The 96,650-nt window shown below is 43.8% G+C and carries 90 protein-coding genes, 4 tRNA genes and 4 pseudogenes (1 of these 98 cut by a window edge); 37 read left to right on the top strand and 61 right to left on the bottom strand.

The window, feature by feature from the left end; translation table 11 throughout:
- The 6 genes from RBH91_RS22080 to RBH91_RS22105 all read right to left on the bottom strand — a co-directional run.
- On the bottom strand, positions 1-143 hold the 5' portion of the coding sequence (locus RBH91_RS22080) for a FeoA family protein (RefSeq protein ID WP_076760009.1). 85 nt of this gene lie to the left of the window's left edge; the window shows 143 of its 228 coding nt (coding positions 1-143); the start codon lies at positions 141-143; the stop codon falls past the left edge of the window.
- Between the two features lie 168 nt (positions 144-311).
- On the bottom strand, positions 312-1,397 hold the full coding sequence (locus tag RBH91_RS22085) for an acyltransferase family protein (protein ID WP_307892974.1): 1,086 nt from the start codon (positions 1,395-1,397) through the stop codon (positions 312-314).
- Positions 1,398-1,557: 160 nt separating this feature from the next.
- Positions 1,558-3,441, bottom strand: coding sequence for an FtsX-like permease family protein (locus RBH91_RS22090; protein WP_307892975.1), 1,884 nt, complete (start codon positions 3,439-3,441; stop codon positions 1,558-1,560).
- The gene (locus tag RBH91_RS22095; protein WP_076760025.1) at positions 3,416-4,180 is read right to left on the bottom strand and encodes an ABC transporter ATP-binding protein; all 765 of its coding nucleotides are present in this window, start codon (positions 4,178-4,180) and stop codon (positions 3,416-3,418) included. Before RBH91_RS22095 ends, RBH91_RS22090 begins: the two co-directional genes overlap by 26 nt.
- Before the next feature lie 91 nt (positions 4,181-4,271).
- Positions 4,272-5,279 (bottom strand): sensor histidine kinase, encoded by a 1,008-nt coding sequence (locus tag RBH91_RS22100; protein WP_076760028.1) that lies wholly within the window; start codon positions 5,277-5,279, stop codon positions 4,272-4,274.
- Positions 5,276-5,983: a response regulator transcription factor gene (locus tag RBH91_RS22105; protein ID WP_307892976.1), complete on the bottom strand. Its 708-nt coding sequence runs from the start codon at positions 5,981-5,983 to the stop codon at positions 5,276-5,278. The genes RBH91_RS22100 and RBH91_RS22105 overlap by 4 nt, the downstream gene beginning before the upstream one ends.
- A 185-nt stretch (positions 5,984-6,168) precedes the next feature.
- Between RBH91_RS22105 and RBH91_RS22110 the strand changes: the two genes are divergently transcribed.
- Entirely contained in the window at positions 6,169-6,534 is a 366-nt protein-coding gene (locus tag RBH91_RS22110; RefSeq protein WP_307892977.1) for a YxeA family protein, read from the top strand.
- Positions 6,535-6,595: 61 nt separating this feature from the next.
- On the opposite strand, the gene RBH91_RS22115 is transcribed toward RBH91_RS22110, so the two are convergent.
- Both RBH91_RS22115 and RBH91_RS22120 read right to left on the bottom strand, forming a co-directional pair.
- Complete coding sequence (locus RBH91_RS22115; protein WP_307892978.1) at positions 6,596-8,281, bottom strand: methyl-accepting chemotaxis protein; 1,686 nt, start codon at positions 8,279-8,281, stop codon at positions 6,596-6,598.
- Between the two features lie 235 nt (positions 8,282-8,516).
- Entirely contained in the window at positions 8,517-9,944 is a 1,428-nt protein-coding gene (locus tag RBH91_RS22120; RefSeq protein ID WP_192855966.1) for an alanine/glycine:cation symporter family protein, read from the bottom strand.
- Between the two features lie 316 nt (positions 9,945-10,260).
- Between RBH91_RS22120 and ald the strand changes: the two genes are divergently transcribed.
- Positions 10,261-11,391, top strand: a complete 1,131-nt coding sequence (ald, locus tag RBH91_RS22125; protein ID WP_307892979.1) for an alanine dehydrogenase — start codon at positions 10,261-10,263, stop codon at positions 11,389-11,391.
- 154 nt (positions 11,392-11,545) lie between these two features.
- Positions 11,546-13,051, top strand: coding sequence for an alpha/beta hydrolase family protein (locus RBH91_RS22130; protein WP_307894829.1), 1,506 nt, complete (start codon positions 11,546-11,548; stop codon positions 13,049-13,051).
- Positions 13,052-13,097: 46 nt separating this feature from the next.
- Here RBH91_RS22130 and RBH91_RS22135 read toward each other — a convergent pair whose 3' ends face one another.
- From RBH91_RS22135 to RBH91_RS22145, 3 genes are read right to left on the bottom strand one after another with little or no spacing between them, the layout of a single operon-like run.
- Positions 13,098-15,152: a CocE/NonD family hydrolase gene (locus RBH91_RS22135; RefSeq protein WP_307892980.1), complete on the bottom strand. Its 2,055-nt coding sequence runs from the start codon at positions 15,150-15,152 to the stop codon at positions 13,098-13,100.
- Positions 15,153-15,167: 15 nt separating this feature from the next.
- Complete coding sequence (locus tag RBH91_RS22140; protein WP_307892981.1) at positions 15,168-15,860, bottom strand: TetR family transcriptional regulator; 693 nt, start codon at positions 15,858-15,860, stop codon at positions 15,168-15,170.
- Positions 15,861-15,865: 5 nt separating this feature from the next.
- The gene (locus RBH91_RS22145) at positions 15,866-17,407 is read right to left on the bottom strand and encodes a BCCT family transporter (protein WP_307892982.1); all 1,542 of its coding nucleotides are present in this window, start codon (positions 17,405-17,407) and stop codon (positions 15,866-15,868) included.
- Between the two features lie 330 nt (positions 17,408-17,737).
- On the opposite strand from RBH91_RS22145, the gene RBH91_RS22150 reads away from it, so the two are divergent.
- Genes RBH91_RS22150 through RBH91_RS22160 form a run of 3 tightly spaced genes read left to right on the top strand, consistent with a single transcriptional unit; the run spans position 17,738 to position 21,407 of the window.
- Positions 17,738-18,925, top strand: coding sequence for a galactokinase (locus RBH91_RS22150; RefSeq protein ID WP_307892983.1), 1,188 nt, complete (start codon positions 17,738-17,740; stop codon positions 18,923-18,925).
- Complete coding sequence (galE, locus tag RBH91_RS22155; protein WP_307892984.1) at positions 18,922-19,923, top strand: UDP-glucose 4-epimerase GalE; 1,002 nt, start codon at positions 18,922-18,924, stop codon at positions 19,921-19,923. Before RBH91_RS22150 ends, galE begins: the two co-directional genes overlap by 4 nt.
- Entirely contained in the window at positions 19,920-21,407 is a 1,488-nt protein-coding gene (locus tag RBH91_RS22160; protein WP_307892985.1) for a UDP-glucose--hexose-1-phosphate uridylyltransferase, read from the top strand. Before galE ends, RBH91_RS22160 begins: the two co-directional genes overlap by 4 nt.
- Positions 21,408-21,440: 33 nt before the next feature.
- On the opposite strand, the gene RBH91_RS22165 is transcribed toward RBH91_RS22160, so the two are convergent.
- On the bottom strand, positions 21,441-22,613 hold the full coding sequence (locus tag RBH91_RS22165) for an ROK family transcriptional regulator (RefSeq protein WP_307892986.1): 1,173 nt from the start codon (positions 22,611-22,613) through the stop codon (positions 21,441-21,443).
- A 145-nt stretch (positions 22,614-22,758) separates the two neighbouring features.
- Between RBH91_RS22165 and RBH91_RS22170 the strand changes: the two genes are divergently transcribed.
- The 12 genes from RBH91_RS22170 (at position 22,759) to ahpF (ending at position 36,807) form a co-directional block, all read left to right on the top strand.
- Positions 22,759-23,190 (top strand): MarR family winged helix-turn-helix transcriptional regulator, encoded by a 432-nt coding sequence (locus RBH91_RS22170; RefSeq protein ID WP_307892987.1) that lies wholly within the window; start codon positions 22,759-22,761, stop codon positions 23,188-23,190.
- A 12-nt stretch (positions 23,191-23,202) separates the two neighbouring features.
- The gene (locus tag RBH91_RS22175; RefSeq protein ID WP_307892988.1) at positions 23,203-23,595 is read left to right on the top strand and encodes a rhodanese-like domain-containing protein; all 393 of its coding nucleotides are present in this window, start codon (positions 23,203-23,205) and stop codon (positions 23,593-23,595) included.
- Between the two features lie 5 nt (positions 23,596-23,600).
- Positions 23,601-24,023, top strand: a complete 423-nt coding sequence (locus RBH91_RS22180; protein WP_307892989.1) for an EVE domain-containing protein — start codon at positions 23,601-23,603, stop codon at positions 24,021-24,023.
- 232 nt (positions 24,024-24,255) lie between these two features.
- Positions 24,256-24,987 carry a GntR family transcriptional regulator gene (locus RBH91_RS22185; protein ID WP_307892990.1) on the top strand — a complete coding sequence of 244 codons (732 nt, stop codon included), beginning with the start codon at positions 24,256-24,258 and terminating at the stop codon, positions 24,985-24,987.
- Positions 24,980-26,521, top strand: coding sequence for a gluconokinase (gene gntK, locus RBH91_RS22190; RefSeq protein WP_307892991.1), 1,542 nt, complete (start codon positions 24,980-24,982; stop codon positions 26,519-26,521). Before RBH91_RS22185 ends, gntK begins: the two co-directional genes overlap by 8 nt.
- A gap of 22 nt (positions 26,522-26,543) precedes the next feature.
- Complete coding sequence (locus tag RBH91_RS22195; RefSeq protein ID WP_307892992.1) at positions 26,544-27,890, top strand: GntP family permease; 1,347 nt, start codon at positions 26,544-26,546, stop codon at positions 27,888-27,890.
- Between the two features lie 61 nt (positions 27,891-27,951).
- Positions 27,952-29,358 (top strand): decarboxylating NADP(+)-dependent phosphogluconate dehydrogenase, encoded by a 1,407-nt coding sequence (gene gnd / locus RBH91_RS22200; RefSeq protein ID WP_307892993.1) that lies wholly within the window; start codon positions 27,952-27,954, stop codon positions 29,356-29,358.
- A gap of 417 nt (positions 29,359-29,775) precedes the next feature.
- A complete protein-coding gene (adhE, locus tag RBH91_RS22205; protein ID WP_307892994.1) occupies positions 29,776-32,379 on the top strand; it encodes a bifunctional acetaldehyde-CoA/alcohol dehydrogenase in 2,604 nt (867 codons plus the stop codon).
- Between the two features lie 152 nt (positions 32,380-32,531).
- On the top strand, positions 32,532-33,143 hold the full coding sequence (locus tag RBH91_RS22210) for a DUF421 domain-containing protein (protein WP_404802459.1): 612 nt from the start codon (positions 32,532-32,534) through the stop codon (positions 33,141-33,143).
- A gap of 13 nt (positions 33,144-33,156) precedes the next feature.
- Positions 33,157-34,452 carry a chloride channel protein gene (locus tag RBH91_RS22215; RefSeq protein WP_307892995.1) on the top strand — a complete coding sequence of 432 codons (1,296 nt, stop codon included), beginning with the start codon at positions 33,157-33,159 and terminating at the stop codon, positions 34,450-34,452.
- 248 nt (positions 34,453-34,700) lie between these two features.
- Positions 34,701-35,264: an alkyl hydroperoxide reductase subunit C gene (gene ahpC, locus RBH91_RS22220; protein ID WP_076760071.1), complete on the top strand. Its 564-nt coding sequence runs from the start codon at positions 34,701-34,703 to the stop codon at positions 35,262-35,264.
- A 13-nt stretch (positions 35,265-35,277) separates the two neighbouring features.
- Entirely contained in the window at positions 35,278-36,807 is a 1,530-nt protein-coding gene (gene ahpF, locus RBH91_RS22225) for an alkyl hydroperoxide reductase subunit F (RefSeq protein ID WP_307892996.1), read from the top strand.
- Positions 36,808-37,048: 241 nt separating this feature from the next.
- Here ahpF and RBH91_RS22230 read toward each other — a convergent pair.
- A pseudogene (locus RBH91_RS22230) lies at positions 37,049-37,368 on the bottom strand (thioredoxin reductase); the annotation flags it as partial.
- A gap of 273 nt (positions 37,369-37,641) precedes the next feature.
- On the opposite strand from RBH91_RS22230, the pseudogene RBH91_RS22235 reads away from it, so the two are divergent.
- From RBH91_RS22235 to RBH91_RS22250, 4 genes and pseudogenes are all read left to right on the top strand, one after another.
- A pseudogene (locus tag RBH91_RS22235) lies at positions 37,642-38,138 on the top strand (ATP-binding cassette domain-containing protein).
- Positions 38,089-39,009 carry an iron-hydroxamate ABC transporter substrate-binding protein gene (locus RBH91_RS22240; RefSeq protein WP_076760075.1) on the top strand — a complete coding sequence of 307 codons (921 nt, stop codon included), beginning with the start codon at positions 38,089-38,091 and terminating at the stop codon, positions 39,007-39,009. Before RBH91_RS22235 ends, RBH91_RS22240 begins: the two are co-directional and overlap by 50 nt.
- Positions 39,010-39,095: 86 nt before the next feature.
- Positions 39,096-40,106: a FecCD family ABC transporter permease gene (locus tag RBH91_RS22245; RefSeq protein ID WP_307892997.1), complete on the top strand. Its 1,011-nt coding sequence runs from the start codon at positions 39,096-39,098 to the stop codon at positions 40,104-40,106.
- A complete protein-coding gene (locus RBH91_RS22250; RefSeq protein WP_307892998.1) occupies positions 40,103-41,107 on the top strand; it encodes a FecCD family ABC transporter permease in 1,005 nt (334 codons plus the stop codon). The genes RBH91_RS22245 and RBH91_RS22250 overlap by 4 nt, the downstream gene beginning before the upstream one ends.
- Positions 41,108-41,306: 199 nt before the next feature.
- Here RBH91_RS22250 and RBH91_RS22255 read toward each other — a convergent pair.
- Positions 41,307-41,562 (bottom strand): annotated as a pseudogene (locus RBH91_RS22255) (23S rRNA (pseudouridine(1915)-N(3))-methyltransferase RlmH); the annotation flags it as partial.
- Positions 41,563-42,194: 632 nt separating this feature from the next.
- Between RBH91_RS22255 and RBH91_RS22260 the strand changes: the two are divergent.
- On the top strand, positions 42,195-44,039 hold the full coding sequence (locus RBH91_RS22260) for a rhamnogalacturonan lyase family protein (protein ID WP_307894832.1): 1,845 nt from the start codon (positions 42,195-42,197) through the stop codon (positions 44,037-44,039).
- A 458-nt stretch (positions 44,040-44,497) separates the two neighbouring features.
- Here the strand turns inward: RBH91_RS22260 and rlmH are convergent, their stop codons facing one another.
- The 18 genes from rlmH to purA all read right to left on the bottom strand — a co-directional run bounded on the left by rlmH (position 44,498) and on the right by purA (position 58,303).
- Positions 44,498-44,977, bottom strand: a complete 480-nt coding sequence (gene rlmH / locus RBH91_RS22265; RefSeq protein WP_307892999.1) for a 23S rRNA (pseudouridine(1915)-N(3))-methyltransferase RlmH — start codon at positions 44,975-44,977, stop codon at positions 44,498-44,500.
- An 80-nt stretch (positions 44,978-45,057) separates the two neighbouring features.
- Complete coding sequence (locus tag RBH91_RS22270) at positions 45,058-45,216, bottom strand: CxxH/CxxC protein (RefSeq protein ID WP_003177948.1); 159 nt, start codon at positions 45,214-45,216, stop codon at positions 45,058-45,060.
- Between the two features lie 196 nt (positions 45,217-45,412).
- Positions 45,413-45,892, bottom strand: a complete 480-nt coding sequence (locus RBH91_RS22275; RefSeq protein WP_307893000.1) for a hypothetical protein — start codon at positions 45,890-45,892, stop codon at positions 45,413-45,415.
- A gap of 420 nt (positions 45,893-46,312) precedes the next feature.
- On the bottom strand, positions 46,313-46,831 hold the full coding sequence (locus tag RBH91_RS22280) for a GNAT family N-acetyltransferase (protein WP_148959014.1): 519 nt from the start codon (positions 46,829-46,831) through the stop codon (positions 46,313-46,315).
- Between the two features lie 30 nt (positions 46,832-46,861).
- Positions 46,862-47,332 (bottom strand): hypothetical protein, encoded by a 471-nt coding sequence (locus RBH91_RS22285; protein WP_307893001.1) that lies wholly within the window; start codon positions 47,330-47,332, stop codon positions 46,862-46,864.
- A 258-nt stretch (positions 47,333-47,590) separates the two neighbouring features.
- Positions 47,591-48,445 (bottom strand): SAM hydrolase/SAM-dependent halogenase family protein, encoded by an 855-nt coding sequence (locus tag RBH91_RS22290; protein WP_307893002.1) that lies wholly within the window; start codon positions 48,443-48,445, stop codon positions 47,591-47,593.
- Positions 48,446-48,779: 334 nt separating this feature from the next.
- Complete coding sequence (locus tag RBH91_RS22295) at positions 48,780-49,994, bottom strand: S1C family serine protease (RefSeq protein WP_307893003.1); 1,215 nt, start codon at positions 49,992-49,994, stop codon at positions 48,780-48,782.
- 82 nt (positions 49,995-50,076) lie between these two features.
- Positions 50,077-50,871, bottom strand: a complete 795-nt coding sequence (locus RBH91_RS22300; protein ID WP_307893004.1) for an MBL fold metallo-hydrolase — start codon at positions 50,869-50,871, stop codon at positions 50,077-50,079.
- 14 nt (positions 50,872-50,885) lie between these two features.
- Positions 50,886-51,734 (bottom strand): two-component system regulatory protein YycI, encoded by an 849-nt coding sequence (locus RBH91_RS22305; RefSeq protein ID WP_307893005.1) that lies wholly within the window; start codon positions 51,732-51,734, stop codon positions 50,886-50,888.
- Positions 51,721-53,088: a YycH family regulatory protein gene (locus RBH91_RS22310; protein WP_307893006.1), complete on the bottom strand. Its 1,368-nt coding sequence runs from the start codon at positions 53,086-53,088 to the stop codon at positions 51,721-51,723. Before RBH91_RS22310 ends, RBH91_RS22305 begins: the two co-directional genes overlap by 14 nt.
- Complete coding sequence (gene walK / locus RBH91_RS22315; protein ID WP_307893007.1) at positions 53,078-54,922, bottom strand: cell wall metabolism sensor histidine kinase WalK; 1,845 nt, start codon at positions 54,920-54,922, stop codon at positions 53,078-53,080. Before walK ends, RBH91_RS22310 begins: the two co-directional genes overlap by 11 nt.
- A gap of 7 nt (positions 54,923-54,929) precedes the next feature.
- Entirely contained in the window at positions 54,930-55,637 is a 708-nt protein-coding gene (gene walR / locus RBH91_RS22320) for a cell wall metabolism DNA-binding response regulator WalR (protein WP_076760115.1), read from the bottom strand.
- A gap of 396 nt (positions 55,638-56,033) precedes the next feature.
- Positions 56,034-56,106 (bottom strand) — tRNA-Phe (locus RBH91_RS22325).
- A gap of 17 nt (positions 56,107-56,123) precedes the next feature.
- Positions 56,124-56,200: transfer RNA gene (locus RBH91_RS22330), tRNA-Asp, on the bottom strand.
- Between the two features lie 89 nt (positions 56,201-56,289).
- Positions 56,290-56,361, bottom strand: a tRNA-Glu gene (locus tag RBH91_RS22335).
- An 8-nt stretch (positions 56,362-56,369) separates the two neighbouring features.
- Positions 56,370-56,445: transfer RNA gene (locus RBH91_RS22340), tRNA-Lys, on the bottom strand.
- 92 nt (positions 56,446-56,537) lie between these two features.
- Positions 56,538-56,951: an NUDIX hydrolase gene (locus tag RBH91_RS22345; protein ID WP_307893008.1), complete on the bottom strand. Its 414-nt coding sequence runs from the start codon at positions 56,949-56,951 to the stop codon at positions 56,538-56,540.
- Positions 56,952-57,010: 59 nt separating this feature from the next.
- A complete protein-coding gene (purA, locus tag RBH91_RS22350) occupies positions 57,011-58,303 on the bottom strand; it encodes an adenylosuccinate synthase (RefSeq protein ID WP_076760123.1) in 1,293 nt (430 codons plus the stop codon).
- Positions 58,304-58,577: 274 nt separating this feature from the next.
- Between purA and RBH91_RS22355 the strand changes: the two genes are divergently transcribed.
- Entirely contained in the window at positions 58,578-58,844 is a 267-nt protein-coding gene (locus RBH91_RS22355) for a holin (RefSeq protein WP_076760125.1), read from the top strand.
- Positions 58,845-58,861: 17 nt separating this feature from the next.
- On the opposite strand, the gene dnaB is transcribed toward RBH91_RS22355, so the two are convergent.
- The gene (gene dnaB, locus RBH91_RS22360) at positions 58,862-60,226 is read right to left on the bottom strand and encodes a replicative DNA helicase (protein ID WP_076760127.1); all 1,365 of its coding nucleotides are present in this window, start codon (positions 60,224-60,226) and stop codon (positions 58,862-58,864) included.
- 221 nt (positions 60,227-60,447) lie between these two features.
- Between dnaB and RBH91_RS22365 the strand changes: the two genes are divergently transcribed.
- Positions 60,448-60,645: a DUF2188 domain-containing protein gene (locus RBH91_RS22365; protein WP_076760129.1), complete on the top strand. Its 198-nt coding sequence runs from the start codon at positions 60,448-60,450 to the stop codon at positions 60,643-60,645.
- Between the two features lie 32 nt (positions 60,646-60,677).
- Here the strand turns inward: RBH91_RS22365 and RBH91_RS22370 are convergent, their stop codons facing one another.
- Entirely contained in the window at positions 60,678-60,902 is a 225-nt protein-coding gene (locus RBH91_RS22370; protein ID WP_307893009.1) for a hypothetical protein, read from the bottom strand.
- A 137-nt stretch (positions 60,903-61,039) separates the two neighbouring features.
- On the opposite strand from RBH91_RS22370, the gene RBH91_RS22375 reads away from it, so the two are divergent.
- The 7 genes from RBH91_RS22375 to nagE all read left to right on the top strand — a co-directional run bounded on the left by RBH91_RS22375 (position 61,040) and on the right by nagE (position 67,609).
- Complete coding sequence (locus RBH91_RS22375; RefSeq protein ID WP_148959003.1) at positions 61,040-61,183, top strand: YycC family protein; 144 nt, start codon at positions 61,040-61,042, stop codon at positions 61,181-61,183.
- A gap of 66 nt (positions 61,184-61,249) precedes the next feature.
- Positions 61,250-62,455: a CynX/NimT family MFS transporter gene (locus tag RBH91_RS22380; protein ID WP_307893010.1), complete on the top strand. Its 1,206-nt coding sequence runs from the start codon at positions 61,250-61,252 to the stop codon at positions 62,453-62,455.
- A gap of 157 nt (positions 62,456-62,612) precedes the next feature.
- Positions 62,613-63,857, top strand: coding sequence for an N-acetylglucosamine-6-phosphate deacetylase (gene nagA / locus RBH91_RS22385; RefSeq protein ID WP_307893011.1), 1,245 nt, complete (start codon positions 62,613-62,615; stop codon positions 63,855-63,857).
- A 2-nt stretch (positions 63,858-63,859) separates the two neighbouring features.
- On the top strand, positions 63,860-64,606 hold the full coding sequence (gene nagB / locus RBH91_RS22390) for a glucosamine-6-phosphate deaminase (protein WP_307893012.1): 747 nt from the start codon (positions 63,860-63,862) through the stop codon (positions 64,604-64,606).
- A complete protein-coding gene (locus RBH91_RS22395) occupies positions 64,603-65,334 on the top strand; it encodes a GntR family transcriptional regulator (protein WP_307893013.1) in 732 nt (243 codons plus the stop codon). Before nagB ends, RBH91_RS22395 begins: the two co-directional genes overlap by 4 nt.
- The gene (murQ, locus tag RBH91_RS22400) at positions 65,331-66,227 is read left to right on the top strand and encodes an N-acetylmuramic acid 6-phosphate etherase (RefSeq protein ID WP_307893014.1); all 897 of its coding nucleotides are present in this window, start codon (positions 65,331-65,333) and stop codon (positions 66,225-66,227) included. Before RBH91_RS22395 ends, murQ begins: the two co-directional genes overlap by 4 nt.
- A gap of 2 nt (positions 66,228-66,229) precedes the next feature.
- Entirely contained in the window at positions 66,230-67,609 is a 1,380-nt protein-coding gene (gene nagE, locus RBH91_RS22405) for an N-acetylglucosamine-specific PTS transporter subunit IIBC (protein ID WP_307893015.1), read from the top strand.
- A 38-nt stretch (positions 67,610-67,647) separates the two neighbouring features.
- On the opposite strand, the gene rplI is transcribed toward nagE, so the two are convergent.
- The 4 genes from rplI to RBH91_RS22425 form a co-directional block, all read right to left on the bottom strand.
- Complete coding sequence (gene rplI / locus RBH91_RS22410) at positions 67,648-68,097, bottom strand: 50S ribosomal protein L9 (protein WP_076760154.1); 450 nt, start codon at positions 68,095-68,097, stop codon at positions 67,648-67,650.
- Positions 68,094-70,076, bottom strand: coding sequence for a DHH family phosphoesterase (locus RBH91_RS22415; protein WP_307893017.1), 1,983 nt, complete (start codon positions 70,074-70,076; stop codon positions 68,094-68,096). The genes rplI and RBH91_RS22415 overlap by 4 nt, the downstream gene beginning before the upstream one ends.
- A gap of 36 nt (positions 70,077-70,112) precedes the next feature.
- Positions 70,113-71,045 carry a YybS family protein gene (locus RBH91_RS22420; protein WP_307893018.1) on the bottom strand — a complete coding sequence of 311 codons (933 nt, stop codon included), beginning with the start codon at positions 71,043-71,045 and terminating at the stop codon, positions 70,113-70,115.
- Between the two features lie 232 nt (positions 71,046-71,277).
- Complete coding sequence (locus RBH91_RS22425) at positions 71,278-71,415, bottom strand: hypothetical protein (RefSeq protein ID WP_162274719.1); 138 nt, start codon at positions 71,413-71,415, stop codon at positions 71,278-71,280.
- Between the two features lie 166 nt (positions 71,416-71,581).
- Between RBH91_RS22425 and RBH91_RS22430 the strand changes: the two are divergent.
- Positions 71,582-72,055: pseudogene (locus RBH91_RS22430) on the top strand (spore coat protein).
- A 28-nt stretch (positions 72,056-72,083) separates the two neighbouring features.
- On the opposite strand, the gene RBH91_RS22435 reads toward RBH91_RS22430, so the two are convergent.
- Both RBH91_RS22435 and RBH91_RS22440 read right to left on the bottom strand, forming a co-directional pair.
- Positions 72,084-72,503, bottom strand: a complete 420-nt coding sequence (locus tag RBH91_RS22435) for a universal stress protein (RefSeq protein WP_076760158.1) — start codon at positions 72,501-72,503, stop codon at positions 72,084-72,086.
- Positions 72,504-72,520: 17 nt separating this feature from the next.
- A complete protein-coding gene (locus RBH91_RS22440; protein ID WP_307893019.1) occupies positions 72,521-73,987 on the bottom strand; it encodes a SulP family inorganic anion transporter in 1,467 nt (488 codons plus the stop codon).
- A 215-nt stretch (positions 73,988-74,202) separates the two neighbouring features.
- Here RBH91_RS22440 and RBH91_RS22445 point away from each other — a divergent pair, with 215 nt between their 5' ends.
- Complete coding sequence (locus RBH91_RS22445) at positions 74,203-75,501, top strand: MFS transporter (RefSeq protein WP_307893020.1); 1,299 nt, start codon at positions 74,203-74,205, stop codon at positions 75,499-75,501.
- Positions 75,502-75,736: 235 nt separating this feature from the next.
- Positions 75,737-75,871 carry a competence inhibitor ComI gene (comI, locus tag RBH91_RS22450; protein WP_307893021.1) on the top strand — a complete coding sequence of 45 codons (135 nt, stop codon included), beginning with the start codon at positions 75,737-75,739 and terminating at the stop codon, positions 75,869-75,871.
- 380 nt (positions 75,872-76,251) lie between these two features.
- Here the strand turns inward: comI and RBH91_RS22455 are convergent, their stop codons facing one another.
- From RBH91_RS22455 to RBH91_RS22465, 3 genes are all read right to left on the bottom strand, one after another.
- Positions 76,252-77,523, bottom strand: coding sequence for an MFS transporter (locus RBH91_RS22455; protein ID WP_307893022.1), 1,272 nt, complete (start codon positions 77,521-77,523; stop codon positions 76,252-76,254).
- Between the two features lie 79 nt (positions 77,524-77,602).
- Positions 77,603-78,022 carry a universal stress protein gene (locus tag RBH91_RS22460; RefSeq protein ID WP_307893023.1) on the bottom strand — a complete coding sequence of 140 codons (420 nt, stop codon included), beginning with the start codon at positions 78,020-78,022 and terminating at the stop codon, positions 77,603-77,605.
- A 14-nt stretch (positions 78,023-78,036) separates the two neighbouring features.
- A complete protein-coding gene (locus RBH91_RS22465) occupies positions 78,037-79,506 on the bottom strand; it encodes a SulP family inorganic anion transporter (RefSeq protein WP_307893024.1) in 1,470 nt (489 codons plus the stop codon).
- Between the two features lie 218 nt (positions 79,507-79,724).
- Between RBH91_RS22465 and RBH91_RS22470 the strand changes: the two genes are divergently transcribed.
- Positions 79,725-80,273 carry a recombinase family protein gene (locus tag RBH91_RS22470; RefSeq protein WP_307893025.1) on the top strand — a complete coding sequence of 183 codons (549 nt, stop codon included), beginning with the start codon at positions 79,725-79,727 and terminating at the stop codon, positions 80,271-80,273.
- Positions 80,274-80,346: 73 nt separating this feature from the next.
- Here the strand turns inward: RBH91_RS22470 and rpsR are convergent, their stop codons facing one another.
- The 6 genes from rpsR to RBH91_RS22500 form a co-directional block, all read right to left on the bottom strand.
- A complete protein-coding gene (gene rpsR / locus RBH91_RS22475) occupies positions 80,347-80,586 on the bottom strand; it encodes a 30S ribosomal protein S18 (protein WP_076760179.1) in 240 nt (79 codons plus the stop codon).
- A gap of 52 nt (positions 80,587-80,638) precedes the next feature.
- Positions 80,639-81,151: a single-stranded DNA-binding protein SsbA gene (gene ssbA, locus RBH91_RS22480; protein WP_076760182.1), complete on the bottom strand. Its 513-nt coding sequence runs from the start codon at positions 81,149-81,151 to the stop codon at positions 80,639-80,641.
- 46 nt (positions 81,152-81,197) lie between these two features.
- Positions 81,198-81,485: a 30S ribosomal protein S6 gene (rpsF, locus tag RBH91_RS22485; protein ID WP_076760184.1), complete on the bottom strand. Its 288-nt coding sequence runs from the start codon at positions 81,483-81,485 to the stop codon at positions 81,198-81,200.
- Between the two features lie 113 nt (positions 81,486-81,598).
- The gene (gene ychF / locus RBH91_RS22490) at positions 81,599-82,699 is read right to left on the bottom strand and encodes a redox-regulated ATPase YchF (RefSeq protein ID WP_076760187.1); all 1,101 of its coding nucleotides are present in this window, start codon (positions 82,697-82,699) and stop codon (positions 81,599-81,601) included.
- Between the two features lie 181 nt (positions 82,700-82,880).
- Positions 82,881-83,087 (bottom strand): DUF951 domain-containing protein, encoded by a 207-nt coding sequence (locus RBH91_RS22495; protein WP_076760272.1) that lies wholly within the window; start codon positions 83,085-83,087, stop codon positions 82,881-82,883.
- Positions 83,088-83,209: 122 nt separating this feature from the next.
- Positions 83,210-84,223, bottom strand: a complete 1,014-nt coding sequence (locus RBH91_RS22500; RefSeq protein WP_076760189.1) for a YkvI family membrane protein — start codon at positions 84,221-84,223, stop codon at positions 83,210-83,212.
- A gap of 350 nt (positions 84,224-84,573) precedes the next feature.
- Here RBH91_RS22500 and yyaC point away from each other — a divergent pair, with 350 nt between their 5' ends.
- The gene (gene yyaC, locus RBH91_RS22505) at positions 84,574-85,191 is read left to right on the top strand and encodes a spore protease YyaC (protein WP_307893026.1); all 618 of its coding nucleotides are present in this window, start codon (positions 84,574-84,576) and stop codon (positions 85,189-85,191) included.
- 36 nt (positions 85,192-85,227) lie between these two features.
- On the opposite strand, the gene RBH91_RS22510 is transcribed toward yyaC, so the two are convergent.
- The 12 genes from RBH91_RS22510 to rpmH all read right to left on the bottom strand — a co-directional run bounded on the left by RBH91_RS22510 (position 85,228) and on the right by rpmH (position 96,011).
- On the bottom strand, positions 85,228-86,076 hold the full coding sequence (locus RBH91_RS22510; protein WP_076760194.1) for a ParB/RepB/Spo0J family partition protein: 849 nt from the start codon (positions 86,074-86,076) through the stop codon (positions 85,228-85,230).
- Positions 86,069-86,830 carry a sporulation initiation inhibitor protein Soj gene (soj, locus tag RBH91_RS22515; protein WP_076760273.1) on the bottom strand — a complete coding sequence of 254 codons (762 nt, stop codon included), beginning with the start codon at positions 86,828-86,830 and terminating at the stop codon, positions 86,069-86,071. Before soj ends, RBH91_RS22510 begins: the two co-directional genes overlap by 8 nt.
- A 280-nt stretch (positions 86,831-87,110) precedes the next feature.
- Positions 87,111-87,551, bottom strand: a complete 441-nt coding sequence (locus RBH91_RS22520) for a carboxymuconolactone decarboxylase family protein (protein ID WP_307893028.1) — start codon at positions 87,549-87,551, stop codon at positions 87,111-87,113.
- Between the two features lie 66 nt (positions 87,552-87,617).
- Positions 87,618-88,475: an RNA polymerase sigma-70 factor gene (locus RBH91_RS22525; protein WP_307893029.1), complete on the bottom strand. Its 858-nt coding sequence runs from the start codon at positions 88,473-88,475 to the stop codon at positions 87,618-87,620.
- A 56-nt stretch (positions 88,476-88,531) separates the two neighbouring features.
- Positions 88,532-89,383: a nucleoid occlusion protein gene (gene noc / locus RBH91_RS22530; protein ID WP_076760200.1), complete on the bottom strand. Its 852-nt coding sequence runs from the start codon at positions 89,381-89,383 to the stop codon at positions 88,532-88,534.
- 97 nt (positions 89,384-89,480) lie between these two features.
- A complete protein-coding gene (gene rsmG / locus RBH91_RS22535; RefSeq protein WP_307893030.1) occupies positions 89,481-90,200 on the bottom strand; it encodes a 16S rRNA (guanine(527)-N(7))-methyltransferase RsmG in 720 nt (239 codons plus the stop codon).
- A gap of 13 nt (positions 90,201-90,213) precedes the next feature.
- A complete protein-coding gene (gene mnmG / locus RBH91_RS22540) occupies positions 90,214-92,100 on the bottom strand; it encodes a tRNA uridine-5-carboxymethylaminomethyl(34) synthesis enzyme MnmG (RefSeq protein ID WP_076760204.1) in 1,887 nt (628 codons plus the stop codon).
- 16 nt (positions 92,101-92,116) lie between these two features.
- A complete protein-coding gene (mnmE, locus tag RBH91_RS22545) occupies positions 92,117-93,496 on the bottom strand; it encodes a tRNA uridine-5-carboxymethylaminomethyl(34) synthesis GTPase MnmE (RefSeq protein ID WP_307893032.1) in 1,380 nt (459 codons plus the stop codon).
- 346 nt (positions 93,497-93,842) lie between these two features.
- Complete coding sequence (jag, locus tag RBH91_RS22550) at positions 93,843-94,466, bottom strand: RNA-binding cell elongation regulator Jag/EloR (protein WP_307893034.1); 624 nt, start codon at positions 94,464-94,466, stop codon at positions 93,843-93,845.
- Positions 94,463-95,263, bottom strand: a complete 801-nt coding sequence (gene spoIIIJ / locus RBH91_RS22555; protein WP_083696870.1) for a YidC family membrane integrase SpoIIIJ — start codon at positions 95,261-95,263, stop codon at positions 94,463-94,465. The genes jag and spoIIIJ overlap by 4 nt, the downstream gene beginning before the upstream one ends.
- A gap of 167 nt (positions 95,264-95,430) precedes the next feature.
- Entirely contained in the window at positions 95,431-95,790 is a 360-nt protein-coding gene (gene rnpA / locus RBH91_RS22560) for a ribonuclease P protein component (RefSeq protein ID WP_076760212.1), read from the bottom strand.
- A gap of 86 nt (positions 95,791-95,876) precedes the next feature.
- The gene (gene rpmH, locus RBH91_RS22565; RefSeq protein ID WP_003178075.1) at positions 95,877-96,011 is read right to left on the bottom strand and encodes a 50S ribosomal protein L34; all 135 of its coding nucleotides are present in this window, start codon (positions 96,009-96,011) and stop codon (positions 95,877-95,879) included.
- Between the last annotated feature and the right edge of the window lie 639 nt (positions 96,012-96,650).

The raw sequence follows: 96,650 nt of genomic DNA on the forward strand, positions 1-96,650 counted from the left end.
CCAAACGGCAGCTTTCGCTTCACACAAATTTCCGCGTCCTCTTTCATGCCGAGATGAATGAGCCTCCGCTGTACCAATTCATTCACTTCTGAAAAATCTATGATTTTTGCTTTCTCTTTTTGTCTTAAATCTGCTAAAACCATCGTCGATGCCTCCACATCTGAAAATGAGAATCGTTATCATACTATGATTATAGGTAACAAGTCACCTTTTAATAGAACTGACATGTGTCAAAATGAGAACAATTTAAACAAAAAAGCGAAACATCAGGCCGGGATTTCCGCCGAGCTGATGTTTCGCTTTCGTCTATTTTAGCCTGCATGGTGGTGGGCTTTTGGCTCTGGTCTCTTCTGCTTCGGCTGATAAATTTTCCCGACAAACATATAGCCGTATTTAAGCTTATTGGCGGCCCAAGAAACGACAATCGCACCGCCCGTACAAACGAAGAAAAGCAGCACAACGGCCGGCACTGTACTGATGCTGTCGATATCGCTTAATATGACCATTCCGATAATCAGAAAGAAAGCATGCAGCAAATAAATAGAGAAAGAATAGTTGCTGATAAACATGATCAGTTTTGGAACGGACTTCAGCTTGGAAAACAGATGGAAGCATAAGAAAATGATGCTTGTCGAGTAAAACAAGATATCCGGCCGTTTGGAAGAAATCGCTAGACTTTGGCTGAAGTAGGATATCGCAACAATAGAGACGGCCGACACGATAGCGGCTGCATAAACCTTATAGCGGTGCTTATCCAATAGCGCCAAAAAGCGCTTATAGTCTTTCCCGCAATAATATGCCAAACAAAAATAGAAAAGCCAGCCGGGAAACGGCACCCACGAAAATGGAAACGGCGCCTGCTCATGTACGACGGGCGGATTCACAAACGTAAAATAGCTTAAATAAGCGGCTGTGACCAGAAAAGATATGGAAAGCACCCATTTTGGCGATGCTTTTTGCAAAAAAGAATGGAAGCACATATGCAAGAGATAAAACTGAAAGATCACGAGGATAAAATAGCCGATGAAATTCCCCAAAAAAATGTTGGCCAACAGCTTGTTTAAAATAGCGGCTGCATGAAACTGCTGCATCATCAGGCCTGCCGTTAAAAAGGCATCCAGAACAGCAATAAATAGAAAAGGTATGAATATCGTTTTCAATCTCTTTTTCAAAAAGCCTTCCGGAACACCGCCGGAGTATGCGTGTGCCAGCAAAAATTCGGAAATAAAAATAAACGCCGGGGTGCTGAACATCAGGAGGGTCCGGAAAGACTCAATCACGCGAACCGCATCACCAAGCAATTCCCCCCGTATGACAAGGACCATGGATATCGCATGAAGTAAAACAACGCTCAAGCAGGAGATACAGCGAATCACGAAAATTTCTTTCACTTGCACAACTACCACTCCTCTTTCGAATTTGAAATAATTTCAAATTAACATAATCATCCAAATAGAGGAAGAGGCAAAGTACTTAGGTATGTTTATGCATTTTCCACTTGCGGCCTGTTTGAATCAACACTATAAAAAAAGATTAGACGGCTGTCTAATCTTTCGGCTAAATCGCCGCTTTAATCTGTTTTGTATAGTAGAAACGAACAATGAAAAAGTAGAACAACTGGATCGAAAAGAATATGCCGAGCACCATTGCAGATTCCTTAAAAAGGTCATACTGAAACGCATGTGACAATGCCGTCAGCGCCACCGCTCCATGAACGAGGGCGACAAGGATCGGTGCAAAGAAAAGAAGCCCGATTTGTCTGCTCAGTACTTTTTTCAGTTCACGGTCTGTCAAGCCCATCTTGGCAATTGATTGGAATTTCTGCTTATCATCTTCCAAATCAGCATATAGGCGAAAATACAGAAAGCTTCCTGCTGATACGAAAAAGACGACTCCGATAAATAATCCTATGAATAAAATGGGGCCGTATCCCCTATTGAGGTTATAAACTTCATAATCTACAGCAAAGAACTGAAAAGGCTCGAGTTTTTCTGTCAGCTTTTCTCCGGCTTCAATTACATGCTTATCATTTTTGTCTTGAGCCTGCCATGCATAGAACCATGTTTCGATTTTTGGTTTTTTCAGCTGTTCATAGTCGCTGTCTGTCACAACATAATAAAAGCCTGTTTCAGGCAATGCTTTTGATTGGATGACTTGATCAGCATGAATTTTCTTGCCTGATGCAAGGGTGATCGGCTGCTTGAGCAGCTCTTTTCCTTCGCGGTCCGTTCGTCCGTCAAAATCGACTGCTGCGGCTTTTCCTTCAGCAAGCTTGATTTTCTCCGCACCGATCAAAGCGGCGAACCGGTTATAATCCGATTGTTTGGCAATCAGCTCATTCTCGCCGTTGATGTCGAAATACTTGAGTACCGTTTCGGCTTTTTCAGTTTTAATGTTTTTTTCTTTCAATGTTTCATTAATGAAAGCTACATCTTTTTCGGTGTTTTTGTTATCTTCCCCAGAGCTATAAGTGAATGTATGGGGATTCATATTTTTTGTCCCGCCGGTCAAAAGCGTTTGAAAACCGTATAAAGTCCCGATCGCGCTGAACGCTACGGTAGATATGATCGCCACCATAAAAAACGTACGGGCATTGTCTTTCATTCGGTAAGAAAGGTCGGAAAATAATATCATATTCGTTTTTCGCCAAAACAGGTTTTTCCGTTTTTTGAGCCGGCGAATGACATAAACACTTAGTTGCGTAAACAGCAAATATGTTCCGAGAATGACGACAATTGTCACCGGCAGCATCGCTATAAAAACGCCGTTTCCCTTTGCAGACAATGCAGCATAATAGCCTGATGCAAGCAATACAGCCGCAAGCAGCGTCAGCAGGATGGACGCCTTCGGCTCTCCTTTTGATTTCTTATTCCCTTTTAACAAATTGATCAGCTTCTCACTGCGAAGCACAAACGAAACGAGGAAAGATATAAATAAGAACAGAGCAGTAAAAGAAACAAATGTCACGGCCATCGCCATCAGCGGAAAATAAAAATCGAGCTTATTTCCAATAATCAGGACATTTTCGGCGGCAAGCAAAATCAATTTCGCAAATACCAATCCAAGCACAATGCCTCCGATCGTCGCGAAAAACCCGATCACCATATTTTCAAGAAACACCATCATGCGGATTTGGCGCATGGACATTCCCTGGATCATTAATACGCCGAATTCTTTTTTTCTTGATTGAAGGAACGAACTCATCGAGTACAATACAAAGAAGAAAGAAAAGACAAAGATAATGCCCCCGGCCACATAAAGGCCCCCGTTGGCTTTCTGCCCATAACCGGAACTAAAGGAATCACCGCCCAAAGCCGGATGGAAAGCAAAAATCGCAAATGTAAAAAACACCATCACTGTAAACAAACTGCTGAGAAAATAAGCGGCATAAAGCCTTTTATTGCGAATGACGTTATTAAACGCGAACTGACGAAAGGTCATTTGCATTCCCTCCCAACAATGAAAGTGTGTCGAGAATCTTTTGGAAAAAGGCCTGGCGATTATCGCCGCGGTTTATTTCCGAATACAGCTTTCCATCTTTAATAAAGACGACCCGATTGCAGTAGCTTGCAGCCTGAGGATCGTGCGTGACAAGCATCATCGTCGTCTTCTCGCTCCGGTTGATCGATTCAAGCATTTCCATGACGTCTTTTGATGACTTTGAATCGAGGTTTCCCGTCGGTTCGTCGGCAAGCAAAAGCTTAGGCGCATGAATCATTGCTCTAGCCACAGCGGCTCGCTGTGCCTGCCCCCCTGATATCTCGAATGTGCGTTTTTTCATGATTTGCGTAATCCCGAGTTTCTCGGCTAAATCCTGCGCTCTCCGCTTCATTTCCCTGACCTTTTCTCCATCAAGCGTCAAAGGCAGAACGATGTTTTCTTCAACCGTTAATGTAGGCAAAAGATTAAAGTCCTGAAACACAAATCCCAATTCTCTTCTTCGAAACTTGGCCAATTTTTCTTTTTTAAGCAAATGCGGATTTTCTCCGTTGATCAGAATTTCCCCAGTAGTCGGTTCATCAATGGTTGCAATCATATTTAAAAGGGTCGTTTTTCCGCTTCCGGAAGGACCCATGATTCCGACAAATTCACCTTTATCAATTGTTAAGTTAATATCCGTTAATGCGCGGTATGCAATTTTACCTTCATAGATTTTACTTGCTTGTTTGACATGAAGCATCACAAGATCTCCTTTCATATTTCACTTTCGATCTGTGATCAGTTTACCTAAATATCCGGAATATTAACTATCGATTCTTCTTTCACTTTCATTACATCGATGTAAGGTTTTGCGTCGCTGTGAAAATCAATCTGACTGTCGTGCCCTTCCCTTCCTCCGAATCGAGTTCGATTCGATGGCCGAGATGATCAGCCGCCGCTTTTGTCAAATAAAGGCCCATACCCGTTGATTCTCTGAACCTGCGGCCGTTCTCTCCTGTAAAAAACGGATCGAAAATGCGCTTTTGGTCGATATCCGGGATGCCTGCACCGAAATCCTGCACTTCCAAAACTGCTTCACCCTCTTTTTCATAAAGGGAAATCATGATGGTATTGCTTTTTCCCGCTGAATATTTCACAGCATTGTTTATAAGCTGTGAAAGCATGAAAAACAGCCACTTTTCGTCTGTTTCCACGATAATGCCATTCTGTTGTTCCTCGAATTTAGGATATACCTGGCTGCGAATGTAAAAGCGCTTGTTCTCCTGATTGACCTCATGAACAATGTCCGCCAAAACGACCGGTTTGACGCGAAAATCCTGTTCGATCGTGCGGAGTCGAGCCATATAGAGAATGGTATTCAGCCCGGTTTTGATCCGCTCCGTCTCCTCACGGATGCTGGATGATTCCGGTTCATCCAAGTTTTGAGCTGTCAGCTCAATCACGGACAGCGGCGTTTTCATCTGGTGAACCCATTGATCCATAAAGGTCAGATGTTCTTTTTTTCCGCTCTCCAGCGCTTTTAGTTCATGCCGATAATGCCTGTACTGACTTTTCAGCAGCTGTTCAAGCGCTTCAGACAGAGGGGACTGGGGCTGATTCGTTTTTAGAAAGGTGTCATCCAGTGACACCAGCCGGCTGTTGATGCGCTGATAGAACTTGCGGCGTGTATAGTAATGGTAGAAAAGGTAGCATCCGAGAAGGAAAAAACCGAGAAAAACGGCATACAAAGCAGGCCTGATGTGCCTGTACCCATCAAGCCAGTAGATCAGCAGCATCGTGAAAAACTGCAGCGCCTGAACGGCTATCAACAGATAGTGCTCTCTAAAAAAAAGCTTCATTCCTCTCCCGCCTTCACCCAGGATACATTCAGGCGATAGCCGGCGCCTCTGACAGTTTCCACCGCATCTTCGATACCCAGCTCCTGAAATTTTTTTCTGACGCGGGTAATGTTGACATTCAGCGTATTTTCGTCAACATATGCCTGGTCATCCCACAGCTTTGCAAGCAAGTCTTCGCGGCCTGAAATCCGCGGATGGCGTTCCATTAAGCTTTCTATAATATCGGCTTCTTTTTTCGTTAAAGCCGCCACCTTGCCGCCGAAAGTCAATTCAAGCCTTTCCGGGTACAGCCGAAGTCCATTTTTTTCAAGCAGGCGCTCCTCGGCCTTTGCCGCATATTCTCCGTAAGCGCGGCGAAGCTGGCTGCGGATTTTCGCCATGACAATCTCAGAGTGAAACGGCTTCGTAATAAAGTCGTCCCCGCCGTTTTCCAATGCCATGACTTGATCCATTTCCCCCGTTCGCGCTGAAATAAACAGGACAGGGCAAATCGATTCCTGCCGTATTTGCCGGCACCAATAATAGCCGTCAAAGCTTGGCAGGTTGATATCAAGCAGCACAAGATCAGGCTGTTCGCTCCTGAATTCATCCATGACATGGTCAAAATCTTCGACCACGCTTACTTGATACCCGTATTTTACGATGTGGGATCTTAATAAATCCGCAATTTTCGGGTCGTCTTCTACTATCATGATTTTTTGCATTTTCCGTCTCTCCTTCGTTTGGATATATTATGACATGAAGCAAGCAGATACACAAAACCCCTTGGCCGGCCAACCTTACAATCATGTAAGTGTACTGTAATATGAATCAATATCTTCTTTCAGTCCTTTTTTATAAAATGATGCCAGATGACTGATGAACTAAACCGAAAGAGGAGAAAGATACAATGAGAAAGCCGAAAATGGGACTTATTGCGGCGGTTCTTATCGCTGTTGCCGCAGTATTTGCATTGCAAAAGCTGACAGGAGGGCTTGTACCGCTGGCCGATGAAGTGATCCAAAGCTTTCAACAGTCTGAAGCATACTACGTCAAAACCACAGACAATGCCGAAATGTTAGGCAATGGCAAATACAGTTATACACTCACCGGATATGATGCAAGCGGAAAGAAGCAGCAAATCAAAACAGAAATAGACAAAAAACTGCACCCCGGCGCTTTCATTAAGATTTATGCTGCCGGAGCCAAGGGAAAAGGCTGGGTTGAAGTAACAAAAGAAGAGGTTCCTGAAGGTGCTCTGGCGAAAATGGAATGATTTAGCTTGAAGTCAAATAAAACCCCATCGTCATGATGGGGCTTTAAACGCAGATGATCAATTAATATTTAAAGCGATTGATAATGGTTTGAAGTTCTTCTGCCAGCTGAGACAATGATTCTGCTGCATATGAGATTTCTTCCATTGAAGCCAGCTGCTCCTGTGTCGAGGAAGCGACCGCTTGTGTACTTGCTGATGTTTCCTTTGTTCCAACATCCAATGTATGAATGGCGTTTTGAACCATTTCTACACCTGATGTAAGCTGCTGAGTGGATGCTGCCACTTCTTGTATTTGAGTAGCAACCTGTTCCACCAGATTCAGAATCTCATTGAAATTCCCGGTTGTCTCTTGTGAAAGAGCGATCCCAGAGCTTACATTCTCTTGAACAACCTTTATGTTATTGACCGTTTCAACCGATTCATTTTGGATGGTCGATACCAATGATTGAATGTGATTGGCAGATTGATTCGTTTCATCCGCCAATTTCCGAACCTCTTCCGCTACTACTGCGAACCCTTTTCCTTGCTCCCCAGCTCTGGCCGCTTCAATCGCCGCATTCAGCGCCAACAAATTCGTCTGCTCTGAAATATCTGTGATAAGCGAAGAAATATCGCTGATCTCCGCAGTGCTGGACACCAATGCCTGCAGACCATTCCCGGCGGAATCGACAGATTTATCAATGAAATTCATTTGGTCCAGCATTTTATGAACGGACTTAGACCCTATTTCGGCTTTGTCTCTCATCGAAGAAGAAAGATCTGCTATGCTGCCTGTGTTTGAAGCAACAGATGATAAACGTTCCAATAACTCATTAATGGATTGTGAGCTTTGTTCTGTCATCGAGCTTTGCTCCGTATTGCTGTCGGCAATCGTCTGCATCTCGTTGGAAATATGTTCAGAAGTTGATTTCGATTCTTCCGCGCTTGCCGACAATTCTTCTGAAGATGCGGCGACTTGTTCAGACGAGCTGCTAATCTGCTTTACAATTTGCGACAATGAATGAACAAAAGCGTTGAAAGACTGCGCCAGCTGTCCAAACTCGTCTTTATTTTTGACGATGACTTTTTTGGTTAAATCGGCCTCTCCATGAGCAATTTCCTCAAGCTGCTTATTAAGGCTTCTGAGCGGCACCATAATGGACTTTAACAGCAATAGGCTTAACATAATCCCTAAAACGGCGGAAACGCCTGTGACGGTGATGATGAACCATTCACTCATCTTTCCGTTGTCGCGGATTTCCGCTTTTAGACCCTCCACCTCTTGGTCCAGGCTTTTGACCAGCTTATTGACAGACGGATCCAAGACGTCTTTTCTTAATGTTCTTTCATCTCCGAAGTGGATGGTTTCAGCTTTTTCCGGGCTTGTTGCATATGCCTGCAATACTTGTTGATTTAAATCCCAATACTTCGTGAAACTTTCTTTAATTTCTTTAACATTCGATTGATATTTCTCATCATGAATCAGGTCATTGACTCGGTCGAGGCTCTTCAGGACATCGTCAGCTTTCTCCTCCATCCCCTCGCCATAGTCTTTGTCGCCGGTAATAATAAAACCTCTTTCATCATTCGATAAACCCGCCAACCGATATTGAATGTGCTTAATCTCTTTTTGAAATTCCATTTTGTCTTTAAGCACTTCATTCTTTTTTACAGTAGAAGTAATCATAAAAACAGAGGAGCCTCCGATTCCAACGATTGAAACGACTAAAATTGAAATAATCCCTAGCAATTTCGTTTTCACTTTCATTATGGTTATCCTTTCTGATCTATGTCATCTATGAAACAAAGCATGTCCAAGCAAATGTCTGCGATGTGCAATTACAAAATGCTTACTGCCATTAATATCGACATATTTCGTCAATTTTTTTAGGTTGATTGGTTTGGAAATGATGGTATAAGCCAAGAAGTTTTATAGAGAAAAGTTTAGATGAAGACGAGATGAGGAACCAAAAAGGCCCTGCCTGCCAGCAGAGCCCTGTGATTTATTGGTCGGTTGGTTGATTTATTGAACCTGCCGCTTTGGAATTTTTATAGAAATGATGAAAATAATCGTTTGTCTCCGCTACGATGACTTTCCACAAAAGAAGAAGCGCAACTAAGTTGGGAATCATCATCAGCGCATTGGCCATATCGGCAAACGCCCATACGGTTACAAGATTGGCAACCGTTCCTATTCCGCAAGCCATAATATAGACGAGGCGATAGCCTGCAATTCCTTTAGATCCGGCCAGATACTCAAAACATTTTTCTCCGTATACATACCAGCCGACAATCGTAGAAAAGCCAAAGAAGATAACGGAAAGCGCCACGATATATTCACCGGCTGCACCAAGAACAGAGCCAAAAGCTGCACTTGTCAATGCCCCGCCCTCCAGAGCGGCGTCATGCGGCACACCTGAAATCAATCCGCCGGACGGGTCCCAGAATCCCGTAATGATAAGGGTTAAACCGGTCATCGTACAAACGACAATCGTTACAATAAATGTACCAGTCATCGCCACAAGGGCTTGTTTAACCGGATGATCAGCACGGGCATTGCCTGCGATTAATGCCGCTGTCCCAAGACCTGCTTCATTTGAAAAAATGCCGCGGGAAACCCCGTTGCGAATGGCCTCAGAGACGACAATTCCAAGAAAACCGCCGGCTGCCGCTACAGGGTGGAAAGCATAATTGAAAATCAGCTCAAAAGCGGGGATGATCATATCGTAATTTAAAATGAGGATCAAGACCGCCCCGCCCATGTACAAGAAAGCCATGATCGGCACAAAGAAACTGGCAACGGTGCTGATCCGCTGGATGCCGCCGAAAATAATCACACTGACAAGGATGACTAAAATCAAGCCTGTCACCCAATTGTCCATGCCAAAACTGTTCTTTGTCACATCGGCAATCGTATTGGACTGTACACTGTTGCCTATCCCTAACGCGGCAAAGGCGCCAAACAGGGCAAAGGCGATCGCAAGCCCTTTAAATCTGCGGCCGAGCCCGCGTTCGATATAATACATCGGCCCGCTTGAATATTCGCCCCTGTCATTTTTCACCCGGTACTTCACAGCAAGCAATGCTTCCCCATACTTCGTAGCCATCCCTAGTAAACCAACAATCCACATCCAAAAAATTGAACCTGGGCCGCCGAGCGTCAAGGCAGTTGCGACACCGGCGATGTTGCCGTTTCCAATGGTTGCAGCGAGCGCGGTCATAAGGGCTTTAAAGTGGCTCACATCCCCTTCAGCGGCTGCATCCTTGCTATCTTCTTTCCCAAACCCAATCTTAAACGCATAGATCAGGCGGCGAAATTGCAATCCTTTTAAAACAATCGTTAAAAATAAGCCTGTCCCAAATAATAAAATTAAACTGGGCGGCCCCCATAATACCTTATTAATCTTGCCTAGTATCTCTAAGATATCCACACGACTCACTCCTGACAAAGATAACGCTTTCATAGCTGCAAGAGATATTCTATCATAACGAAAAAAACTTATGTTTGTGAAACAACACAAAATGTAAGCGCTTTCCTTTGTTTTTTTAACAAACCTATTTTGGGAAGAAAAATTTTTTTAATATACAAATAAACCTTTCATACTTTCAATCTCCTTCAATGTTCACTAATTTGTTAAATTTCACAAAAAAGCGCTTACATTTTTAATTTTACACACGATGTCGTTCTTTGTTCGGAGATTTATACTAGCGATAGAATCACATTTACTTGTTTAGGGGGACGACAACATGATCATTGGTATTCCTAAGGAAATCAAAAATAACGAGAATCGCGTAGCCATTACTCCAGCGGGTGTAGTGGCGCTGACAAAGAGCGGCCATCAAATCTTAATTGAACAAGGCGCCGGAATCGGAAGCGGCTTTGAAGATGCCGACTACACGACAGCCGGAGCGACAATTATTCCTGACGCCAAAGATGTATGGGCAAAAGCGGAGATGGTCATGAAGGTTAAAGAACCGATCAGCTCTGAATACAGCTACTTCCGCAAAGGGTTAATCTTATTTACGTACCTGCACTTAGCTGCCGAGCCGAAGCTTGCCAAAGCGCTCTCCGACAGCGGTGTCACTGCAATTGCTTATGAAACGGTCGAAGTCAGCCGGACGCTGCCGCTGCTGACTCCGATGAGTGAAGTGGCAGGCCGCATGGCATCGCAGATCGGCGCACAGTTCCTTGAAAAATCAAAAGGCGGGAAAGGTATTCTTTTATCTGGCGTACCAGGTGTGAAACGCGGCAAAGTGACGATCATCGGCGGCGGTGTGGTCGGTACAAACGCAGCTAAAATCGCCGTCGGTCTTGGCGCTGACGTCACACTTATTGACCTGAGCGCAGAGCGTCTGCGCCAGCTTGATGACATGTTCGGCAAAGACATTCAAACGCTGATGTCCAATCCGCTCAACATTGCGGAATCTGTAAAAGAATCAGACCTTGTGATCGGCGCCGTCTTAATCCCCGGAGCAAAAGCGCCTAAGCTTGTAACAGAAGACATGATCAAGTCCATGTCGCCAGGCTCAGTCGTCGTTGACGTAGCGATTGACCAAGGCGGCATTATCGAAACAGTTGATCATATCACTACACATGATAACCCGACATATACGAAACACGGTGTTGTCCACTATGCCGTAGCCAATATGCCTGGCGCCGTTCCGCGGACATCAACGATCGGATTAACAAACGTCACCATTCCTTATGCCATGCAAATCGCAAACAAAGGCGTCGAAAAAGCGGTTGCCGATAATCAAGCCCTGGCTCGCGGAGTCAACGTTGCAAACGGCAGCATCACATATGAGGCAGTAGCCCGTGACCTCGGATATGAATACGAAACTGTAGAGAATGCACTTCGCAAAGTAACGGCTGTATAATCCCAGCCCTCTCTGTCTATTGACGGAGGGGGTTTTTTCTGTTTTAAGTGACAAAATTGTCACCGGGATGTAAGGAAAATCGATAGCTCAGAAGCGGCCGGACAAGTTAAGGTGACATTACAGAATGATCGACTTGAAAGAGGGGGAATTGATCCTGAGACTGTTTGAGCTGCTGCTGTTGATATCGAATATAGGATTGTTGGGATTAACCGTTTTGCTGAAAAAAGAACGACGCAGGGTTCCGATCTTCATTGCAAGCGGAATTACCCTGCTTGTGCTGGCCATTCATTGGAAAGTCGAGGGTTTAAGGGTGCAATTGCTTTTCCCTTACGTACTGACGATCTTGTTTCTGGCCGGATCAATTTATGGCTGTTTTAAAAAGACTGCTTTTCGACATATCCCCCGTTTCATATTGGGACTGGCTTATACCGTGAGCGCCGTCATGCTGACGCTGACGGCATGCCTCATGTATGCATTTCCTGTGTTTCAGCTGCCGGAACCGACGGGAGAACACAAAGTGGGAACACAGATTTTTCATTTCGTCGATACAGGCAGAGATGAGATTTTTGATGAGAAAAAAAAGGGAAAAAGAGAATTAATGGTTCAAATCTGGTATCCTGCAAAACATGCAAATGGACAGCCCGCCCCTTTTATAGAAGAGGGTCCTGTGCTGAAGGAAGAACCGCTCTCCAAAACCCTAGGCTTTCCGTCTATTGTCATGAACTACCTAAAATACATTCCGAGCCATTCCTATGGAGGAGCAGAGGTTTCCACTAAAAGCCGTTCTTATCCACTCATTATCTTAAACCACGGCTACAAGTCATCGCGGATCTATCATGCTTCACAAGCAGAAAACCTTGCTAGTCATGGCTATATCGTCGCCTCAATCGACCATACATACAGTGCATTTGCCACCGTATTTCCTGATGGGAGAACAGCTACGATGAAAACAGATGAGTATTTGATCGCTGAAAAAGACTACCGTAATATGGTAGGAAAAGTTTGGACAGACGATATCGCATTCGTTCTCGATCAGTTTGAGCTTATCAATTCCGGGCAAATTCGCACCCAGTTTAAAGGAAGACTCGATTTGGATCATATCGGTGTATTCGGCCATTCCTTCGGCGGGGCCGCCTCGTACGATGCTTCTTATGACGGCAGAATCACGGCGGGAATTGATCTTGACGGCGGTCTGTACCGCTACCATAATCGTCCTGGCACGACAAAGCCATTTATGTTTATTTTCTCTGAAAGCACATTTGACCGCTTCAATAAAGTCAGACAGCATCACGTCTATACTGATGAAGAATTAAAAACAATGGGAGCAACGAGAGAAGAAATCAAAAAGGAGACTAAAGACGCCGAAGCCGAGATCGCACATTTTAGATATGCAGCCAGCCGGGGCAGCCGCATTCTATATGTCAAAGACATGGAGCACTACAACTTTGCCGATGTACAGTTTCTCACTCCGATTCTCCGGCATATCGGGCTGACAGGTCAAATCGATCCATCAAGAGCCGCATCCATCATCAACGCCTATACTTTAAGCTTTTTTGACAAGCATTTAAAAAACAAAGGCGGACGGCTGCTTGAAGGGCCAGATGAAAAGTTCCCTGAAGTGAAGTTTGTGGATTATCTGTTTGACGAGAGAAAGAAATAAAAAAGATGCCCAGGCGTTGTCTGGGCATCAGAGGGTGGGGACCGAGCTATACATGATCTCTTTCAATACTTGTCTCCCAAGTTTTCGTAAAGACTTGTTCATCGCCTTCATAGGCAGTCAGCGTATTCAGCAGATAAAAATTCTTTTCATCACACCACATCTCACTGACCGTTTCCAGCTTTGTTTTCCAGATTTCTCCTCTGCCTACGGTCAGCTCCCACTCACAGCGGTTGCGGGCTGACAGCGGGTCGTTTTCTTTAATCGTCCACGTATTTTTGTTCCAGCTTCCATATTGAAGGCCGTTATCCGGCAGGCGGCGCTCTCCTTCATCTGAGAAATCGGCCAATATCCATACTCCGCTGATCGGATCATGAATCACTTCACGTGTGCGCTTCTCCTTGCGAATGACTTCGCGATCCATGACAGGCGCTGTTTCAGGCGCCTCGAACCGGCCGCAGTTTTCATCCTCCGGCTGCGGCTTTCTTACCGGCAGTTCAATTCGTGTTTTCTCTCCTGGAAAAAGTGTCAAACTGACCGGTTTGGGCGAAGGCCAGGCAGACGGCCAATAAGTCGGCGACACAGCCACTTCAAGCCGATGGCCTTTCGGTATTTGCTGGCCAAGTGAATCCAGCTGGACGTTTACAGCGTATTTTTTCCCAGGTACAAGCTTTTCAGGATGTTCGTGGGAATTTCGATGCGTCAAATTGAGCATTCCCCAGCTGATCAAAGTCGATTCTCCACTCGGCGCCTTGTCCATCAATCTGACCGCAATAAGAGCATCCTCTTGATCTGCAGAAAGTTCTGCGCGGAAAATCGGGTGCCCCAACAGCTCAAGCGATTCCTCCAATGGCTCTGATGTAAACACAACCGCTTTTCCATTTTCTAAGCGCTGATCGGCAGGCAAGTCGCCGGGCTGTCCGAACGGGCAGAACACGCCTGAATAAAATCCGTGCTCCTGTACACTTGGAACGAGGATGGACGGAGCGTCCGTCACTTGATCGGTTAATTTCGCACTTGAAAGCCAAAGCGGCTTGTGCTTGACATTCGGAGACGGCCACGCGGGATCTTCCACCCATTTTCCAGGGCGTTCATCATATGATACAGCGGGAAGCTCGCTGTTTTGAATCCATGAGATCAGCTTCGGCTCATCCATCATTCCGGTATCTTCACCTTTCAGCCATTGATCCCACCAGCGCAGACATTCCTGCAAAAAACCGATGGCAGGCTCAGGCGCCGCCACTTCGGGATACTCATGCGCCCATGGTCCAACCAAGCCTTTGCTTTCTTTAGGAAGATGCTCAAGCAGACGAAAAACTGAATCTGTATAGCCGTCCTGCCAGCCGCTGACAGCAAAGACGGGAATCTCAATGTCTGAGTAATCTTCACAGACTGAGCCATGCTTCCAATATTCATCACGGCGCTGATGGCGAAGCCATTCCTCAACAAATGGCGGCGTTCTTTCAAGACGCTCAAGCCAATTCTCCTTCCAGCTGACGCCCACGACATCAGGGTCCTGAGGCCGGGCATTGTATGCAAACATCGTCGATGCCCACCAAAGCATATCTGACGCCAAAACATTGCCGCCCCGATAATGAACATCGTCCGCATAGCGGTCATCCGTTGAGCAAAGGGTAATGATCGCTTTCAAGGCAGGATGCTTTCGGGCTGCTACTTGCAGACTGTTGAAGCCGCCCCATGATTTGCCGATCATCCCGACCGCTCCGGTTGACCACGGCTGTTTCTCAATCCAGCTCAATACATCAAGCGCATCGTCCTGCTCCTGCTTGGCATATTCATCTTTCAAATATCCGTCAGAGTCTCCGGAACCGCGGATGTCCACACGGATGCTTGCATAGCCGTGCCCCGCAAAATAGGGGTGGCGGATGGAATCCCGAATGGCTGTAAAATCATTTTTCCGGTATGGAATATACTCCAATACGACTGGCACCGGGTATTTGTCCGCATCCTCGGGAAGCCAGATCGTCGCCGACAGCTTCGCCCCGTCAGACATCGGAATCCACACGTTTTCTCTTTTCTCAATATCCCGCGGGTAATCGGTTTTCACCATACGTTTCGGAGAATCTTTGACGTTAAAAACCACTTCACTCATCCTTTCCTATATATCAAACTCGATTTCATTCCTCCGTTTTGCATCGACTGCATTCATTACGCATTCCTTTACGAATTGCACAGTCCGCTTGACGGCCTCATCTTTTGTATAAGCGCGCCTATGGTTCATGTACGTGTTCATCATGCCTTTCCAAATCATCAACGTCATGTCTGCGAGCATATCGACATCCTTTTCTTTGATGAACCCTTCTTCGACAGCCCCTTGAATGTACAAGGCGCTCCGCTTTGAAAAGTTGTGCTCCATGAGAATCGACTGAACTTGCTCAGGCAAATCTGTCAGCTCATCTTTGTAAATGGCATAATATTCGTTCATCAGCTCTTGAGGCTGCGTCCCCAAATTGTCCATGAAGATGACCGAATAAATGTCCGGCTGGGTGAAAGAGTGTTTACAAAAGCACTCCCATGAATAAAGCCACTTTTCCACAGTATTCCGCCCTAAAGCCATATACTCGGGCAGCTCACTCACATAATCAGATGTAAACCGCATAGCTGCAAAGAATTTCAAGTGAGAAAGATCTTTAAAATAGTTGTACGCTGTGGATGCGGTAAAACCGGCGCGGTCCGCAATTTTGCGAATCGTTATCTGATCGATCCCTTCCTCATTGATGAGCTCTGTCGCTGCATCGAGAAAATACCTCCACATCCGCGCACGCTGAATATCTTTTCTCCCTCTGTTCATTTAGATTAAGCACTCCTTTGTTCTCTGTCTGTCTCGTATATATGTTTTTGTTCATTATGCTTCAACCACTTTACCAAAGAAACAGCCATCAGAACATACATGAATAAAACAGGTACAGAGACGAGCACAGAAGTGGTCTGCACCACATTGAGACCGCCGGTCATCGTCAGGCTGATCGCAAGCGCCGACAGAACGATTCCCCACATTAACCGATGCCAGCGGGCCGGTTCGGTATTCGGACCAAGCTCTTTTGTCGCGACACTTGCAATCACATAGCTTGCAGAATCAAGCGAAGTTGCCAAAAAGATGAATCCCAAAATAATGAAAAAAGTTGAAACGACAACAGGCAAAGGCAGCGAATGTAATACAGCCACAATCACACTCGGGTCTCCAGATTGCGCCTGGATATCCGTTAGATTCAGCTTTCCTGTGAGCTGCAGGCTCATTCCATAGCCGCCGAACACCGCAAAATAGAGCCAGCTTCCGACAGTTCCCCATAACAGAACATGAAACACAAGCTCTCTGATCGTACGCCCTTTTGAAATCCGTGCGATAAAAATCCCGATAAACGGCGCAGTCGCCGCAAACCAAGCCCAATAAAACACCGTCCACGCCTGCGGAAACCCGCTTTTGCTAATCGGATCGGTATATAAACTCATTTTCATAAAGTCGTCCAGCATCACCCCTAAGCTGTTGGTGAAGTAGGACAAAATAAACAGCGTCGGCCCCGCAATGATAACAAACAGAGCCAGTCCGAGAGCCATATAGACGTTCCAGTCGCTGAGCCTGCGAATTCCTTTATACAGGCCGAAATACGCGCTGAAACTGAAAATAAACGTCCAAATGATAATAATGGCAATATTCAAGCCAAGCGACGGCTCCACGCCAAACAAACTGCCGATCACAGCTGAAATCATCGGTACGCCGAGACCGAGTGATGTCGCAAGTCCGCCGATCATACTCCAAATCACCAATACATCAATCGCTTTTCCTGCAAAGCCATCCGCGTGTTTTCCAAGCACACCTCGACAGGCAGAACTGATTTTCAACGACGGATTCTTCAGTACATAGAAGCTGTATGCCATTACAACCGCAGGCAAGGCATAAAGCGCCCAAGCAGAAATCCCCCAGTGAAACAATCCATAGCTGACTGCATATTCTGCAGCCCCATTCGACTCAGCTTTAAGTCCAAACGGCGGTGATGTGTAATAATACAACGGCTCTACAATCGACCAAAACATAATGCTGGTCCCCATACTCGCCGTAAACAGCATACCTCCCCAACTGAACTTGGAAAACTCCGGCCGATCATTTGCGCCGCCAAGCTTCACCCGGCCGTAGCGCCCGAGCATCAGCCACAGCAAAATCATAAACAGACCGATCGTCAAAAATTCAAATGCCCAATCCAGTCGATTTGTAATACCACTCAGCATCCCTTCCAAAACCGGACCCGCCGACTCCCGAAAAATGACCAGCAGCACCGTAACGGCCACCACCAAAATTAGCGATGGAAACAATATTGATTTTTCAACTTTTGAATGGTTCATGTGATTTGCATTCCTCCAGTATGATGTTTTCGCTCTCCTTCTCCTTTCACTAAAACATGAACACGATCATTATATGAACATGTTCATGATTTCAGTAAATTCATCGTAACATAAGGGGAGTGCCGGGTGTCAAATCGACGCAATCAAAATAGTAAAAGGGTATATTATACATTTTCATCAGCCGGCTGGGACGCTAAAGCCGGGTGCCGGCCTTGTTCGACAAGCTGAATTTGTTTATTGCGCAAAGAAAAAAGCCATAGTACACTTGGATTAACTTAATTAAATTAATTTATTAAGTTTAGCCAATGTCTCAAATGTATAGGAGGACTTATGAATTCTTTAGCCGCTTTATCAAATGAATTTCGTTCGATTTTCAATACGGCAAAGACACCAAGAATCTTTTTTGCTCCCGGAAGAATCAACTTGATTGGAGAACATACGGATTACAATGGAGGACATGTGTTCCCCGCCTCTATCTCATATGGTACATATGCGCTGGGCGTGAAGCGGGACGACCAAATCATTCGATTCTACTCAATGAATTTCCCCGAGATGGGGGTTATTGAATGCAGCTTATCCGATTTAGCTTTTGCCCAATCCCACAGCTGGGCCAATTATCCGAAGGGAATGTTTCATTTTATGAAAGAGGCGGGACATCAAATTGTACACGGCGTCGATATTTTGTTTTATGGAAATATTCCGCACGGAGCCGGCCTCTCTTCTTCTGCATCTATTGAGCTTGCAACAGGCGTTTTATTAAAAGGACTTTTTGATTTAGAAATGGAATCCATCCCTATGATAAAGCTTGGACAAAAAGTTGAAAACGAGTACATTGGCGTAAACAGCGGCATTATGGACCAATTTGCCATCGGCATGGGGAAGGAAGATCATGCCATCCTGTTACATTGCAAAACGTTAGAATACAAATATGCACCATTCGTTTTGAAGGATCACGTGATGATCATCATCAATACAAATAAACAGCGCACTTTAGCCGGGTCTAAGTACAATGAAAGACGCGCCCAATGCGAAGAAGCGCTGAGCGATTTACAAAGGGAAATATCGCTCAGATGCCTCGGCGATTTGACAATAGAGGCATTCGAAGCAAATAAACATCTCATACAGTATGAATTGAATCAAAAGCGCGCCAAGCACGTCGTCTACGAAAATGCCCGGACGCTAGAAGCACGGGAAAAACTTCAGCAAGGCGACCTCGCCGGCTTTGGCAAACTGATGAATGAATCCCATCTATCATTAAGAGATGATTATGAAGTCACAGGCCTTGAGCTTGATACGATCGTACAGACCGCATGGGAACAAGACGGCGTCTTGGGAGCCCGTATGACCGGGGCCGGATTCGGCGGCTGTGCGATTGCCATCGTTGAAAAGGAGAGTGCAGATGATGTTAAGAAAAACGTAAGTGCCGTCTACCGGAAAACAGTCGGTTATGAGGCAACGTTTTATACTGCAGCTATAGGCGACGGTGCAAAAGAAATTGAGAGAGGAGTGGTTTTATGAGTGTGTTGGTGTTGGGCGGTGCTGGCTATATTGGTTCACATGCCGTGTATCAATTAATCGACAAGGGAGAAACTGTCGTCATCGTTGACAATCTCGAAACCGGTCAAAGGCAGGCGATACATCCTGATGCAGCCTTTTATGAAGGGGATATCCGTGATATCGATTTTCTTCGCTCTGTTTTTGAAAAGGAACCGATTGAAGAAGTGATCCACTTCGCCGCCAATTCACTTGTCGGCGAGTCCATGAAAAATCCCCTCAAGTACTATAACAACAACGTGTACGGAACCCAGGTTTTACTTCAGACCATGATCGAACACGATGTGAAAAAAATCGTTTTCTCCTCGACCGCGGCCGTCTATGGAGAACCCGAATCCACACCGATTACAGAAGCGATGCCGACGCTTCCGACGAGCACTTACGGAGAAACGAAACGGATCATGGAAAAGTTAATGAAGCGGACTGATGAAGCCTATGGCGTCAATTATGTCTCCTTGCGTTATTTTAATGTAGCGGGGGCAAGAGAAACGGCAGAGATCGGGGAAGATCATTGTCCGGAAACACACCTTGTCCCCATTATATTGCAGACGGCTCTCGGACAAAGATCGCACATCACCATTTTTGGTGACGATTATAATACGCCTGACGGAACTTGCATCCGCGACTACGTCCATGTGGAGGATCTCATCGATGCCCACCTGGCGGCATTAGATTATCTAAGAGACGGCGGCCAAAGCGATGTCTTCAATCTTGGCAGCAGCCAGGGATTTTCGGTGAAAGAAATGATCGATGCGGCAAGATCCGTCACTGGCAAAGAAATTCCTGCTAAAATCGGCGCGCGGAGAGACGGCGACCCAAGCATTTTGATTGCCGGTTCCGACAAGGCAAAACAAGTCCTAGGCTGGAAACCGTTGCGCACTTCTGTGGTAAAGATTATTGAAGACGCTTGGAAATGGCATTCTTCACATCCAAACGGATATCGGAAGGAAGTGTCAACATGATTTACCAAGATATAGCGGGCCTCATTCAAAAAGCGCTGGAAGCGGATTTAATTGAATCGGCTGATGTGAATTACGCCCGCAACCAATTGATGCACCTGCTGGGGCTGGAGTCATTTCCTGAAGAGGGTGTTGGAACAACCGATGAATCCATCCCCGACCTGCTTGAAAAGCTGACCGGCTATGCTGCCAAACACGGCATCATAACAGACGCTTCAGATGACAAGGAGATTTTATCAGCCAATATCATGAATTGCTTTGTTGCAAGACCGTCTGTCATCAATGCGGTTTTCAACCAGAGATATCATGAATCTCCGAGTGCAGCTACCGAGTATTTTTATCGGCTCAGCCAAAACAGCCATTACATTCAGACAAAACAGATCGAGAAAAATATTTCGTATAAGGTGGATACTGCCTATGGCGAAATGGATATTACAATCAACTTATCAAAACCTGAAAAAGATCCCGAACAAATCAAGCGGGAACGCGAAGCGAAACAAACCCACAGCTATCCTAAATGCCTGTTGTGCAAGGAAAACGAAGGCTACACAGGGCGGATCGGATATCCGGCACGGGCTAATCACAGGATCATCCAAATACCGCTTCTTGATGAAAATTGGTATTTCCAATATTCACCCTATGTCTATTACCGTGAGCATAGCATTTTGTTTTCGGAAAAACACCGCCGCATGAAAATCGACAAACAGGCATTTCACAGGCTTCTCACTTTTACAGAGATGTTTCCGCATTATTTTATCGGATCAAATGCCGATTTGCCGATCGTCGGCGGATCTATTTTAAGCCATGACCATTATCAGGCCGGATGTTATGAGTTTGCCATGACGCGCGCGGAAGATGCTTTTTCATTTCAATTACATCGCCATCCGCAAATTGAAGCTTCCGTATTAAAATGGCCGATGTCCGTGATCCGCCTGAAAGGAACAACAATAAACAGCCTTGTTGAGGCGGCGGATGATATTTTTCAAACCTGGAAAAACTACTCGGATCAATTAGCAGATGTCATCGCTTTTACTGATGACACGCCACATAACACGATTACGCCGATTGGCAGAAATCGCAATGGAATCTTTGAAATTGACCTTGTGCTCAGAAACAACCGGACATCTGCTGAACATCCATTCGGCATTTTTCATCCGCATGAAGACGTGCATCATATTAAGAAAGAAAATATCGGATTAATTGAGGTAATGGGGCTGGCCATCCTGCCGCCTCGTTTAAAGGCTGAACTGGCGGCAATCAAAGAGTTTCTGCTTGGCCGTCCAAGCCGGATCGAAGCCCATCATAAAGAATGGGCAGAACACCTTAAATCCGAGTATCGAGAAATTTCCAGCCCGGAGCATGCTGAATTGGTTTTACAGAAGGAACTCGGAAATAAATTTGTCAAAGCCCTTGAAGATGCCGGAGTATTAAAAGAGCGGAAAGCTTTTATGCGTTTTATTGATGCGGTGATTCAACAGATAAACTAAGGATGAAAATAGGCTGTTCCAAAAGGGTTCAGCCTATTTCAGCACCGGATCAAATAATTCCGTCAGCAGTAACGAAACAGCGCCCAATAACGTGGCCTCTTCACCAAGCCGGGTAACAGCCACCTCTGTCTGTCTCGCTTCAGCTGTCAGAGCTTTTTTCTGTATCGTTTCCACAATAGCAGGCATCATGAATTTTTCGCCCTTCATGACCCCGCCTCCCAACACCATTTTACTTGGATTGACAAGATGAATGAAGTTGGTTAATCCGATTCCGATGATGCTGCCCGTTTCATGAAATAGATCGATGCAGGTTTGGTTTCCGCTTTGCGCCATCTCAAACATGTCTTGAGCCGTCAGTCCGCCCGCGCGCTCTTTGAGCTGTTTTCTCCCCCGTTCGGCAATAGCAGGTCCGCTCACTAATGTTTGCAGGCACCCTCGGTTTCCGCATTCACATATTTCACCGTTCATATCAATGATCATATGTCCCAATTCTCCGGCGATCCCTTGAGCCCCGTGATATAATTTCCCGCTGATCACAATACCGGCGCCCACGCCCCTGCCAATATTAACGGCAGCCATGCTGTCAACATCGCCATGGCCGCCGAACCATGATTCACCCAGCGCCATCGCGCGAGCGTCATTTTCAACTTTTACCGTTAAGTTGAATTCTTTTTCCAGCGCTTCTTTTATGGGGATATTGGTTAAGTTTAAAATGGGTGCGATCAGAGACGTTCCCGTTTCCGCATCGACCACCCCGTGCATCGCGATTCCGATGCCGATAATTTTTTCTTGGTCGACACTGGACTGGCTTAAAATTGTATCTATATTCTCCTTTAAAACAGCCATGAACATATCGTTCGTTAACGGTTTTTCCAGCAAACTGGATGTCCGCTGAAAAATGTCTCCAGCTAAATCGGTTAATATACATTCCACCGTCTCAGGCCCCGCATCAACGCCAATCACATAAAAAGCACCTGTGTTGATGTGCAGCATCGTCGGTTTTCTTCCCCCGCTGGAGTGGCCGAGCGTGCTTTCCTTTACCAGCCCTTGATCTATAAGCTCTTTGACAATGCTGCTGACCGTAGGCGGCGTAATCCTTGTTTCTTTGGCGATTTGCGCTCTGGAAATCGGCTCTGATGTTCTGATTTTATTGAGAATGATCGATTTGTTCACCGACTTCATTAATTGAAATGTTCCTCGCTGCATGGGGAATCCTCCATTTTAAACATATAGTAGGTTTTATTTTATCACGGTTAGTTAATTAAATTAACAAACGAAAATAAGAAAGGTTGCATTCGGTATAATAATCAGTTAAACTGATTATATTATTCATTGACTATCTCAGGAGGTGATGATTTTGGCACAATTAAACCAGTTTTATGGGTTTTTGTTAGGAAAGATTCTTCAGCAAATGGAGGATCAATTCGCTGAAGTTTTGGCTCCGTTTAACCTTAATGCCAGGCAATTCGGAGTGCTTATATTTATTAAAGAAAACCCCTACTCTTCGCAAAAGCTGATTTCCGAGAAATTGCAGATCGACCGTACCACAATGGTGAGCCATGTTGACCATTTAGAGGGATCAGGCTTTGTGGAACGGACCAAAAATGCAAGTGACCGCAGAGCATACAGCCTGCTCATTACTGAAAAAGGCAGTGATGTACTGTCATCATGCAAACAGGTTTTAGTACAAACAGAATATGAAGTTTTATCCCCCCTAAATGAAAATGAACAAAAATTATTGAAAGATTTGCTTTTGAAAGTATGGAGCAAATATAAAAACTAGGAGGAGTGCCGCATGAATTCACTCGATTTTTTCAATGCACGTTTAGAAGCCACTATTAGTCCGATGGATTTTGTCAAATCAGCAAAGCTCAACCCTGAGAAACATTTCTTAGTGGATGTAAGAAACGGACCAAGCGAATTCAAGAAAGTGACGATAAAAGATGCTCAAGTGATACCTGAACAGGATCTCCCTAATCGATTAAACGACATCCCAAAAGATAAAGAAATCATTGTGTACTGCTGGGATGTCTGGTGTAATACAGCAGCTAAAGCGGCTAAATTTTTATTAGAAAATGGTTATCAAGTGAAAGAGTTGACCGGAGGCATTGCGGCATGGAGAGAAATGAATTTTCCTGTGTCAGCATGTACTGAAGGGGCTACTGACAAGGATCATTGCGGGTGCTGAAGCAGATGAAAACAAAGTATTGGATTGGTGTGGCTTCCCGCGATCATGTCTTGAAGGGGGTATCCGGAGGCTTTGCCCAGCTTTGCCACGGAAAAGAGGCCCCTCTAAAAAGAATGAATCCTGGTGATTGGATCATTTATTACTCTCCAAAGCAGAATCTAAAAGATCATGCACCCTATCAAAAATTTACAGCTGTAGGAAAAGTGGCTGATGACAGGGTGTACAAATTTGACGCAGGAGAAGGATTCATGCCCTACAGAAGAAAAATCGACTTTTTGAAATGTCTGGAAATGTCCATCCACCCATTCATTTCTTCCCTCTCTTTCATCAAAAACAAAAAGCACTGGGGCTATTCCTTCCGATTTGGACATACAGAAATCAGCGAACAAGACTTCAAACTCATTTTTAAACAAATGATCAAAATATAAAGGGCGGTGACTCCCTTTATATTTTTTTGCCTTGGCAGGACCTTCGCCAATTATCCGGTTCCCCTTGTTCTACATTGCGTTCGGTTCTTTAAACAGCGCTTTAACATAGACAAAGTGTTTTTTAATGGAAAAATTTTCTGTAAAATTTGAAATGAAAGTGTTTGCATAATCAAAATAATCGCGTTATCATACTTGTATACAAGTATACTCGTATAACTAGGAAGGTGAGTGTATGAGCGAATCTAAAGGTCTTTTATACCCAGAAAAGTGGCTTTCAAGGGCTTCAACTGGTGTTCGCGTCGCATCCGAGCTCAGAATGCGCATTATTTCCGGCATGATTGAAAGCGGTACCATTTTGTCTGAAAATAAATTGGCTGCGGAATTTTCGGTGAGCCGGTCTCCCATCCGCGAGGCTTTAAAAATACTGGCATCGGAAAAAATCATCCGCCTGGAACGGATGGGCGCCGTTGTCATCGGGCTGACCGAAAAAGAAATTGAAGAAATTTATGATGTCCGTTTATTGATGGAAACATTCGTATTTGAACGGCTTGGGAAAGCAAATGTAGACGAACTGGCAACAGACCTAAGCAAAATATTGGAAATGATGAAAATCTCCATCAAATACAAAGATGCTGATGAATTCTCATTTCAAGATGTCTTATTTCATGAAACGATTGTACGCTCCATCAATCATTCCTACATTCTGATGATATGGAACAACCTTAAACCCGTTATGGAAAGCTTTATTCTTTTATCCATGCGGGCGCGCTTAAAAGAAAAATACGAAGACTTTGAAAGAATTCTCGATAACCATGAACTTTATATTCAAGCGATCAAAACGAAAGACAGGGCCCTGATGATCAAGTCCCTACATCAAAATTTCGATGACGTACAAGATAAAGTTGAAGATCTTTGGCTGTCACAACAAATGCTGACGAAAGGGGCCGAACAAGAAAATGACTAGTTATATGTTAGGCATAGATATCGGTACGACAAGTACGAAAGCCGTTTTATTCAGTGAAAAGGGGGACGTTATCCAAAAAGAAAGCATCGGTTATCCGCTTTACACACCGGACATCTCAACGGCTGAACAAAACCCGGATGAAATTTTTCAAGCCGTCATCCAAACAGCGGCAAAAATCATGCAGCAGCACCCTGAAAAAAAGCTGTCATTCATTTCATTCAGCAGCGCCATGCACAGCGTCATTGCCATGGATGAAAACGACGAGCCGCTGACACCGTGCATCACTTGGGCGGATAACCGAAGCGAAGGCTGGGCTCACAAGATCAAAGAAGAATTGAACGGGCACGACGTCTACAAGCGGACGGGAACTCCGATCCACCCGATGTCGCCGCTGAGCAAAATCGCCTGGATTGTCAACGAGCATCCTGAAACCGCTGCCAAAGCAAAAAAGTATATCGGGATCAAAGAATATATTTTTAAAAAGCTCTTTGATCAATATGTTGTCGATCATTCCTTAGCTTCAGCCATGGGCGTGATGAATCTGAAAACACTGGATTGGGATGATGAAGCTTTATCCATTGCCGGCATCACGCGGGATCATTTATCTAAGCTGGTTTCGACAACTGAGATCTTTCAAAACTGCAATCCGGAAATAGCGGCGATGATGGCGATCGATCCGAAAACGCCATTTGTCATCGGCGCAAGCGACGGCGTCTTGTCCAACCTCGGTGTCAACGCCATTAAAAAAGGGGAAATTGCCGTCACGATCGGGACAAGCGGCGCGATTCGGACGATTATCGACGAGCCTCAAATCGATGAAAAAGGACGAATCTTTTGCTATGCCTTAACGGAGAAGCATTGGGTCATCGGCGGACCCGTCAACAACGGCGGAATCGTTCTTCGCTGGATCAGAGATGAATTTGCCTCTTCAGAAATCGAAACGGCAAAGCGCCTTGGAATTGATCCGTACGATGTCTTAACAAAAATCGCCGAACGCGTAAGACCCGGCGCCGATGGATTGCTATTCCACCCATATCTCGCAGGTGAACGCGCTCCGTTATGGAATCCGGATGTGCGCGGCTCATTCTTCGGCCTCACCATGTCACATAAAAAAGAACACATGATTCGCGCGGCATTGGAAGGGGTTATTTACAACTTATACACCGTCTTTTTGGCTTTAACAGAATGCATGGACGGACCTGTCACCCGAATTCAAGCGACAGGGGGCTTTGCAAGATCGGATGTCTGGCGGCAAATGATGGCCGATATATTCGAATCTGAAGTCGTCGTGCCGGAAAGCTATGAAAGCTCATGTCTGGGCGCCTGTATTTTAGGTCTTTATGCGACAGGAAAAATCGAATCTTTCGATGTCGTCTCTGACATGATCGGCAGCACTCACCGACATGCGCCAAAAGAAGAATCGGCCAAAGAATACAGAAAGCTGATGCCGATCTTTATCAACTTATCGAGGGCATTGGAACATGAGTATACACAAATTGCAAATTATCAAAGAAGCATAACCAACAACAAATAGGGGAAGAATTGGAGGCGTTATCATGCCATTATTCATTGTAGCAATCGGGATTGTCGCATTATTGCTGTTAATTATGGGGTTAAAGCTGAACACGTTTGTTTCATTGATTATCGTCTCGTTCGGCGTTGCTTTAGCACTCGAAATGCCGTTGGATGACATTGTGAAAACGATTGAAGAAGGATTGGGCGGAACGCTTGGCCACATCGCATTAATTTTTGGACTCGGCGCCATGCTGGGCAGGCTGATCGCAGATTCGGGGGGAGCGCAGCGTATTGCGATGACCCTCGTCAACAAATTCGGCGAAAAAAACATTCAATGGGCGGTCGTCATTGCCTCGTTCATTATCGGTGTTGCTTTATTCTTTGAAGTCGGACTGGTCTTATTAATTCCAATTGTATTTGCTATTTCAAAAGAATTAAAGATTTCGATTCTTTTCCTCGGTATCCCGATGGTCGCAGCTTTATCCGTCACACACGGCTTCCTGCCTCCGCACCCGGGACCGACAGCGATCGCTGGGGAATACGGCGCCAACATTGGGGAAGTTTTGCTTTACGGTTTCATTGTTGCAATTCCAACAGTGCTTGTAGCCGGACCTTTATTTACGAAGCTTGCTAAAAAAATCGTACCGCAATCATTTACGAAAACCGGCAATATTGCATCTTTAGGGGAACAAAAAACATTCAAGCTTGAAGAGACGCCAGGCTTCGGCATCAGTGTATTTACGGCGATGCTTCCGGTTATCATCATGTCCATCTCTACGATTATTACGCTGCTTCAAGAAACGACCGGGCTGCAAGATAATGGCGTACTGGCAGCAATTCGTTTAATCGGTAATGCATCTACTTCAATGGTGATCTCCTTATTAGTCGCGATCTATACGATGGGAATCGCCAGAAAAATCCCAATCAAAACAGTGATGGACTCTTGCTCTTCAGCCATTACACAAATCGGGATGATGCTCTTAATCATCGGGGGCGGCGGCGCCTTCAAACAAGTATTAATCAATGGCGGAGTAGGCGACTATGTGGCCGAATTATTCAAAGGAACGTCAATGTCTCCTATCCTGCTTGCCTGGGTGATCGCAGCAATCCTGCGCATTTCCTTGGGGTCTGCCACAGTTGCTGCATTAAGCACGACCGGGCTCGTCATTCCAATGCTGGGACAAACGGATGCCAATCTCGCATTGGTGGTGCTGGCAACAGGGGCCGGAAGTGTAATTGCTTCCCATGTCAATGACGCCGGCTTCTGGATGTTCAAAGAGTACTTTGGTTTAAGTATGAAAGAAACATTTGCCACATGGACATTGCTGGAAACGTTCATCTCTGTAGCCGGACTTGGATTTATTCTATTGATGAGTTTAGTTGTATAACACACTACTCACTCTCGCAGTATAAAATGAACGATTAAATTGATGAAGGAGCAGGTACCAAATGTTGAATACAATCGGTGTCATAGGTTTAGGGGTAATGGGCAGCAATATCGCCCTAAACATGGCCAGCAAAGGGGAACAGGTCGCTGTCTATAACTACACAAGGGATTTAACCGACCAGCTCGTACAAAAGACTGAAGGACAGACTGTCAATCCGTACTATGAGCTTCAAGATTTTGTTCAGTCTTTAGAAACGCCGAGAAAAATCTTTCTGATGGTGACAGCAGGAAAACCGGTTGATTCAGTGATCGACTCCCTCCTCCCTTTGCTTGAAGAAGGGGATGTCATCATGGACGGCGGCAACTCCCATTACGAAGATACAGAACGAAGATATGCTAAGCTGAAAGCGAACGGAATCGGCTACTTGGGAATCGGCATTTCCGGCGGCGAAGTCGGTGCTTTAAAAGGCCCTTCCATCATGCCTGGCGGAGATCGGGATGTCTATGAAAAAGCCGCTTCAATCCTGACAAAAATCGCAGCGCAAGTCGGAGATGATCCATGCTGTGTGTATATCGGTCCAAAAGGGGCAGGGCATTTTGTCAAAATGGTGCACAACGGGATTGAATACGCTGATATGCAACTAATCGCAGAAGCCTATACATTTTTAAGAGAAAAATTGCTTTTGCCTATTCATGAAATCGCTGACATTTTTGAATCGTGGAATCAAGGCGAGCTGAAAAGCTATTTAATCGAAATCACCGCAGAAATCTTAAGGAAAAAGGATGAAAAAACGGGTGCGCCGCTGATCGATGTCATCCTTGACAAAACAGGTCAAAAAGGCACAGGCAAATGGACAAGCATGCAAGCCGTTGACAACGGCATCCCATCTTCGATTATCACGGAATCCTTGTTTGCCCGCTATATATCATCGTTAAAAGATGAGCGGATGGCTGCGGAAAAGGTGTTAGCCGGACCTGAAACAGAAGAGCGGCACTTGGATAAAAACTTGTGGATCGACTACGTCAGACAGGCGTTATACATGGGAAAAGTCTGCGCCTATGCACAAGGCTTCGCCCAATACAAAATGACGTCTGAGCTGTACGGATGGGACTTACCTTTAAAGGATATCGCCTTAATATTCCGCGGCGGCTGCATCATCCGCGCCGAATTCTTAAATCTCATCAGTAAAGCATTCCAAGAACAGCCGAACCTGTCGAACTTGCTGATCGCGCCTTTCTTTGCAGAAAAGCTCACAAAATATCAGACAGGCTTGCGAAAAGTAGTCTGTGAGGGCATCAGCTCCGGCATCTCATTCCCATGCTTGAGCACGTCCCTATCTTATTACGACAGCTACCGGACAGGCCGTTCAAACGCAAACCTGCTGCAGGCGCAGCGTGATTACTTTGGCGCCCATACGTATGAACGTACAGATATGGAAGGTGTTTTTCACACTGAATGGTATCACTAAAAGTTTAAACTGCATCCCAATAGGAGGTGCAGTTTTTCTCTTTTTAAAAAGTATTTTTGGGACTAATTGCCCGATCTACCTCCCCGCTCCCCCCTAGTCTTAGCATTCAGAGACTTGTCTGTCTAAGTATGAATAAGAAATATTTACTATTTTTATCATGATTCATACTTTGTTCAACATTTCACAAATTACTATTTTTAATTCCGTGATAAGATAAATTCATTCATAAAAACAAGGAGATGAGATCGGGATGAGAACATTTATTATCTCATCAAAAATAAAAATTCCCATATCAGCATAAAAATTTTTAGTCTCGTTTGTGAAATTATTCACAAACTTACCGGCGACATTTTTCTTTCGAGATAATCCCAAGAATCCTGTTTGTAGAATTCCTATCAATTCATTGGAGGGTTTACAATGGCAGTCGAAGAAAAGGAAATGAAACAGAAGCAAAATGTCTCAACAATGATTGATCGTTTAGTAGAAAAAAGTCTTACGGCATTGGAAGAATTCCGCAGCTTTGATCAGGAGCAAATTGATGAAATTGTCAAACAGATGGCGCTTGCCGGACTTGATCAGCATATGCCCCTTGCAAAGCTTGCGATCGAGGAAACAAAACGCGGCGTATACGAAGATAAAATCATCAAAAACATGTTTGCCACAGAGTATGTCTACCACAATATTAAATACAATAAAACAGTTGGAATCATCCATGAAAACGAACATGACGGGGTCATTGAAATTGCGGAGCCTGTCGGTGTCGTCGCCGGGGTAACACCAGTGACGAACCCGACGTCCACCACCATGTTCAAGTCCCTGATATCGATTAAAACAAGAAATCCAATCATTTTTGCATTCCATCCATCCGCACAAAAATGCAGCAGTGAGGCTGCAAAAATCCTTAAAGATGCGGCTGTCAGGGCAGGGGCGCCTGAACATTGCATTCAATGGATCGAAACACCATCACTTGAAGCAACCCAAGCCTTAATGACCCATCCAAAGGTTTCTCTGATTCTTGCCACTGGCGGCGCAGGCATGGTGAAATCCGCTTACAGCTCCGGCAAACCGGCCCTTGGCGTTGGACCGGGAAACGTGCCATGCTATATCGAGAAATCTGCAAACGTAAAACAAGCCGTAAATGATCTGATTTTATCCAAAACATTCGATAACGGGATGATTTGCGCTTCAGAACAGGCAGTCATCATCGATAAAGACATTTATTCAGACGTGAAAAGGGAAATGACCGTCAACAATTGCTACCTACTAAATGAGGCAGAAAGAACAAAGGTTGAACAATTGGTCATCAACGAAAATACCTGTGCGGTCAATGCTGATATTGTCGGCATGTCAGCCTGTAAAATTGCCGAAATGGCAGGCATAAAGGTTCCTGAAGACACAAAAATCCTTGTGGCAGAATTAAAAGGGGTCGGGCCGGAATACCCGCTTTCAAGGGAAAAATTAAGTCCCGTTCTAGCCTGTTATAAGGTGAACGGACTCCAAGAAGGATTAAAGCGGGCCGAAGAAATGCTTGAATTCGGCGGCATAGGCCACTCTGCGGTCATTCATACAACCGACCAGGAAGCCATTGAGCAGTTTGGATTAAGGATGAAAGCAGGGCGGATCATCGTCAATGCTCCCTCTTCCCAAGGAGCGATCGGCGATATTTATAATGCCTATATGCCTTCCTTAACACTTGGCTGTGGTACGTATGGAGGAAACGCTGTATCGACAAACGTGGGTGCGATTCACTTAATCAACACTAAAAAAGTGGCAAAAAGGAATGTCAATATGCAGTGGTTTAAAGTACCGCCAAAAATTTATTTTGAAAAACATTCAACACAATATTTAGCGAAGATGCCTGATATCTCAAAAGCGTTTATTGTGACTGACCCGGGAATGGTAAAACTGGGCTATGTGGACCGCGTCCTTCACTACTTAAGAAAACGCCCGGACTACGTTCATTGCGAAATCTTCTCTGATGTAGAACCTGACCCATCGATTGAAACGGTCATGAACGGCGTCGAGATGATGGCTAAATTCCAGCCCGACGTCATTATTGCACTCGGCGGGGGTTCTGCAATGGATGCCGCTAAAGGGATGTGGATGTTCTATGAGCACCCTGATGCTGAATTCTTCGGATTAAAGCAGAAATTTTTAGACATCCGCAAACGCATCGTCAAATTCCCGAAATTGGGAGAAAGAGCAAAATTCGTTGCGATTCCAACGACATCCGGAACCGGTTCTGAAGTCACCTCATTCTCTGTCATTACAGATAAAGAGGCAAATACGAAATATCCGCTCGCCGATTATGAATTAACGCCGGATGTGGCGATCATTGACCCGCAGTTTGTCATGACCGTACCGAAACATATTACAGCAGATACAGGAATGGACGTATTGACACATGCGATCGAATCCTATGTATCCTGCATGGCCAACGACTATACAGACGGCTTGGCGATGAAAGCCATCCAGCTTATCTTTGAATACCTGCCAAGAGCGTACAAAAACGGCAGCGATGAGCTGGCCCGAGAAAAAGTGCACAACGCATCAACGATTGCCGGTATGGCATTTTCCAACGCATTCCTTGGCATTAACCACAGTTTAGCCCATAAGCTGGGGGCGGAATTTCATATTGCCCACGGACGTGCAAACGCCATTCTTCTGCCGCACGTCATCCGCTATAATGCAGCAAAACCGAAGAAATTCGCGGCATTCCCGAAATACAGCCACTTCGTAGCCGATCAGCGCTACGCGGACATTGCCAAAATGCTGGGCTTGCCGGCAAAGACAACGGAGGAAGGCGTCGAAAGCCTGATTCAGACCATCATCTCGCTTGCCAGAGAGCTTAAAATTCCAATGAGCCTCAAACAAAACGACATTGATGCCGCTACATTCGAAAGCAAAGTAGATCTTATGGCAGACCGCGCCTTTGAAGACCAATGCACAACAGCAAATCCGAAGCTCCCATTGGTGTCTGAACTGGCTGAGATTTATCGTTCTGCGTTTAAAGGAGTTTAATCCTCGATTCAGTGAAAAGCCATCCTGCAAGGGATGGCTTTTTGCCGTTTTTAAAACACTTTAATTGCAGTCTAGGCGGTTCAGCCATGAATAATTTTATATTTCTTTTACAACATATAATTATTCGATGTGTTTTGGAAGGAGGAATGTTCTTGGACTTACATTTCATCTGGAAAGCTGTTGTCATTGTCATAGGAGGAGTCCTCATTTTGCGGTTAGCCGGCAGAAAATCCATTTCACAGCTTACTGTTGCACAGACTGTCATCATGATAGCTGTTGGTTCATTAATTATTCAACCAGTTAATGACAGAAATATTTGGATTACAATGAGCGTCACATTTTTAATGATTCTCACTCTTCTTTTGATTGAGTATATCGCTTTAAAATTTGATGCTTTAGAGAGCTTTATTTATGGAAAATCAGTTCTGGTAGTCGAAAATGGGCAAATGAATATAAGGAATTTAAAAAAACTGCGCTTAACTGTTGATATGCTTGAAGTCAGATTGAGACAACAAAATATTCAAACATTTAAGGATTTACAATGGGCGACAATCGAATCGAACGGTCAGTTAGGATATATGTTAAAACCGAATAAACAATATGCTACTAAAGAGGATATTCAACAGTTGAAATTGCTGATTGAAATGAATCTCAATCAACCTCCTATTGAACCCCCCGTACCACAAGCAAATGCCTCAGATAACATTTTTACGGAAATCAAAAACCCTATGCATGCCAAAAAGCATTCAAACGAATTGAAATGAGGTTACAGATCAAGTGATACAGGATACTAGTTTTTTAAAGATTCTTGGTAAATGGATATTATATGGAGGCATCATTGGCGGAATTGTGGGGTCAACGACAGCCTTCCTGCTAGAAGCGAACGACTATCTGGGTGAAGTAAGAGAACAAAACGGCTGGCTCATATACCTCCTGCCGCTTGGAGGAATTGTCATTGGCTACATATACATGAACTATGGAAAAGTAGTCTTACATAACACCTTAAATGACACCGCCCAATTAAATAATCTTGTGATTGACGCTGTGAATGGAGAAAAACAAGTTCCGCAGAGAATGGGACCTATTGTCTATCTCGGAACTTTTATAACGGTTTTTTTCGGCGGATCAACCGGGAGAGAAGGGGCTGCTGTCCAAATGGGAGGCAGTGCAGCTGCAATGGTAAACAAGTTGTTTAAGGTCGATTTTTTAGACACTAAAATTTTAATGATGAGCGGTATTAGTGCCGGGTTTGGTGCTGCATTTGGTACACCCGTAACCGGCGCTGTATTTGGAATGGAGATGACTGCTTTAGGAAAGTTGAAATTTGAAGCGCTTGTCCCTTGTTTTGTGGCCAGCTTCACCGGTCACTATATCACGACTGCCGCTTGGGGAGTTAAGCACGAAGAATTTCTCATCCATGCTCTACCAGAGTTATCTTTCATCACATTTGTAAAAATTCTTCTTGTTTCTGTTATGTTCAGCCTATTAAGCGTCGCATATTGCCAATTGAGACACGGAATAGAAACATTCACCGAGAGAATTTTTAATAAAAACCATATGAAAAGAGCCTTTGTTGGAGGAATCATTATTGTATGTTTATTTTTAATGGCTGGTTCACAAGATTACAATGGCCGTGGTTTGAACATGTTAGAGCAGGCTTTTAAAGAAGAGGTGCCTCCTTTTGCCTTCCTCGCCAAGCTCATTTTTACAGCCGTTACTTTGGGGACGGGCTTTGTCGGCGGTGAGGCTATACCATTATTTTTCATGGGTGCAACACTAGGTAATACCTTACACTCCATTGTCCATTTACCTCTCTCATTTTTAGCAGCATTGGGACTGATTGCTGCGTTTTGCGGCGGTGCTAATACCCCTATCACAGCGTTCTCGTTGGCACTGGAAATGTTTGATGGAAAAGGATTAGAGTACTTTTTTGTTGCTTGTCTCGTTAGCTATATATGTTCCGGCCATCATGGACTATGGCCGTCTCAAAAAATATATGAACCAAAGAGCCGATTATACAGTGTTATTAACGGAGAAACGATCAAAAATGTTGAAAAAAAGAAAAAGTCTTAGACCTGATGTCCATCCTTTTAGCGGATGGCTTTTCTATTTACCGTACATGCTTGATTTTCAATTAGAACTTTTCATTCTCATCTTTCTCACTAGTAAAATCAATTTTCAACTAGCTTACCTTATAAAAAACAAAGTCCTTGACAAAAAATATTTGTTATTTAATAATCTATATATAATTATAATAATTCTAGAAAAGTAAAGTTTATTATTTTATTTTTCTTAAACCACATTCAGGAGGAAGATGCATTATGTCTCTAATCGGAAAAGAAGTAAAACCATTCACAGCAAAAGCTTACAAAAACGGTGAATTTATCGATGTAACAAACGAAAGTCTGAAAGGTCAATGGAGCATTTTCTGCTTCTATCCGGCAGATTTCTCATTCGTTTGCCCGACTGAACTTGAAGATCTGCAAAACGAATATGCTGCCCTAAAAGAACTTGGTGTAGAAGTATACTCTGTTTCCACAGATACTCACTTCGTACATAAAGGCTGGCACGACAGCTCTGAAAAAATCGGCAAAATCACTTACGCGATGATCGGTGACCCATCTCAAACCATCTCCCGCAACTTTGAAGTGCTGAACGAAGAAGAAGGTCTTGCTGACCGCGGAACATTCATCATCGATCCGGACGGCGTCATCCAAGCGGTTGAAGTCAACGCTGGCGGTATCGGCCGTGATGCAAGCATTCTGATCAATAAAGTAAAAGCGGCTCAATACGTCCGCCAAAACCCAGGCGAAGTATGTCCGGCGAAATGGGAAGAAGGTTCTGAAACACTGACACCAAGCCTTGACCTAGTAGGCAAAATCTAAGGAGTGCATTCAATTGGTACTTGAAGCAAATATCAAAGCACAATTAAACCAATACATGCAGATGATTGAAAATGACATCGTCCTTAAAGTCAGTACAGGCGATGACAGTGTCTCCAAGGATATGCTGGCTCTTGTAGAAGAGCTGGCTTCCATGTCATCAAAAATCACTGTTGAAAAGGCGCAGCTCGACAGAACGCCAAGCTTCAGCGTCAATCGTGCCGGAGAAGAAACAGGCGTGACATTCGCCGGGGTTCCGCTCGGTCACGAATTCACATCTTTGGTGCTGGCACTCTTGCAAGTAAGCGGCAGACCGCCGAAAGTCGATCAAAAAATCATCGATCAAATCAAGAACATCAGCGGCGAATACCGCTTTGAATCTTATATCAGCCTGACATGCCACAACTGCCCTGACGTTGTGCAGGCATTAAACATGATGAGCGTGCTCAACCCGAATATCACACACACGATGATTGACGGTGCGGCATACAAATCAGAAGTTGAAAGCAAAAACGTCATGGCCGTGCCGACCGTATACTTGAACGGTGAACCGTTCGGCAGCGGCCGGATGACGCTCGAAGAGATTCTTGCGAAGATGGGCAGCGGCACGGATGCGTCTGAGCTTTCTGATAAAGATCCGTTCGACGTGCTTGTTGTCGGAGGCGGTCCGGCCGGTGCGAGCGCGGCGATCTATGCGGCGCGCAAAGGCATCCGCACAGGAATTGTTGCCGAACGCTTCGGCGGCCAGGTCCTTGACACGATGAGCATCGAGAACTTCATCAGCGTGAAGCGCACCGAAGGGCCTAAGCTTGCGGCAAGCCTTGAAGAACACGTGAAGGATTACGAGATCGACGTCATGAACCTGCAACGCGCAAAAGGTCTCGAGAAAAAAGATCTTTTCCATCTAGAACTCGAAAACGGCGCTGTCCTGAAAAGCAAAACCGTCATCCTTTCAACAGGCGCACGCTGGCGCAATGTCGGCGTACCCGGTGAACAAGAGTTCAAAAACAAAGGTGTCGCATATTGCCCTCACTGTGACGGACCATTGTTTGAAGGCAAAGACGTAGCCGTCATCGGCGGCGGCAACTCCGGTATCGAAGCAGCGATTGACCTTGCAGGTATCGTCAACCACGTTACTGTTCTTGAATTCGCACCGGAGCTGAAAGCTGACGAAGTTCTGCAAAAACGTCTCTACAGCCTCCCTAACGTGACTGTCGTGAAAAACGCCCAAACAAAAGAAATCACGGGCGATGAAAACGTAAACGGCATCACTTACGTAGACCGTGAAACAGGAGAAGAAAAACACGTCGAGCTCCAAGGCGTCTTCGTCCAAATCGGTCTTGTGCCGAACACGGAATGGCTGCCTGAAACCGTCGAACGCAACCGCATCGGCGAAATCGCAGTCGATAAACGCGGCGAAACAACCATCCCTGGCCTATTCGCTGCCGGCGATTGCACAGACAGCCCGTATAACCAAATTATTATTTCGATGGGATCTGGAGCGAACGCTGCTCTAGGCGCGTTTGATTACCTGATCCGCAACTAACTAGTATACAAAGCCGCTGTACTGCTTAAATGGCAGTGTGGCGGCTTTTTTCTTTCTATAAACCTTGTCCAGTTGTTCATTTTAAGTTGCCTCCCCCTCTAAAAAGTAATGATCATACACAATATACAGGACCTGATATGGTTCACCACTCTAAAGTGATTCAATAATTCACCTAAGGACTGCTGCCAAGTCATAGCATTTTCAATTAGGATCGTTCTCAGGCGAGACGAAATGTTTATAAAAGCGAAGTCATCGTATAATGAAAATTAGCGACTTTAAACCCGCTCTGCTGCTCCTTCAATTTCGAGCTTTTTAAAATGCAAAATTCCACTCCCAACAGCAATAATCACTGTCTTTGTATAATGATTTTGACCTGACGCCGTGCTTAGCAAAAATGGGTATCAATTCTATTTTTTCATTCAACACCGCTGTTGGATCAAAGATCAATCAACTAACATCCCAAATTATTTTCTCCGGGTAAACAAGGATTTCCCAGCCAAGTTTCGGCCAATATTCAATTAGCTTCATCTCTCTTAACCCGCTATAAAAGGTTGAAATCATCCTGTTGATTCATCACCGTTCACTCCCAAACATCATTCGTAATTGCTTATCAATGATAAGTTATTAAACCTATTTTCATAATAATTATTTTTATCTTTCTAAAAGTTTTCATTTTCATGAGGGTACTATGATAAGGACACATCGAATTTCTGTATTGACATATTGAAAAATGAAATATATATTTATTGTTGATATTGATAATCATTATCGATTATTTATTTGTTTTTCATTCTGCGGGCCATAAAGGTGATTTGGCTATTTACTGAAGAATTAATGTACTGGCTATGGGGAACGTTTAATTGTAAAAAATCTCAGTGTAACGATTCCAAATAAAAGGTGACAACCATCTCGGACCCAATGGTTGTGGAAAATCAACATCTACTGAAGCGTATTATTCCACATCAATCAGGCTCAGTCCTTTTAGATGGAAAAGACATTTCAAAAGAAGACACAAAAGCCTTGGCGAAAAATGCTATGGCTCTTGTACGGAAGACGGGCATTATTTTTCTTGATGATGGTACTTCATGATTTACATCGAGCTGCTCGTTTTTCAGATTATATCATTGCATTAAAAGACGGCAAAGTCGTGAAGGCCGGGCTTGTGAAGAGATGAGTACTGCGGGAAGTCTTTCAAATTGATGCCGTTATTGGCCGTGACCCGAGAACAAATAAACCGATGCGTGTTACTTACAATTTATTTATTAAGAGGTGAAAATGAGCATGAAGAAACTATTAATCCCGTTTTTGCTACTGCTGACTCTTATTATTAGTGCATGCGGCAATGAAGAGTCAACAACAAAGGATAGCGGCTCAACGAAAAAAGAATCTGAAACGATTACATACCAAGCGGAAACAGGGCCAATTGAAGTTCCAGCCGACCCACAAAGAGTTGTTATGCTTTCAGGCTACACTGGAAATGTGTTAGATTTAGGAGTCAACGTTGTCGGTGTAGACACTTGGTCTAAAAACAATCCAACCTTTAAAGAAAAGTTAAAAGATGTTCAAGAAGTTTCAGAAGATGACCTAGAAAAAATTATTGAATTAGAGCCAGATTTAATCATCGCGTTATCAACGGTAAAAAATTTAGACAAATTAAATGAAATCGCACCTACTGTTACTTATACATGGGGTAAAGTAGATTATTTAACTCAACACGTGGAAATTGGCAAGCTACTAAACAAAGAAAAAGAAGCCCAAGCATGGGTTAATGACTTTAAACATCGGGCAGAAGAAATTGGAGAAGATATTCGTACAAAAATTGGCGAGGATTCAACTGTATCTGTTATTGAAGCATATGGGAAAGACCTTTATGTTTACGGTAATAACTGGGCGCGCGGTACAGAAATCTTATATCAAACGATGAAACTAAATATGCCTGAAAAAGTAAAGGAAGACGCGTTAAAAGCAGGGTATTATACGTTATCAGCTGAAGTGCTTCCAAAATATGCGGGAGATTATGTCATTTTAAGTAAGTACTCTGATGCGAATACATCTTTCCAAGAAACAGACACATACAAGAACATTCCTGCTGTCCAAAACGGACATGTCATTGAAATGCAAGGTGAAGGCGCATCATTCACTGACCCAATCACACTTGAAAAGCAACTAGCATTCTTTAAAAAAGCGTTTCTAGGAAACTAAGACTAGAAAAGTAGAAGTCTATTGAAAGGGGTTGACCGGAAAGGGCAGCCCCTTTCCCATTCTAAGAAAGGAAAATTACGAGCTTTATGATAAGAAAAACTCAATCTTTTACCCCATTTGCCTTCAAACTGATCTTAGGAATTCTAGTTTTTATTGGTATGTTTTTTATGGCAATGGTATTTGGAGCTGCAGCCGTCTCAGTTGAAGATGTATGGTTGGCTCTTTCGTCTTCTGCATCCGGTGATCATATTTCGATTATCCGTGATATTCGGTTACCTCGTGAAATAGCTGCCATTTTTGTTGGCGCAGCTCTTGCTGTCTCTGGTGCAATCATGCAAGGTATAACAAGAAACCCACTTGCTGATCCAGGTTTACTAGGATTATCTGCCGGGGCTTATGCAGCATTGGCTGTTACGATCGCTTTCATTCCATCAGCCAATTACTTTTTGACGATGGTTGCCTGTTTTATTGGAGCCGCAATCGGTGCCTTGTTGGTTTTTGGAATTGGTTCGATGAAAAAAGGCGGATTCTCTCCTTTCCGTATTGTATTAGCGGGTTCTGCTGTTTCCGCCTTTTTATACGCCATTGCTGAAGGGCTTGGCCTTTATTTTAAAATTTCTAAAGATATCTCGATGTGGACAGCAGGAGGGATGGTCGGAACGACTTGGAATCAACTGCAAATCATCGTACCTTTTATTATAATTGGAATTGTTGTTTCCTTCTTCCTTTCGAGACAACTTACCATTCTCAGCTTAAATGAAGAAGTTGCAGTTGGCTTAGGCCAAAATATCATTAGAATTAAAATCCTTCTATTTATTGTCATTATCATTCTCGCGGGAGCATCTGTTGCTCTGGTTGGCAATATGACCTTTATCGGTCTTATGATTCCTCATATTGTTCGGGCAATTGTTGGAACCGATTATCGTTTTATTTTACCAATGTCTGCAACTTGCGGAGCTACTTTTATGCTATTTGCTGATACACTTGGCCGTACCTTAAATGCACCATATGAAACACCTGTTATAGCCATTGTCGCTATGCTTGGTTTACCGTTCTTCCTGATCATTGTCCGAAAGGGAGGAAAAACACTCTCATGATACATTCAGCATTAATCAAAAAACAGCGAATTATTTTATCGATTTCTCTAATACTCATCATAGCTACAGCTATAATTGGGATGGGAATAGGGTCTGCTAGTTTATCTTTTGACAGACTCATCCAGACTCTATTAGGTCAAGGAACCTTTAAAGAGGAATTTATATTATATTCTATTCGATTGCCTCGAATATTGATTACTTTATTAGCTGGGATGGCACTTGCTATGTCAGGTGCTATTTTGCAAGGAATCACAAAAAATGATTTAGCTGATCCAGGCATTATTGGGATTAATTCCGGTGCTGGGGTTGCCATTGCCGTTTTCTTTTTATTTTTCCCAGCTGAAGCCGGATCATTTGTTTATATGATTCCAATTGTTGGCTTTATAGGAGCAATTATAACGGGCTCCTTCATTTATCTGTTAGCCTATAACAAAAATAGTGGTATGCAGCCTATAGGCTTAGTCCTCATCGGAGTCGGATTCTCAACTGCACTTTCCGGAGCTATGATTGTCATTATTTCTTCTGCTGAACGGACAAAAGTTGATTTCATCGCCAAATGGCTGTCAGGAAATATTTGGGGTACAGATTGGCCATTTATTGGGGCTCTCCTGCCTTGGTTAGTCATCTTGATTCCATTTACTTTGTACAAAGCAAATCGACTAAATCTATTAGGATTAAGCGAGCCTGTAACCATTGGAGTTGGGGTTTCCATTGAAAGGGAGCGGATCGTTTTACTTTTAACAGCTGTCGCATTAGCGGCTGCTGCCGTTTCTGTCACAGGAGGTATTTCCTTTATCGGATTAATGGCCCCACATATCGCAAAAACTTTAGTAGGACCCAGAAATCAACTATTTATCCCTGTTGCTATTCTACTTGGCGGTTGGTTATTATTATTCGCCGACACAATCGGACGTAATATCATTGAAACCACTATACCGGCTGGAATCATGGTCTCAATAATCGGGGCACCTTATTTTATTTATTTGTTATTGAAAAAGTAAAAATCCATAAAAACGAGGCTGTCCCAATAAGTCTCCAAAAATTTATTTTTATATTTGATGACAAAATGGACCCATTAAATCAAACCCTTTGGTATTGTTGATCTTCACAAAGTCCATTTTGCGGAGGTGGTATGAAAGGGAGGAGTTTTCTCTTTTCAGACGACCTCTTTTATCTATAATAGTGACATCTATAAAAACCTCATTTACTTATGATAGGCTCCCCCCGATTAATCCGAAACGCCCAATAAACCTAGCCGCATGAGCTGATGGGGAAACGTCATTAAACGTCATTCGTGAAAACGGCAGCTTCTCATCCGTACGCTTCAAGACGGCATCAATCAGGCCGAGCGAGCCGCCATGACAAAGGTTATTTTACTCTCTCCATATGTATCCATTCTATCCATATTATCGGCTAATTCTTCTGAACTTTTCAGTTTTCCTTCGATCGCCAGAGGATGGCGCGGGGAGTAAGTGTTCAGCATTCGGTATTAACTTACTGATGATATGGTTCTCCGTTACTAGTCTAAAAGGCGCTTTTTATTTTGAACTATTGTAATTAATTCTATACTCTTTGTAAAGTAAATCTTTATTCATCAGGAATTTTATCCTTAGCTATAACTTCAATCCACCAGATACTACATACAACTATTTCAGATACTACACTTAAATTGTTATGAATTCATAAAATCTATACATATTCAAATTTATATTCACTTTAAATTCACTATAATTAGGATTATATACTAACGATTTAATTATGAACTACAAAGGAGTAAATTTGGAGGAATATGTAGCTGCTTTAATATCTATACTTGATGCTTGTATAGTTTCAAGGACATACCTTATTGTTTTCATCTTTCTAAAAATAAAAAAAAATACTTACATTTGACATCTAATTATTTCTGCTTATTTACTAAAAAGAGAAATTAAACCAAAAGAACTATTAAATAATGTAAAATCAAGTCGATAAAATAGAAGAAATATAAAATAAAAGATTGCATATCTCATATAACGACAGGATCAGCAGAAAGATAATGGTCTAATTATATGATGTATTCAATCATAGGAGGATGATGTAGTGTTTTACATGCGGAAGTCGTTTCAAAAGTCTATAGGGTTATTGATAGCGTTTACTCTTATCCTATCATTTTCTTCTCCGACCCTTATAGCAAAAGCAAATACTGCGAACGTAAAAGAAAAGGCTGGGCCAAGACAAATGGAGAATCTAGGACGTGGTGTTGTTGCTGTCCGTAATGGCTCAACTGTTTTTATTAGCTGGCGCTTACTTGCATTAGATTCGAAAGATATTGGATTTAATGTCTATCGTTCTTCAGCAGGAGGCAAAGAAGTCAAAATTAACAAGTCAGTCATAACAAAAGGTACTAATTATGAGGATAAGACAGCTGACTTATCCGTAAGCAATGTTTACCGTGTGCAGCCAGTCATCAATGGTAAAGAAGTCAAAGACAATAAAACAGCAGGCTCCTCCTTTACTCTAGAAGCTGGAAAAGCTGATGGTCCCTATGTGACAGTCCCTCTAAAAAAAGGCGGACCTATCAGAAATGTTTGGGTAGGAGATTTTGATGGAGATGGAGAATATGATTATTTCCTCACTCGTTATAAAGAAAAACCTCAAGTCGTAGAAGCTTACAAACAAGACGGCACATTACTATGGTCCGCAAGCATGGGGCCAAACAGCGATAGTAAAAGCGCTTACAACTCAGCAACAATAGATGTAGGTATGTGGGATAATGCCACGGTTTATGATTTAGATGGCGATGGAAAATCAGAAGTAATCTTAAAGATTGCTAATGGTGTAACTTTTGGTGATGGTGAAAAATGGAGCGACAGCAGCGACACCAAACAATGGATCGCAGTGCTTGATGGCATGACAGGTAAACTTAAAAGTGCCCAACCACTACCTGATGATTTCATCTCTGATGGCCCTTTAGCCACTCAACTGGGAATTGGTTATCTTAATGGGAAAACACCAAGTATTGTAGCATATGCGAAGAATCGTACGAAAGATAGAAAAGCATTTAATCTAGTCTTTTCTGCATATAGCTATCACGGTTCGAAACTAGAGATGGATTGGAAATGGCTGCGAGAATCACAAGAGTATGCAGATGGCCATCAAAATAGAATCGGTGATTTTGACGGAGACGGAAAAGATGAAATTAGTACAATTGGTTTTGTATTAAATGGTGACGGTACAATGAAATACTCTTTAGATGGTGTGCGTCATGGTGACCGTTTCTTTATCGGAAAGTTTGATCCGAACAGCGATGGTTTTCAGGGATACGGCGTTCAACAGCGTAATAAAAGTGGATTACTAGATTATTATTATGATGCATCCAACGGTTCCATTATTTGGCATCATAAAGACCTATCCACTGCAGGTAAAGTGGATGTGGGACGCGGTAATATTGGTGATATAGATCCTAGATATCCTGGTTATGAAATTTGGGCATTTGATGGGATATACAATGCCCCTACGAATACCCAAATTACCACAAAAGAGCATCAACCTTATCCTAATTTCCGTCTATGGTGGGATGGAGATCTTTTAAGTGAGAAATGGGATTCTGGCAATATAGGTAAATGGTACTATAAAAAGAATAAAGTAGGCCGTTTAGTCACCACTTGGAAATATGAAAATGCCACAAAAAATGATAGAAGTGTTATGCCATTCTATGGTGATATTTTCGGGGATTGGCGTGAAGAAGTGATCCAGACAAGTCGAGATTACTCAAAACTTGTAATCTTTACTACTTCTACACCGACTGATCACCGTTTATACACACTTGCTCAAAATCCAATGTATCGAAATTCCATGGCGATAAAAGGTTATACTCAGTCGCATTTAACAGACTATTACCTAGGAAGTGAAATGGATACTCCACCGACACCTAATATCTATTTAGCTCCATAAAATATGATCCAGATATAATGGATAAATTGCAGAATATATCTTAGAGTGAATATCTCTTTTGATAAACAGATGAACAATGATATTAGAGTAGTAAACCCTAAACTAAACAATTTTCGGCATAACGTAGGCTTAAATCAATAAAGTTCTAGATATCTTTTCAATGGATAAAGAAGTCCCTCTTCTAAATAGGGAGAGGGACTTCTAATTTTCAGTGTTGAACGTGCTACTGCTCAACTAGTACATAAATGTAATTATAATAACTTTCTATAATATTGTTCACTCGATATAATGACTATTCTCTAGTTTATTTACTATATTAGAGAAAGGTTTGCGAGAAACTATTGATAAATACTCCAAGAATCATTTAATCATCTTTTATACCTATCATAAATAAATCGGCAATTATTTAAACATATTACCGATTAACCTCTTTGTTAATATTTATTAGATAATCTCATTCACTTATGATAAGGCTCCCCCCGATTAATCCGAAACGCCCGGTAAACCTGCTCAAGCAAAATCAGCCTCATCAGCTGATGCGGGAACGTCATCCGTGAAAACGACAGCTTCTCATCCGCGCGCTTCAGGACGGCGTCGCTCAAGCCGAGGGAGCCGCCGATGACGAAGGTTACCTTGCTCTTTCCATATGTGGCGAGTCTATCCATATTATCGGCTAATTCTTCCGAGCTTTTCAATTTTCCTTCGATCGCCAGGGCGATGACGTGGGCGTCGGGGCTGATTTTGGAGAGAATTCGTTCTCCTTCTTTGTCTTTGACGATTTTCATGTCCTGATCGCTTAAGTTTTCCGGTGCTTTTTCGTCCGGCAGTTCGATGATGTCGACTTTTGCGTATGCCGAAAGCCGTTTTATATATTCGTCAATTCCTTGTTTTAAATATTTTTCTTTTAGTTTTCCGATTGCTACGATTGATATATTCACAGGTCATCCCCACTTTAAGAACAAGTTATTCATATGCATTATCCACAACTGTGGATAAAGATTGTGTATTTTGTGTCCGATCATTCGTTCCCCACTATATATACCGCAGGCTTATCACACAATTCACAGGTTGTGGATAAACTGTGTGTATGTTCGATTTTTCTGATTTCCGGGGCCAATTCTTCCTCATCTACATACATGTCGATGACGGTTTCAATATGTTCCTCGCAAGACTTCATAAAAGTCCCTCCAATATCTGTATCATTGGGCTCTTTTATCAAAAAGCTCCTTATCCAATATACCCTATTTATGCACATGTTAATAGGTTTTATCCTTCTTTAGCTTATTTATCCACAGGTGAAAATGATTTCTCTGGATAACTTATTTTATCCTCAAAATAAAAAGCAATGACCGCTAAAGTCAATGCTTCACACTTTATACGGCTTTTCTTGTCTCATCAAGTCCGGCTGCAGAAATATGCTTGTTCATGATGTGCTGTAAATAAGATATGTTGAACAAGAAGGTCCATAATCCGTTTATCTTTAAGCGCTTCCTCTGAAAAGCCTTTCGAATTCTAAAGCTGCTGAATATGTTGACGGAGCAGAATAGAAGAAATGAGAACTGCGGCAAAAAACTGCGCTCCGGATGCAGAGGGAGAAGCAGGATATGATGATACGGCAAAGGATCTTCTCCTAAAGATAAAAATGATACCCAGAATGACTCAAGTATTGTAAAAGCAAATAAGAGCACCGTTACTTTAATTGCAACATACGGAAGTTTGATCCGGCATTTTTCAAGCGCTTGTCTTCTTGAAAGAAACCAATATGGGATATACATTCCAAAAGTTGAGATCGTTAATAAAATGGCTGATATGACCTTCAGTCTCGGAAAGTCTCCTAATCGTTCTTCATTCATTGTTAAACACTTCTTTCTTTAAATACATTGGCTTTCCAGATTATTCTTTACATCTATACTTTTCCACTTTCCTTAACAAAAGGTACTATAAAGCAATTGATAAATCAAAACCTGTCCAAGTTATAAAATGGAATAATTTTAGGTATATTTATTCTTTTTTTTGATAGTGATAAATAAAACAGGCCTTTTAGATCGATTCTTATTTCATGTTTATTTTTCGGAAACTGACAATCAATAGGTCATTGATCGTCATATTTTTCACTTTGTAATATTACATTTTGCTTTTTGTAACATAAAGTGATTCATTATGATCATTTTGTCTTTTTTTCGTTATGTTTCAGCAGCTTTAAATAGGAATAAAGGACTTGCCGTTTCCCGGCATGAAAAAGGATCAAAGCTTTAAAAGCTTTGATCCTTTCTTTAGAGCCGCTTGCTCATTTGCAAATCAGTGATCTCAAAATCCATCTTTTCATATAGGCGCTTTGCCGTTTTATTATGGGCAAATACATGAAGGGACAGTTTTTTGATTCCCAGCTGCTGCGCCTCTTCTTCCAACGCTTTTAAAGCCTGCTGGCCGTTTCCCTGTCCGCGGTATGCTTCATAAAGTCCAAAATCATAAATGAACGCTTCCTTTTGGGGGTGATGCGGATCAGCGTAGATCCAAAGCCAGCCGATAACGTCCTTGTTGTCATTCACGATCGACCAAAGGTAATGATTGATGGTCGCAGTTCCGTCCGGCAATAGCGATTTAAACTGTTCTTCCGACTTCTCCAGAGCATCCGCCACCGTCCATGTGCCCGCTTTTACTTTTTCAATGGCGTAATGTTCGATTGAGTATGTTTGATAGGTTCTAAAATCTTCTTGTGACATCGGAGTCAGAAGAATCGCCGGCTTTTTTCTTTGTTTATTCAAGTCTATTTTTAATTTCGTCTTCAACATCAATTTGTACTTCACTTCCTTGTTTGTTCATTACGAAGCTCTTGTTAAAAATTCGTGTTTTGGTTCAGAGAGTTTATTGATTCTGTGCTGAATGTATACGACATTTAAAAGGAACGCCAAGACAGAGCCTTTCGCAGGTTCTTTTCCTGAGAGCTTATTTAAAGAAGCCGTCACGACAAGCGCACAGTAAATCAGAACGCCTACGGACAAGATCAAAATGATTCTGTCCATCAGTATGTAGAGGCTGTAGTGTATCTCTGAAAATGTGATTGCAGCTGATATTCTCATTGGGATAGAAAATAAATGATAAAATATAATTGCTTTTAACGTGGTGTAGGGAATATCATGATAAGGCAGCAAATCGAAGCTTTTTTTTCTGGACAGAAACCAGTATGGGATATAAATCCCCAGGGTGACGAGACACAACACAAAAACGGACATTATACTTTTGTTTTTCTCATTAGACAGCGTTTTCACGGCCATTTGCAATTTGTCGTTCATATCATTCCTCCGGATATTCTTTTTCCAAACAAATGAATTGAATGAATATTTTCATAATAGCGGCACACCCCACCAATATATTCTTTTCTCGGATGTTAGACAATAAGTCTTATGTACTAAGATGACATTTGACCCATTTTTTGAAGTTCTCCCTCTCTTCTTGATCAGCTGAAAAAATTGCTTTTGTGATTTTTTATGAAATTAGAACGAAACAAAAAACAACCTGGATTCCTTCCAGGTTGTTACATAACGGCTTTATCAATATTCTAACTTCATTTTGCGAAGTGAAATCCGCCACTTGATCCCAGTTCCAATATGGTGCGCCTCTGCAAAAGATCCTTGGTTGACTGCAATGCCTAAATTGTCTAATGAGTTGACATACACAAGCGGATTGCCCGCTGATATATCGGCAAATGAACGTACAAATGGAATGATTTGGCGGTAAATTTCGATATCATCATTCATAATGACGGCTTCTAAGGCATCACCGTAATGAATCTTTAATGTTTTGAAAAGTGTCCGGCTGATATTCGTCCAAAGATTCCCGAAGCGTATATCTAAAATATCAATCGTTCCTGTTATCCACTCATTTTCTATGTAAGCGTCCATGACAGGGAGTGTAATCAGGGAATCCAGAGAAATTTCCGGGCCGATCTGCTCGAAGCAAATGCCGCCGGCTGCAAGCCTGGCTCCGGTAAATGCGTATATATCACGGCCATGAAACGTGTGTGATTCACCTGATCTCGGAAGCCTGTTTTGCACTTCGTCGAGCTGGCGGGCTTCGGCGATGCCGTTTTGCCGGCTGATATGGGTGAGTGTACCGTTGTCCGGTGTGATGATATATTGATTTGTTGAGGTTCTGACTGCAATGCTTTTCCGCTCTGAGCCGACACCAGGGTCGACGACGGACACAAATACCGTTCCTTCAGGCCAATAAGAAACGGATTGCAGCAGCCGATATGAAGCTTCCCAAATGTGAAAGACAGGGATATTATGCGTTAAATCGAAAATCCGGATCGAACTGTCAACCGAATAAGCCACTCCGTACATGGCATTGACCGCCCCGTCGTCAATGCCAAAATCCGACTGTAACACTAGTGCATGCTGACTCATCCCATCTCCCTTTCCATCCTGATTACATAAAGCCTTCCATAACGCTCTCATTAAATGTATCGGCATTGGGACTCGTTCCCATGTCGAAATATTAAGATCATCATACAGTACGAAGAAGTGAAACGCAATACGGCCGCTTGTCCATTTTTTCTTAATCATTGCTTTTTAAAGACTTGAAATGATAAATTGCTTAAGCAAAAAACGATAGTTGAGTCTTCCGCCCTCTTATTTTGCTGTTAAAAAACCGTTTTTAGTGCTTTGACGAAATTCTTTGACCAGATCATAATGAACACATACAAAAACAGCCTGGCTGCATACGCCAGACTGCTTTTGATCAACTGCCCAATTTGGATAGCGACAGTTTCACTTCTGTCGTTTTCTCTTTGCCGCTGCGCAGATATTTTATTTTGACTGTATCGCCGACATGCTTGGTATAAAGCTTTTTGCGCAGATCAACGATATCGTATACTCGGTCGCCGTCAAATTCAACGATCACATCAAGCTCTTTCAGCCCCGCTTTTCCTGCAGGCGACACTGGCTGCACTCCCATCACAACAACACCTGAAGTCACATTGCTCGGCAGTTTAAGCGTTTCCTGCCAATGATAGCTGGCGATGTCACCAAGTGACTTCATCTCGATTCCGAGGTACGGACGTCTGACTTCGCCGTATTTTTCTAAATCATCAATAACCGGAATCGCAAGGTTTGCTGGTATGCTCAGTCCGATTCCTTCAACGGCCGATTCTGCAATCTTCATCGAATTGATGCCGATTACTTTTCCATCAATATTAAACAGCCCGCCTCCGCTGTTTCCCGGGTTGATAGCGGCATCTGTCTGCAAAACCTCTGCATTCCAGTCCGGCTGCCCGTCTCCATTCGAATCGACGGGTACAGCCCGTTCGGTTCCCGATATGATGCCTTGTGTGACGGACCCCGAGAACTGCAGTCCGAGCGGATTTCCAATCGCAATAACCGGTTCACCTGTTTTGACTTTATCGGAGTTCCCAAAATCAGCAGCCGCTTTTATTTTATTGCTGTTGACTTGCAGAACGGCAAGATCCATCAGCTTGTCGCTGCCGATCAGCTTTGCAGGAATTCTTGTCCCGTCATTCAAGCTGACTTCAATTTGAGATGCTCCTTCAATCACATGGTGGTTTGTCACAATATGGGATGTTGCGCCGTTCTTTTTGTAAATGACACCTGAGCCGGTTCCCGCTTCACTGTCCTCATCCCAAACCCCTGTTTTTTGGATATTGATGACGCCGACAACGGAATCCGATACTTTGGAGACGACTTGAGTCACCTCATTATTCACATTGACGGAAACATTACGAACAGCACCGCCTTGTTCAGCCGCCCTCTGTCCTCCCCGCGACTCAATCACTTGGAGGCTGTATGGCAGCATCCCCTGTTCTGACAGGTAAGGCAGTGCAAAAACTGTTAGCAGGGCGCCGATCACAGCACCGATCAAACTTGAAAATAAAAAGCTTCTCCAATTTCTTTGCGGCTTTTCCCGAACGAATTTTTCCTCATCATGATTAAACTCCACTATATTCAAATCCTTTCAAGGAACGATATATGTATATAGTGTGGATCATATGCCGCCAGATTAATCACTGATTCAGGAAAATTCACACCGCTGCGAGAGGTGTTGGCTTTTTGGGATCTGTATCGAATAAATCAAACGTTTCTCCAGCTAGCAAACCCTTAGCTGCAAGGGTTTGCTGAACTGACATTCTAGCCAGTTCCTTCATATTGTTATCCTGGCTTAAATGGGCTAAGTAAATGCGAGACGTCTCATCTCCGATTACATCTGTCATAGCCAGTGCTGCGTCTTCATTTGACACGTGGCCGATGTCGCTTAAAATTCGACGCTTAATGTTCCATGGATAACGGCCCATTTGCAGCATACCCACATCGTGATTGCTCTCAAAGACAAAGGCATTGGCTGATCGAATAATGCCTTTCATTCTGTCGCTGACATAGCCGGTATCCGTAATCAGCGCAAGCTTTCGTCCATTGTAATGAAACACGTAGAACATCGGCTCTGCGGCATCATGGGAGACGCCAAAAGATTCAACATCAAGGGAACCGAACGATTTTACCGATTCCATTGGAAATACGAATTTTTGGCCGCTGTCTATTTTACCGATATGCCCTTCCATCGCCTTCCACGTTTTCTCATTGGCATAGACGGGCAGCTCATATTTTCTTGCCAGCACGCCGAGACCTTTAATATGATCACTGTGCTCATGAGTGACAAAAATTCCGTCGAGCTTGTCCAAATGGCGGTCAATCTGCGCCATCAGCCCTTCGATTGCCTTCCCGCTAAGTCCTGCGTCAACTAGAAAAGCGTGGTCATCGGTTTCCAAATAAAATGCATTTCCGGTACTCCCGCTCGCAAGTACGCTAAATTGCAGGCTCATGGTTTCTCACTCCATTATGATTTTTCCTTTTTCTCCTGTGTTTGAAGAACAGCGCCGTCCCGTGCATCCACGATAAATTCTTCATGTATCGTTTTGTCGTCCGTTTTGCGCTGGATTTCGATTCTCCAGACCGGCACGAAAATCTGTGCGCTTGCCAAAGGATACTGCGTGAAATATCCAAGCTCAGCGGATTTAATTTTGCTGTACTTCTTCAGATAATCCGGGTAGTATAAAGCTTCAACCGCACCGACTGCAGAAATCAGATTTTCTGTTTTGACTTCTTTTATTTCTTGCAGCATCGACTGCTTATAGGAAACGACTTCGTTTTTATCATTGAAATAAAGAACGACTTCGCCCATTTCATTGTTGGCATTATTCTGCCGATCCTGAAAAATGTAATTTCCGTTATAAGTTTGGAAGAAGATGATCTGATTTTGAGCCTTATCGATCTTCCAGAACTTATACTTGCTGCCGTCAATGATCTCCTGGTTGACGATTTCCCTTGCCTTAGTCTTGATATCCGTTTTCGGAAGTGCAATGGGATTGTCAAATTCCATTTTTATTTCTGTCACAGGGTCACCTTTTGACATGTTCATTAACGGTTTCGGCTTTTGTCCTTTTAACGATTTAATTTCGCTCTCTTTAAAGATCCTCTTTTGCGCAGAGATTGAGGAGCCTTTTGAAGACTCCTTAGACAAATTACCATAAGAAATATGGTCAGCTTTCATATCTTCCTGCAGCGTCGATTTTTCTAAAATCGGGAACTGGTTGATTCTTCGCTTATCAAAGTATTGAAACGCCAAAAAGATATCCAGGATGAGGAAGACGATGATAAAGATCGTTTTTGTCCTATTCCACTCCACTTTCAACGCCCTCCTTCACCGCTGCATCCTTCTCCGAAACCGGCTGCATTGTGCCGTTTATTTTAATGCACCATGTCGGCACCAGTTTAACAAGCGGGTCTTGTTCCTCTGATACTGAAACCATTTCATAAGCGGGGAAAATTTGTTCAATCTTGTCAAAGTTGTACTCTTCATTCTCTTTCAAGTACTTAATCAATTCGGCTCCACTCATGATTTCTTTATCTTTTTTGCTGACTGGATTTGCATTCGCCCCCAAGACATATGTCGGGTGTTTATAATCCAAGATGTCATTGTTTGCCCAGCGAAGCTCAATAGATGTTGTTCCAAAAGGCTGCCTTTGGCTGTTTACGACCGGCAGCTGATCCATGAATAAGTTAAAGTTGACCTGTTGATTTTCATTCAAGCCGAAAAACTGATAATCATCCGTCCAGCTTCCTGTATCATTTAAATACTTAAAGCTTTTATTGATCAGCTCTCCATTTTGATAGGAGGAACTCGGCTCCAAATTGCGATGCTGGAACTTAACCTCTCTGTTGTTTGAGTAAACCTCCAAAAGGCTTGTTCCATCCGAATATACCGGCCTGTTTAAGTTCGTTTCCTGCCGTACGGTTTGAGGATCATCAAATAATGCCTTTTTAAAACTCGTCGGGCTGATTGTTTCTGTGAAAAATTCTTTTTCAGACATCTTCAGCCGTTTTACCGGAAGCAGAACATCTCTTCTTGAGTTGATTTGATAATCTTTATAAAGAGGCATCTGCGCTTTTTCTTTATCGATGTCTGAAAGAATGTTTCGGTAATTTGCCGATTCAATTACCGCTTCAACAACCGTTTCTTTACTAAAGGAGACAAAATAAATCTTTTTCGTACCGCTTCCTCCATTGAAAGGAAGAACAATTCGGTCAAACGAGTTATATTCATAAGAATTTGCAGACCATTTAAACAGCGGCTGCAGCACATCGATTGGAATATTGTCGCTAAAGACGAGATCCAATTTAGAGGCGAATTTGTTTTTCGCGTACAGCCAATTTTTAAACTGCTGCTTGTCAAATTCGTCCGAGACGTCTCTCAACGACTTTACTTCCCAGCGGCTCATGTCATCCCAAAGCTGGGAATAGAGTGTCATATCATTCAGCAAATAATGATTCCCATTGTCGTGAATGAACATCTGCTGCGGCTTAACGGCTTCATTTAACAACTTTGTCTGGTTTGTAATCGGCTGTTTATCACTGACTTGTGCCTGTGAATCTTCAACTTTTTCGTAATCTCCCTGCCCCCCCCAAATATTGAAGGTAAAAAGAAGACTGATCAAAATCAAAAGGGACAGTACTACTGTTTTAATTGTCTCACGCTTCATCCCAATCATCCTCTTGTTCTTCCTTATATGGCAGGGTAAATGTTATGGTTGTTCCTTTTCCTTCGATGCTGTCCGCCCAAATGTCGCCGCCATGGGCCTGCACCATTTCTTTTGCGATCGCCAGACCGAGTCCGGTGCCGCCAAGCTTTCTTGTTCTGGCTTTATCCACACGGTAGAAACGTTCGAAAATCTTGTCCATATCCTTTCTCGGAATGCCGACGCCTTCATCCTTCACGCTGATATAAAGCAGCTCCTCTTCTTCATTGACACCAACGGAGAACGTGATATGGCCTCCTTCAGGCGAATATTTCAATGCATTTGAAATGATATTATCCAGCACTTGTGTAATTTTGTCCGGATCCATTTCAACATATAAATCTCTGTCCGGCAGGTGGCTGATAAAATCAACGTGCTGCTCCTTCGTCATTTCAAAGCGCTCAATAATAAGTGAGAAGAAGCGCATAAAAGGGATCCATTCCTTGTTGAATTGATAATCCTTGCTGTCAAACTTTGAAAGCTGCAGCAGGTCGTTGACGAGCCTGATCATCCGCTCTGTTTCATTCTGCGTGACATTTAAGAAACGAGGTGCAATGTTTGGATCCTCCCAAGCGCCTTCCGCAAGCGCTTCTAAATAGCTCCGCATCGTCGTGAGCGGTGTTCTGAGCTCGTGTGAGACATTTGCCACAAACTCTCTGCGCTCTTGGTCAATCTGCTCCTGTTCGGTGACATCGTAAATAACCGCGATTAACCCGTCAATCTTTCCGTGTTCTTTTTGAATCACCGAGAAATTGACGCGCAGCACAGAAGTCCGTTCTTCCTGCTCAATTTCAAGAAGAAGAGATTCCTGCTGCTCGACTAAATCTTCAAACGTAAATTCGTTCTCAATACCGAGCAATGAGGTGATCGGCATTTCCAGAGCCGTTTCACGTGAAACATTTAAAAGCTCTAAAGCCGGTGAATTTAATAAAATAATGGCACCGTTGCGATTGGTCGCGATAACCCCGTCTGTCATATATGCAATAACAGAGGATAGTTTTCTTCGTTCTCCTTCTGTCATCGATTGGGCTTCCTTCAGCTCTCTCGTTAAATAATTAAAAGTCGTGGCCAGCTGACCGATCTCATCGTTTCCATATTTCCTGACTTTTCTCGAGAAATTCCCTTTTGCCAGCTCAATGGCCTGTTTGCGCATATCTGAAAGCGGATGGGTGATCGTCCGCGCGACAAAAATCCCCAGGAACGCGGTGATCCCAAGCGCAATTAAAGTTCCAGACGCTAAAATCGTATTGATCGTCGTGATTTGCGCATAGACATTATCCATCGAAGCGACGACATAAATGGCCCCGATCGTTTCTTGATTCGTTTTTTTAATCGGTGTGACGGAAATCCGCACTCTGCTGTCCCGCTCCGGATCAAAAAATTTATTTTCATATGGAATACCGACAAGCAATGTTCTTTTTATGATGCCCTCTGTTGTCTTTTTACCGGCTACCTCCCGATTGTACGGATTGGAGGTTGCGATGACTTCATAGCTTTTATCAATCAAGCTGACTTCAAGGATTTCGCCTTCCTTGCTGAAATCATTTAGTATCCGCTCTGCATCGTCTTTCAACGTTGTAGAGGAATCATTGCTTCTGTCCTTCGTCATCTCCTGCTCAAGATAGTACGAGAGGTTGTTCACCCGCTGGTCAAGTGCATCTTTGTAAGATGTCAGGAGGGATTCCTCCATCTGCTTGACAAAGTAGACCCCGATAATCTGCATGGCGACGATGATCAGCAGGACATATATTAAAGTAAACTTAAAGTGGATGGAGCGAAAAAAACCGACTTTATTCATTTGGGCTTTAGTCCTGTTCTGGATTTCTCAAGTAGTAACCGACGCCGCGTCTCGTGACAATCCAGCTTGGGTGGCTCGGATTATCTTCAATTTTTTCACGAAGGCGTCTAACCGTAACGTCAACGGTGCGGACATCTCCAAAGTAGTCATACCCCCACACGGTCTGCAGTAAATGCTCGCGGGTCATGACTTGTCCGATATGTTTTGCAAGGTAGTGCAGAAGCTCAAACTCCCGATGTGTCAGTTCGATTGTTTCATCGCGTTTGGAAACGACATAGGCATCCGGAAAAATAACGAGCGACCCGATTTGAATTTCGTTTGAAGACGTTTCTTCTTCAGCTGGTGTTGCTGTGTTCAGTCTTCTCAGGTTGGCTTTCACCCTGGCCAAAAGTTCACGGGTGCTGAACGGCTTTGTCACATAGTCGTCGGCACCGAGTTCAAGGCCGATGACTTTATCGATTTCTGAATCTTTGGCGGTCAGCATAATGATAGGCATGTCGTATTTTTTACGGACTTCACGGCATACTTCCACACCGTCTTTATTGGGAAGCATGATGTCAAGGAGGATTAAATCTGGGTTCAGCTCCTCGACCATTTGCAGCGCCTCATTTCCGTCATAAGCGCAATGAACCTCATAGCCCTCTTTTTTCAGGTTAAACTCTAAAATATCAGCAATCGGCTTTTCATCATCTACAACGAGTATCTTTTTTTCCATTTTGAATTCCTCCTGGTTCAGAATGAGATACAGCACTCATAAAATGCTGTTATGTTTTATATCAAATCGTTTTTAAAATCACATTCATTAAAATAGATTTCTTATACATTATAACGTTAATGAGGCAAAAGTTAAAAAAATAGTTCAAAGGAAAAGGTTTGGACATATCATCCGATCGGGGTTTTTTTATTTCTGTCACAACCATTACATTAATGTGACCTTTTTTACTGAAAAATGAAACATTTTTCAGTTTAAAACGTCTATATAGTAACGTCTTCTTCTTCGGCCGGTCCTCCGGCCTCCCTTTTTTTCCTCTCTTCATACACTTCAGTATGTTTCAATTTCACCCTATAAATAAAACGCATCTGCATAATAGACAGACGCGCTTTATTAAAGTGGCTCGGGACGGAATCGAACCGCCGACACACGGATTTTCAGTCCGTTGCTCTACCAACTGAGCTACCGAGCCGAGTATCAAATTTTAAATGGCGGTCCGGACGGGACTCGAACCCGCGACCTCCTGCGTGACAGGCAGGCATTCTAACCAACTGAACTACCGGACCGTATGTTTTTTTACAGTACCTGCTTCGGAAAGGAATCGTGGTCTTCCCGAAGCAAGCGGGGATTTAGCAATAACGCTAAAGTAAATCAATGACCCGTACGGGATTCGAACCCGTGTTACCGCCGTGAAAGGGCGGTGTCTTAACCGCTTGACCAACGGGCCTCGGAAAATGGTGAGCCATGAAGGACTCGAACCTTCGACCCTCTGATTAAAAGTCAGATGCTCTACCAACTGAGCTAATGGCTCTTCATGCTGTCCAAATTCATTTTCGCAACAACGAGATTTATATTATCATAGAACAAACATAGGTGGCAATATATTTTTTATATTTTTTCTGTTTATTTTTCTCCCTCATGATAATACTCTGCTCCTTCGCTGTTTACCCAGTGCATGATTCCGTGCGGATGAAATACCAACAACAGCCGATTCGCCTCATCTAGAGGCATCCACTTCGCTTCCATAATGTTCTCATCGAATGTGATAGTCTCGGGACGGTCTGTGAGCTGTGCTTTAAACACAATAAAATACACGTGCTCGTCATCGATCACCGCTTCATTTAAAGCTAAAATCCCGAGGAGCTCAATGCCGCAGGCCGTTTCTTCCTTCATTTCTCTTGCTGCCGCTTCCGGCAGGGACTCTCCCGCTTCAACCTTGCCGCCCGGCAGCGTCCAAGACTGATTTGTTCTATTTTTGACCATCAGGACTTGCCCGTTCTCTTCTGCGAATGAATAAACGACATCAACGCGCTTCATTTGTTCTCCTCCTTTTTACCCGAAAAATAAAGCCTCTGCGGGTTGCAGAGGCTTCAGCATTAGTTCGGACGGTACACGCTTCTGATTACATTGGTCTGAGATCTGTCAGGGCCGACAGAGAAAATGGAAAGCGGAATGCCTGTCAGCTGAGAAACTCGCTCAAGGTAATGGCGGGCATTTTCAGGCAGTTCGCTCAGGTTTTTAGCGCTTGTGATATCCTCAGTCCAGCCTGGCATTTCTTCATAGACTGGTTCACATTCGGCCAGAGCTTTCAGGCTTGCCGGGAACTCTTCCAGAATTTCTCCGCGATACTTGTACGCGACACAGATTTTCAGCGTTTCAATACCGGTCAATACATCGATTGAGTTTAAAGAAAGGTCCGTAATTCCGCTGACGCGGCGGGCATGGCGGACAACCACGCTGTCGAACCAGCCGACACGGCGGGGTCGTCCAGTCGTTGTGCCGTATTCGCGGCCGACCTCGCGGATTTGGTCTCCGATCTCATTCTCAAGCTCGGTCGGGAAAGGACCGTCTCCGACACGTGTTGTATAAGCTTTAGATACACCAACGACATGCTGGATTTTTGTAGGCCCTACTCCTGAGCCGATCGTTACGCCGCCGGCGACAGGGTTTGAAGAAGTGACAAACGGATATGTTCCCTGGTCGATATCGAGCATAACCCCTTGCGCCCCTTCGAACAAGACGCGGCGTCCGTCATCAAGCGCGTCGTTTAAGACGACTGACGTGTCGCAGACGTATTGTTTAATTTGCTGACCGTATTCATAGTACTCATCTAAAATGTCTTCTATTTTAAATCCTTCCGCCTCATACATTTTTTCAAGCAGACGGTTTTTTTCTTCCAGATTGCGGGCAAGCTTTTCTTCAAAGACTTCCCGGTCCAACAGATCGGCGATGCGGATTCCGACGCGTGCAGCTTTATCCATATAAGCCGGGCCGATTCCTTTTTTCGTCGTGCCGATTTTATTTGCCCCTTTCCGTTCTTCTTCCACCGCGTCAAGCTTCAAATGATACGGGAGAATGACATGGGCTCTGTTCGAGATTTTCAGGTTATCTGTACTGACATTCCGTTCATGAAGATATGCAAGTTCTGTTACCAATGCTTTCGGATCAACGACCATTCCGTTGCCGATCACACATTTTTTATCCTTATAAAAAATACCGGATGGAATTAAGTGTAGCTTGTACGTTACCCCGTTAAATTTAATCGTATGTCCTGCGTTATTTCCGCCTTGGTACCGTGCGATTACCTCTGCGTTTTCTGATAGGAAATCGGTAATCTTACCTTTTCCTTCGTCACCCCACTGCGTACCGACAACAACTACTGAAGACATATCCGTGCACCTCCGTTAACCTTTTCAAACGATATCAATATCAAACAAATTCAGTTTATCAGTGTCATGATATAAAGTCAATCTTAAATCCGAACATTGTTTTTAAAACAAAACACATTTGTTCGTTATTATAAATTTAATTTTATATATTTTCTTTTTGCGGGTTAATTTTTTAGTTAAAAACTCAAAAACTAGTTATTTTTAAATTTCTTGGACAAAGACACATAAAAAGACATCTCCATCAATACTTAATAAAGTAAGGAGGGAGATGCCGATGGAGACCGTATTGATTTTTGCATCCGTTTTATCGCCTATCATTTTAGCGCTTGTCGAACTGGTGAAAAAAACGTTCAGGGTGCCTAAAAATTTGATCCCGCTTGTATCACTGCTGATTGGTTTATTAATCGGCGCCGCTGCATATCCGTTTACCGACCTTGATTTGGTTTTACGGCTTTGGGCTGGCGGACTGGCAGGTTTAACGGCGACAGGACTTTTTGAAATCGGTAAAAACCGCGATACAAGACAAAAGAAAAAACCCTGAGAACATGGCTCAGGGTTTTATGCACCAGGCGGAACACCCGCATCATCAAAGCGGCGCTCCAGGTTCACGAACTTATTATATTCTTTTACAAATGCGAGTGACACGGTGCCGACAGGGCCGTTCCGCTGTTTTGCAATGATAATTTCGATAATGTTTTTGTTCTCTGATTCTTTGTCATAATAGTCATCACGATATAGGAAAGCAACGATATCGGCATCCTGCTCGATACTTCCTGATTCCCGGATGTCCGACATCATCGGACGCTTATCCTGGCGCTGCTCGACGCCGCGGGAAAGCTGGGAAAGCGCGATAACCGGCACTTCAAGTTCTCTCGCCAGCGATTTAAGCGCACGGGAGATTTCCGATACTTCCTGCTGGCGATTGTCCTTTGAACGGCCGCTTCCTTGGATGAGCTGCAAATAGTCGATTAAAATCATCCCAAGACCGTTCTCCTGCTTCAGCCGTCTGCATTTCGAACGGATTTCGCTGACTCTGATGCCAGGTGTATCATCGATGAAGATACCGCTGTTTGACAAGCTTCCCATCGCCATTGTCAGCTTGCCCCAGTCTTCTTCCGTCAAATTACCGGTACGGAGATTTTGGGCATCGATGTTGCCCTCTGCGCAAAGCATCCGCATGACAAGCTGTTCCGCTCCCATCTCAAGACTGAAGATCGCGACGCTTTCATCCGTTTTTGTCGCTACATTTTGCGCGATATTCAAAGCAAAAGCGGTTTTACCGACAGAAGGCCGTGCAGCAACGATGATCAGATCGTTTCTCTGAAAGCCGGCCGTCATTCTGTCAAGCTCTGTAAAACCGGTCGGGATTCCGGTAATATCCCCTTTGCGGTTGTGAAGCTGTTCAATATTATCATACGTTTGAACAAGAACATCTTTAATATTCTGGAAGGCCCCTGAATTTTTGCGCTGGGCCACTTCCATAATCGTTTTTTCTGCTTCGCTTAAGAGATCCTCGACTTCATCTTCCCTTGTATATCCATCTTGTGCAATCGTCGTTGCCGTACGGATCAAGCGGCGGAGAATCGATTTTTCTTCCACGATTTTTGCGTAATACTCTATATTAGCCGCTGTTGGCACAGAATTTGCAATATCCGTCAAATAAGAAATTCCACCGACTTCTTCCAAAAGATCCGTATTCGCAAGCTCTGATGTGACTGTCACTAAGTCTACAGGCTCGCCGCGGTCTCCGAGAACAAGCATGGCGTTAAATATTTTTTGGTGCGACATTCTGTAAAAATCATCTGGAATTAAGACTTCTGACGCTAAAGTTAATGCCGACGGCTCTAAAAAAACAGCACCTAACACGGCCTGTTCGGCTTCTATATTTTGCGGCGGCAGCCTGTCATTCAGAAGATCTGTCATGTTAAGCACCGTCCTCCCATTAAAAATAACCCAACGTCTATTCTACCATTTTTGCAGAAAAAAAATAGACTCTAGCCAAATCCCTTATTTTAGAAATATTTTCATAGTGAGAAGCGATGCATCCAGCTTCGGCATGTTTTTTGGCCAATTATCATGTTTCATCCTTTTTTGTTTCCGGGTAAGACACATATAAATATGATAGATAGGGAGGCTCCTTACCGATGAAAATATATACCGTAACACCACATGTTGATGCGGATGGATGGTTTGTGAAAATGGAAGATACCGCGCCTGTTGACCTTTATGACACAAGGGCAGAGGCGGTGGAAAAAGGAGAGGAAATGGCGAAAGAGAACCGTCCTGCAAAACTGATCATCTATGATCGGCAGGACAAGAAAGAAGAGGAACGAACTTATTAAACACCTTCCTTGAGGTGTTTTTTTATTGTCCCTCAGTACAAATCGTTCCTGCCGTTCCAGTTGTTTTTGAACAGCATGCTCACCATCAGGTCGGTCGCGTTTTGATATAATTCCCATTCTTCATAAGCGGCAAATTTCAGCCTGAGCATTTGCAGCACATTGCGCATATCTTTGTACTCTTCGAACGTGTAGAGCCCTTTTGATCTGATCTGCTGCTCATACAATTTCTTTTTCAATGCCGATATGGTCGTGTTCATGACCGTCACCTCCTATTTTATTTATATCCTCCTTCTCTTTTTCTTCCAACTCATTTGTTATATGATGTTACAATAAATGTTGATATTTACTGTTGCGTCCCATTACCGCTCGAGTACAATAGAAAATGGAGGAAAATATGAGACCTTTACAAATATCTGCCGAAACGGCACAAAAACTTTCGGAATCCTTAAATCTCCCTCTTGAACAAATTATGCATATGCCGCAGCACATTCTGCTGGCGAAACTTGCCGAAATACAGAAGCAAGATCACCAAAAGTAACCTTGGATCATGCTCCGGGTTTCTTTTTCATGTACTTTTTCACCTGAAAGCAAAGGAGAATACAGCATGCACAACATTGACGATCAGCGCACCCGTATAAACAACATTTTGCTTATTGCGGGCATCATATTCATCGCTTTTAATTTAAGACCCGCTATCACATCAGTCGGTCCATTGATCAGTTCGATCCGCTGCGATTTGGATATGACAAACGGGATGGCAGGATTTTTGACGACTTTGCCACTCTTGTCTTTTGCCTTACTTTCTCCAATCGCCCCTAAGCTCGGACAAAAGCTGGGCAATGAAAGAACCCTGTGGGTTGGATTGGTCGTTCTGTTGATCGGCATTTTGCTGCGTTCCTATGGGGATGCTTTTACACTATTGGCAGGAACCGCTTTGATCGGAGTCGGGATTGCCATCTGCAATGTGCTGCTGCCAAGCCTTATCAAACACAAATTTCCGGATAAAGCGGGCATCATGACGAGTTTCTATACGACATCCATGTCGATATTCGCGGCGATCGCTTCAGGCATCAGCATTCCGCTGTCACACGGTTTACAGTGGGGATGGAGCGCTTCCCTGATGGTTTGGGCGGGCCTCGCATTCTTTGGAATTTTGATCTGGATTCCCCAGCTTCGCTATCATGATACGACAAACCGCACGGTCCAAATTCAAACGGATGGACAAACCGTCTGGCGCTCGAAAATCGCCTGGCAAGTGACGTTCTTTATGGGCATCCAGTCTTTTTTGTTTTATTGTACGATCGCTTGGCTTCCTGAAATTCTCCGCTCTCATGGGATGAGCATTTCGCTTGCCGGCTGGATGCTGTCGCTTATGCAATTTGCCAGTCTGCCGTCAACATTTTTAACACCGGTTCTCGCCGGCCGTTTCCGCAGTCAAAAAAGCATTGTCCTCGGGCTCGGCATTCTTTACTTAGCCGGCATGTCAGGTCTTCTTTACGGAGGCAATACGGCCATGCTGACCTTATGGGTAATTTTGATCGGAATCGGACAAGGCTCAAGCATCAGCTTAGCTCTGGCTTTAATCGGGCTGCGAAGCGAAAACGCCGATCAAGCCGCCGCTCTATCTGGGATGTCGCAATCGGCAGGCTATCTGCTGGCGGCAATCGGCCCTAGTTTTGTCGGGTTTCTGTACGATCATACGCATTCATGGAACGGACCGATTCTGCTTTTCATCACTGCGCTGGTCGCTTTAATTGGTGCAGGACTTGGGGCGGGAAGAAATCAATACATCTATGCCAAAGCTGCATAAGAAAACCGACATTCTTGTCGGTTTTTTTATTGGGCTGGCGCATAAAGAACAACGTCACTTAACCTGACAAACAAGCAGCCACACCGGATGGAATGGTATATGATCTAATATATTCAAAAAATATTTTTGTGTAATGGTCTAGACAACTAGATCTATAATGTTCTATACTGATGATAACGTTTTCAAGAAAGGACTTTTGACTGTGAAAACTAACCAATCTCAACGCTTTGTTTTTAAACACCTTCATATTTACAGTGAAAATGGAATGATAGAAGACGGATTTGTCCTGACTGACGGAGAAAAGATTGAGGCTTACGGATCAATGGCTGATCTTCCCGATTCTGCACACTCGGCTGAGCCGCTGACATTTCCGGAAACCTTTAAAGTGCTGCCGGGCATGATTGATGTTCATATTCACGGTGCAAACGGCGCAGATGTCATGGATGGAACGGCTGAGGCTTTAAACACGATGGCTGAAGCCCTTCCGAGAGAAGGCACAACAAGCTTTCTCGCAACAACGATGACCCAGGATGCAGCCACCATCGAACATGCACTGGCAAACGTCAAACATCATATGGAGGCTGACATTCAGCCCGGCACTGCTGAAGTGTTAGGGGTTCATTTAGAAGGCCCTTTTATTTCAGAAAAGCGGTGCGGCGCCCAGCCGCTTGACGCCATCACTCCGCCGGATCTGTCTTTATTTAAGAAATGGCAGGAGCTTGCGGGTCATCATATTAAACTCGTCACCATCGCACCTGAGCTTGAAGGGGCTTTGGAACTGATTTCCTATTTGAAAGAAACCGGCGTCGTCGCTTCAGCCGGACATTCCGACGCGGGATTAAAGGACATGGAAGCCGGGATGAAAGCAGGTGTTTCACATGTCACACATATGTTCAACGGCATGCGTGGCCTGCATCATCGTGAGCCGGGCGTAGCGGGCAGCGCCCTTTTGCATGATGAACTTACGACAGAGCTGATTGCCGACGGCATCCATGTCCACCCTGCCGTCATTAAACTGACATTCCAGCGAAAACAGAAAGAAGGCATCATTTTAATCACGGATGCCATGCGAGCCAAATGTCTAAAAAATGGCACTTATACTTTAGGCGGACAGGAGGTTTTTGTCAACGGCGAAACAGCCGTGTTAAAGGACGGCACGCTGGCAGGCAGCATTCTGAAGATGGATCAGGCTGCACTGAACATGATGGAATTCTCGGATTGTTCACTCGAAGACATCGTCTATATGACAGCGGTAAACCCCGCCAAACAGCTTAACGTCTTTGACCGCAAAGGCAGCATTCAAAGTGGAAAAGATGCCGATTTGATCGTTTTGAATGAAAAAAATGAAGTTGTGATGACACTATGCAGAGGGGCTATCGCTTTCAGTAAAAGGGAGGTTTAACCATGAAGTTGATTGAAGCTAAACATTATCAGGATATGAGCCAAAAAGCCGCCCGATTCATCATTGAAAAAGTGAATCGTTTACCTGCTCCAGTGCTTGGATTAGCAACCGGAGGGACACCTCTTGCGACTTATCAATGCCTGCGGGAGGATCACGAGAACAATGGAACCTCCTACAAACACGTGTACACCGTTAACTTGGATGAGTATGTCGGGGTTGCGCCTGATGATAACAACAGCTACACGTATTATATGAAAAAACAGCTCTTTGACCATATTGACATCCCGCCCAGCCATACCCATTTGCCTGATGGCATGGCCGAAGATTTGGAGGCTGAATGCAGACGCTATGAATCGTTGATCGAACGGTTGGGTGGCGTTGACCTGCAATTGCTCGGACTCGGCTTGAACGGCCACATCGGCTTTAATGAGCCGGGCACACCGTTTTCATCAGAAACTCATACGGTCGAATTGACAGACTCGACGAGGGAAGCCAATGCCCGCTATTTTGATTCTCTTTCATCTGTCCCGTCTCAAGCTGTGACAATGGGCATTTCTACAATCATGAGAAGCAAACAGATACTGCTGCTCGTCTCAGGCGCGAAAAAAGCCGGTATTCTGGCAAAACTGCTCAGTGAAGAACCGAATGAAGACACTCCCGCCTCCTTATTAAAAATGCATCAAGACGTAGTCATCATCGCTGACAGTGACGCCTTATCGATTGTGAAAGAAAGGGGTATCACCTATTGATCAAAAAAGATTCACACATTCCGATTTACTACCAGATTGAAACGGAAATCAAGAAGCTTGCCGAAACAAAGGATTTGAAACCCGGGGATTTGATTCCGTCGGAAAGGGAGTTTGCGGAAAAATACGAAGTAAGCAGAATGACCGTTCGGCAAGCAGTCAACAACCTTGTCAATGAAGGGATTCTCGTCAGGCAGCGGGGAAAAGGTACATTTATTGCCAAGCCTAAGATTGAGCAGCCCCTTAAAGGATTGACAAGCTTTTCTGAGGATATGAAATCAAGAGGCATGACACCAGGCACTAAAATGCTCGGATTCGGCATCATCCCTTGTGATCAAAGCACAGCGCGCAAACTCGAGATACCGGAAGGCTCCCCCGTCTATGAAGTAAAGCGGATCCGCCTTGCCGATGATATTCCGATGGCTTACGAAATCTCTTATCTGCCGGCCGATTTGATAAAAGGCCTGACAGAAGACATTATGAGCGCCTCATTGTATGACTATGTCGAAAATACGCTGTTTCTTACAATCGAGCGAGCGGCGCAAACACTGGAGCCCTCCGTCGCCTCACAGGCTGAGAGCGAACCGCTGGACATTGATGAAGGCGCGCCTGTTCTGCTTATTGAGCGATGCAGCTATTTGGAAGACGGCAGACCGTTTGAAATGGTCAAATCCATCTACAGAGGCGACCGTTATAAATTCGTCATCGATATGAAGAGGAAAGAAATATGAAAAAGACAGAAGAAGCAAACGAAAAAAGCAGAGCACTTGATGAAATGAACGCGTTGGATATCGTAACCTTGATGAATGAGGAAGATCATACGGTTTCGCGTGCCATTACACCTTGCCTTCCCCTGATTGCCCGTGCCGCTGATACGATTGTCAGCCGCCTTGAGAAAGGCGGCAGAGTGTTTACGGCCGGAGCCGGCACAAGCGGCAGAATAGCTGTCCTTGACGCCGCCGAACTGCCGCCTACTTTCTCCATTGACGAAAATCAGTGGGTCGGCCTTATGGCGGGCGGATATGAAGCAATGTGGAAACCGCTCGAAGAAAATGAAGATGACCAGGAAAAAATCGTTTCCCAATTACAGGAACACTCATTTTCAAAAGACGACGTGTTAATCGGCGTTACAGCGAGCGGTTCAACCCCTTATGTACTTGGGGCCTTATCCTATGCAAAACAGCTGGGAGCCGCTGCGGTATCGATCAGCTGCAATAAAGGAACAGAAGCAGCCAAGTTCAGCGACATTGCGATCGAGGTCCAGACTGGACCTGAAATTCTCCGCGGCTCAACCCGCTTAAAAGCCGGCACCGCTCAAAAAATGATCCTTAATATGCTGTCTACCGCTGCAATGGTTCGGCTGGGCCATGTTTATCAAAACGAGATGGTAAATATGAAATTGCTCAATCAAAAGCTGTCCAGCCGGGCCGTCAGCATATTAATGAATACAACCGGCCTATCACAGGATGAAGCATCACACGTTTTAAAAGAAAGCCGCTATAACATCAAAGCTGCGATCTTTATGGTGCTGACAAACGGAACATTGGAAGATGCCAGCCGCTGTTTATCCCATGAAAATGGACATTTAAAAAAAGCGATTCAATATTATCGAAAGGGGTTTTAACGATGTTGGGATTTCTTCAAAATATCGGCCGCGCGCTGATGCTGCCGATCGCCGTTCTTCCTGCCGCGGGACTGCTGCTCGCCTTGGGAAGAGAAGACTTATTTAACATTCCGTTTATCGCCGCTTCAGGACAGTCGATTCTTGATCAATTGCCGATCATCTTTGCGATAGGCGTTGCCATCGGCTTATCAAAGGATGGCCACGGCGCCGCCGCACTGTCTGGAGCCATCGGTTATTTTGTATTGACGGGCGGCCTTGCAGCTATAAACACAGATCTTAATATGGGGGTTCTCGGCGGAATTATCTCAGGTGTCGTCGCCGCGCTTATGTATAACCGCTTTAAAGATGCAAAGCTGCCGGATTGGCTCGGATTCTTTGGCGGAAAACGCAGCGTTCCGATTATGACAGCCTTTACTTCTATTATTCTCGCAGGGATTTTCGGGTTTGTCTGGATATATGCACAGCAAGCAATCGATGCCGTCGGCAGCTGGATCATTCAAGCCGGGGCTTTAGGAGTCGGAATATTCGGCCTTTTAAACAGGCTCCTTCTTCCGCTTGGCCTCCATCACATTTTAAACAACATGGTTTGGATGGTCTTTGGAGAATTTGCCGGCAAAACGGGTGATATGAACCGATTTTTCGCCGGAGACCCGAGTGCAGGCGCCTTTATGACAGGGTTCTTCCCGATCATGATGTTCGGTCTGCCCGCGGCATGTTTCGCGATCATTGCCGCTGCGAAAAAACACCGCCGCAAAGCAACAGCCGGTTTATTGATCGGACTCGCGTTTACCTCATTTTTAACGGGTATTACGGAACCGATTGAGTTTACATTCATGTTCCTGTCGCCGCTGCTTTTCGGGATTCACGCCCTGTTAACCGCAAGTGCCATGACCGTGACCAATATGCTCGGCATCCATCACGGCTTTACCTTTTCAGCGGGAACGATTGACTATCTCTTAAACTTTGGCATCGCCACTAAACCGCTGCTCTTGCTGCCGGTCGGACTTGTATACGGTATCATCTATTTCGTTATCTTTTACTTCTTGATCACGAAGCTGAATTTGAAAACGCCGGGACGGGAAGATGAAGAAGAACAGGAAAATGCGCCAGAACCAGTCAGCACAGCAGCGGGTTCTTCCAAATACGAAGCGCTTGCGATTCAATATCTTGAGGCGCTAGGCGGAACAGAAAACATCGAAACGCTGAACAACTGTGTCACCCGTCTCCGCCTCAAAATCTATGATGCAGCCAAACTAGATGAAAAAGCGCTGAAAGCCATGGGAGCGAAAGGTATCGTGAAGCTCAACCAGCATGAGGTCCAGGTCATCGTCGGTACAGACGTCGAATTTTTGGCAAATGAAATGCGAAAACATACGGAATAAAAGATAAGCCCCTTCTCCATAGAAGGGGCTTTTTGCATTTATGATTGCTCTTTCACATGCACTTTCAGTGTCGCCTGCACGTCCTGGTGGAGCTTAACCGGAACATTTGTATATCCTAAAGAACGAATCGCATCATTTAGTTCAATTTTGCGTTTGTCGACTTTTAATTGATGGGCTTTTTGAAGCGCATCGGCAATTTGCTTGCTTGTGACAGAGCCGAATAGACGGCCGCCTTCCCCGGATTTAGCAGAAAGCTCAACCGTAATCGTTTCAAGCGTTTTTTTCAGCTCCTGCGCCTGCTTCAGTTCTTCAGCCGCTTCTTTTTTCTCTTTATTCTTCTGGCCTTCAAGCGCGCTGATATTGGCGGATGTCGCTTCAACAGCAAGACCTTTTTTGATCAGAAAGTTATGCGCGTATCCATCCGCTACATTTTTAACCTCGCCTTTTTTCCCTTTGCCTTTAACATCCTGTAAGAAAATTACCTTCATTTTTGAATGCCTCCTTCAAAATACTCGTCAATCGCTTCTTTCAGACGGCTGAGCGTTTCCTCAACAGATAGATCTGTCAGCTGTGTGGCCGCATTTGTTAAATGCCCTCCGCCTTCCAGAGTCTCCATGATGATTTGAACGTTCACTTCGCCAAGCGATCTCGCACTGATACATACCGTGCTGTCATCCCTTCTCGCCACTGCGAAAGAAGCTTCAACCTCGCTCATGGACAAAAGAGAATCCGCTGCTTGTGCAATAATGACCTGGTCAAAGTATTCGTCCGCCTCACCGCTCGGCAGAGAAGCGATGACGATGCCATTTTTATAAAAAGATGTATGCTGAATGAGCCTCGCTCTTTTAATATAATGATCGGCTGTTTCCTTTAGAAACTTTTGCACCAATACGGTGTCCGCACCCTTTGCACGCAAGTATGACGCCGCATCAAACGTACGGGAACCGGTGCGAAGCGAGAAGCTTTTTGTATCGACGATAATTCCCGCTAAAAGTGCGGTTGCTTCGATCATATTGATTTTCAAGCGTTTCGGCTGGTATTCAAGCAGCTCTGTCACAAGCTCTGCCGTAGATGAAGCATACGGCTCCATATAGACAAGCAGCGGATCTTTGATAAACTCTTCCCCTCTTCTATGATGATCGATCACGACGACATTTTCAATTTTATTGACCAGCCTTTCTTCGATAACAAAGGAAGGCTTATGTGTATCGACAATCACAAGAAGCGTATCATCCTTTGCGATGTCCATCGCTTCTTCCGGTGTAATAAAACGGGACCACAGGTCTTCATATTTTTTGATTTCCCCGATCAACCGCTGAACGCTGGCCCCAATCTGATTGGAGTCAATGACGACAAAACCGTCTTTGCCATTCGCCTGCGCAACTTTTAAAATTCCGATGGCTGAACCGATGGAGTCCATATCGGGAAACTTATGCCCCATGATGATGACATTGCTGCTTTCAGAAACAATTTCTTTCAAAGCATGTGAAATGACCCGGGCTCTGACGCGCGTCCGTTTTTCCATCGGATTTGTCTTTCCGCCGTAAAATTTCACTTTTCCGTTCGGCTGCTTGATCGCCACCTGATCTCCTCCTCGCCCGAGCGCGAGATCAAGGCTGGATTGCGCAAGATCGCCAAGCTCTTTCAATGAGGCAACAGATGCGCCAATCCCGATGCTTAGCGTAAGTGAAATCGTATGCACGGACGTTTTTTCGCGAACCTCATCAAGGACTGAAAATTTCGATGCTTCCAGTTCGCTTAAAATATGCTCATTCAAAACACCGATAAACCGCTCGGAAGAAACCCGCTTCAAGAAGATTCCGTACTGCTGGGCCCATTGATTAAGAAGTGATGTCACTTCGCTGTTCATCGTGCTTCTTGTCTGATCATCAAGCCCTTGTGTCACATCGTCATAATTATCGAGAAATATGTAGGCGAGAACCGTTCTTTCATTTTCATATTGCTTTTCAATCTGTGTTTGCTCTGTGACATCAAAGAAATACAGCAGTTTTTCTTCTCTTTTAATGACCACGTTGAATTTCCGGTCATTTAACGTAATCGTTTCTGTGTCCACTTCCTGCTTAATCAAAGGGACAACAGATTCACAAGTATCGTAAAGCGACCGGCCGACAAGCGTATTTTCACTAAAGCATGACGCCATAAACGGATTTGCCCACTCTATATAGTATTGATCATTAAAAAGCATAATCCCGATCGGCATTTCGAGAAGCGCTTCTTCTCCCACTTTCTTAAGCCGGTAAGACAAAGTCGATATATAATCGTCCAGCTCTTTTCTGATTTGAGAGTCCGCACGCTTTAAAAAGAATAAAATGACGCCGAGAATCACTACGCCGGTCGCTCCTGCCACCCAATTAAAATAGATGTTGATGAGGACAGAAATGATTGTGACGACAATTAAAGAATAAATGGGATATCGAAATAACGGCTTTTCATAAAAACTTGGCACTCAAATCAACTCCTCACCATTGGAGAGAACATCATCTTACGATTTTTTCACTTTCTCTCTTAAGTTAAAGCCTATGTCAATTATACCCAAGATACGAACAAGGAACAGCAAGGGCGAAAGAAGTCCAATAATCAAAAAAAGAACCGGCAGGACCGTTGGCATCTTCTTCGCGTGACAGAAATAAAACACAAATGAAAAACCTTGGATGGCCAGGATGAATCCCATAATCATACTCGCATTTAAAATAATGGAGTAAAACACGCTACCCTCTTCAGAAGGAGCAAGCGAGAGAACAATCGTCAGCAAGTAGAACCAGATGATGCTTTGCGGAAACCTCAGCTCCCTAAACGGCTTTAAAGACGGTATTTGCACAGCAGTACGCCGAAGGATCGGCTTTGCAATGAGATGGTTCAAAAAAGCGGCAATGCCGGACATCATCACAATCACCATCGGATATAAATATTGTATCTGCTTTAACTGTTCTTTCATCTGTTCCAGCTGTTTTGCCGTCTCTTTATCATTTCCAAACTGTTTTAAACTTGATTCAAAGATTTTGAATGTTTCATTATATGTTTGATTGGCTGTTTCTATTAAGTTTAACCCAAAAAATTGAATGCTAATGAAAAGCAGCAGCACCATTGAAACCATGTATGTAACAGCTGCTGAAGCAATCGCATGCACAGGATCTTTTTTCCTGTAGTGATAGCCCATGATAACCCCGGCCGCACTGACGGAAAAAGCCAGCATCATCCCGCTCAAGGAACCGACAATCAATGAAACGGGCACACTCACCAGCCCCATCAAAAGCCCGGGCTTTACTCCATGTCTGATCGTTTGCATCATGACAGGCAAAGGCAAAGTAAATAAGAGAAACGTTCCGATTAAAGGGATATAGAGGCTTACCATCATTAAAACGGCAAATAGACTGATCAATATAGCGCCTTCTACCAAAGCTCTTGTTTGTTTCACTTGTTCACCTCGTATTTTTTTTCATGAATCAAAAAGAGCAGCATAAACGACTGCTCTTTTTTAACGTCGCAATTTTCGTTTTCAATAAGACGATAACATGAGCAGGTGCACGCCCTTCTCTCATTGTTTCTTTATTTTAACATAAGGTCAAATCTTAAGTAAAACGATTGCAGGACATGAGAATTCGGCCCCCAGAACTCCCTTTTATGTTCCATGTGAAACATTCTCTGGATCAATCTAAAAATCCGGATTTATCTTTATTTTTTTGTCTCGCTTTTCTGATCAATAAAACGATGATTAAAATCATGATCAGCGCCGTGATTCGAAGCCCGCCGCTTAAAAATAAAAAAAAGTCCTTCAAAATATCCAACACCTTCATCACCTCTCCATGTATATCCCTAAGCTGAAAACATGCTGTGGTATATGAATTCCCCTTTCAAAAACGGTCTAAAACGTCTCCTTTTGTTGAATCCGATTCAGCGTTCAACTCATTTGGGCATATGTTATCCAAGATTAAACGATGAAGGAGAATGCAAATGAATACGACGAAAACATTGGCATGGCATGAAACAATGGAATTGCATGAATGCGCGGCTCAGTCTGTTGGATTGGTGAAGATGAAGAAAAGCCTTAAAAAGATCAGCGACCCCCAATTGAAACAGCTGTACACCGTATCAGCAAAATCGATGGAGCAGAATTTGAAAGAGCTTCTTCCTTTTTTGCCTAAAGCTCCGGTTTTTCAGCGGGAACAAGAAAGAGCAAACCTCTATTTTGGTGCAGGAGATTTATTAGTCTTAGTGAAAACGACTGTCCGAAATGATGCGATTTCCATTACAGAAACGGCAGAGAAGAGTGCTGGTTAAACAGATCAACACAGTCATTAAACTGCATGAACGCATGAACAAGTCTTTTATTATATGTATCAAAAGGGATTATACCCGGCGTACAATCTCGCTGAACTTTTAAAAGCAAACGCAATGCATGCGCTAAAAAAGCCAGCAAGGATATGATCCCCGCTGGCTTCATCATGATTTTCCTTTATTTCACGATCAAAACAGGACATGTCACTCTTTTCGCGACTTTATGGCTGACACTCCCCAGCACCATTTCCTGCAAAGTGTTCAGCCCCCTGCTGCCTATAATCACGATATCAACATCATGCTCATTTGCGTAAGCTGTAATCGTCGGACCCGGATCACCGTGTTTCATCGTCATTTTATAAGGAACGGCTGCATGTTTAAATTTGTTTTCAACCGCCAAGAGTCTGCTTCTTCTCTCACGTTCAAGTTTTGCGCGGCTTTCACTGTGCAGCACTTCATTTTTCGCTTTATCATAATCTAATACATACATGATCTCGACAACCGCTTGATCTGAAAGAGAAGCCATACGGATCGCTTGATCAGCGGCTCTTTCTGAATGCTTGGAGCCATCCGCAGCCAACAGAATATTTTTATACACCCTTCATCACCCGTTTCTTAGTGATTTGATACTGAACGATGAGGCTGATCATAAGTTGCTAATTTTTCGACTAACCGCCAGCTTGATTCATTCAAGCCTATCAATTCAACGTCAGTCCCCTGATCTTTATACTTCAAAACGACTTTATCAATTGCCGCCACAGCGGAATCATCCCAAATATGGGCTTCTGAAAAATCAAGGACAACTCTTTTCGCATTTGAATCGGCATGAAAGGACTTTACAAAATCCTGCACCGATGCAAAGAATATCTGTCCTTTGATCGTGTACTTCATTTCATTTCCCGCTGATGTCTGCTCAATTTTCACTTTGGAAATTTTCGACACAAAGAAGATCGCGCTTAAAATAACACCCGCAAATACCCCTTTGGACAAATCATGTGTAGCCACGACTGTAATAACGGTCACCAGCATGACAATAGAATCAGTGAGCGGCACCTTCGTCAACATCTTAAATGAAGACCAATCAAAAGTTCCGATCGATACCATAATCATGACACCTGCCAAAGCAGCCATCGGTATTTGGACGACCCAATCTCCCAGCACCAGGATTAAAAACATTAAGAAGACTCCGGCCACAAAAGTGGACAAGCGGCCTCTTCCGCCCGATTTCACATTGATCACGGACTGGCCGATCATAGCACATCCAGCCATGCCTCCGAAAAACCCAGCCACGATGTTGGCTATCCCCTGCCCGCGGCTTTCTTTATTTTTATCGCTTTCCGTATCTGTCATATCATCGACAATAGAAGATGTTAATAATGATTCCAACAAACCGACAATAGATAGCGCAAAAGCGGTTGGGAAGATGATCGACAATGTCTCAAAATTGAAAGGAATATTTGGAATCATAAAAGCAGGCAGTGATTGCTTTATTTCTCCCAAATCCCCGACAGTGCGCAGATCAAAATGGCTGAAAATAGCAAATACAGTCATTGCAATAATCGCAACTAAAGCAGACGGAACAGCTTTTGTAAAACGGGGGAGAATATAAATAATCAACAATGTAATACCGACCGCAACATACGTCATATTAGACACGCCAACAAAATGAGGAACCTGGGCCATAAAGATTAAAATGGCCAGCGCATTTACGAAACCTACCATAACCGAACGCGGAATAAATTTCATAAAGCGCGCAATTTTCAGCACCCCAAATATCAATTGGATGATTCCTGTTAAGATCGTAGCTGCAAATAAATATTCGATCCCATAATCCCTAACCAAAGTGCCCATCAAAAGAGCCATCGCTCCAGTTGCAGCCGAAATCATCGCCGGCCGGCCTCCTGTAAACGAGATCACGACGGCAATACAAAATGACGCGTACAAGCCAACCATCGGGTCGACGCCCGCAATAATGGAAAACGCAATGGCTTCGGGAATGAGAGCTAGCGCTACGACGATACCCGAAAGGATATCTCCCCGCACATTTGAAAACCATTCACTATTTAATTGTTTGACATTCAAAGAATCGACACCTCTTTTATCATGATTTGCTTCTAACTCTCATAGAAGCCAAACTGTTTTTAACATGTTTCACTTTAGCAAACCTGTATACAATTGTCTATAAGGTTTTTTTGCCACTTCAGTTTACCGGAAAGAACCCCGTGGAAATGAACACAAGAAAGAGAGAATGTAATTTCAGAAAAGAGTCCAATCTAAGGAAAAGAGGAGGCTTCAACATGGCAGAAGAGCTGGAAAAACGGCCCGGGCATACGAGATGGTATATTTCATCCTTATTAAGCAGCATGATCATTTTAAATTACTTTGACCGTGTTGCCATTTCCGTCGCAGCTCCTGCGATCCAGAATTCCTTCCAATTGACGGCAACACAATTAGGCATTGTCTTTTCAATCTATACCTACTCCTATACGCTGATGCAGATTCCGGTCGGCAGTCTGCTGGACAGATTCGGCGTCGCCTGGGTCACAAGAATCGGGATGACCATCTGGAGTTTTTTAACCATCATATTAGCTTTTCTACAAGGAATACTGCTTTTATATATCGTTCGTTTTTTGATCGGTCTGACAAGCGCATCTGCTTTTCCGGCCGCTTCCAAAGCCACGGCATTATGGTTTCCGCCAAATGAACGCGGCCTTGCCAACTCGCTGTTTGATTCAGCCGCAAAATTCGCAAATGTCATCGGTGCACCCCTCGTTGCATTTCTGGTCACGGCATTTGACTGGCGTGCCGCTTTTTTAACGATCGGCATCATCAATGTGTTATTTACGATTTTTTTCTGGCGGTACTATGAGCAGCCTGATCGGCATAAACGAATTTCAAAGGAAGAACTACATTATATTCAAAAGCGCAATGCCGTTTCTGGTGAAGACATATCAGAGCGCACAATGACTGCTCTGAAAGCGATGCTGACAAATCGAAAAGCATGGGGGCTGATGATCGGTTTCACGGGCTACGGCTATACATTCAACCTGCTGTTAACATGGCTTCCTACATTTTTTAAAGAAACCTATGGAATGGACATCATGTCCTCAGGATTATTTACGGCCGTTCCTTGGCTGATTTCGACGATTTCCGGAATCATTGTCGGCGGATGGCTTGTCGATTTCTTAATTAAGAAGGGACATTCAAATACGAAAGTATATCAGACGATTATCATCATCGGCATGAGTTTGGGGTTTACTTTTTTAGGCGCCATTTTAACGCACAATATCATCATTGCGATCATCTGTATTTCCGTCGGTTTGGCCGGAATTTCCGCGACGGCGCCTGTCGGCTGGTCCATCTCGGCCGACATTGCACCGGCAGGCTCACTCTCGCTTCTCAGTTCAATGGTCAATCTGGCGAATAACTTATTCGGCGGCATTATCGCGGTTTCACTAACGGGATATTTGGTGGATATGACGGGTTCGTTTACTCTCAGTTTTTTAGTGGCAGGTGTCGTATTATTGCTGGGGCTGGTGTTTTACCTTTTTGTCCTCGGGGATATAGAGCGGATTCAGATTGCGAAACATGAATAAAGTGCTGTTATGACGGCTCTCCAGTTTTCCAAAGACTTTACACACTCTCAAGATCAGCGTGAAGTCCTGGTCTTAAGCAAACTTGTGCCTGACAGGCGACGGCGTGATGAGGAAAGCAGAAAGAAGAAAAGCAGCCTAGAAATACCTTAATAGACCACCCCATCCTAAAAAAGATGGGGTCTTATGTTCTTCAATCAATTCCTATAAAGTGAAAATTAAGAAGGGAGGAGAGAGCATGGCAACAGAAAGCGCATTTCAATTGATGCTTTCCTTCGGCATCCTTATTGTAGGGATTCTGACACTAGCCTATAATTTCACGAATAAAAGTAAGAACGCCCCTGACCGTCCATCAAGGCGTTCCCACTTATAAGTTAGACTTTAGGAAAAAAGCCGACTCCCTTACAGGAGCTATTTTAGCAACAATAATAAGAACTTTTCCATAAAAAATACCATGAGAGGGATTTTGAGTTTCTCCTGCGACAATAGATGCGGTGAATCACTGTGAAATACGAAGCCATGCCTCACAGTGAAGTAAACCAAAACCTTAGCTATCTTTAGGAAATATGATGAATATATTGGAACAGACAAACTGGATTTATTTCACTTTGAAGCAGCTCATCATCGCTATGAGAGTGTATCAATTCTTAAAACAATTGCATTGCTTGAGCAGTTTTCAGAAAGCCTTATTATATTGACTAAAAATGGATAGCCATCTAAAGCGCCGATATTTTGTCGCGGGGCTTCAGATCGTTATGACGGGTTTTTTTGTTTGACAGGTTTTTTTGCAAGAAGGGCGCAAATGAAACCGGCGCCGGGCAAGATCATCAGCAGCAGCAAGACGGGTGTATAGCTGTGGAAAAAGTCAAACCCTACGCCGAGCGGGAGCGGACCGAATGCGGAACCGACAACCATTACAGCCATTGCGATCCCGTTGATGCTGCCGATATAGCGGCGGCCAAAGTAATTCGGCCAAATGATATTCAGCGTAATCCGCTCCAGACCGTTTGCCATTCCCCAGACGACACCGAAGAGAATGGCAGCCGCTATGCTTTTCGTCGCCAAAAGAAGGAGAAGCAAAATCATTTCCATGATAAAAATAAACGCAAGCAGCAGGTTTGTTTTTATTTTTTCCAATATAAATCCAGAAACCATGGAAATCGGAAATCCGATCAGAGCCATTAAGCTGAGGACTGTAGCGGCAGTCTGGGGCGACAGACTGTTTTCTCCCAAAATAGACAGAAGGTGAAAGGTGATGCCGGTATTCACTAATGCGGGAATCCCGACGCATATTAGGACATACCAGAAGGAAGCGGTTTTCATTGCTTCTTTTAGTGTCCAATCCTCTTCAGCGATTGGCCGGTTCGGACGCATGGCAATATCTTGATGAGCATCACCATCATCCATACTGCCGTCCGGCAGCAATCCGATATCTTCCGGACGGTTTCTGACGCCGAAAAAAGCTGCAGGCACAAAGAAAAACAGCAGCAGAAAGCCCCACACCTGCCAAGTAAACTGCCAATTCCATTTCTCAATCATCCAGGCATTCAGCACAGGAAATAAGGCCGCGCTCGCAAAACTTCCGACAGCCATAAAGCTCATCGCTCGTCCTCTTTTTTTAATAAACCATTGCGGAACAAGTGTGTTTGGCAGCAGTGTCATGCCTCCCTGCCCGAATAAACGGATCAGAAAAAAGCCAACAGCCACCATCCATATGTTCACCGCAAAGCTGTTAAAAAAACAAGCAGCACCAAGAACAGAACCGACGATCACCATCATTTTGCGCTGGCCCAGTTTATCTACAAACCTGCCGACAAACATCATCAAGATCCCCGCGCATAAAGTAGCAGCCGAATATATGCCGGACACCTCAGACCGCGACCAGCCAAAATCGTGAATGTATTCATCAATAAAAATCGAGTTGGAATACGTTTGACCGGGCCCTGAAAAAAAGACGCCCAAGGCAGAAATCAATACGATCGTCCATCCATAATAAAACGGTAATTGCTGTATTTTTCCTTTCATAAAATATTCCCCCGAGTTAAAAATGAAAAACCGACTTTCCCCTGCTTTGCGGGAAAATCGGCTTGCTTTCTATAGACCCCTACTTGACGATCATAACCGGACAATTCACACGTTTGGCTACTTTGTGGCTGACGCTTCCAAGCACCATTTCCTGCAAAGAATTCAATCCTCTGCTTCCTACAATCACCATATCAAAATCGTGGTCATTGGCATGGGAAACGATGGTCGGGCCCGGTTCGCCGTGCTTCATTGTAATTTGATAAGAGACATCTGCTGTTTGAAATTTTTCTTCTATATTTTTTAGTTTATTCCGTCTGGCACTCTCTAATTCTGCTAAACTCGCACTATGCAAAACTTCGCTTTTGGATTTGGAATAGTCCAGCACATAGATAAGCTCCACTTCGGCTTCTGCCGCAAGCTTTGCAATTTTTATGGCATGATCAGCCGATCTCTTCGAGTGAGCTGATCCGTCAACAGCCAGCAGGATTTTTTGATACATCATCTTGCCTCCCTTTAGTGACTGGATGCTTTTGCATTCGGCTGATCATAAGTAGCCAGCCTTTTGACCAACCGGCGGCTTGACTCATTTAATCCCGCCAGCGTGACATCCACCTTCTGTTCCTTGAATTTTAAAACCACCTTATCGATTGCAGCCACAGCTGAATCATCCCAAATATGTGCGTCTGCAAAATTCAGCACAACTTTTTCTTTTGCCTCATGGAAAGAAAATGATTGAATAAAGTCTTGCACTGAAGCAAAGAAAATTTGTCCTTTTATATCATAAACGGTTTCCCTTTCTGAAGGAGCCGCTGAAGCCTCTACCCGCACTTTTGAGATTTTGGCCACAAAGAATATGGCGCTTAGAATAATTCCCGCAAAAACTCCCTTAGATAAATCGTGGGTTGCTACGACCGTCACAACGGTGACTATCATCACGATCGAGTCTGACAACGGAACTTTTGTCAACGCTCGAAGCGATGACCAGTCAAATGTTCCAATCGAAACCATAATCATGACACCGACTAATGCAGCCATCGGTATTTGGACGACCCAATCTCCCAGCACCATAATTAAAAACATTAAGAAGACTCCGGCCACAAAAGTGGACAAGCGGCCTCTTCCGCCTGATTTCACATTGATCACGGACTGGCCGATCATGGCACATCCAGCCATGCCTCCGAAAAATCCGGTTACGATGTTGGCTATTCCCTGTCCGCGGCTTTCTTTATTTTTATCGCTTTCCGTATCTGTCATATCATCGACAATAGAAGCGGTTAATAATGACTCGAGCAGACCGACAATCGACAGTGCCAAAGCGGTCGGAAAAATGATCGAGAGCGTTTCAATATTAAAAGGAATATCTGGAATCATAAAAGCAGGCAAAGAACTTGAGATCTGTCCCAAATCTCCGACAGTCCGAAGATCAAAATGGCCGAATATCGCCAGAACGGTCATCGCCACGATCGCCACAAGCGGTGCCGGAACAGCTTTTGTGAAGCGGGGCAGCAGATAAATAATCGCCAACGTAACGCCTACAATCACATAGGTCATATTGGAAATTCCAACAAAATGAGGCACTTGTGCCATAAAGATTAAAATGGCCAGCGCATTTACGAAACCTACCATAACCGAACGCGGAATAAATTTCATAAAGCGCGCAATTTTCAGCGCCCCAAATATCAATTGGAGTATTCCAGTTAAAATCGTCGCCGCAAATAAATACTGGATGCCGTGATCTTTCACCAAAGTGACCATTAAAAGAGCCATCGCTCCGGTCGCGGCTGATATCATCGCAGGACGGCCTCCCATAAACGAAATGACAACTGCTATACAAAATGACGCATACAGGCCGACCATCGGATCTACACCCGCGATCACCGAGAAAGCAATGGCCTCGGGTATAAGCGCGAGGGCAACGACGATTCCGGCTAAAACGTCCCCTTTCACATTTGGAAACCATTCATTATTTAGTTTTTTTAACATCAATTGAAAAACACCTCTCTATTTTTATTTGAATGACTTCTAACTCTCATAGAAGCCGGAGCCGTTTGCAACATATTTAAATTTAACAGATCATCAATTAAATGTCTATAATTTTTTGTTCCAAAAACGATCTTTTTTGGTGCTGTCGATATAAATCATACAAGCTGCAACAATATTTTGGTATAATGACTGAAAGCTCTATTCTTGGAGATGATAAAGTGATTTTTGGTTATGTACGTCCATTCAGCCAAGACAAGGATCTTAAGCTGCAAATCAACGCCATTGAAAAGCATGGCTGTGACAAGATCTTTAAGGAACAAACAAGCTCGGCAAAAAACCGGCCGGAATTAAAAAGCCTGTTTCATACCCTCAGCAGCGGAGATCAAGTCATCGTATACAAGCTGTATAATATCGCCGACTCAACCCGGCATTTAATAGACTTGGTTCAACGATTTCAGCAGCAAAATATTGACTTTATCTCGATCACTGACCAGGTGGATACTTCAACCGCAGAAGGGAAAATATTCTTTAAACTTCTGGATAAAGTTGGAGATTTTCAGCGTGATGTTTTAAGTGAAAGTACAAAAGCAGGGATTTATGAAGCAAAATTGAAGGGGAAAACCGGAGGCCGTCCGAGAAAGCCAGACCATAACGTCAGACGTGCATTAGACATGTATCAGAGCAAAAAATACAGCATCGCCCAAATCACCGCGGAGACAGGAATCAGCAAAACAACGCTGTATCGTTATTTGGAAGATGATTGCTGAATGAAAGCCGTTAATCCATATAAACAAAAAAGAACAAGACCTTTAACGGTTCTTGTTCTTTTTATATTTCGGCTTACTCGCCTGATACGTATGGAAGTAAAGCCATTTGACGAGCGCGTTTGATGGCAACAGTCAATTTGCGTTGGTATTTCGCACTTGTTCCTGTTACACGGCGTGGTAAAATTTTACCGCGCTCAGAGATAAATTTTCTAAGAAGATCTACATCTTTGTAGTCGATGTGCGTAATGCCGTTAGAAGTGAAATAACACACTTTACGGCGTTTCGCACGGCCGCCTCTGCGTCCTCCTGCCATTGTTATTTCCCTCCTTTCTGTTCTGTTTTTTTATAAGTTCGTCCGTCATCCATTAAAATGGCAAATCGTCATCTGAGATGTCAATCGGCTTTCCATCGTTTGCAAATGGATCATCATTAAAGCTGTTGCCTTGATTGCGATTCTGGTTGTTTTGATTGCCGCCAAATGAATTCGGTTCGTTTTGTCCGCCGCCAAAGTATTGGCCTCCCTGGCCGCCGCTATAACCGCCGGAACCAGAACCGCCGCCTTTAGGCTCCAGAAATTGAACACTTTCAGCTTGAACTTCTGTGACGAACACACGCTGTCCCTGCTGGTTTTCATAGTTCCTCGTTTGCAAACGTCCATCTACACCCGCAAGGCTTCCTTTTTTAAGGAAATTCGCTACGTTTTCAGCTTGTCTTCTCCAAGTGACACAGTTGATGAAATCAGCTTCACGTTCGCCCTGTTGATTCGTAAACGTACGATTTACAGCGAGCGTAAAGGTGGCAACAGCTGCACCGCTGGGAGTATAACGAAGCTCTGGGTCCTTTGTCAGTCTGCCGACTAAAACAACTCGGTTAAGCATATTGAGAGACCATCCTTTTGCTTTAGAATATATAATTCAATACTGTTTATTCTTCGTCTTTAACCACGATGTGGCGAATGATGTCATCACTGATTTTAGCTAAACGGTCAAATTCTTGAACTGCTTCAGAACCAGATTGAACGTATACGATTTGGTAAAATCCGTCGCGTAAATCGTTGATTTCGTAAGCAAGACGGCGTTTTCCCCAATCTTTAGTTTCAGTGATCTCCGCACCGTTTGTCGTTAAAATGTTGTTAAAACGTTCAACAACAGCCTTTTTAGACTCTTCATCAACGTCTGGGCGGATGATGTACATGATTTCGTACTTTCTCATTTGTATTTGCACCTCCTTTTGGACTAAGCGGCCCATCATATTGGGCAAGAAGCAATAATTCTATTACTCACAATTTTATATTATATCAAAGCTCTAGTCCCTTTTCAACTGTGTTATACATTGAAACGGAAATGAATCACATCGCCGTCTTTCACGATATATTCTTTTCCTTCAAGGCGGACTTTTCCCGCTTCCTTTGCGGCAGACATACTTCCTGCTTCAACCAGATCGGCATACGCCACCGTTTCCGCCCGGATAAAGCCGCGTTCAAAATCAGTATGAATGATGCCCGCACATTCCGGAGCCTTCATTCCCTTTTTAAACGTCCAGGCTCTGACTTCCTGTTCCCCCGCCGTAAAATAAGTAGCAAGACCGAGCAGGGAATAGGATGCTTTAATCAATTGATCGAGTCCTGATTCTTCAATGCCGAGTTCTTCAAGGAACATCGCCTTTTCTTCACCTTCAAGCTCGGCAATTTCAGATTCGATTTTCGCACAGACGACGATGACCTCCGCATTTTCAGCAGCGGCAAATTCCCTCACCCTCTGAACGTACTCATTTCCTGAAGGATCAGCCACCTCGTCCTCGCTGACATTTGCCACATATAATACAGGTTTGGTTGTTAACAGATGAAGCTGTTTCAGCACTTTTTGCTGCTCTTCTGTAAATTCAACAGAGCGTGCAGGTTTTTCTTGTTCAAATGCTTCCTTTAACTTTGTCAAAATCTCAAATTCAAAAACAGCTTCCTTATCCTTCTGCTTGGCCATCTTGCCTACCCGGCCGATCCGCTTCTCAACGGTTTCCAGGTCAGCCAATATCAGCTCGAGATTGATCGTCTCGATATCAGAGATCGGATCTACTTTTCCGGAGACGTGTGTAATATTGTCGTCTGCAAAGCAGCGGACAACATGACAAATGGCATCGACTTGGCGAATGTGGGAAAGGAACTTATTCCCAAGTCCTTCACCTTTTGATGCCCCTTTTACGATACCGGCAATATCTGTGAACTCAAACGCGGTTGGAACGGTCTTCTTCGGATTGACAAGTTCTGTCAGTTTTTGCAGCCGCTCATCAGGCACCTCGACGATCCCGACGTTTGGGTCAATCGTACAAAACGGGTAGTTGGCCGATTCTGCCCCGGCCTGTGTAATCGCATTAAACAAGGTTGATTTACCAACGTTCGGCAAACCAACAATCCCAGCTGTTAAAGCCATTCTTTCATCTCCTCTATCATTAAACATCCGTGTGTAGTCGTGTAATGTAAACCTGCAACAATTATAAGGATGATTACTGTAAAAGACAAGCTGACAAAACTTGCTTTTCAATAACTGAAACCGTGCGAAAATCAATTTTTACCTTTACAGTGATAAAAAAGCATGAGGGGGTCCGTGTATATTAAGAATCGGACTCCTCATGCTTGACTAAGATCTTTTTCATTTTTCTTTGAAATTCTTTGCGGGGGATCATGACACTGTGAGAGCAGCCCTCGCACTTAATTCGGATGTCCATTCCCATCCGAATGATCTTCCAGCGGTTTGTACCGCAGGGATGCGGCTTTTTCATTTCGACCACGTCATTCAGGCCAAATTCTTTATCGGCCAACATCGTTCACCTCTTTGCTTGCTTTGTTGTGATCTTATTGTACAAAAAACGACAAGGAAAGGGCAATTGCTCAATAAAAATATCATAATACGGTATATTCCAAAATAACATATACTATCTTTTTATTTCCATTTACTTAATAAAGGATACAACAAGATATTAACCAATAAATACAAATTCAACAACCCGTAAATTGGATATAAAAAAGCGATTAAATTTGAAAATCCAAAAGAGGTGAAAGGAAGCATAATCAAAAGAAGCAAGAATACCATGATCCATCTCGGCCAGTTCACAAGCGAAAGAAAACGGCTTGAGAGGCCAAGAATGCTTGAAATGGTTGTCGTATAAATCGCCACACAAAGCACGGCTGTCATAAAAATAAAAATGGGAAAAGGAGCGCCTTCCAAAACCGCGAATAAAGGAATTTCATAATGTGATAGTTCACCGGCAAGCTCCACGAGCGTCTCATTGTACATAAATGAAATAGCGCCGAAGACCAAACCGCTTAAAATGCTGGCAATCCTGGCTTCACCGACTCCTTTGAGCTCTTTGCCGACCGCAGATAAAACGGCCACGACTGATAAAATGTTCAGCGAAGCGAATGCGATGCCGGCGGGCCAATTGTACTGATGATTTAGATTGAGCAGCCACGGCTGGTGGCGAGCCGTTTGAAAAGAAATCAGCACGTACAGCAATCCCGCTACTAAAATCGGAATCAAATAGCTGTTGACCGATAAAATTCCTTTCAGGCCCCACAGAAAGAGGAGCCCGGCACATAAAGAAAACAGTACGACTCCCGCCCAAAACGGGACATGAAATATTTGCAGCGTTACCCCGCCTCCGGCGATCATCACAATCGTAGTTGTAAACAAATAAAGAATGATCAGCAAATCATACACTTTCGCCAGCAGAGGGCCGATCAATTTTTCAAGAACAGGCAGAAAATGCGCCGATTTCTCTTCATAGCTGATCTTCATGACAATATAGGTCGACAGGCTGAACATAATCGTGAATAAAAGGATAGCCAGTCCGCTTTCATCACCAAAAAATTGCCATATCTCCTGGCCGGATGCATATCCTGCGCCTATTAAGCTCCCTAAAATAAGAAGCATCCACTTCAGTCCGGCTCTCCACACGATTTTCTCACCCCATCGGAATCAGTTTTAAGCTTGTTTACGCATCTACTGACACTATATTGTCCTTTCACAATAAAAATTCATGGAATTATCGAAAGACCATTGCAGAAATTTTTTCACCAAAAACCTAAAATTATATCAATATAATAAAAAGGTAAAGGTAGATCATATTTTTCATTCCTTCTACCATCTATAAAACACCACACTTCCTTATCAAAAGATTCAGCCCCGCTGGATGAACATCCAAAGCATAAAAAAAGAGACTGCTGGATATACTGTAAACAACCATTCATACGCAAAAAAACACGCCAAGGAATGCTGTTACCATTTTGACAAGGATGTGAAGCCCTATGAATCGCAAAGGCGGGATTTTCTCTCAAGAACCGATAAAAGAATATATTTCTCATTCAGATCCGTTAGCTGTGAAACAAATAGAGAAGGTTCTTTCTGTTTATTTAAAGGAGGCAGGCAGCCGACCAATTGTAGTCGTTTGCATTGGTACTGACCGCTCTACAGGTGATTCTCTCGGTCCTCTCGTTGGAATGAAGCTTGCCGCGAAACAGCTGACGCGTTTTCATGTTTATGGAACGCTTGCTGATCCGGTTCACGCCGTCAACTTAAATGAGAAGCTGGAGAACATCCATTTGGAGCATCAAAATCCTTTTATGATCGCAATTGATGCCTGTCTTGGACGAACCAAAAGCGTGGGATCTTTTCAGATCGGCAAAGGACCTTTAAAGCCGGGAGCCGGAGTACAAAAAAGTTTGCCTGAAGTGGGCCACGTACACATCAACGGGATTGTCAATGTGAGCGGTTTTATGGAGTATTTTGTTTTGCAAAATACCCGGCTCAATCTTGTCATGAGCATGGCAAATGTTCTCGCCGAAGGTTTATCACATCTAGAGAAATCAGCAGGATGGCAGCAGCGCCATGCCGCTCCGATTCAGCGATTGACGGGGAGGATGTAAAAAAAACCATCTGTGTCTTCAGATGGTTTTTGCGGCTTATGAATTTTCTTCGGATAAAAGTTCAAGAATACGGTCCAAATCTTCATTTGAGTAAAACTCAATTTCAATTCGACCTTTTTTCTTTTGTTTTTTAATGGTGACCGGTGTTCCAAAGTAGTTTTGCAAATAGGACTCCCGCTCTTTTATGACGGCATCTTTTACTTGTTTCGGTTTCTTTGTTTCACGTGGAACATCAGCATTCAGCTGTTGGATCAACTTTTCAAGCTGACGGACATTGAGCTGTTCGGATACAACCTTTTGAACGAGCGGTTCGAGCTTTTTCTTGTTTTTCAGCCCCAGCAATGTACGTCCATGCCCCATCGATAATGTGCCGTTGTCTATTAAAGACTGGACTTTTTCAGGCAACGTCAGCAATCTTAGATGGTTGGCAATGTGAGGTCTGCTTTTCCCGAGCCTTTTCGCCAGCTGTTCTTGTGTCATATCAAGGTGTTTTAACAAAGATTCATATGCTTTGGCTTCCTCAAGCGGAGACAGGTCTTCTCGTTGAAGATTTTCCAATAGGGCAATCTCCATCATCAGGGATTCTGACAGCTCTCGCACAATCGCAGGAATGGTTTCTAAACCGGCTTTTTCTGCAGCTCGAAAGCGGCGTTCTCCGGCTACAATATCGTAGCCTTTGATTGACTTTCTGACGATAATGGGCTGCAATACGCCATGCTGTAAAATGGACTCCTTTAAATCTTTTAACGATTGGTCATCAAACGTTTTTCTTGGTTGATAAGGATTTGGCCGCAAATCGTGCAGCTTAATTTCCTCAACCGTTTCTTCAGATAAATCAACATTTGAAAACAGTGCATTAATCCCTTTTCCGAGACCTTTAGGCATTCGCAGCCACTTCCTTTGCTAAATCTAAATAGACTTCCGCTCCTCGTGAACGCGGATCATATAAAATAATCGGCTTTCCATGACTTGGTGCTTCACTTAATCTGACGTTCCGGGGAATGACAGTTTGATAAACTTTATCGCGGAAATACTTTTTCACTTCTTCTATGACCTGTATGCCTAAATTCGTCCTTGCATCAAGCATTGTCAGCAATACGCCGTCTATCATGAGGTCGGTATTTAAATGTTTTTGTACAAGCCGCACTGAATTGAGCAGCTGGCTCAGTCCTTCCAAAGCGTAGTACTCACACTGAACCGGTATCACGACGGAATCTGAAGCCGTAAGCGCATTAATTGTCAGCAGCCCCAATGAAGGCGGACAATCAATGATCATAAAATCATAATTTTGTTTGACGGATTCCAAAGCCCTCTTCAACCTGACTTCTCGGGAAATGGTCGGAACCAGTTCAATTTCCGCCCCTGCAAGCTGGATCGTTGCAGGAATGACATCCAAGTTTTCGACGGATGTTGTTTTTATCACGTCTTTGACATCTGCATCATCTACTAATATATCGTACACACAATGATCAACATCAGCTTTTTCTACGCCAATTCCGCTTGTTGCGTTTCCTTGCGGGTCTATGTCGACTAGCAAAACCCTTTTCCCGATATAAGCCAAGCAAGCTCCCAGGTTAACAGAGGTTGTTGTTTTGCCAACGCCCCCTTTTTGGTTTGTGATCGCAATAATTTTCCCCACAATGTCACCTACTTTCACATTGAACAAGTTTCTCTCATTTCTCTATTTTAACAAAAAAAGAATCAGCCGTTTGCTTTTTTTGAATTTTTGTTTTTGAAAGAGCGTTGTTTTGTTCAAATTGGATCGGCAATGATATTCCATGATTTGACAATAAAAAACACATTTTTTCATTTCAAAAGGGATTGGTTGAAAAAGAAGATAATATTTAAATTATATTAATATAATAAAAAGAGGGGAAACCCTCTGACGCATACAAGGGTTTCCAAGGGGTTCACATTAATCAATTTGCAGGCATTTTCCGGGTGGCCACCGCGATGCGGTTCCATGCGTTAATCGTCACGACCAGCATGATGAGCTCCGCTGTTTCGGCTTCGCTGAAGTGTGCCCTTACTTTGTTATAAATGTCATCTGGCAGCCCGGCATCTGCAATTCTCGTTACGGCTTCGGTCAATGCCAGTACGGCCCGTTCCTTTTCTGTGTAAAAAGGCGCTTCTCTCCAAGCGTTGAGCGCGTATATGCGCTGTTCTGTCTCTCCGTTTTGTCTCGCATCCTTCGTATGCATATTCAGACAGAAAGCACATCCGTTCATTTGTGAAGCGCGGATTTTGATGAGCTCCTTTAAAACGGGATCAATACTTGAAGAAGCTTGTGCTTTTTCAAGCTCGAACATGCCGGCGTACCCCTTCGGGTTTGCCTCTTCCATTAAAAATCTTGTTTCCATATCAATTCCTCCTTTTGTTGATTCACTTATATAACAAGTAAGGCATTCGATTTGTGACAGGAAACACTACATTTTGATTTGTTTTAATTTATCTGGGTTGGAAACAATGTAGACATTTTTAATTGAGTTCCCTTCTGGATTCCAAGCAAAACAGATGATGTAAACCGGACGATTGTTCCGTACGATCAGCACGCCTTTTTGGCCGTTGATTTCTGCGGGCACGAAACGGCCTGTAAAGCGCCCTTTTGAAACAATCCCTGTAAAGAACGCAAAAATTCGGCTTCTTCCATAGATCGGTCTTAAGGCGCTGCGTACTTTTCCGCCGCCGTCGGTAAATAAAACGGCCTCTTCGGTCAATCTTCTGGCAAACTCTTTGAAATCTCCGGTTTTAGCTGAATCGATAAACAACTCTGCCAGCTGCTGCTCTTCTTCCGGTTTGGATAAAGCAGAAATGTCCATTTCTAATTTATTTTGCAGCCGGCTGTAGATCTTCCGGCAGCTTGCTTCTGATTTTCCGATAATGGACGATATTTCCTTATACTGATACCCAAACACTTCCCTAAACATGAATACCGCCCTTTCAACAGGATTCAACCGGCTCATGATGACCATAAAAGCATAGGAGACCATTTCTTTTTTTTCAACGAAGTCAGCCGGATTCTGGTCTGACAGCATCACCTGCGGTTCAGGGAGCCACTCTCCCACATAAACCTCGCGCTTGTTTCGGGCTGAGTTCAAAAAATTAATGCAGCGGTTTGTTATTGATTTCGTTAAATATGATTGAACATGTTCCATTTGGCTGATATCTTTTTCTTGAAGATCAGCAAATAATTCCTGCACCATATCCTCGGCATCTTGTATGGATCCAATCATTCGATAAGCAATTGAAAAAAGCAATGAACGATATGTTTGATAATATTCCATCGCTGCCCCCATCCTAGATATTTTGACCTAAAAAAATAAAAGCTCTTAGGGAGCTTTTATTTCGGTATCCGTATCGTAAACTGAATATATTCTTCAAATTCCTCTTCTTCCGTATTCAGTTTGACACCGCTGTCTTCCACCATCGATAAGGACTGGCGGATCGTGTTCATCGCGATTCTCGCGTCCCTGCTGAACGCTTTTCTCTTTGGTTTAGGCTTTCGCTTATCCTGTTCCAGCATTTTGACGACACGATCTTCGGTTTGTTTGACATTTAAGTTTTTTTCAATGACTTCGTTTAACAATTTGACCTGAAGTTCAGGCTGTTTTAACGGTATGAGCGCTCTTGCATGACGCTCTGATATTTCTTTTTTCAATATCGCTTCCTGAACCTCTTCCGGAAGCTTTAACAATCTGAGTTTATTGGCGATCGTTGACTGCCCTTTGCCAAGCCTTTGTGCAAGAGCTTCCTGTGTCAAATCATGAAGCTCTAAGAGCCTTGCATATGCATGCGCCTCTTCAATCGAAGATAATTCCTCCCTTTGGAGGTTTTCAATCAGAGCCACAGAAGCTGTCTCTGTATCTGAAAAATCCTTAATAATGGCGGGAACCTTCTCCCAATTGAGCGTTTGAACCGCTCGCCAGCGCCGCTCCCCTGCAATGAGTTCGTATTGTCCTTCCCGGTCTGTTTTTCTGACGACAATCGGCTGAATAATGCCGTGTGTATGAATGGTTGCGGCTAATTCTTGAATTTTTTCTTCTGAGAAAATGGTGCGCGGCTGAAAACGGTTAGGAATAATATCGCCTACTGGAATATCTTGAATCTCTTCTTTGTTTGTATCATGTTCAGCAATCTCTGCTTCTTCTTCCTTTTCACCAATTCCGAAGAGACGAGAGAATGAATGCTTCATGTACCTACACCACCTTTAAACACTGCCATTTTTATAATTCTATTTTCTCATGAATTTTCCTTCATGGACATCACGAATTTTGAAGAAAACGAATAATTTAACCTTCAATTGGAGATTTATTAGGTGTTCCAGGTTTTCTTGGATATTTCTTCGGTGTCTGTGATTCCTTTTTGACCACAATGATGTTTCTGTCGCTTTCTTCTATCGGCAGCTGAAAAGAATGCACGGCTTCAATTTGGCCTCCAAGCACTTTTATGGCTTTTTTGCCCGCTTCAATTTCTTCTTCAGCTGAAGCAGCTTTTAATGCTAGGAATAAACCGTTTTTCTTAACAAGCGGAAGACATAGTTCACTTAGAACAGAAAGCCGGGCAACCGCCCGTGCTGTCACGACATCAAAGCTTTCCCGCTTGTCTTTCAATCTCCCGAATGTTTCTGCCCGGTCATGGTAGAAAGCTGTGTTTTCCAGTTTTAAAGCATCAGAAAGCTGATTTAAAAAGTTAATTCGTTTATTTAATGAATCGACGATTGTCACATGAAGATGAGGAAAGCAGATTTTAATCGGAAGGCTTGGAAATCCGGCGCCCGCCCCAACGTCACACAAACTGTTCAGCTTGTTGAAATCGACATAAAAAGAAGCGGTGATCGAGTCGTAAAAATGCTTTAAGTACACTTCTTTTTTCTCGGTAATGGAGGTTAAGTTAATTTTCTCATTCCACTCAACAAGCCATTCATAATAGGTTTCAAACTGCTCAAGCTGGAAGGGAGAAAGGGAGATCCCCTTCTCCTCCAGGCTGGCTGTAAATTGCTCAATGTTCATGCCGTCATCCTTTCTATTCCGCAACCTTGGCGATCCGGCCCTGCTCAAGGTAAACAAGCAGAATGGAAATATCAGCAGGGTTTACCCCGGAAATCCGTGAGGCCTGTGCGACAGACAGCGGTCTGACTTCTTTCAGTTTTTGGCGGGCCTCTGTCGCAATGCCTTTGATCGCGTCATAGTCAATTCTGTCGGGAATCTTTTTATTTTCCATTTTCTTAAGTTTTTCAACTTGCAGTAAGGACTTTTCAATATATCCTTCATACTTAATTTGAATTTCAACCTGCTCGGCCACATCGCCGGCGACTTGTTCTTCCGCAGGGGCAAGCGCTGTGACGGTTTCGTAGTTCATCTCCGGCCGCTTCATAAGGTCGGTGGCACGGATGCCGTCTTTCAGCTCGCTTCCGCCCAATGACCGGATGTATTCCTGATTTTCTTTGGACGGTTTGATAATAACAGAATGCAGTCGTTTTTTCTCTGCTTCAATGGCCGCTTTTTTCTCCTGAAACTTTTGATATCTTTCTTCAGATATCAAGCCGACTTCATAGCCGATCTCCGTAAGGCGCAAGTCGGCGTTGTCATGGCGGAGAAGCAGGCGGTATTCCGCACGGGAAGTCAACAGCCGGTACGGTTCATTTGTTCCTTTTGTCACAAGGTCGTCAATCAGCACGCCGATGTAGGCGTCTGAACGGCTGAGAATGACTTCTTCTCTGCCAAGCGCTTTGCGGCCCGCATTAATGCCGGCCATGATTCCCTGTCCGGCCGCTTCCTCGTATCCTGACGTCCCGTTGATTTGCCCTGCTGTGAACAACCCCGGTATTTTTTTCGTTTCAAGTGTCGGCCAAAGCTGAGTCGGTACGATCGCATCATATTCAATCGCATACCCTGCACGCATCATTTCCACTTTTTCAAGTCCCGGAATTGTTGACAGCATTTTTTTCTGAACGTCCTCAGGAAGACTTGTTGACAGTCCCTGTACATAGACTTCCTGTGTATTGCGTCCTTCAGGCTCGAGAAAGATCTGGTGTCTCGGCTTATCGTTAAAGCGGACGACTTTGTCTTCAATAGAAGGGCAGTATCTCGGCCCCGTTCCTTTGATCATGCCGGAATACATCGGTGAACGGTGAAGATTGTCATCGATGATCTCATGCGTTTCCGGGCTCGTATAGGTCAGCCAGCAAGGAAGCTGATCTGTAATGTATTCCACTGTCTCATACGAAAAGGCCCGCGGCACTTCATCACCGGGCTGGATTTCCGTTTGGCTGTAGTCAATCGAATGGCTGTTGACCCGCGGCGGTGTCCCTGTTTTAAAGCGGACGAGATCGAACCCGAGCTCTTCCAGATGCTCAGAAAGCTTGATAGAGGGCTGCTGGTTGTTCGGTCCGCTTGAATAGGACAGATCTCCAAGAATAATTTTTCCTCTTAAAAATGTTCCCGTCGTCAGCACCACCGTTTTGGAACGGTACTCCGCCCCTGTTTGGGTCATAATGCCGCGGCATTCTCCGTCTTCGATCAAAAGGCATTCCGCCATTCCTTGAAGCAATGTCAAATTGGGTTCATTTTCAAGCGTTTTTTTCATTTCATGCTGATATTGGAATTTGTCCGCCTGTGCGCGGAGCGCCCGGACGGCCGGGCCTTTTCCTGTATTTAAAAGCCTCATTTGAATGTGGGTTTTGTCAATATTTTTAGCCATTTCTCCGCCCAGCGCGTCGATTTCGCGGACGACAATCCCTTTAGCGGGACCGCCGACAGACGGATTACACGGCATGAAAGCAACCATATCAAGGTTGATGGTTAAGACAAGCGTTTTTGCGCCTTGTCTGGCCGATGCCAGCGCCGCTTCGACCCCGGCGTGGCCGGCGCCAACGACAATGACGTCATATTGGCCTGCTTCATAGCCCATATGCTTTGTTCCTCCTTTATTTTCCTAAGCAAAATTGGGAAAAGAGCTGGTCGATCAAGCTTTCATGCACGGCGTCGCCAATGATCTCCCCGAGAACTTCCCAGCATCTTGTTAAATCGATTTGAACCATATCAATCGGCACATCATTCTCAATTCCCTCAAGAGCGTCTGTAATGGCGCGCTTAGCCTCATGAAAGAGGGAGATATGCCTTGTATTGCTGACATACGTCAAGTCGCCGCTCTCGATCGCTCCCGTAAAAAACAGCGATTGAATAGCTTCCTCCAGCTCGTCAATTCCTTCTTCTTTCAATAAAGAGGTTGTAACGACAGGACGTTCTCCGGCCAATTCCTGAACACGATCGAGATCAAGCTTTTGCTCGAGGTCGGTCTTATTGACGATGACAATCAAATCCATGCCCTTCGTTGCTTCGAAAAGCTTGATGTCTTCTTCTGACAGAGACTCGCTGTAATTGAGGACAAGCAGAATCAAATCCGCTTCTTTTAATACCTGCCTGGAGCGCTCAACGCCGATGCGCTCGACGATATCTTCGGTCTCGCGGATTCCTGCTGTATCGACAAGACGCAGCGGGACGCCTCTTACATTCACATATTCTTCAATGACATCCCTCGTCGTACCCGGAATGTCTGTTACAATCGCTTTCGTCTCGTGAACGAGGCTGTTTAACAGCGATGATTTCCCGACATTGGGCCGGCCGATAATAACCGTTGAGATGCCTTCTCTTAATATTTTACCCTGCTCTGATGTCGTAAGGAGCGCCTCGATTTCATTTCTGACCTTTGTCGCCTTTTCGATTAAGAGCTTATGCGTCATTTCTTCAACATCATCGTATTCCGGGTAGTCAATATTTACTTCTACATGGGCCAACGTCTCAAGAAGCTCGGCTCTCAATCGTTTGATCAGTGAAGAAAGCCTTCCTTCCATCTGATTCATGGCTACATTCATGGCGCGGTCCGTTTTCGCTCTGATGAGATCCATGACAGCCTCCGCCTGGGAAAGATCGATCCTCCCGTTTAAAAAGGCCCTTTTCGTAAATTCTCCAGGCTCAGCAATTCTCGCTCCTTCTCTCAAGACAAGCTGAAGCACTTGATTGACTGTCACAATTCCGCCGTGACAGTTGATCTCCACAATATCTTCTCTTGTAAAAGTTTTCGGTGCCTTTAAAACGGACACCATCACTTCTTCAACGACCTTTTCTGTTTCCGGATCAACGATATGGCCATAATTAATGGTGTGTGTATCAACAGAGCTCAACCGTTTCCCGCGAGGTCCTTTATATACTTTATCTGCAATCGACAGTGCTTCTGGGCCGCTCATCCGGACGATCGCAATCGCTCCTTCTCCCATCGGCGTTGAAATCGCAGCGATTGTATCCATGGCTTTCACCTCTCTTTTTCATTCCTTTATCTATTATCCCCATTTGACGGGTCATCTTCCAAACAATATAAATAGATGAAAAACTTTTATTGTAATCAAAATTTAAAGATAACATAGTTTGAATTGAAGTGGAAGTGACTTGAATCGTTATCCACAACTGCTGCAAGCCATCATTAATTACTTTAACTTATCCACATGTGAATAACAATTAAATTTCATTTTCATCAACAGCTTACACTGAAAAGAGCCGAACTAAAACGGATATAGCCGGTGATAAATGAAATTCAGGTCGTTTTGGCATCACAAAAAACCGAAGTCCCCGTTTTTGAGAACTTCGGTTTTCATGTTATTTTTTATATGAGATGACAAGGTGCCGGTTATGATCTTCTCCGGTAGAGTATGTTTCAATTTCTTTTGAATAGCCTGAAAGGGTGTCATGGATCACTTTCCGCTCGCTGGAAGGCATCGGCTCAAGATGAATGTCTTTTTTCTGCCTGCTTGCCTGATCGGCCAGCTTCAATGCCAGCTGTGTCAATGTTTCCTTTCGCTTGGCACGGTATCCTTCAGCATCGACAACCACATGGATATAGCGGTCGGAATACCGATTGATTACGAGCTGTGTCAATGTTTCAAGGGCATTTAATGTTTGTCCTCTTTTTCCGATCAAAAGTGCGGTTTTATCTCCTTGTAATCGGAAAACGACCCTTTTTGGCTCCTCTTCTACCATCACCTGTGCTTGAATTCCCATATTTGAAATAACATTTTCCAAATACTGTTTGGCTTCTTTGATAGGATCTGCTTTTTCTCGAATTTTAACAACTGCAGGCTGATGGCCGAAAATGCCGAATAATCCCTTTTTTCCTTTGTCTATCACGGCAATTTCAACATCGTCTGTTTGAAGTTCCAGCTGTTTAAGCCCGGATTGCACTGCTTCATCGACGGTACGTCCAGTAGCAGTCAGTTCCTTCACTTTTTCTTACCTCCGGATTTTTTTCCTCCGGCTGCCGCTTCTTGCTTCTCTGCCTTTAAATCAGGACCTTTAATAAAGAAGGTTTGAGCAATCATAAACAAGTTGCCGACTACCCAGTACAGAGAAAGAGCCGCCGGGAAACTGATAGCGAATACAACGATCATGATCGGCATCAGCCAAAGCATCATCGCCATTTGCGGATTTTGCTGAGCTGTTCCGGCCATCATCAGTTTTTGCTGGATGAAAGTGAACACACCCGCTAGAATCGGAAGGATGAAATACGGATCACGCTCTCCCAAGTCAAACCATAAAAAGCTGTGCTCCGCGATCTCCCGCGTTCTCATAATCGCATGATAGAATCCGATTAAAATCGGCATTTGAATTAAGATTGGGAAACATCCTGCAAGCGGGTTAACCCCGTGCTTCTGCATGAGAGCCATTGTTTCCTGCTGAAGTTTCTGCTGTGTTTTCTGATCTTTTGAACTGTATTTTTCGCGAAGTTTTTGCATTTCAGGCTGCAGAGCCTGCATCGCTTTGGAGCTTCTTGTCTGCTTGATCATCAGCGGCAAAATCAAAAGTCTGATTAAAATCGTCACGACAATAATCGCAAGCCCGAAGTTTTTATTCGTTACATTTGCAACGTACGTAATCAGCTGTGACAAAGGGTAAACGATGTAGTTGTTCCAAAATCCTTCGCTTTCTGAAGTGATCGGCTGATTGATTTCCGTACATCCAGCTAAAAGCACGAGAACGCCGATCATACTGAATAATAATAAAATTCGCCTCTTCAACAACATTTCCTCCTAAATCTTCATTCTTAAACCGTTTTAATGTGGTTATGATCATTAAAAAGACATACTTTATCGTATTTTATCATCTTTCACCACTGAATGGGCGCTGACATTTTTTAAGCTAAAAGGAAGCGCTTAAAAATATGCGGCTATGGCTTATTTATTTACTCGGGTTATGATGGCTTATTCGATTTTTTCCGGTAAACAAACGACTTTCTGAAAAGATGCTGCAGGCTTTTCTTTGTTTCTTCATATGTCAAATCAGCAGCTGGTTTTCTCGCAATAATGATGTAGTCATTTTCTTGTTTTAATTGATTCCGCTCTTCTTGGATGACCTGGCGAATCAGCCGCTTTACCCGGTTGCGCACGACGGCGTTCCCGATTTTCTTGCTGACCGACAGACCGACCCGAAACTCTTTCGCCTCAGGCTGGTGAAGCACATATAAAACATACTGCCGGTTTGCCATCGATTTGCCTTTTTTAAATACCTTTTGAAAATCTTCATTTTTTTTTAATCGATTTCGCTTTTTCATGTCTTCCTTCACTCCGATAACAAGCTGGCAAAAAGGGCCCTGGTCATTCCTCTATGTAAAAAAGACCACTGACATTATTCAGTGGCCTAAGCTGATAATACTTTTCTTCCTTTGCGGCGGCGACGTGCTAATACAAGACGTCCATTTTTAGAACTCATACGGCTGCGAAAGCCATGAACTTTGCTGCGCTTACGGTTATTTGGTTGAAATGTTCTTTTCATGTATGACACCTCCCTCGAGGAATAGCTGTTAAAGACAGTCTAATTTATTATATTTGGATGAGCCGTTCATTGTCAACTTTGCTCATACATTTCTTTTTCGCACCATAATAGGATAACACAGATGAATCGACTCCGAAAGTCTATTTTCATTTTTCCTCAATTTTAGCTTAAAAGATTTTTTTGGAAGCGGGAAATGTCGACTTCCTGATCGAAAATATCCAATGTGGATATCTTTCGCCTCATTTTTTCTATCCACAATCATTATCGACAACATTTTCACAAAACTAACCGTTGTGGACAATATTTTTTCAACAGTTTGTATAGTGTGTGGATAAGTTCTTGTCAACCATTGCAACGTCTCGCTTATTCTGATATTATATTTGTGTTTTAACTCTTGATAACAAATTGGCTGTTATATCGTTATCCACAAACTGTGGATAACATGTGGAAAGTTTTTTCACAGGGTGTGTAAGAATTTGTCCACATCTTGTGAATGATGTCGAAAAGACGTTTTTCTACTATATTATATGTTTTCAACATTTCATCAACGAATGGAGCCATCCATTTGCTCTTTTTTTGTGTTCTATAACAGATGATGAACACGCAAATATTTCTGGTAAAGGAGGGACGAACCGCCAT

It is taken from the genome of Bacillus swezeyi (assembly GCF_030908325.1).
Lineage (GTDB): Bacteria > Bacillota > Bacilli > Bacillales > Bacillaceae > Bacillus > Bacillus swezeyi.

What these genes read in the sequence shown, in the direction of transcription:
- ychF (WP_076760187.1), bottom strand. Translation starts at nt 82,699, where the DNA reads ATGGCTTTAACAGCTGGGATTGTTGGTTTGCCGAACGTTGGTAAATCA.
- RBH91_RS22370 (WP_307893009.1), bottom strand. Translation starts at nt 60,902, where the DNA reads ATGAACACGACCATATCGGCATTGAAAAAGAAATTGTATGAGCAGCAG.
- RBH91_RS22300 (WP_307893004.1), bottom strand. Translation starts at nt 50,871, where the DNA reads ATGAGCCTGCAATTTAGCGTACTTGCGAGCGGGAGTACCGGAAATGCA.
- walR (WP_076760115.1), bottom strand. Translation starts at nt 55,637, where the DNA reads ATGGAAAAAAAGATACTCGTTGTAGATGATGAAAAGCCGATTGCTGAT.
- mnmE (WP_307893032.1), bottom strand. Translation starts at nt 93,496, where the DNA reads ATGGATACAATCGCTGCGATTTCAACGCCGATGGGAGAAGGAGCGATT.
- RBH91_RS22245 (WP_307892997.1), top strand. Translation starts at nt 39,096, where the DNA reads ATGATAAGAAAAACTCAATCTTTTACCCCATTTGCCTTCAAACTGATC.
- RBH91_RS22195 (WP_307892992.1), top strand. Translation starts at nt 26,544, where the DNA reads ATGCCATTATTCATTGTAGCAATCGGGATTGTCGCATTATTGCTGTTA.
- rsmG (WP_307893030.1), bottom strand. Translation starts at nt 90,200, where the DNA reads ATGAACATTGAGCAATTTACAGCCAGCCTGGAGGAGAAGGGGATCTCC.
- RBH91_RS22250 (WP_307892998.1), top strand. Translation starts at nt 40,103, where the DNA reads ATGATACATTCAGCATTAATCAAAAAACAGCGAATTATTTTATCGATT.
- RBH91_RS22105 (WP_307892976.1), bottom strand. Translation starts at nt 5,983, where the DNA reads ATGCAAAAAATCATGATAGTAGAAGACGACCCGAAAATTGCGGATTTA.
- RBH91_RS22240 (WP_076760075.1), top strand. Translation starts at nt 38,089, where the DNA reads ATGAAGAAACTATTAATCCCGTTTTTGCTACTGCTGACTCTTATTATT.
- RBH91_RS22280 (WP_148959014.1), bottom strand. Translation starts at nt 46,831, where the DNA reads ATGTTGAAGACGAAATTAAAAATAGACTTGAATAAACAAAGAAAAAAG.
- rpmH (WP_003178075.1), bottom strand. Translation starts at nt 96,011, where the DNA reads ATGAAAAGAACATTTCAACCAAATAACCGTAAGCGCAGCAAAGTTCAT.
- RBH91_RS22140 (WP_307892981.1), bottom strand. Translation starts at nt 15,860, where the DNA reads ATGAACAGAGGGAGAAAAGATATTCAGCGTGCGCGGATGTGGAGGTAT.
- mnmG (WP_076760204.1), bottom strand. Translation starts at nt 92,100, where the DNA reads ATGGGCTATGAAGCAGGCCAATATGACGTCATTGTCGTTGGCGCCGGC.
- RBH91_RS22310 (WP_307893006.1), bottom strand. Translation starts at nt 53,088, where the DNA reads ATGAAGCGTGAGACAATTAAAACAGTAGTACTGTCCCTTTTGATTTTG.
- RBH91_RS22110 (WP_307892977.1), top strand. Translation starts at nt 6,169, where the DNA reads ATGAGAAAGCCGAAAATGGGACTTATTGCGGCGGTTCTTATCGCTGTT.
- RBH91_RS22275 (WP_307893000.1), bottom strand. Translation starts at nt 45,892, where the DNA reads ATGAATGAAGAACGATTAGGAGACTTTCCGAGACTGAAGGTCATATCA.
- RBH91_RS22170 (WP_307892987.1), top strand. Translation starts at nt 22,759, where the DNA reads ATGATTTTGGCACAATTAAACCAGTTTTATGGGTTTTTGTTAGGAAAG.
- gntK (WP_307892991.1), top strand. Translation starts at nt 24,980, where the DNA reads ATGACTAGTTATATGTTAGGCATAGATATCGGTACGACAAGTACGAAA.
- RBH91_RS22345 (WP_307893008.1), bottom strand. Translation starts at nt 56,951, where the DNA reads ATGAAGCGCGTTGATGTCGTTTATTCATTCGCAGAAGAGAACGGGCAA.
- ssbA (WP_076760182.1), bottom strand. Translation starts at nt 81,151, where the DNA reads ATGCTTAACCGAGTTGTTTTAGTCGGCAGACTGACAAAGGACCCAGAG.
- nagA (WP_307893011.1), top strand. Translation starts at nt 62,613, where the DNA reads ATGTTCTATACTGATGATAACGTTTTCAAGAAAGGACTTTTGACTGTG.
- RBH91_RS22465 (WP_307893024.1), bottom strand. Translation starts at nt 79,506, where the DNA reads ATGTTAAAAAAACTAAATAATGAATGGTTTCCAAATGTGAAAGGGGAC.
- rnpA (WP_076760212.1), bottom strand. Translation starts at nt 95,790, where the DNA reads ATGAAAAAGCGAAATCGATTAAAAAAAAATGAAGATTTTCAAAAGGTA.
- ahpC (WP_076760071.1), top strand. Translation starts at nt 34,701, where the DNA reads ATGTCTCTAATCGGAAAAGAAGTAAAACCATTCACAGCAAAAGCTTAC.
- RBH91_RS22285 (WP_307893001.1), bottom strand. Translation starts at nt 47,332, where the DNA reads ATGAACGACAAATTGCAAATGGCCGTGAAAACGCTGTCTAATGAGAAA.
- RBH91_RS22510 (WP_076760194.1), bottom strand. Translation starts at nt 86,076, where the DNA reads ATGCCTAAAGGTCTCGGAAAAGGGATTAATGCACTGTTTTCAAATGTT.
- noc (WP_076760200.1), bottom strand. Translation starts at nt 89,383, where the DNA reads ATGAAGCATTCATTCTCTCGTCTCTTCGGAATTGGTGAAAAGGAAGAA.
- RBH91_RS22445 (WP_307893020.1), top strand. Translation starts at nt 74,203, where the DNA reads ATGGCAGAAGAGCTGGAAAAACGGCCCGGGCATACGAGATGGTATATT.
- RBH91_RS22365 (WP_076760129.1), top strand. Translation starts at nt 60,448, where the DNA reads ATGAAAATATATACCGTAACACCACATGTTGATGCGGATGGATGGTTT.
- nagB (WP_307893012.1), top strand. Translation starts at nt 63,860, where the DNA reads ATGAAGTTGATTGAAGCTAAACATTATCAGGATATGAGCCAAAAAGCC.
- RBH91_RS22260 (WP_307894832.1), top strand. Translation starts at nt 42,195, where the DNA reads ATGCGGAAGTCGTTTCAAAAGTCTATAGGGTTATTGATAGCGTTTACT.
- adhE (WP_307892994.1), top strand. Translation starts at nt 29,776, where the DNA reads ATGGCAGTCGAAGAAAAGGAAATGAAACAGAAGCAAAATGTCTCAACA.
- RBH91_RS22270 (WP_003177948.1), bottom strand. Translation starts at nt 45,216, where the DNA reads ATGAAGTCTTGCGAGGAACATATTGAAACCGTCATCGACATGTATGTA.
- RBH91_RS22090 (WP_307892975.1), bottom strand. Translation starts at nt 3,441, where the DNA reads ATGACCTTTCGTCAGTTCGCGTTTAATAACGTCATTCGCAATAAAAGG.
- nagE (WP_307893015.1), top strand. Translation starts at nt 66,230, where the DNA reads ATGTTGGGATTTCTTCAAAATATCGGCCGCGCGCTGATGCTGCCGATC.
- RBH91_RS22095 (WP_076760025.1), bottom strand. Translation starts at nt 4,180, where the DNA reads ATGCTTCATGTCAAACAAGCAAGTAAAATCTATGAAGGTAAAATTGCA.
- RBH91_RS22375 (WP_148959003.1), top strand. Translation starts at nt 61,040, where the DNA reads ATGAGACCTTTACAAATATCTGCCGAAACGGCACAAAAACTTTCGGAA.
- RBH91_RS22115 (WP_307892978.1), bottom strand. Translation starts at nt 8,281, where the DNA reads ATGAAAGTGAAAACGAAATTGCTAGGGATTATTTCAATTTTAGTCGTT.
- RBH91_RS22455 (WP_307893022.1), bottom strand. Translation starts at nt 77,523, where the DNA reads ATGAAAGGAAAAATACAGCAATTACCGTTTTATTATGGATGGACGATC.
- RBH91_RS22460 (WP_307893023.1), bottom strand. Translation starts at nt 78,022, where the DNA reads ATGTATCAAAAAATCCTGCTGGCTGTTGACGGATCAGCTCACTCGAAG.
- walK (WP_307893007.1), bottom strand. Translation starts at nt 54,922, where the DNA reads ATGAATAAAGTCGGTTTTTTTCGCTCCATCCACTTTAAGTTTACTTTA.
- comI (WP_307893021.1), top strand. Translation starts at nt 75,737, where the DNA reads ATGGCAACAGAAAGCGCATTTCAATTGATGCTTTCCTTCGGCATCCTT.
- RBH91_RS22185 (WP_307892990.1), top strand. Translation starts at nt 24,256, where the DNA reads ATGAGCGAATCTAAAGGTCTTTTATACCCAGAAAAGTGGCTTTCAAGG.
- RBH91_RS22380 (WP_307893010.1), top strand. Translation starts at nt 61,250, where the DNA reads ATGCACAACATTGACGATCAGCGCACCCGTATAAACAACATTTTGCTT.
- ald (WP_307892979.1), top strand. Translation starts at nt 10,261, where the DNA reads ATGATCATTGGTATTCCTAAGGAAATCAAAAATAACGAGAATCGCGTA.
- RBH91_RS22355 (WP_076760125.1), top strand. Translation starts at nt 58,578, where the DNA reads ATGGAGACCGTATTGATTTTTGCATCCGTTTTATCGCCTATCATTTTA.
- RBH91_RS22160 (WP_307892985.1), top strand. Translation starts at nt 19,920, where the DNA reads ATGATTTACCAAGATATAGCGGGCCTCATTCAAAAAGCGCTGGAAGCG.
- RBH91_RS22150 (WP_307892983.1), top strand. Translation starts at nt 17,738, where the DNA reads ATGAATTCTTTAGCCGCTTTATCAAATGAATTTCGTTCGATTTTCAAT.
- dnaB (WP_076760127.1), bottom strand. Translation starts at nt 60,226, where the DNA reads ATGACAGATCTTCTGAATGACAGGCTGCCGCCGCAAAATATAGAAGCC.
- gnd (WP_307892993.1), top strand. Translation starts at nt 27,952, where the DNA reads ATGTTGAATACAATCGGTGTCATAGGTTTAGGGGTAATGGGCAGCAAT.
- rpsR (WP_076760179.1), bottom strand. Translation starts at nt 80,586, where the DNA reads ATGGCAGGAGGACGCAGAGGCGGCCGTGCGAAACGCCGTAAAGTGTGT.
- RBH91_RS22520 (WP_307893028.1), bottom strand. Translation starts at nt 87,551, where the DNA reads ATGGAAACAAGATTTTTAATGGAAGAGGCAAACCCGAAGGGGTACGCC.
- purA (WP_076760123.1), bottom strand. Translation starts at nt 58,303, where the DNA reads ATGTCTTCAGTAGTTGTTGTCGGTACGCAGTGGGGTGACGAAGGAAAA.
- RBH91_RS22175 (WP_307892988.1), top strand. Translation starts at nt 23,203, where the DNA reads ATGAATTCACTCGATTTTTTCAATGCACGTTTAGAAGCCACTATTAGT.
- RBH91_RS22165 (WP_307892986.1), bottom strand. Translation starts at nt 22,613, where the DNA reads ATGCAGCGAGGAACATTTCAATTAATGAAGTCGGTGAACAAATCGATC.
- RBH91_RS22145 (WP_307892982.1), bottom strand. Translation starts at nt 17,407, where the DNA reads ATGAACCATTCAAAAGTTGAAAAATCAATATTGTTTCCATCGCTAATT.
- galE (WP_307892984.1), top strand. Translation starts at nt 18,922, where the DNA reads ATGAGTGTGTTGGTGTTGGGCGGTGCTGGCTATATTGGTTCACATGCC.
- RBH91_RS22180 (WP_307892989.1), top strand. Translation starts at nt 23,601, where the DNA reads ATGAAAACAAAGTATTGGATTGGTGTGGCTTCCCGCGATCATGTCTTG.
- RBH91_RS22525 (WP_307893029.1), bottom strand. Translation starts at nt 88,475, where the DNA reads ATGGAATATTATCAAACATATCGTTCATTGCTTTTTTCAATTGCTTAT.
- rplI (WP_076760154.1), bottom strand. Translation starts at nt 68,097, where the DNA reads ATGAAGGTAATTTTCTTACAGGATGTTAAAGGCAAAGGGAAAAAAGGC.
- RBH91_RS22100 (WP_076760028.1), bottom strand. Translation starts at nt 5,279, where the DNA reads ATGAAGCTTTTTTTTAGAGAGCACTATCTGTTGATAGCCGTTCAGGCG.
- spoIIIJ (WP_083696870.1), bottom strand. Translation starts at nt 95,263, where the DNA reads ATGTTGTTGAAGAGGCGAATTTTATTATTATTCAGTATGATCGGCGTT.
- RBH91_RS22290 (WP_307893002.1), bottom strand. Translation starts at nt 48,445, where the DNA reads ATGAGTCAGCATGCACTAGTGTTACAGTCGGATTTTGGCATTGACGAC.
- murQ (WP_307893014.1), top strand. Translation starts at nt 65,331, where the DNA reads ATGAAAAAGACAGAAGAAGCAAACGAAAAAAGCAGAGCACTTGATGAA.
- rpsF (WP_076760184.1), bottom strand. Translation starts at nt 81,485, where the DNA reads ATGAGAAAGTACGAAATCATGTACATCATCCGCCCAGACGTTGATGAA.
- yyaC (WP_307893026.1), top strand. Translation starts at nt 84,574, where the DNA reads ATGAATCGCAAAGGCGGGATTTTCTCTCAAGAACCGATAAAAGAATAT.